Here is a 114,207-nt window from a genome sequence, read left to right on the forward strand (position 1 = left end):
TTTATGTACAACGATCTGTCTGTTTCTTAGCCGCGTTCGCGCGACCGCACTCAAGATAGGCGGCGGAAGTGAACGCAGGGGGAGTGCGAAGTGAACGTTGCGCGGTTCGATGGGCGCGTTTCGTCTCGCTCGGCTTCGCCGTGCTCGCTCAACGACCGGGGGAATGCCGTTCGTTGAGCGAAGACGACGAAGTCGCCTGAGACGAAACGTGGTGGGCCGGTGTGGGGGCGTTTCGTCTCGCTCGGCTTCGCCGTGCTCGCTCAACGACCGGGGGGCGACGACGGTTCGCTCAACGACCGGGGCGGTATGCCGTTCGTTGAGCGAAGACGACGAAGTCGCCTGAGACGAAACGTGGTGGGCCGGTGTGGGAGCGTTTCGTCTCGCTCGGCTTCGCCGTGCTCGCTCAACGACCGGGGCTGGCGTCAGGCGGAGAACGCGGGCACGGCCTCGATCAGCATCCGGGTGTAGTCCTCCTGCGGAGCCGTGAAGATCTGTGTCGCGTCACCGCACTCGACGAGCTTTCCGTTCTTGAGAACGGCGACGCGGTCGGCCGTCTCGGCGACGACTCCGAGGTCGTGCGTGATGAAGAGGTAGGTCAGCTCGCGCTCGCGCTGCAGCTCGTCGAGCAGGGCGAGGATCTGCGCCTGCACCGACACGTCGAGCGCCGAGACCGCCTCGTCGAGCACGAGGAACTCGGGATCGAGCGCGAGGGCGCGGGCGATCGCCACGCGCTGTCGCTGGCCGCCGGAGAGCTCGTCGGGGAAGCGGCCGAGCATCCCGTCGGGGAGAGCGACCTGCTCCGACAGCTCGAGAGCGCGCTTCGACCGTGACTGTCGATCGCCCTCGCCGAACGACAGCAGCGGCTCGGTGATGAGCTGCTCGATCGTCATGCGCGGGTTCAGCGAGTCGAACGGGCTCTGGTAGACCATCTGGAACCGCCGCCGCAGCTGACGCAGCTTCTCGCCCTTGAGGTGCGTGATGTCCTCGCCGGCGAAGGAGATCGATCCCGACGTCGGCTCCTCGAGGCGCAGCACGAGTCGCGCGAGCGTGCTCTTGCCCGATCCGGATTCGCCCACGACGGCGAGCGTCTCACCGCGGCGCACCTCGAGTGAGACGGCGTCGACGGCCGTGAGCGTGCGGCGGTCGCCTGCGCCCTTGGGCAGCGGGAAGATCTTGGTCAGCTCGGTCACCCGCACGATCGGCTCTCCGCCGAACTCGATGCGGGCCGTGGTCGATGCGGTCCGACGCTCGTGCGCGCTCAACCGGGGCGCTGCAGCGATGAGCTTGCGCGTGTACTCGTGCGTCGGAGCGTTCATCACCTGCTCTGCGGGCCCGGAGTCGACGATCTCGCCCTGCTTCATGACGATGACCCGGTCTGCCCGTTCGGCCGCCATCCCCAGATCGTGGGTGATGAGCAGGATCGCCGTTCCGAGTTCTCGCGTCAGGTTCGCGAGGTGGTCGAGGATCTGCTTCTGCACCGTCACATCGAGAGCGCTCGTGGGCTCATCGGCGATGATCAGGCTCGGCTGCGCGGCCAGTGCTCCCGCGATCAGCGCGCGCTGCTTCATGCCACCCGAGAACTGATGCGGGTACTGCTTCGCCCGCTCGGCCGGATACGTCAGGCCAGCCATCTCGAGCAGTTCGACCGCGCGATCGTGGGCGTCGTGCTTCGTCGCGAGTCCGTGTACGAGCAGTGGCTCCGCCACCTGCACGCCCACGCGCCGCACGGGATTGAGAGACAGCGCCGGATCCTGAGGCACCAACCCGATCAGGCGTCCGCGGATGCTGCGCCAGCGACGCTCGCTCAGCGGGATGAGGTCTTCGCCCTCGAACTCGATGCGCCCGCTCACCACTTCGGCGTTGGGAGCGAGAAGATTCATGATCGACTGCGCGACGGTGCTCTTGCCCGAGCCCGACTCGCCCACGATCGCGACCACCTCGCCGCGACCCACGCTCAGGTCGACGCCCCGCACCGCATCGACCTCTCGGTCGCCGATCCGGTAGGCGACGCGCAGGTCTTCGACACGCAGGATGTCGTCACGCGCGGCGGGTTGCCCGCTGGGCGTCGGGTTCACGGACTCGCCGAGTCGAGCGGACTCATCGGCGGTCGCGGCGACGTCGTTCGGCATGCGTCCTCCTCATCGAGCACGGGTCGTGCCATCAGCACTGATCATCTTCCGTTCACGCTAGGCGTGCGGATTCATCCTGATCAAGCCCTACATCGGCATTGGGCTATGCGCTCGCTGCATCGATCACGCGGAGTCATCCACCTCGTCGACCAGGCTCAGCAGTCGTTCGACGAGCGGATTGTGAGACTCCGCGTTCCACGCGATGTCGAGTTCGACGCTGTTCACCCGCGACGACGGATCGGTGTCGCTGATCGGCAGCAGCGTCACCGAGTCGGGGGAGATCCGCTCGGCCGACTCCGGCACCAGCGTGAACCCGATGCCGGCGCTCACCATCGCGAGCAGCGCGGGCACCTGCCCGGCGTACTGCACGATGTGCGGATGCACCCCGCTCGCCACGAACATCGACAGCAGCAGGTCGTGGAAGTACCGTGCGCCGCTCGGCGAGTACATGAGCAGCGACTCGTCTTTGAGGTCGATGAGCTTCAGCGGCTCGCCGCGCTGCGCGAGGGCCGAATCGCTCGGAAGCGCCACCGACAGGCGCTCGCGGTAGACCGCGCGACTGCTGATCTGCGGTCGGGCGAGCAGCGGCCGCATCAGGCCGATGTCGACCGTGCCCTTCTCGAGCTCCTCCACCTGGTCGAGGGAGACGAGCTCGCGCAACAGCAGCGTGACGCCGGGCAGTTCGGCTGACGCGCGGCGCAGCAGATCGGGCACGACCGCCTGGCCCGCCATCGCCGTGTACGCGATCGTGACGGTGCCGGCCGCGCCCTCGCCGACGGAGCGCACATCCGAGACGGCCTTCGCCGCGAGGTCGAGGAGGCGGCGCGCGTTGGGAAGCAGCGCGCGCCCGGCCTGGGTCAGCGCCACACGACGACTGGTGCGGTCGAACAGCCTGGTCGAGAGCTCGCGCTCGAGCTGCTGGATCTGACGACTGAGTGGCGGCTGGGTCATCTTCAGCCGTGTCGCTGCCGCCCCGAAGTGCAGTTCCTCGGCCACGGCGATGAAGCATTCGAGCTGTACCAGCGAGATCATCGATCCACTCCCGACATCAATCAGTGCGACTTTTGGTTTGTCTGCGCATCTGTCCCCACCATAGTGTCGGAGAAACTCGATGACGCGGAATCCGCTGATGCGGAGTCCCCGGAGTCTCACCAACGGAGGCGTGATGTCCGAAGAGCTCCTGCTGTCTGTCCCTGCTGCCACGCGGCTGGCCGAGAACGCGGTGCGGTCCGTCCGCATCACGCCCGTGGCCTTCCAGGACCCACCACTGCTCAACACCGTCGGCGTGCACGAGCCCCTGGCGCTGCGCGCCATCGTTCAGGTGACCACCGAGTCGGGGGTCGTCGGGCTCGGCGAGACCTATGGCGACAGTGCGCACCTGCAGCGGATGAAGGTCGCCGCCGACGCGGTGCTCGGATGCGACGTGTTCGCGACCAATGATCTGCGCGCGCGGGTCGAACGCAGTGTGGCCGGCGACGGCATCCGTGGTGGGCATGGCATGTCGGGCATGGTCACGGGCACCAGCACGGGCGACCGCGTGCTCTCGCCGTTCGATGTCGCCACCGTCGACATCCGCGGAAAGCTGCTCGGGGTGCCGGCGAGCGAGCTGCTGGGCGGGCGCGTGCGCGATGCCGTTCCGTTCAGCGGCTACCTCTTCTACAAGTGGGCGGGTCATCCGGGAGGGTCCGTCGACGAGTGGGGCGAAGCCCTCACGCCCGAGGGGATCGTCGCGCAGGCGCGGCGCATCGTCGACGCTTACGGCTTCACCGCGCTCAAGCTCAAGGCCGGGGTTTTCGCGCCCGACGACGAGATCGCGGCGATCCTAGCGCTGCGCGAGGAGTTTCCCGATCACCCGCTGCGCATCGATCCGAACGGCGCCTGGACCGTCGAGACCTCGCTGCGGGTCGCCGACGCGCTGAAAGACGTGCTCGAATACCTCGAAGACCCCACCCCGGGCCTTGCGGGCATGGCCGAGGTGCGCCGCCACACGGATCTGCCGCTCGCGACCAACATGTGCGTCGTGGCGTTCTCGCACATCCCCGAGGCGGTGCGCCTCGGCGCGATCGACATCGTGCTCTCCGACCACCACTTCTGGGGTGGCCTCGAGCGTTCGCGCCTGCTCGCCGGGTTCGCCGAGACTCTCGGGTGGGGGCTCTCGATGCACTCGAACTCGCACCTCGGCATCAGCCTCGCCGCGATGACCCACCTGGCCGCGGCCACTCCCGGCGTCGGATACGCATGCGACACGCACTGGCCCTGGAAGCGCGAGGACGAGGACGTCATCGCGCCGGGCGCACTGAGCTTCGTCGACGGGTCGCTGGCGGTGCCGACCGCACCGGGCCTCGGCGTCGACCTCGACCCCGAGGCGCTGGCGCGGCTGCATCGGCAGTACCTCGACGGCGGCATCCGCGAGCGCGACGACACCGGCTACATGCAGCGGGTCGACCCCGGATACGTGCTGGAAAGTCCCCGCTGGTGAGCGCGGCGAGCCGTCCGTTGCGCATCGCGGTCACCGACGCGATCATGTCGGCGTTCTCCGACGATCTGCGCCGCACCGAGCGGCCGCACGAGTGGGTGTTCGCCGATCCTGGTGTGCCCGGCTCCGCGCGCGCCGCGATCGACGGTGCCGACGTGGTGATCTGCTCGCGGCTCACGACCGACGACATAGCCGGCGCCGATCACGTGCGGCTCGTGCACGCGACGGGTGCCGGAGTCGACCGGATCGATGCCGAAGCCGTGCCCGATGGTGTGCCGCTGTGCAACACCGGTCATCACGGCCCCGCGATCGCCGAGCACGTGATCATGACGGCGCTCATGCTGCGCCGTCGAGCGCTCGAGGCCGACGCCGAGATGCGCCGGGGAGAGTGGCGCACGATCGCCACCGTGACGGGCTCTCCTCCGGCGGGCGTGCCGTACCACCGATCGCTCGCCGGCAGCACCCTGGGGCTCATCGGCTATGGCGAGATCGGCCGCTCCGTCGCCCACCTCGCGAAGGCTTTCGGGATGCGCGTGGTCGCCCTGAGGCGGCATCCGGACGCGGGCGGACCCGGCACCGAGCTGCTCGACCGCGTGTACGGCGAAGAGCAGCTGCATCCGCTGCTGCGCGAGAGCGATGTCGTCGTCGTCACCGCACCCCTCACCGAGAGCACGCGCGGGATGATCGATGCCGACGCGCTCGCGCAGCTGCACGCCGACGCGCTGATCGTCAACGTCGCCCGCGGCGCGCTCATCGACGAGGACGCCCTGTACGCAGCCCTCGCAGAGGGGCGCATCGGAGGGGCGGCGATCGACGTGTGGTGGGATGCGCCGCAGGGCGCCGAGGCGCCTCCTGTCGTGCAGATGTTCGCCGCGCTCGACCGGGTGGTGCTGACCCCGCACCACTCGGGTCACGCCGGCGAGGTCTTCACCGCGCGCGCCGCCGACATCGCCCGCAACATCGACCTGCTCGACGCCGGTCTTCCCCTCGAGCGTCAGGTGCGCTGAGCAGGAGGACCGAGGCTCGCTGAGCAGGAGGACCGACGGTCGCTGAGCAGGAGGACTGAGGCGCTGGGCGCCTCGGCATCCGGTCAGAACATCTCGACCAGGCGGGTGACGATCAGCGTCACGGCACCGAGAGCGGACGCCCCGAGGGCGATCGCGCGCGTGCGCCGCCGATTGAGGAACCTGTTCACGAACCGCGACAGCACCACGCCGCCCACAGCGAACGGCGCCATCCAGGCGGCGGTGGCGAGCGCATGCGCGGGGACCGCGCCCCACAGGAACAGGGCCACCAGCGACAGCGACGACCCGACGAGGAAGAACGCCGACATCGTGCCGCGCAGCCGCGGCCCCTCCGACCCCTGCCAGATGATCGCCATCGGCGTGCCGCCCACAGACGTCGTCGTTCCCATGAGGCCCGACAGCGCCCCGGCCACCGCCTGCGTCGTCCTGGTCACCCGCGGGTGCCAGCCGCGCAGCGACATGACGACCCCCAGCAGCACGACGCCGGCGACCGCCCACGACAGCGCGGTCGCCGACATGACGGCGACGAGCCCCGCTCCGACGACGGTTCCCGGCACGCGGCCTGCCAGCGCCCAGCCGGCGCCTCGCAGGTCGAGCGCTGCGCGATCCATCACCACCACGATCAGAGTCACGACCATCGCCAGCATGATCACGAGCACCGGCAGCAGGGTGGCGTCGATGAGGGCGATGAACGGGGCAGCCAGCATGCCCATGCCGAATCCGATCGAGCCCTGCATGCAGGCGGCGGCGAGGATCACCGCACCCAGCAGCGTGAACTCGAGGACCGTCACCAGGGGCTCAGCGGCGCGCGGCGATCGAGCCGATCACACGACGACGCTTCTTGCTCTGCAGGCGCCAGCGCTGGCCAGGGTCCGTCGCGAGACGCAGCCACGCGGCCAGCACGTTGGCGCAGACCGTGGTGATCACGATCGCAAGACCCGGGAGCACCGACTGCCACCACGCCTCGGCGAGGTACTGGCGCCCCTGCGAGACCATGAGGCCCCAGCTGACGTCGGGCGGCTGGATGCCGATGCCGAGGAAGCTCAGCGAGGACTCGGCCAGCATCACGTAGCAGAACTCGAGCGTGGCGAGCGTGACGAGAGTCGGCAGCACGTTAGGGACGATGTGACGGAAGACGATGGCGCGATTCGTGGCTCCGAAGTTCGTCGCGGCATCGACGAACATCCGGGAGCGCAGCTCGGCGGCATCCGCTCGCGCGGTGCGCAGGTAGAGAGGGATGCGTGTGATCGCGAGCACGAGCACGATGTTCGCCGCGCTCGGGTTGAAGACGTAGAGGATCACGACGGCGAGCAGCAGCGAGGGGAAGCTCATGATGACGTCGGCGATGCGCATCGACACCGACTCGCGCCATCCGCGGTGGAATCCGGCCCACATGCCCCAGATCGATCCGACGATCGCGGAGACGACCACGGCCGCGGCGGCGACACCCAGGGTCGTGCCTGCCGCGGTGATGATGCGGGCGAGCAGGCTGCGTCCCAGCGAGTCACTGCCGAGTGCGTACTCCCAGCCGAGCTGGAAGCTGAACGGCGGCATGTTGCGCGCCCCGAGATCCTGCCGCTGCGCGATCTCGCCGAACAGCGGGGGACCGACGATCGCGGTGAGCACGATGAACGCGAGGATGATGGCCGCGGATGCGGCGACCTTGTCCTTCCACAGCAGCTGCCAGAGGTTGGCGCGGCCGGACGACCGTGCTCCGCGCGCCTTCTGAGTGAGGACGGTGACTGTCGATGCGTTGTTGTCAGACATTCGTCAGCACCTCTGCCTTCGTGTCGGAGAGCGCCCCCGGGCCGCGACGACGGGCGCGAGAGCCGGCCGTCGGCCTGACTCGCGGGTCGAGGAGTGCATAACCGAGGTCGATGATGATGTTCAGGGCGAAGATCGCCAGGGCTGTGATCAGCACCGCGGCCTGCAGCACCGCGAAGTCGCGCTGCAGGATCGAGTCGATCATGAGCTTGCCGATGCCGGGCCAGCCGAAGATCGACTCGACGACCACGGCGCCGTTGATGAGGCCGACGGTCAGGTCGCCTGCCACGGTGAGGGCGGGGGCTGCGGCGTTGCGCAGCGCATGCTTCGAGACGATGTGCATCTGCCCTGCACCGCGGCTGCGGGCGACCTGGATGTAGGGCTGACCCAACACCGTCACCATCGACCCGCGCACGACCTGGGCGAGCACTCCGACCGGCCGCAGCATGAGCGTCGCGACCGGGAGGATCCAGACGAGCGCTCCGTCGGTGCCGGAGGTCGGCAGCCAGCCCAGCGTGATCGCGAAGATCCAGATGCCGAGGATGGCCACCCAGAAGTCGGGCACGCTCGCCGCCGTCATCGAGAAGAAGCTCACGATGCGGTCGGCGATGCCGTTCGGCTTCAGCGACGCCCAGCTGCCGAGCGCCACGGCGATGACGATCGCCAGGATCATCGTGACCGCGGCGAGCTGCAGGGTGGCGGGGAAGGCGCGCAGCGCCATCTCGGCCGCGGGTTCACCGGTGCGCAGCGACTGACCGAAGTCGAGCTGCAGGACTCCGAGGAAGTAATCGCCCATCTGCTTCCACAGCGGCTGGTCGAAGCCGTTGCGGGCCGCGAAGTCCTCGCGCATCTGATCGGTCGCGTTCAGCGGCAGATACAGCTGCGACGGATCGCCGGTGAGGCGGGCGAGCACGAAGACACCCAGGACGACTGCGATCAGCGGCAGCGCGCTCTGCAGGATTCGTTTTCTCAGGTAGGTCCACATGGTCGCCCGCCTCTCACTCTCACTCTCGCTCGCGGTCAGCCCGCGAGCGAGACCTCCTTGATGCGCAGCTCGTCGCCGGTCGACGAGTTGGGCTCGTAGGTCACCCGGTCGGCGAGACCGAGCATGACCGTCTGGTGCGCGATCGGGGCCAGGGCCACCACGTTCTCGCGCTCGTAGGCGAACACCTCTTCGTACGCGGCCTGGCGCTCGTCGCCGGTGAGGGTCCGCGCGGTGGTGATGAGCTCGTCCAGGGCCGGGTCGCCGAACTCGGCCTGTGCGCCGCCCGTGAGCATGTACTGCTCGACCGTGAACTGCGCGTCACCTGCCTGGTTGCCGTGCTGGATGAGCATCGAGATCGGACCCTCGTTCGTGACGAACGGACTCAGCTGGTACTGCAGGTGCTGAGTGGTGTCGACCATGCGCAGCTCGACGTTCAGCCCTGCGGCCGCCAGCTGCTCGCGCAGCACCTCGCCGAGTTCGCTGACCTTCGGGAACTGCGCGGTGCGCACCGGCATGAGGATCTTGGTGTCGACCGCGACGCCGTCGGCCGCAGCCTCCTCGACCAGGGCCTTCGCCTTCTCGGGGTCGTACTCCCACGGCTCGAGGTCGGCGTTGAATCCGACGATGCCCTCGGGGATCAGCTGCGCGGCCACCTTGTCGCCATCGGGGTAGAGCGACGAGACGATGCCCTCGCGATCGATGGCGTAGTTGATCGCCTGACGGATGCGGATGTCGTCGAGCGGAGCCGTCTCGCCCGAGAAGCGCAGGGCGATCGTCTCGTTGTTCGGGTAGCTCACGCCCAGGTCTCCGATGCCGTCCTCAGCACTGAGGCCGAGGGCGATGTCGGCTTCGCCGCTGGTGATCATCGCGGCACGGACGGTGCCCTCGGAGCGCCACTGGTACTCGACGTCGGCGAACTGCGGGGCGTCGCCCCAGTAGTCGTCGTTGCGCTCGAGCGTCAGCTTCGTGCCGGCCTGCCACTCGCCGATCGCGTAGGGACCGGTGCCGACCGGCTCGCGCACGAACTCGGTGTTCGAGGTCTCGGGCGAGACGATCTCGATGAACGACAGCTTCAGGGGGAGGATCGGGTCGGGGCTCGGGGTGGTGACCGTGAGCGTGGTGGCGTCGGTCGCCTCGACCTCGAGGTCGTCGTCGCCGAAGATGTAGCCCTCGACGTTGCAGCCGAGGTCGCCGTTCACGGCGCGATCGATGGAGTAGGCGGCTGCCTCGGCATCGAACGGCGTGCCGTCCTGGAAGGTGACGTCATCGCGGACGGTGAACGTCCACTCCGTGTCGCCGGTCTGCTCCCACTCGGTGGCCAGCAACGGTTCGAGCTCGCCCGTCGAGGGGTTGCGCTCGACCAGCGGCTCGGTGACCGTGCTGCGCACGACGACGCCGGTGGAGGTGAGGTTGGCGTCGCACGCCTCGAGCGTCGGGGGCTCCTGCGTGAGCACGACACGGAGGGTGTCGCCCGTGCCGCCCTCGCCGCCGCCTTCCGACTCCGAGTTGGCGACGGAGCACGAAGCCAGCAGTGCGATCGATGCGATTCCGGCAGTGACCGCGGCTGCCCGGGTGCCTCTGCGTCGGGGGGAAGAAAGCTTCATCGGGTTCCTCCAGGTAGGGGACGGCCGCGGCCCTCGTTGGCTGTCGGCCCGTTGTGAATGTCGCAGACCGCCTCCCGAGCGTCAACAGGTGCGAAGGCCGCACCGGCGGCCGGTGCCGAGGGCCGGTGCCGTGCGGCATCCGTCGGCCGAGTCGCGATCCGCGAGATTACGCCGGTCTCACCCCATAGATGCTTGCGGCGCATCAATCCATGCAACTTCGCTTATGGAACTGCATCGTTGGCCGGACGTAGTCTCGCGCCATGACCAACTCTCCCGAAACCTCCGCTCCGTTCGCTCCCGGCTCCGTCGCTCAGGCGGGGCCGCTGCTCGATTCTCTCGAGCGGACGCTGCAGGACGAGTACTCCGTGGTGCGCCTGCCCGACGACCTCGCAGCCCTCGACCCGACGGATGCCGCGAAGGTGCGCGCCGTCGTCACGAGCGGTCGCAACGGCGTTCCCTCCGAGCTGATGGCCGCCCTCCCGAACCTCGAGATCGTGACCAACTTCGGCGTCGGATACGACACGACGGATGTCGCCCAGGCGGTCGCCCGCGGCATCCGGGTGACCCACACGCCCGACGTGCTCACCGACTGCGTCGCCGACACGGCGCTCGGGCTCATGCTCGATGTCTTCCGCCGGTTCGGCGCCTCCGAGCGGTTCCTGCGCGACGGCGCGTGGGAGTCGGGAGGGTTTCCGCTCACGCGTCGTTTCTCGGGCAGCACGGTCGGCGTGCTCGGCCTCGGCCGCATCGGGCAGGCGATCGCCAGACGCGCCGCCGCCTTCGACACGACGATCCTGTACACGACCCGACGTCCTGTCGAGGGCGTGCCGTGGGAGCACGTGGCATCGGCCGTCGACCTCGCGCGCCGATCGGATGTGCTGGTCATCGCGGTTCCCGGTGGGGCGGCGACCGAGAACCTCGTGGATGCCGAGGTGATCGACGCGCTCGGCCGCGACGGCTTCCTGGTGAACATCGCACGCGGCTCGGTCGTCGATGAGGATGCACTGATCGCCGCTCTCGAGGACGGCCGGATCGCGGGAGCCGGCCTCGACGTGTTCGCGCACGAGCCGCACGTGCCCACGCGGCTCATCCGCGATGACGTCACACTGCTGCCCCACGTCGGCAGCGGCACGCACGAGACCAGGATCGACATGCGAGACCTCACACTCGCGAACCTGCGGGCCCACCTCGACGGTCGGCCGCTGCCGACACCGGTGCCGGAGATGTCGGCACTCTGATGCAGACGGCGCATTGATCCATCCACCATTTGGTTTGTAGGCGCATCGTTTCACGCATAGCGTGACGATTGTTCAGATCCGAGCCGGATACCGGCGCGACACCCCAGGAGTGCACCGTGGCACGATTCACGCCCACCGAGCTGGCCGACCACCTTCGCGAAGGTCTTCTCTCGTTCCCCGCGACGGCGTTCACGCCGGAGCTCGAATTCGACGAGAAGCGCTACCGCGAGCACGTGGAATGGCAGGCGAGCTTCGGGGTGGCCGGTCTCTTCGCCGCCGGGGGCACCGGCGAGGGCTTCAGCCTCGATGCGGCCGAGTCCGCAGCGGTCGTCCGTGCGGCCGTGCAGTCGTCGCGACCCGAGGTTCCGGTGCTCGCCTCGGCCGGCGGCTGGACCCGGCACGCGATCGCGAACGCCCGAGCGGCCGAGGATGCCGGCGCGGAGGGGATCCTCGTGCTGCCCCCCTACCTCACCGAGTGCGACCAGGCGGGTCTCGTCGAGCACGTCTCAGCGATCGCCGCGGCGACGAAGCTCGCGATCATCGTCTACAACCGCGGCAACGCCATCTACTCGGCCGAGACGATGGCGATCCTCGCCGAACGGCACGAGAACGTCGTGGGGTTCAAGGACGCCACGGGCGACATCGAGCATCTGGCGTCGGTCTACGTCCGCAACGGCGAACGCCTGTTCTACCTGGGTGGTCTACCCACCGCAGAGACCTACGCGCTGCCCCTGCTGCAGATGGGCATGAGCACGTACTCGTCGGCGATGTTCAACTTCGTCCCCGAGTTCGCGCTCGAGTTCTACCGCGATGTGCGCGCCCAGGACCGTGCCGCGGTGACCGAGAAGCTGGGGCGCTTCGTGCTGCCGTACATCGCGATCCGCAACCGCGGGAAGGGATTCGGCGTCTCGATCGTCAAGGCGGGTCTCCGTCTGACCGGACACGGCGTCGGTCCCGTCCGCCCGCCGCTGCACGACCTGTCGGCGCAGGACGACGCCGATCTGGCGCAGCTTCTCGAGCACGCCGGCCTGCTCGCCGCCGTTCCCGCCTGACCTCGCCGATCCTCTCGGCGCCACCGCCGTCGATTCAAGGAGTGTGACATGACCACCGCCATCCTCACCGGGCATTCGTCGATCGCGGGACGATCCGTGCCCGGCACCGGCACCGCGCTGTACGCCATCGCCCCGGCCACCGACGAGCAGCTCGAACCCCCCTACTCGCAGATCGACGTCGAGCAGCTCCGCGCGGCGACCGCCGCCGCGGCCGAGGCCTTCACGTCGTTCTCCCGACTCGCCCCCGAGGCTCACGCGGCGTTCCTCGAATCGATCGCCGACGAGATCGACGCGATCGGCGACACGCTGATCGAGCGGGCGATGCAGGAGACCGGGTTGCCGCAGGCGCGACTCCTCGGTGAGCGTGCTCGGACCACCGGGCAGCTGCGGCTGTTCGCCGACGTCGTGCGTGCCGGAGAGCACCGCGGCGTGCGGATCGACCCGGCGCAGCCGGACCGCACACCTCTTCCGCGCGTCGACATCCGCCAGCGCAAGATCGCGCTCGGGCCGGTGGCCGTGTTCGGGGCGTCGAACTTCCCGCTCGCGTTCTCGACTGCCGGGGGAGACACCGCATCCGCTTTGGCCGCCGGGTGCCCGGTCGTGTTCAAGGCGCACAGCTCGCATCCCGGCACGAGCGAGCTCGTCGCATCGGCGATCGCACGCGCCATCGACGCGCACGGACTGCACCCCGGAGTGTTCTCGCACATCTTCGGCCCCGGACGCAGCGTCGGCCAGGCGCTCGTCGCCGACCCCGACATCCACGCCGTCGGGTTCACCGGATCACGCGAGGGCGGTCTCGCGCTCGTACGCACGGCACAGGCGCGACCGGTGCCGATTCCCGTCTACGCCGAGATGAGCTCGGTCAACCCGGTGTTCATCCTGCCGGGGGCCCTGCACGGCGACGTCGAGGCGCTCGCCGCGGGGTACGTGCAGAGTGCGACGGGGTCGAGCGGGCAGCTGTGCACGCAGCCCGGTGTCGTCTTCGTCCCTCGCGGCGCCGAGGGCGAGGCGTTCCTGCGGGCCGTGTCGGAATCCCTGCGTGCGGCCACAGGGCAGACCATGCTCTCGCCGAGCATCGCGCACGCGTGGCGCGACGGTGTCGCGACCAGAGACGAGAACGCCGAGGTGCTCGCGCGGGGAACCGACGGCGAGGGGCCGCACGCTCCGGCGCCGGTGATCCACGCCGCCGAGCTCTCGTCGTTCGAAGAGAATCCCGTGCTGAACGAGGAGATCTTCGGGGCCGCGTCTCTGGTGGTGCGCTACGGCGACATCGCCGAGCTGGTGGAGGCCGCCTCACGGCTCGAGGGTCAGCTGACCGCCACGCTGCAGCTGAGCGCCGACGATCACGAACTCGCCGCCGCGCTCCTTCCGGTGCTCGAGCGCAAGGTCGGGCGCATCCTCGCGAACGGATGGCCCACCGGGGTCGAGGTCGGGCACGCGATGGTCCACGGCGGACCCTTCCCCGCCACGAGCGACTCGCGCACGACGAGCGTCGGAAGCCTCGCGATCGAGCGCTTCCTGCGCCCGGTGGCGTATCAGAACATCCCCGACGGGCTGCTGCCCGAGGTGCTGCGCGACGCCAACCCCTGGCACGTGTCGCGTCTCGTCGACGGGCGGCGCGAGGTGTCGGCATGACCCCCGTGCCCACGATCGAGAGGATCGAGGTCGTCCCGGTCGCCGGGCACGACTCGATGCTGCTGAACCTCTCGGGCGCGCACGGGCCGTTCTTCACACGCAACATCGTCATCGCGACGGACTCGGACGGACGGGAGGGGCTCGGCGAGGTCCCCGGCGGCGAGTCGATCCGCGGCACCATCGCCGAGGCCGCGGAGTTCCTCGCGGGCCAGCCGGTCGGCCGATACCGCTCGCTGCTGCGGGCGATCGCGACCCGCTTCGCCGACCGCGACGCGGGCGGTCGTGGGCTGCAGACGTTCGATCTGCGCACGACCGTGCACGCCGTCACCGGCATCGAGTCGGCGCTCCTCGATCTGCACGCCCAGCACCTCGGCGTGCCGGTCGCGGAGCTTCTCGGCGACGGCCAGCAGCGCGACAGTGTGCCGATGCTGGGGTATCTGTTCTTCATCGGCGATGCTGACCGCACCGACCTCCCCTATCTGCGCGAGAGCGGCGACGGGTGGGAGAGCGTGCGGCGCGAAGAGGCGATGTCAGCCGATGGCATCGTGCGCCTGGCCGAAGCCGCGCAGACGCGCTACGGGTTCTCGGACTTCAAGCTCAAAGGCGGCGTGCTCGACGGCGAGGTCGAGGCCGACGTCGTCACCGCGCTCGCTGAACGGTTTCCCGAAGCGCGCATCACGCTCGACCCGAACGGCGGGTGGCTGCTCGAGGACGCGGTGCGCATCGGCCGCCGCCTGGCCGATGTGCTCGCCTACGCCGAGGATCCGTGCGGCGCGGAAGGCCGATTCTCGGGTCGAGAGGTGATGGCGGAGTTCCGTCGCCGCACCGGCCTGCGAACAGCGACGAACATGATCGCGACGGACTGGCGAGAGATGGCGCACGCGATCCGCTCCGACGCCGTCGACATCCCGCTCGCGGATCCGCATTTCTGGACCATGGCCGGTTCGGTGCGGGTGGCGCAGCTGTGCCACGACTTCGACCTGACGTGGGGGTCGCACTCGAACAACCACTTCGACATCTCGCTGGCGATGTTCACACAGGTCGGCGCAGCGGCGCCAGGCGAGATCACCGCGCTCGACACGCATTGGATCTGGCAGGACGGCCAGCAACTGACGGTCGATGCGCCCGAGATCCGAGACGGGGCGGTGCGAGTGCCCGACCGCCCGGGGCTCGGCGTGACGATCGACCGCGCTCGGCTCGCCGAGGCGCATGAGCTGTATGTCGAACACGGGCTGGGAGCCAGGGACGACGCCACCGGCATGCAGTACCTCGTGCCCGGCTGGCAGTTCGACAGCAAGCGGCCCTCTCTGGTGCGCTGAACGGGCGCCTGTCGTTCGTCGAGCGAAGACGACGTAGTCGCCTGAGACGAAACGTGGTGATCCGACGGACCCGGTGAGGTGCGTTTCGTCTCGCGCGGCTCCGCCGTGCTCGCTGAACGACCGGGGATGCTCGGCGCGGGACTACTCGAACCCGCCGGTGAGCCTTCCCCGCATCCGCTGGCTGCTGTCGTTCATCCCGATGATCTCGACCGTCTTGCCGAGCGCGGTGTACTTCGTCTCGATCGCATCCAGAGCTGCGACCGTCGAGGCGTCCCAGATGTGCGATCCGGTGAGGTCGATGACGACGCGGTCGGGATCCTCCGGGTACGAGAACAGGGTCGTCAGGTCGTTGCTCGAGGCGAAGAACAGCTCGCCGGTCACCGTGTAGGTGACGGCGTCGCCGGCATCCGACAGGGTCCGGCTCACCGACACGAAATGCGCGACCCTCCGCACGAACAGCACCGACGCGACCAGCACTCCGCCGACGACGCCGACCGCGAGGTTGTGGGTGATGAGCACGAGCACGACGGTCGCCACCATCACGAACGTCTCGCTCTTCGGCATCCGCTTGAGGGTCGACGGCTTGACGCTGTGCCAGTCGAACGCTCCGATGGCGACCATGATCATCACGGCGACGAGGGCGGCCATGGGGATCGTGCTGACGAAGTCGCCGAAGACGACGACCAGCAGGAACAGGAAGATGCCGGCGCAGAACGTCGAGATGCGGGTGCGCGCGCCCGAGGCCTTGACGCCGATCATGGTCTGGCCGATGACGGCGCATCCGCCCATGCCTCCGAAGGTTCCGGAGAGGATGTTCGCCACGCCCTGAGCCCACGACTCCCGCGTCTTGTTCGAGTGGGTGTCGGTGATCTCGTCGACGAGCTTGGCGGTGAGCAGCGACTCCATGAGTCCGACCAGCGCCACCCCGAGCGCGAACGGCGCGATGATCGTGAACGTCTCCCACGTCATCGGCACGTTCGGGATGAACAGCTCGGGCAGGCTCTTGGGCAGCTCGCCCTGATCGCCGACCGTCGGCACCGTGATCGCGAACGCCATCACCACAGCGGTCACGATGATCACCGACACGAGCGGCGCCGGCACGATCGTGGTGATCTTCGGCATCACGATCATCACGACGATTCCCAGCGCGACCAGCGGGTAGACCAGCCACGGCGCATCGATCAGCTGCGGGAACTGCGAGCTGAACACGAAGATCGCCAGCGCGTTCACGAACCCGACCATGACGCTGCGGGGGATGAAGCGCATCAGTTTTGCGACACCCAGCACCCCGAGGATCACTTGGAAGATGCCGGCGAGGATCACCGTCGCGATGAAGTAGTCCATCCCGTACGTCGGCGCGACCGGGGCGATCACGAGCGCGACGGCTCCGGTCGCCGCGGTCACCATCGCCGGACGCCCACCGAGGAAGGCGATCGACACCGCCATGATGAACGACGAGAACAGTCCCACCTTCGGGTCGACGCCTGCGATCACCGAGAACGCGATCGCCTCGGGAATCAGCGCGAGACCCACGACCAGACCCGCGAGCACCTCGCGCGTCAGCATCCTCGGACTCTTCAGCGCTTCGAGAACCGTCGGGTTCGCCCGATAGCGGGCACGATCGTCGACCGCAGTTGCAGACATGGGGATGCTCCAGACAAGGTGCCCGGGGATGGGGCAGAACAGTTAAGGGTACGGCGGATGCGGGGGCCTGCCGTTCCCCGGGTCGTTGAGCGACGTCCCCGGTCGTTGAGTGACGTCCCCCGGTCGTTGAGCGAAGTCCCCGGTCGTTGAGCGAAGACGACGAAGTCGACTGAGACGAAACGCGGCGAGGGCCCGTCATCGAGCTGAGCGCCCCTGTCCGGTGTCGGCGGCCGCGGATAGAGTGCGGTCATGGAACCCGTGCCGACCGACTTCTGGGGCGTCGTCGTGCCCTCGTGGCTCGGCGCCGTGGCATCCATCGCGGCGTCGACCGTCGCTGTCATCGCATTCATCAACAGCCTGTCCGCGAAGGGCGGGGTGCGCGAGATCGGGGAGGCGCTCAACCGCGAGCCGACGGCACAGCCGGGTGGCCGCAGCCTCCGGGCGTCGTCGGTTGCCGAGCCGGAGCCGTGGATGTTCCGCAGCGATGGACGGGTCGGGAGCTTCCGCAACACGAGCGGGGAGGTTCTGACCGTGTCAGGCATCACGGCGACGGCCGGCATCGAGGCGACGTTGAGCGAGCAGCTTCCGCTCGCCGTGCCGCCGACAGCGTCGTTCGAGGTGCTTCTGGGTCGGACTCTGGGAGGTCCAGCGGTGCGCGGCGTCACGATCGAGTGGGTCCGCGAAGACGGTGGACTGGTCTCGCGCACGTACTACCTGTAACTCGGGACTGCGGCGTCGCAGCGTTCGGGGCGTCTCGTCTCGGGCGGCTTCGCCGGCCTTGCTCGACGACCGGGCGGAAGTCGAGCCGAATCAATAAGCACGTCTCGCAGCGCGATAGTTGATGATTTCTGCAACCCATACACGCGAAACGGTGTGCACATCGCTCTCAGATTTTGCGCGCACCCCGTCTCGGGCGGATACTCATCCCATCCGCGCCGCACGTCTCGGCCGGGAATCGACATGCCCAGAACCCCTGCTCTCGCCCCTGACACGACCATCGCCATCGTCGGCGCCGGCCGTCTCGGCGGCGTACTCGCACGGGCGTTGCGTGCGGCAGGCCTTGTCGTCCGGGGGCCACTGCGCCGGGAGGACTCGATGCCGGATGCCGACATCGCGCTGCTCTGCGTCCCGGACTCCGCCATCGCAGCGGTGGCCTTCGCCGCCCGCCCCCACGCGCGGCTGGTGGCGCACGTCTCCGGTGCGACGCCGCTCACCGACGTCGACTTCAGCCTCCACCCGCTCCAGACCTTCACCGGCAAGGAGACGAGCGAGGTCTTCCGCGGCATCGGCGTCGCCGTCGATGGGCGCACGCCCGAGGCGCTCGAGACGGCCGAGCAGCTCGCGCGGGCGCTCGGCGCGAACCCCTTCCACGTCGACGACGCACACCGTGGGGAGTATCACGCCGCCGCATCCTTCGCCTCGAACTTCGTGCTGACCGTGCTCGATGCCGCTGAACACCTCGCGAAGGATGCAGGCATCAACCGCGCCTACCTCGCACCACTCGTGCGACAGACGGTCGACAACTGGGCGGCGCGCGGCGCGGCATCCTCGCTCACGGGGCCGATCGCCCGCGGTGACGAGGCCACCGTGGCACGGCAGCGCGCGGCATCCGGCGACTACCGAGACCTCTTCGACGCACTCGCCACTGCGACCCGCGCGGTCGCCGGACGCGCGCCACATGCGACCGCCCACACGACCGCCGATCACGCGGCCACCCAACAGACCGCCGTCACCGAGGAGCCACAGGCATGAGAATCCTCCGCACGATCGCCGAGGTGCGAGCCGCGGTTCGCGACGCCAAGGCAGCGGGCCGGTCGGTCGGACTCGTGCCGACGATGGGCGCGTTCCACGAGGGGCACCTCTCGCTCATGCGGGCGGCGCGAACGGAGAACGACCTCGTCGTCGTCTCGCTGTTCGTCAATCCGACCCAGTTCGCCGCGAACGAAGACCTCAGCACCTACCCGCGCGACGAGGCCCGCGACGCCGCGCTCGCCGAGGCCGAAGGCGTCGACATCCTGTTCGCACCGGATCGGGCCGAGATCTACCCCGATGGGTTCGCCACGAACATCCACGTCGCGGTCATCACCGAGGTGCTCGACGGAGCGAGCCGCGGACCCCACCATTTCGACGGCGTCGCCACCGTCGTCACCAAGCTGTTCGGCATCGTCCAGCCCGATGTCGCCTATTTCGGTCAGAAGGATGCGCAGCAGGTGCTGGTCGTGCGCCGGGTCGTGCGCGACCTCGACCTCGACGTGCGCGTCGTGGCATGCCCGATCGTGCGCGAAGCAGACGGGCTCGCGATGAGCTCGCGCAACGTCTACCTCGACGCGGATGCTCGCGCACAGGCGACCGCGCTCAACCGCGCCCTCGACGCCGCCGACGCGGCGCACCGATCGGGGGAGCGCGACGGCGACAGCATCCTCTCCTCCGCCCACGCTGTGCTCTCGGCGGCCGGAATCGACGCCGAATACCTGGAACTCCGGGATGCCGAGACCCTGCGGCCGGTGGCGGTCGTCGACCGGGACGCGCTGCTGCTCGTCGCCGCGCGCGTCGGCGCTGCCCGGCTGATCGACAACCACCTGCTGACTCTCACCTCGACCAGCTCGACCACCTCGACCGCCTCGACCACCGAGACCAGCACGACCACCGACGGAAAGGGCGATGCCTGATGCGACGCACCATGCTGAAGTCGAAGATCCACCGCGCCACCGTCACGGGCAGTGACCTCCACTACGTCGGCTCGATCACCGTCGACCCCGACCTGCTCGAGGCCGCTGACATCCTGCCGCACGAGCAGGTGCACGTCGTCGACGTCGACAACGGCTCGCGCTTCGAGACGTACACGCTGGTCGGCGAACGTGGGTCCGGCGTCATCCAGGTCAACGGTGCCGCCGCCCGCCTCGTGCACACCGGCGACACGATCATCGTCATCTCCTATGCCGACTACTCGCCCGAAGACCTCGCCGACTACGAACCCGTCGTCGTGCACGTGGATCGGTCGAACGCCATCGTCCGCGTCGACGACGCCGTCGGTGAACTGGTGGCGACCCGATGAGCGCTCACGCCGCCCCGACCAAGCGCCTCACCCTGCGCGATCTCGACGTGAAGAAGCATGCCCGCGAACCCATCGTCATGGTCACCGCGTACGACTTTCCGAGCGCGCAGATCGTCGAGGATGCCGGTGTCGACATGGTGCTCGTCGGCGACTCGGCCGCGATGACGGTGCTCGGCTATGACAGCACGGTGCCCGTCACGACCGACGAGATGCTGATGCTCACGAAGGCGGTGCGGCGAGGGCTCACCACGCCGCTGCTGGTCGGCGACCTCCCCTTCGGGTCGTACGAGGCGTCGGACGAGATCGCCGTCGCGACCGCGCAGCGCTTCGTCAAAGAGGCGGGAGTCGACCTCGTCAAGATCGAACGCGGCGGTGCCACGGTCGATCGTGCCCGCGCGCTCGTGAATGCCGGAATCCCCGTCGTCGGGCACGTCGGACTGACGCCGCAGACCGCCACGTCGCTCGGCGGGTACCGCGCGCAGGGGCGCACTGCCGACGCCGCACTCACCGTGATCGACGATGCCCTCGCCCTGCAGGACGCCGGAGTCTCACTGATCGTCATCGAAGCGGTGCCGTCGGAGGTCACCGCGGCGCTCGCGCCCCTGTTGCGCATTCCGCTGATCGGCATCGGAGCCGGAACGGATGCCGACGGCCAGGTGCTCGTCTTCCACGACCTGCTGGGAATCTATGCCGGCGGGGTCGCCAAGTTCGTCAAGCGCTATGCCGATGTGCGGTCTGTGTCTGTGGCCGGAGTCGCGGCGTACGCGAGCGAGGTGCGCGAGGGCGTGTACCCGGGGCCCGAGCACGGATACGGGATGGCCGAGGGCGAGGCTGAACGGCTGCGGGAGTTGCTCGCGGGGCGGTAGGCATCCGGCATCCGATGCTGCGCGTGCGTCGCATCCGCGTCGCAGGCCTCCCGACCCTCACGCCTCCCAGCGCAGGATGTCGCCCGGCTGACACTCCAAGACCTCGCACAGAGCGTCGAGGGTCGAGAAGCGCACGGCCTTCGCGCGCCCGTTCTTGAGCACAGCGAGGTTCGTGGGGGTGATGCCGATGCGCTCGGCCAGCTCGCCGACACCCATCTTGCGCCGCGCCATCATCACGTCGATATCCACGATGACGGGCATCAGATCACCTCGTTGTCGAGCTCCGAGCGCAGCGACTGTGCTTCGGTGTCGCGCTCGATGGCCTGCCGCAGCAGCGCCTTCATGACGACGACCAGCAGGGCGATGCCGCCGAGCACGACGCCCGCGCCGCCGATGAGCGCCACGAGGCCCGGCGCGGCCGAGCCCGGTGCGAGTATCACCGCGAGGATCCAGGCGAGTGCCGCGGCCACGAGGATCGCTCCGATGATCACGTCGATGTAGCGGAACGACGAGGTCGAGAAGATCGATCCGCGGCGCACTTTCGTCAGCAGCATCCATACGCAGATGCCGAAGACCTGCAGGGTGCCGACGCCGAGAACCACGATCGACACGAGGGCGATCCGGCCCCACAGCTCTTCGGCCGCGAGGTCGATCCACAGCAGCGGCACGATGAGCGCCTGCACCGCCACGGATCCGATCAGCGCCACCACGATCACGACCTTCAACACGACGATCGTCGACTTTCCCATGCCTCCACCTTTCATCGAGCAACAACAGAAATCTATCGTTAATCGTTCGATAGGGGAAGTCGGCGGATGCGGGACGTGGCGCTTCGGGAGGAGATCTGCCCTTCGGGAGGAGGCATTCGCGCGAAGTCTCCTCCCGAGGCGCAGTTCTCCTCCCTACGAGGTGAGCACCTTGTGATGCGGGTCCTCTCGATGCGGGCTCCCGAAGAGGGCTGTGAGCCCCGCGGGGACGCGGCGCCTCGGGAGGAGATCCGCCCTTCGGGAGGAGGGATTCGCGCGAAGTCTCCTCCCCAGGAGCAGATCTCCTCCCTGGGGCAGGTCTCCTCCTGAGGCGCAGTTCTCCTCCCGAAGAGGTGAGCACTCTGTGATGCGGGTCCTCCGATGCGGGTCCTCTCGCTGCGCACCCCGATGCGGCCTCACGAAAAGTGAGGGCCTGCGCGCGCCAACCCCGCGCCCGCCTACTCCGCGCGGCGTACCCGCAGCACGAGAGCCACCACCGCGAGCACGATGACCACGACCCCGTATCCCACGCACACCGCGCCGAGCCCGAACACGCCGACCAGGGTTCCGGCGACGACGGCCGGCACGCCGAATGCGAGGTACGCGAGCAGGTAGATCACGGCGAAAGTGTCGGCGCGATCGGTGGCGGGGATGCGCGGTGCGAGTGAGGCGACGACTCCGGAGAACGCGGTGCCGAAGCCCATGCCGGTCACAGCCGTCGCGGCGAGGTAGAAGGGAAGCGACTCGACGCCGAGTGCGATGAGCGACAGCGCCGTGCCGGTCGCGAGAGCCGCGGTGCCGAAGATCACAGAGGTGCGCGGTCGGCGATTGCGGAACACGAATGCGGTGATCGCGCCGATGCCCGCCAGCATCGCGACGGCGAGACCCTGCCAGACATGCGCTTCGCCGCCGAGCTCGGTGCGCACGATGTTGGCGCCGAGCGAGAGGAAGAGCCCGCCCGTCGCCCACCCGGCGATGATCGCCGGTGCGCCCCGCCAGAAGTCCGAGCGGATGCCGGCGGGCACCGACAGCCGGAAACTCAGCGACCCCCACGCCCCAGGATGCAGCGGTGCAGTCTCGGGTGCGAGGAAGAACAGTGCGGCGAGCACGAGGTAGATGACGGTGAGCGGTGCGAAGACGTCGAGCAGCGGTTGGCCGGTCACATCGAGTGCGATGCCCGAGACGAGCGCGCCGAGCGCCAGGCCGATTCCGGGGCTGAGGGCGTTCCAGAGGGCGGCGACCCTCGAGCGTCCGCCGGGTGCGAGATCCAGGGCAGCGGCCGAGAGTGCTGCGATGAGCACACCGCTCGCGGCACCTTGCAGGATGCGCGCGAGCATCAGAGTCGCGACCGAGTCGGCGTGCCAGAAGAGCAGCATGCTGCCGGCGAGCAGCAGGAGCCCGCCGATCGCGACGGGACGGCGTCCGATGTGATCGGAGAGGGAGCCGGCCGAGAGCAGCGCGAGCAGCAGTGCGATTGCGTAGACGGCGAAGACCGCGCTGATGACGATCGCGTCGAATCCGATCTCGGCGGCGAGCACCGGATAGAACGGCGAGGGAGCGCTCGCGCCGGTCATCATCGCGATCTGCGTCACGATCGCCAGCGCGAATCCGAACGGCGGGCGGCGGATGGCGGATGCTGGCCCCGGGGTCGTGGTGATCGGTGCCGTGGTGGTCATGCGTGCTCCCGCGGGGTCGGTCTCGAGTCCTGAGTTCGAGAATCATCGAACTATCGGAGCGTACTCGCGTTCCACGGATTGTTCAACTATTCTCGAACCATGCCAGGCGAACTCCCGCACCCGGATCGCTCCGAGATCCAGCTCACCGACGTGCTCTTCGCGCTCAGTGACCCCGAGCGCCTGGCGATCGCGCGGCAGCTCGCCGACGGCCCGCTCGACATGGCCGCGTGCCACTCGACCGATCCGAACCTCCCCAAGTCGACCAAGTCGCACTTCATGAAGGTGCTGCGCGAGGCGGGCGTGATCCGCAATGAGGCCAACGGTCGGCGACGGCTGCTGACGCTGCGGCGCGACGATCTCGACGCGCTGTTCCCTGGGCTGCTCGAGTCCGTTCTCCGGGCCTGAACACCGGTCCGCGCGCGGGGAGCGAGCTCGCCGCTCGGGAGGAGATCTGCCCCTCGGGAGGAGAGATTCGCGCGAAGTCTCCTCCCCGCGGACAGATCTCCTCCCCAAGGTGTGCGAGCCCCAGGGTGTGCGAGCCCGAGGGTGTCTGCCCGAGTGTGCGAGCCCGAGTGTGCGAGACCGAGGGTGTGTGCCCGAGGGTGTGAGAGCCCGAGGGTGTGCGGGGCTGAGGGAGCGGCGAGCTCAGCGGAAGTACGACGCCCCGTTGAGGTCGAGCAGGGTGCCCGAAGCCCACACCGCCGAGGAAGACGTGAGGTAGGCGACCGCATCCGCCACCTCTTCGGGGGTGCCGACGCGACCGAACGGGCTCTGCCCGCGGATGCTGTCGCCCTGCTCGCTCTCGAGCTTCGCCGACTGTCGCTCGGTCGCCACCATGCCGGGAGCGACGGAGGTCACCGAGATGCCATGCGGGGCGAGAACGAGGGCCATCGACTGGCCGAACGCCTGCAGCCCCGCCTTCGTCGCGGCGTATGCGGGGTGGTCGGCCTCGCCGCGGAACGCTCCACGCGACCCGACGTTGACGATCGCCCCGCCGGATCCGCGCTCGATCATGTGCTGCGCGACGAGCATCGTCACGTTCGACGCCCCGAGCAGGTTGACCGACACCATCGCAGACCAGGCGGCCTGCCACTCGGCGTACGACGCCGAGTCGACGCGATGCGCGTTGGCAGCGCTCGGCGCGACCGCGGCGTTGTTCACGAGGATGTCGAGCGAACCCAGGGCGGCGACGGCCTCCTCGACCACGCGCTGCGCCTCGACCGGATCCCCGAGGTCGCCGCCGATGACCGCGTGCCCCGATCCCTCGAGCGATGCGAGGGTCTGCTGTGCGGCATCCCGATCGCGGCCGTAGTGAACGACGACACGGTCGCCTCGTCGAGCGAACGCCTGAGCGACCGCGCGACCGATGCCTCGCGAGCTGCCCGTGATCAGCGCATTCGCCATCTCAGGACGCGACCTGCGCGGGACCGATCGCGTGCACCGGCGGCTCGATCTCGGCCCAGACCGAATCGAGCGAGAGGTGCAGCACACCGGCGATCGCCGCGATGGTCGAGAAGGCGGGAGTCGCGACCCGACCCGACTCGATCTTGCGCAGAGTCTCGGGTGAGACACCCGCGTCGAGGGCGACGCTCAGCATCGACCGATCGCCGCGCGCTCGCCGCAGCAGGGCGCCGAGACGCTCTCCGCGTTCGACCTCGGCGGGAGTCAGCGGCATGCGAACCATCATGTGCCCATTCTAATACCGGGATAGTATTACCGGGATAGTTATTGGACTGACCACCATGCCGAATGCGGAGGCCACAATGATCGAGATCCTCAACGACGACCAGCTCGCCCGGGCGAGGGATGCCGGCGCGCTCGTCGGGGGCATCCTGCAGTCGCTGAAGCAGCGCACGACGGTCGGCGTGAACCTGCTCGATCTCGACCGCTGGACGAAGCAGATGATCGAGGATGCCGGCGCAGTGTCCTGCTACGTCGACTACGCCCCGTCGTTCGGCCGCGGGCCCTTCGGACATTACGTCTGCACCGCGGTGAACGACGCGGTGCTGCACGGGATGCCGCACGACTACGCGCTCGCGGACGGCGACCTGCTCACCCTCGATCTCGCGGTCACTCTGCACGGGATCTCGGCGGATGCCGCCATCAGCTTCGTGGTCGGCGACAGTGTCGGACCCTCCGACGATGCCGCATCCGCCGATCTGGCGATGATCGACGCGACCGAACGGGCGCTCGCCGCGGCCATCGCCGTCGCCCGCCCGGGCGCCCGCATCGGCGACCTCTCGCACGCGATCGGCACGGTGCTCAGCGATGCCGGCTACCCGATCAACCTCGAGTTCGGGGGCCATGGCATCGGCTCGACGATGCACCAGGACCCGCACGTCGCGAACGACGGGCGCCCCGGTCGTGGCTACACGCTGCGCCCTGGTCTGCTGCTCGCGCTCGAACCGTGGGTCATGGCCGACACCGACGTGCTGGTGACCGACGCCGACGGCTGGACCCTCCGCAGCGCCACCGGCTGCCGCACAGCCCACACCGAGCACACGATCGCGATCACCGAGACCGGAGCCGAGATCCTCACGCTCCCGCGCTGAGCGTCACTTCTTGCGCGACCCGCTCCGCACGCGGCGCACCGCACGGCCGGCCAGGTCCTTGAGTCGCCCACCGGGCCACTGCCGGCGCAGCTCGACAGAACCGCCGCGCCCGACGACCGGCGTGCACGTGCGACCCGCGAGCAGCGGCGAGTGCCCCGCGGCCGCGAGCGTCCCGGCATCCGCGGTGAGGGGCACGTCGAACGTCCACCCCGCCCGCCTGACCGTCACGAACAGCTTCGCGCCGCGTGACTCGTCGGCAGGCCCGAACACCTTCAGCGGATCGATCGCGACCGAGATCGCACCGAGGCTGCGCGGATGCACGGAGGCGATGCGACGCTCGACCCCTGCGGCCTTGTCGCGCAGCACCAGCTCGACCTGATCGTTCTGCAGCTCGCGCCCTGCTTCGAGCAGAGCGGTCGGCAGGCCGTCCATCGACACCGGCAACGAGGTCAGACGCCCCGTGCCGTGTTCGAACACGAGGGCTTCCTGTCCATCGCGGGTGACCGAGACGTCGAACGTCAGATACAGGCCGCCACCCCGCGACCACCGGGCCGACGTCACGACCGCGCGGCATTTCATCTCCATCTCGAACCGTGCGAAGCTCACCAGGTCGGCCCGCCGATCTGCGCGCAGCAGCCCTGCCCGGATGCGGTTCGGGAACGACAGGCCGCCGTCGACGCCCGGTCCGAATCGGCGCTTCGCGAGCGGCCCGACCACGTCGATCAGACGGTCGCGATACTCATCCGGGTAGCCGAGGAACTTCTTGCCGGTCAGCCGCTTCAGGATCTTTCCGCGGAACCAGTGACGCAGCAGCCTGTCGCGCAGTCGCCCGGGCTCGGTGTAGCGCTCGACCAGGTCGAGAACGGCCTCGAGATGAGGGAAGTACGTCTCCGGCTCGATGCGCGACGAGCTCGCGCTGCCCGCATGCTTGACCCACGCGTAGCAGGGCTGGCTCGCGAGGATCGAGATCGTCGACGCCTCGAAGTATGCCCGCATCACGAACAGGTGATCCTCGAGCCGCACCTTGCCGTCGGGGAAGCGGATGCGGTTCTCGCGCAGGAACGAGGTGCGGAACATCTTGTGCGGCGTCAGCATCTCGAGCAGCGGATCCTCGCCGAGGCGCGCCCGGGGCACGTCCTTCCGGAAGATCCGGCTCGGCAGCCGGCGGCCGATGCCGACCTCCTTGCCCACCACGACATCGGAGGAGTGCTGGTCGGCATAGTCGCAGAGGGCTTCGAGGGCGCCGTCATAGAGCCAGTCGTCCTGATCGACGAACTGGATGTACGTGCCGCGTGCATCGTCGATGCCGTGGTTGCGCGGGGTTCCCGGCCACCCCGAATGCGCAAGGTACGCCACGCGCACGTAGTCGCGATCGCGCGCGATCTCGACCAATCGCGCGGCCGTCTCCTCGCCCGAGCCGTCGTCGCACAGCAGCACCTCGAACCGGTCGTGATCGAGCGTCTGTCGGTCGAGGGAGTCGATGAGTTCGTCGAATGCCGCTCCCGGTCGGAACACAGGGACGACCACGCTCACCCGGATGGAAGTGGACGCAGGGGAAACGGCAGCAGAATTCGACATCGACATCAGTGAAACATCGTCGGCTGTGGAGCGCAGGGGGCTTGCTTTCAGGAGCCCGTGCGTGCAGTGCGCGTCAGCACCCCTGGGTGTGAGCTGCGCACATCCGCCGAACTTTCTCGGCGATGCCGGATTCCCACCCGGCACTCAGCCTTAACGATATATCGTTGACTATCGCTCACCATTTCCGGGAGGTCACCATGAACAACGCATTCCCCTCGAACCCGTTCGGCGGATCCGGCTTCGGCTCGGGCCCCGGCGGACCCGCATCCGCGATCTTCGATGCCATGGACCAGCTCCGCAAGACGTTCGAGCAGCGCCCCAGCGGCGGCTCGCGCATGGCGAAGGGAGACGTCCGCACCGCGGTGCTGTCGCTGCTCGCCGAGAAGCCGATGCACGGCTACCAGATCATCAACGAGATCGCCGATCGCAGCGGCGGTTCGTGGAAGCCCAGCGCAGGCTCGGTCTACCCCACGCTGCAGCTGCTCGCCGACGAGGGCCTCATCGAGGCCGATGAGCAGAACGGTCGCAAGACCTACTCGCTCACCGAGGCCGGCCGTGCCGTCGCCGCCGAGCACACCGAGACCCCTGCCCCGTGGGAGTCGCAGTCGAAGGGCGAGGGCTCGCACGACAACCGCCGCTACAGCGCACTGCCGAAGGCCGGTGTCGACCTCGCGGCCGCCGCCGCAGCCGTCGGTCGCAGCGGCAGCACCGAGCAGGTGCATCAGGCGGTCGAGATCCTCGATGAGGCCCGCCGTAGGCTGTACTCGATCCTCGCTCAGGACTGATCGCACACGACCCAGGGACGACACATGACGGATGCTGCGGCGCAGGGCGCCCATCGTGCCCGGTACCGCCGCATCCTGTCGTTCGCGGCGCGCGAGTTCATCAAGGTCTGGTGGTTCGAGCTCGTGCTGCCGCGCTTCGGCATGAGCTCGATCGCCGAGCGCACCCGCGCCCCGCGCATGCAGCGCTTCGCGAAGCGGTTCCACGTGCTCGCGGTCGAGCTCGGCGGACTCATGATCAAGGTCGGGCAGTTCATGTCGTCGCGCCTCGACGTGCTGCCCCCTGAGATCACGAAAGAGCTCGAGGGCCTGCAGGACGAGGTTCCGGCGGTGCCGTTCACCGGCATCCGCGCGGCCGCCGAGGCCGAACTCGGCATGCCGCTGGAGCAGGCGTATGCCTGGTTCGACGAGACACCGGTTGCTGCCGCATCCCTGGGACAGGCGCACCGAGCCCGCCTGTCGGCGCAGGATGCCGTCGACACCGGACTCGCGAACGTCGTGGTCAAGGTGCAGCGTCCGGGCATCGACGAGATCGTCGCGGTCGACCTCGCGGCGCTGCGCCGCGTCGCTCGCTGGGCGATGCGCGTCAGGCTCGTCAGCGACCGCGTCGACGCCCCCGGCCTCGTCGAGGAGTTCGCCCAGACCAGCCTCGAGGAGATCGACTACCTGCACGAGGCCGCGAGCGCCGAGCGGTTCCGGGAGAACTTCGCCGGGGATGCTCGCGTCGACGCCCCCGAGATCGTCTGGGAGCGGTCGACGCGCCGCGTGCTCACGCTGTCCGACGTCACGGCGATCAAGATCAACGACACCGATGCTCTGCGTGCGGCGGGCATCGATCCGTCGGAGGTCGCCGACGTGTTCGCGGAGGTCATGTTCGATCAGGTGTTCACGCACAGCTTCGTGCACGCCGACCCGCACCCCGGCAACATCTTCGTGACGCCGGAGCCGGCATCCGCCACCGGCAGGAACTTCCGCCTGACCTTCATCGATTTCGGCATGATGGCCGAGGTGCCGGACAACCTTCGCGACGGCCTGCGCACGCTGCTGATCGCGGTCGCCGGTCGCGACAGCCGCGGGCTCGTCACCGCGGCGCAGGAGATCGGCGTGCTGCTGCCGTCGGCCGACACCGCCGAGCTCGAACGGGCGCTCCGTGCGCTGTTCGCCCGCTTCGGCGGCATGGGCTTCGCCGAGTTGAGCAAGGTCGACCCCCGCGAGTTCACGGACTTCGCCGATGAGTTCGGCGACATGGTGCGCTCGCTGCCGTTGCAGCTGCCCGAGAACATGCTGCTGCTGATCCGCGCGGTGTCGCTGACCTCGGGCATGTGCTCGAGCCTCGATCCCTCGTTCAACGTGTGGGATGCCGCCGAGCCCTACGCCGCACGGCTGCTGCGCGACGAATCCGGCAACCTCATGCAGGACATGGCTCAGCAGGCCATGGAGACCGCCGCCGTCACATACCGCCTGCCCAAGCGCATCGACGCGATCATCACCCGCGTCGACGACGGCAACGTCACGTTCGACACCTCGGCCCTCGAACGCCGCCTCGACCGACTCGAAGGCATCGCGCGCCGCATCGGCTCGGGGGTGCTCTTCGCCGCGATGCTCGTCGGCGGCGCGCTGCTGGTGCCCTCGATCCCGCCGCTCGGCATCACGCTCATCTGCGTCTCGGCACTGCCCCTGCTGCACTCGGTCTTCGGCGGTCGCCGCCAGCCGCGCTGACGTCTGCTCGCGGCACCCGGCAATACCACCTCTCAATCGAGATGCGGCTGTTCGCGCGCGCCTCGTCCGCGTGAGGTTCGCCCGCACGCGCCGACCGAACCGTCACGTGTCATCCGTGAGAGTTCTGAGCACTCTCGGAGCAAAGAATCGTCGATCATAGGTGTCACCGGGTACTTGGCGGAGGATGCGCAGATCGACGAGTTGACCGACAAGCTTGTTCGCCCGCGTGTACGACAGGTTCAGATCTGACTCCACCTTTCGCACGGTGAAGGATGGATTGGCTACGGCAAGATCGACCAGCGCGTGGGCGGAGTCTGCTCGAAGGGTGGAGGCTCTCACGAGTTCTTTCAGTTCCGTCTGTACTGCCACTAGCGCGACCATTTGGCGACGGGTCTGATCCGCCGCGGCTTGCAGACCGCGTGCGAAAAAGCGTACGAAACTATCCCAGTCTCCGTCGGCGCTGACTCCGAAAAGCATGTCGTAGTAGTCCTGGCGGCGCGACTCAAACCAAGGTGACACCGTGAGCGTGGGTTCCTCGAGCACTCCACTGAGCTGGAGATGCAACACGATGAGGAACCGTCCCAGTCTGCCGTTGCCGTCGCGGAAGGGATGGAGAGTCTCGAACTGGTAGTGAGACATCGCAGCTGCAACGACTGGATCGATGTGACCGCCGTGAGGCCGCTGCATCCAATCGGCGAGATCGCGCAGGTTCGCCTCCAGCTGGAGGCCGGGGGGCGACGGGATGAATCGGGCCGCATGCGCGGGAAACCCGAGCACGTCGGCATCGGGACGTCTGCCGATAACGACCTGGTTGTCTCTTACCCGCCCCGATACGGCATGCAAGGGCGTGCCCCTCATCAGGACTCCCTGTAGCTCGCTGAGCAACGAAACGGAGATCGTCTGCCCTCGCGCGATCTTGTCGAACCCCAGGTTGGCCATTCGAACGTAGTTCAGGACCTCGACGAGTTCGGCGGTGGAGGCGTTGTTCTCGTCGGCTGTGAGAACGGCAGCCAGAGGAGCGTACGTCCCCTCGAGCGCGGAAGTGCTCTGTGCCTCTCTTCGCAACGTGGGCAGCCGGAGCAGCTGAGGGTTTGGTAGTTGCCGGGAGGTACTGTCGAGTGCGGCCAATGCCGCGCGGGCATCGGACACGGCCAAAAATGTTGCAGTGGTCAGATCGGGCATTTCGCTCGCGAGGGGCACCGGCACGAACGCTTTGTGGGCCCAGGGCCCGAGCTGGGGGTCGTGGCCGTCGATCGGCACGAGTGATCCCGTGGCTGAGTTTTGGAACATTCGAAGGTCCACAATGTAACTCTATGGCGTCATGAAGCACATTTGAAGTGCGGGAATGTTCCTTTCGTGTTAGCTAGGTCTGCTGTGATCGGAGCCTGTCCTCGGCACGGCATTCGATCCGGCCGCAGAATGCCGGCATGGGAGAATTGGTTCCCATGGACACTCCGGACGACACCCCCACCTCACGGACCGACGCTCCGAAGACCAACACCGCCGCAGTCCGACAGGCTGCGAAGGCCACGGAAGCCGCCCAGAAGATCGTCCGCGACATCGCGGCCGTGCCGCCGCGCGGCGTGCACCCCGCGCTCGTGCCAGGGGTCTCGGTCGAAGAGACCGGGCGCACCTATCGCACCGATCCGCTCGTCTTCGGCATCGCCGTCGCGCTGACAGTCGCCTTCATCGCATGGGGAGTCTTCGCGGGCGACAACCTCTCGGGCACGACGTCCACCGTGCTCGCATGGGTCGTCGAGTACTTCGGCTTCTTCTTCACGACGATCGCCACGGTCATCCTCGTCTTCATGCTGTTCATCGGCTTCAGCCGCTACGGACGCATCCCCCTCGGCCGTGACGACGAAGAGCCCGAGTTCTCGATGTTCTCGTGGATCTCGATGCTCTTCGCCGCCGGCATGGGCATCGGGCTCGTCTTCTGGGGCGCCGCCGAGCCGCTCACCTTCTTCGAGAACCCGCCGCCCGGCACCGTCGAGGCCGACACTCTCGAGGCCATGCACACCGCGCAGGCCCAGGTGCTCTACCACTGGGGTCCGCAGGCGTGGGCGTTCTACGCGCTCGTCGGTGGCGCGATCGCCTACGGCGCGTTCCGCCGCGGCCGCACCCCGTTGATCTCGTCGATCTTCGCCCCGCTGCTGGGTGAGGGCCGCACCACGGGCCCGCTCGGCCGCACGATCGACATCTTCTCGATCATCGTCACCCTGTTCGGCACCGCCGCATCACTCGGCCTCGGCGCACTGCAGATCGGCCACGGCGTCGAGATCGTGAGCGGCATCGGCGAGCTCGGCAACGGCGTGCTCATCGCCGCGATCGCCGTGCTCACGGCCTGCTTCATCGCATCTGCCGTATCGGGCGTATCGAAGGGCATCCGCGCGCTCTCCAACATCAACGCGGTCGTCGCGCTGCTGCTCGCCTTCTTCGTGTTCTTCGTCGGTCCGACGCTGCTCATCCTCAACGTCATCCCCTCCGTCGCCGTGCAGTTCCTCGGCGACCTGCCCGAGATGGTCGCCCGCTCGGCATCGCAGGGCGATGAGGCGCAGATGTTCCTGTCGAGCTGGACGATCTTCTACTGGGCGTGGTGGATCTCGTGGTCGCCGTTCGTCGGCATGTTCATCGCCAAGATCTCGCGCGGCCGCACGCTGCGCCAGTTCGTCTCGGTCGTCATCGTCGTGCCCGCCGTGATCTCGCTCGTGTGGTTCGCGATCTTCGGCACGACGGCGATCCAGCAGCAGATGAACGGCGCGAACCTCTCGGTCGATCCGCCGGAGGAAGTGCTCTTCGGCGTGCTCGAGAACCTGCCGTTCCCGCTGATCACCAGCATCGTCCTGATCCTGCTCATCTCGATCTTCTTCATCACCGGAGCCGATTCGGCCTCACTCGTGATGGGCACGCTCTCGCAGCAGGGCCGCCCCGAGCCGTCTCGCTGGGTCGCCGTGGTGTGGGGAGTCCTGGTCGGCGTGATCGCCGCGGTGCTGCTCGTCACCGGCGAAGAGGGCAGCGGTCTGAAATCGCTGCAGAACGTCACGATCATCGCCGCTCTGCCGTTCGCGGTGATCATGGCGTTCATGATGGTCGCGTTCATGAAGGACCTGCGGCGCGACCCGATGATCCTGCGCGAGCGCTATGCCCGCATGGCCGTGCGCCACAGCGTCATGGCCGGTCTCGAGGAGTACGGCGACGACTTCGCCCTCGTGCCGGTCGAGTACGACCACTCGGGAGACGACCTCGCCTGGATCGACGAGGCCGACGTCGACGACAGCCTGGCCGAGGTCTACGCGACGGCCACCGAGGCGATCGACATCATCCCCGCCGACGCCGCCAGCTCCACGGATGCGGGTGCGGATGCAGGTGCGGATGCAGGTGCGGATGCGGATGCGGGTGCAGGTGCGGACGCAGGATCGGACCCCTCCGGCCTCGCCGAGCGCCCTTCCTGACCTCACGCGTCGCGGCGCCGGTCCGTACGCGGTGCGGGGTCGAAAGTGCATCCGAATCAGCCGTTTCCGGTGCGAAATCGACCCCGCACGCGAGTCGCGATGCGACATCGACCCCGCGCGCGGGGTGTGCATGCGGGATGCGCACGCGAGTCGCGCAGGCGGACTCAGACCGCGGCCGTCTCCGACTCGGCAGCGGTCTCGCCCGGAGCGGTCTCGTCACCCGCGACGGTCTCGACCGGCACGGCCGCGGCGGCGGTGATCTTCGCCGCCATGCCCGCGAAGATGAAGCCGTGGAACGGCAGCACGCCGAGCCAGTACAGCCGACCAGCGAGCCCTCGGGGGAAGAACACGGCGCGCTGCTCGTAGCGCGACCCGTCGCCGTCGGGCAGCGCGCGCAGTTCGAGCCACGCATCGCCAGGAACCTTCATCTCGGCGCGCAGGCGCAGCAGTCCGCCGCTCGCGGGGGAAGAGTCGGTCTTGCGGCCGGGCTCTTCGACGGCCTCGACGCGCCAGAAGTCGATGGCGTCGCCGACGCGCGCCTCGGCCTTGCTGCGGCGTCCACGGCGAAGGCCCACGCCGCCGACGAGGCGGTCCATCCACCCGCGCACGGCCCACAGGAACTTCGACGAGTACCAGCCGTTCGAGCCGCCGATGCCGATGATCACGCGCCACAGGCCGTCGACCGGTGCCTCGGTGCGCAGCTTGCGCGTGTCGGTGAACACCGTGCGACCGGCCCAGTCGGGGTCGCTCGGCAGCGGATCGCTCGGGGCGCCCGAGACCTCGGCATCCTTCCAGCTCGTCTCGATGGTGTCTGCGGCGTCGCGACCCAGCGCGAGCGAGACCGCCGTGCGATACGGGGTCAGCCCGCCGTCCGGCTGCGGAATGAGGTCGTCGATCGCGTGGTCCTTCACGATGCACTCGTTCTGCAACGACGCGACGAGCGGTCGGGCGATCGACCGTGGAACCGGAGTCACGAGATTGACCCAGTGCGACGCGAGACCGGGGGTCAGCACCGGCAGTGCGGCGATCGCACGCTGACGGAGTCCGGCTTCGAGCGCGTATCCGTTCATCATCTGGCCGTATCGCAGCACGTCGGGTCCGCCGATGTCGACCGCGCGGTTCACGTCGTCGTCGACGCGGGCAGCGCCCAAGAGGTAGTGCAGCACGTCGCGCACGGCGATCGGCTGGATGCGGTTGCGCACCCACTTCGGCGCCGGCATGTAGGGCAGCACATCGGTGAGGTGGCGGATCATCTCGAACGATGCAGACCCCGAGCCGATCACGACGCCCGCCTGCAGCACGAGCGTGGGCACGCCCGACTCGAGGAAGATCTCGCCCACGCGCACGCGGGATCGCAGGTGCGGCGACAGCTTGGCATCCTCGGGGTGCAGCCCGCCGAGGTAGACGATCCGACGCACTCCGGCCTTGGCCGCGGCATCCGCCACCGTGGTGGCCGCTCGTTCGTCGCTCTCTTCGAACCCCTTGCCCGCGGTCATCGAGTGGATCAGGTAGTAGACCACGTCGACATCCTTCATGGCCTCGGCGACGGCTTCGGCGTCGTCGGCCGAGCCCTCGACGATCTCGCAGTCGGGACCCCAGGGGAAGGATGCCGCACGCGCGGCGTCACGGGCCAGTGCGCGCACCCGATATCCGGCGTTCAGCAGTCGCGGGGTCAGCCGCCCGCCGATGTATCCGGTGGCACCGAGCACCAGCGCGCGAGGTGCCGATCCGTCGTCGCGGGGGAGGGCGCGCAGGGCTTCTTCGTGCCCGGTGGGCTGCGTGAGCTCGGTCATGACTCGAGCGTAGGCGCGAATCCTGAAGTTTTCACTAGGCTGGCGACTCACTAGTTCATCTAGTAATCTTTTCACCGAGGAAGGGGAACCATGTCGACAGCAACGCAGTACCGCACACGCCGCGATCTCCGATCGCGCCGTCTCGTTCCGATCGACTCCGTCGACGTCGCTCCGCTCTCGGCCCGCGCGGCCGTCGGCCGTTCGACGGGGATCCGACGCGTCCCGGTGGCCCCTGCGCGACCGCCCCTCTGGAAATCTGCCGGAGTCGCCGGCCTCATCGCGGTGATCGCCGCGGCAACCCTGCCGCTGGCGGCCTCCGCGCTCGACATCCCCCTGTGAGACGACATCACAGCACCCCGACCGCAGACCACCGCTGGTACGAGAAAGGATCCCCCATGGGACTCGATGACAAGATCAAGAACACCGCGCAGGACCTCGCCGGCAAGGCGAAGGAAGCCGTAGGCAAGGTGACCGACAACGAGAAGCTCGAGGCGGAGGGCCGCGCCGACCAGGCGAAGGCCAACGTCAAGCAGGCTGGCGAGAACGTCAAGGACGCTTTCAGCAACTGACGACAGTGACACAGAGCGGGGAGGCGGCGTATGCCGCCTCCCCGCCTTGTGTGCGGCCTGTCGTACGACGCGGATGCCGCAAGAGAAGGAAGATGGCACGATGTCCGATCCCCTGAAGAGCACCCCCCTGAGCCTGTGGCAGCGACTGATCCGTCGCCTGCGGCCGGTGACGGACGAACCGCGACGACTCACCGTCGACGATGTGACCGTGGTCGACCGCCCGATGCTGCGCCGCGCCGTCGCCGGCACCGTGGTCGGCAACCTCATGGAGTGGTACGACATCGGCGTCTACGGCTATCTCGCCGTGATCATCGGACGCGCGTTCCTGCCGGATGCGTCCGCCGGAGCGCAGTCGCTGTTCTCACTCGGCGTGTTCGCCGTGACCTTCGTCGCCCGTCCGCTCGGCGGCGTCGTGCTCGGCCAGCTCGGTGATCGTCTCGGCCGCCAGCGAGTGCTGGCCTTCACGCTGATCATGATGGCGGCGGCGACGTTCCTCATCGGCGTGCTGCCCGACTTCTCGGTGATCGGCATCTGGGCACCGATCCTGCTCATCGTGCTCAAGCTCGCACAGGGCTTCTCGACCGGTGGAGAGTATGCCGGTGCCACGACGTTCATCACCGAGTACGCACCCGACAAGAGTCGCGGCTTCTATGCGTCGCTGCTCGATCTCGGGTCGTATATGGGCTTCGCGATCGGTGCCGCGTTCGTGTCGATCCTGCAGCTGACGCTCTCGGCGGAGACGATGCAGGGCTTCGCCTGGCGCATCCCGTTCCTCGTCGCGCTGCCGCTCGGACTCATCGCGATCTACTTCCGTCTCAAGATCGAGGACACCCCGGCGTTCCAGGAGGCGCAGGACGCGGCGAAGCGCGCGGCTGACGACGCTCAGGCCTCGCCGGATGCGCCGAAGGGCGTCATCGCGCTGATCCGCGCGTACTGGCGCGAGCTGCTCACGGCGTTCGTGCTCGTGGCCGCCGCCAACACCGTCGGGTACGCGCTCACCTCGTACATGCCGACCTACCTCACCGGCACTCTGGGCTACGACGAGGTGCACGGCACTCTGCTGACCCTGCCCGTGCTCGTGGCGATGGCGCTCTGCATCCCGCTCACCGGCAAGCTGTCCGACCGCATCGGGCGCAAGAGGGTGCTGTTCATCGGCTCGATCTCGGCGATCGTGCTCGCGGTGCCGTCGTTCCTGTTCATGATGCACGGCGAGATCTGGTCGACGCTGCTCGGGCTCGTGCTGCTGGCCTTCCCGGTGACGTTCTACGTGGCGAACCTCGCGTCGTCGCTGCCCGCGCTCTTCCCCACGTCGTCGCGCTACGGCGGCATGGGCATCTCGTACAACCTCGCCGTCGCGCTCTTCGCAGGCACCGCGCCCGTGGTGATGGAGGCGCTCGTGCAGCTCACCGGCTCGTCGCTGGCACCGGCCTTCTACGTGATCGGCACATCGGTCGCCGGCTTCATCGCCGTGATCGTGCTGAAGGAGTCGGCGCGCCGACCGCTGCCCGGCGCAATGCCGAGCGTGCAGACGATCGAGGAGGCCGTCGAGCTGGTCGAGACGCAGGAGGAGAATCCCGATCTCGATCTCGATGAGCTGTTCCCCGAGCGGGTGGCGGTCGCAGCGGATGCCGAGGCAGAGGCGGACGCTCAGGCGAAGGGCGACGTCGAGAGGGCCTGATCGGAGCGTCGGGTGGCCGGCCGATCGTCGGCCGGCTCTCGACGATCACTCGCCGGAGGACTCGGATTCCTCGTGCGAGCGGATGACCTCGCGCAGTTCCTGGTCGAGATCGGACGCCTCTTCGATCGCCGAGGTCATGCCGGCGAGGAACCGCGTGACCACGGCGCGCTCCTTGTCGCTCATCTCGTCGACCAGTGCCAGCATCCGCCTGTGCATCGCGCCGAGGGTTTCGCGAACCTCGTCGTCGCTGCTGACCGTCGGCACCACGATTCCGGCACGTCGATCGGTCGGGTGCGGCTCTCGCCTCGCGTGCCCGCCCTTCTCCAGGCGGTCGATGAGCGTCGTCGTCGATGCGGTGGAGATGTCGAGCATGCGGGCGATGTCGATGGCTCGCACGATGCGGCCGGCCCGCTGCTCGCGCAGCAGGAAACGCAGGGCGACGAGGTCGGTCTCGTTCATCTTCATCGAGATGCGTGTGCGTTCCCGCATCGCGGTCTCGGCCGCGCGGTAGCGACGCAGCAGGTTCAGGACGTCGACGGTGCTGGCGCTGTCGGCCTCGGGATACCAGTAGCCGGAACGGCTGAACTCCTCAGAGCGCTCCATCACGCCACCTCGCCATCATCGCTCAGGCTTTCTTCACTTCCACGGGGTTCCGCCTCGCGTGCGAGCATCTCGGCCGCGCCGGACTCGACCTCGGCGGGCACGATCCGGAGTATCCCGCCGGTGATCGCGTCGTGTTCGGCGGTGACGATCTGATCGATCCGCCACGCAGGCACGGAGGGAAAGTCCGCGCGCAGACGGTCGATCATGTCGGCGTACATGATGTACCCGGCATCCTCGAGTGCGAATCGCTCGACCATGAGGCCCCTTTCCCAGAATCCCATCATGTCACTTCATCAGAGTGGCTGGTCGCATTGGATTTCGCTAGGCAACCTGGTTACCTGTTTGTCGAGTACCATGGAAGGGTCAGGGGGTGACGCATGAGCAGCAGGACTGAGACGACGACGCGGGCGACCGAACTCGTCGCGCGTGTCGACGAACTTCGCAGGGCCGAGGCCCAGTTCGGGCGACGCCTTGCCGCCGTGCGCGCGCCGAACGACACCGACAGGGAGGCGATGAGGTACATCCTCGACGCCCCGGACGACGCCCCCGCCACGCCGGGCGGCCTCGCCGCTCACCTGAACGTCAGCACGGCGGCGATCACGAGCCTGCTGCGTCGACTTCAAGAGCGCGGTCAGATCGTCGTGGCGCCGCATCCTGCCGATGCCCGCTCCAAGGTGCTGCGCGCGTCGCTCCGCGATCTCAATGCGCAGGCCGATGAGCTGACGCAGCGCATCGAGTCGCTCGCCAGCGAGTTCACCCCGGAGCAGACCGATGCGATCACCCGGTTCCTGCGACGCCTGGCCGAGGAGATCGGCGACCTCCCCTAGGTCGGACTGTGATTTAGCTAGGTAACCTAGTAATCTATTTCTCAACGTAATGTTCGTCTGAGGGAGAGATCATGGGACGTCTGACGTACGGCAACACAGCAACGCCGATCGAGCTCGACGATCGGTTGATGACGCACCTGCGGCTCGTGATCGTGACGAAGCTGCGGCGAAACGAGTCCTTCCCGCTCACGCTCGCGATGGGCGACGGTGTCGCAGAGACGATCTGGGTGCACGCATCGATTCCGCTGCGCTTCTCGATGACGCAGGAGGCGGATGTCGATCGTTCGCTGGTGGTGGCGATGATGAACGCTGCGAACTCCGCGGGAGGCCTCGATCTGACCCGTGACGAGTTCGCCCGGGTGGTCGACGGCTCGCGCACCCTGCATGCGATGAGTGCGTGAACCATGTCCGCACGCATCAGGAACGCCGCCAAGGCTGTGACCAGCGCACGGGTGCGCTCGGCATCCCGGCCCCGAGGGCTGTGGGTGGAGGTCGACCCCGGCTTCCACGTCGGCAATGACCGACGTCAGTTCCTCGGTTCGATCACCGGGACGCCGCGCGAGGGCTTCCGCGCATTCGGGGCGCAGTCCGATTTCATCGGCCAGTTCGATCGCCTCGATGACGCGAAGGCCGCGATCGCCGCGGCGTCGGCGACCGCCGAGGGGTCTGCCCAGGTCGAACCGCTGCTGGGCTGATCTCAGGCAGGCGACGCCCGCGTCGCAAAGGGCGATTTTCGGCGACGAGCTGAGGCGTGTACCGTCGTTGCCATGACCTCGATCGAATCGATTCGACGCCCCGTCGCGGACCAGACGACCCGACGTGCGCGGATCGCCGTCTCGGCGCTGTTCCTCACGAACGGTGCGCTGTTCGCCAACATCCTGCCTCGCTACCCCGAGATCAAGGCCGCCCTCGACCTCGACAATGCCGGCTACGGACTCGCGATCGCCGCCTTCCCCGCCGGAGCCATCGCCGCCGGACTGTTCGCCGCCGTGCTGATCCGCCGCTTCGGTTCGGCGCGAATCGCGGTGATTGGCACGATCTGCACCGGCCTCGGGCTGCTCGCGGCAGCCTTCGCACCGTCCGGCATCCTGTTCGCCGTCGCCCTGCTGCTCGGCGGCGCGTTCGATGCGATCACCGACGTCGCGCAGAATGCGCACGGTCTGCGAGTGCAGCGGCGCTACGGCCGTTCGATCATCAACTCGTTCCACGCCATCTGGTCGATCGGCGCGGTGCTGGGTGGAGGCATGGCCGCGGCGGCGATCGCCCTGCAGCTGCCTCTCGGCGTGCACCTGGGCATCTCGACTGCGGTGTTCGCAGCCGTGGCCTTCACGGCACTCTGGTTCTGCCTCCCCGGCCGTGATGAAGAAGCGGATGCCGAGGCGACCGCTGAACCGGTCGAACTGCAGACCGCGGTGCGCCGCGGTGTGAGCCCGCGGACGGTGATGATCCTCATCGCGCTCACGCTCATCGCGATGGCCGGGGCGATCGCCGAGGACGCCGGCAACTCGTGGGCGACCCTGTACCTCAGCGACTCGCTCGGCGCCGCTGCCGCGGTCGCGCCCCTCGGGTTCATCGCTCTGGTGGGCGCGCAGTTCATCGGACGGATGCTGGGCGACGGAATGACCGACCGCTTCGGCCAGCGCGCCGTGGCCCGAGTCGGGGGCCTGATCGCCGCAGGGGGAATGGCCCTCGCGCTCATCTTCCCGAGCGTGCCCGGAACGATCGCCGGATTCGCCGCCGTCGGCTTCGGCATCGCGACGCTCATCCCCGCGGCCATGCATGCGGCCGATGAGCTGCCGGGTCTGCGCCCGGGGGCCGGTCTCACGATCGTGTCGTGGTTGCTGCGCATCGGTTTCCTGCTGTCGCCGCCGTTCGTCGGCTTCATCGCCGACACCGAGAGCCTGCGTGCGGGTTTGATCGTGGCGCCGGCCGCGGCGGTGGTCGCGGTGCTGCTTGCCGGAGTGCTCGAGAAGCGTCGTCCACGGGGGTAGTCGGCAGCGGCGGGCATGTCCAGACCCCTCCGCGCCCACCATGCCGCGGGTTTCGGCAGTATACGTATTCAATCCTCAAGAATTCCTGGAATATAGGCTTCCCTAAGTCCGTTGCATACGTATACCATCAGCGTCATGGGACATATCAAGCATCGGGCACTGCCGGTACTCGCCCTCGCAGCGGTGGGCATGATCGCCCTCTCCAGCTGCGGCGCCGGGACCCGCACCGACAACGCGAACTCGACAACGGTGTCGTGTGACTACACGGCTCCGGAGGGCAAGACCACGGTCAACGTCCTCGCCTACAACTCCTCGGCAATCGACCCGTTCACCGACACCATGGTGTCGAGCTGTTCGAACGACGACGTGACGCTGAAGCACGACCCGATCGACTTCGGCGGGCAGGTGACCAAGACCACGGCGACGCTCGCCGGCGACTCGGGCACCTACGACATCCTCGAAACCTACGGATTCGTTATCCCGGGCTTTGCCGAAGAGAAGAAGCTCGTTCCGCTGAACGACCTCTGGGACAAGTATGCCGACGACTACGGTCTGGGCGAGATCAGCGAGTCGATGGTGGAGGGCATGTCGTACGACGGCGACATCTACGCCATCCCGATGCAGGCGCAGATGTTCGTCATGGCATACCGCACGGATGTCTTCGACGACCTGGGGCTCGAGGTGCCGACCACCTTCGACGAGATGATCTCCGCCGCCGAGGCGATCCAGGCCGAGGGGCTCATGGACTACCCGATCGCGCTGCCGTGGCTCGCGACGAGCGACGTCTCCACCGGTTTCCAGGCCGCGATGAACTCGCTCGGCGCCGACTTCGTGAACGCCGACGGCGACGTGACGCTCGACGGCCCCGAGGCCAAGCAAGCCGTCGAGGCGATGCTCGCGCTCAAGCCGTACATGGATCCGCAGGTCACGACCTTCGACCAGCCCAAGGTGCAGCAGCAGATGTTCAACGGCACTGCGGCCATGTCGATCATGTTCTCGGGCCGGATGATCGACCTGACGCTGCCGGAGAACTCGAAGCTCTCCGACTCGTTCGGCTTCGCGGGGGCGCCCAAGCTCACGACTGACGCCGACTACTCCTACAACCGCCTGTCGATCGACGGATGGTCGATTCCGTTCAACACGAAGCTCGACCACGACATGCTCTTCCAGATGATGGCCTCGGCCGTCAGCGAAGACGCGTCGACGGCATCCGTTCCGGCGGCCTACCCGGCCCGCGAGGGGATGGTCACCGAAGAGAACTCGCCGTACGGCGCCGCCGCCAACGACTCGATCGCCTCGGCGATGCCGCCGATCGTGTCGCCGGTGCTGGCCGATCTGACCAACGAGATCCGCCCGATCCTCGTCGAGATCCTCAACGGCAACGTCTCCGTCGACGACGGGCTGGCGCAGATGCAGGCAACCGGCGAGTCCTTCGTCGGCTGATCCAGGACCGCCGGTCCGCGGCTGTGGCCTGAGCGCGAGTTCAGGCCACAGCTCGTCCAAGGGAGGACGCTTATGAAGACACGCGAGTTCTGGTTGCTCTTCGCACCGAGCCTGCTGGTGATGGGGGCGCTCCTCGTGCTCCCCCTGGTGCGCACGGTGCAGTGGAGCTTCGAGCAGGTCCGCTACGGCTCACCCGGATCGTTCGTCGGGCTCGACAACTTCGTCTACGCGCTGACTGATCCGCGCTTCCACCGGGCGGTCGCCTTCACCGTGATCGTCACGGTCATCACGACCGTGATCCTGCTCGTGTTCGGGTACATCATCGCGACAGGCGTCAACAGGATCACGACGTCCCGTCCGCTGGTACTCGGCATCCTGCTCGTCTCGTATGTGCTGCCCAACCTCGTGGGGGCTGTGGCGTTCTCGTGGCTGTTCGACGACAGCTTCGGCGGCGTCGTCAACCGGTTCATCGGGTTGATGGGCGGCACCCAGGTGCTCTGGTTCACCGACCAGGTTCCCAACGCGATCCTCGTGATCGCGAACACTGTCTGGTCGATGCTCCCGTTCGCGATGCTGATCATCCTGGCGGGGCTGCAGGGGGTGCCGAACGAACTGAAGGAAGCCGCGAAGATCGACGGAGCGAACGCCTTCCAGACCCACATCAGCGTGATCATCCCGACCATTCGCGGGGTGCTCGGGTTCGTGACGCTGATCACGATCATGGACGTCCTGAGGATGTTCGACAACCTGATCCCCCTGTCGCCGCAGGCGCAGTCGATCGGCAACGAGTCGATCATGCTCTACGTCTACTCGGTCGCCTTCGCCGACGGCGCACAGAACCTCGGCCTCGGCAGCGCGATCAACGTGCTCACCATCGTCCTCATCCTCATCATGCTGATCCCGTTCATCCGGGGCATCTTCAAGGAAGCGAAGGCAGAACGATGAGCCTCACGACCTCCGAGCTCTCCGACTCCGAGCTCTCCACCCGGGCGATCATCACCAGCGGCGCATCGAAGCGCAAGCGGCGCGGACCGAACCGCCCCCCGGTCATCACCGGACTGCTGCTCGGCATCCTCTGCATCGTGATGCTCAGCCCGTTCATCTGGATGGCGCTGTCGGTCACGAAGCCCACAGACGTCGCGTTCTCGAACCCGCCGGTGTTCTGGGACTACGAGCCCACGCTGCAGGCCTTCGTCAACCTGTGGGAGACGACCTACTTCGCGGACTACCTCGTCAACACCCTCGTGGTCGCCGTCGTCTCGACCGTGCTCGCGCTGGTCATCGGCATCCCCGCGGCGTACGCGCTCTCGAGGTTCCCGAGCTATGTTTCGGCGCTGCTGCTGGTGCTCGCCCTGATCTTCCGGGCGCTCCCGCGCTTCTCGGTCGTGCTGCCGATGTACGACATCAGCAGGGCGCTCGGCATCTACGACACGACGTTCGCGCTGGCGATCGCCCTCGTCGCGATCAACCAGCCGTTCACGATCTGGCTGCTGCGCAACTTCTTCGCCGAGATCCCCCGGGAGCTCGACGAGGCCGCCATGATCGACGGATGCACCAGGATCGGGATGCTGCGCCGGGTCATGATCCCGCTGATGGGCCCCGGCATCCTGACGGCCGGCATCTTCGTCTTCCTGTTCGCGTTCCAGGAGTACCTGACGGCTCTCGTGCTCACCGACACCTCGTCGAAGACCGTGCCGGTCTTCATCGCCACCCAGCTCGGGCAGACCCTGCCGATGCTGCAACAGGCGGGAGCCGCATCCATGCTGCTCACGATCCCGGTGTTCGTGATCGCGTTCATCGCGCAGAAGTACCTCGTCGCCGGCCTCAGCGACGGCGCTGTGAAGGGCTGACATGGCGGTCGCGGTGCCGCCGCTCGTGCTGCTGGCCGGCATGAACTGCACCGCCGATCTATGGGAGGACGGCGGTTTCGGAGGGGGAGCAGGTGGGGCGATCCGGCCGGTGCTGGATCGCCCCACCGTCGCGGAGCAGGTCGACGCGCTGCTCGACGAGCTGCCCGATTCGTTCATCGTGGTCGGGCACTCGCTCGGCGGCATCGTCGGCATGGCGCTCGCGCTCGCCGCCCCGACGCGTGTCGCGGGGCTCTGCCTCGTGTCGACCAACGCCAAGGCGCCGACCGATGCGCAGCGCTCCGGCTGGACGAGCTGGCTGGATGCTCTCGAAGGTGGTGCTGAGCCGCGAGCGCTGCAGGACAGCATCCTCCAGCCTCTGCTCGGAGAGGACGTCGTGCGAGATCGTCCCGACCTCGTGGAGCGCACGCTGCGCATGGGCGAGGAGACCGGGGCCGAGCGGCTGCGGGCTCAGCTGCGGATGCAGCTCACACGCACCGATCTGCTGTCGCGACTGGGCGGACTGACCATGCCGACGCTCGTCGTCTCAGGACTCGACGACGTCATCTGCCCGCCGCGTTTCCACACCGAGATCGTGTCGGCGATGCCGGACGCACGGCTCGTGTCTCTGGATGCCGGCCACCTGCTGCCGCTCGAGAGGCCGCGGGAATTCGGTGGACTCGTGGGGTCGTGGCGCTCGCACCTCCGCATCTGAGCCCGCAGACGCTCGGGCGCCGTCGCGCGGCGTCCTCTTGGGAGGAGGACTGCGCCCGGGGAGGAGAGAATCCGAGAGTCTCTCCTCCCGAAGCGCAGTTCTCCTCCCGAGGGGTGGGGATGAGGCCGCGGGCTCAGCGCTCGGGCGTCGCCAGTCCGCGCAGATGCGCCATGAGGGAGGAGGCGAGGTTGTAGACCACGAGGTCGGCGCCGTCGGTGAAGGCCGCGCTTGCCGCATCCCGCGTGCCGACGATGTCCATGCGCAGCGAACCGGCGCGTGCGAGGGCCGAGTGCACGGCGGCGATGGCCTGCGGCACGGGCTGATCATCCGGGCCGGAGCTGGCCGCGAGATCGGCCGGACCGACCATGATGCCGTCGAGGCGCGGCGCAGTGACGATCGCGTCGACGTTCGTGACGCCGCGGGGCGACTCGATCATGCCGAGCACCAGAGTGTTCTCGAGCCACCACTCGCGGTGGTCGGCGGGGTCGACGAGGCCGAAGCGCCCTGCCCGGCTGTACGTCGCGAAGCCGCGCGACCCGACCGGGGGGTACATCGCCGCGGCGACCAGCGCCTCGGCATCCGCTGTCGTGTCGAGGTGCGGAGCCAGGATGCCCTCGGCTCCCTGATCGAGCACCCGCAGGATCTGATTCCGATCGCCCTCGCCGACGCGCACGATGACCGGCACGTCGTGCACCTGCGCGAGCGCGATGTGCTGACGCAGCGCGACGAGGTCGGCCGGTCCGTGCTCGCAGTCGATCAGGACGAAGTCGAACTCGGCGACGGCGAGCATCTCGACGAGCTCTTCCGACGGCATCCGCAGCAGGGCGCCGATCAGCTTCTCGCCCGCCCGTGCCCTGGCGCGCAGCGACGGCATCAGGCCACCATCCCGGCCGAGAGGTCGATGTCGGCGCCGCACATGCCCGGCATCGCGAGCATCGCGATGACCGCCGCGCCGACCTCGTCTTCCGTCACCATGCGGCCGAGAGCCGCACGCGACACGAACGCCTGCTCGGCATCGTCGATGCTCGTGCCCGAGCGCTCGGCCTCGAGGCGGAAGTTGCGTTCCATCCGTGGGCCCTGCACCGGGCCGGGGGAGAGCGAGTTCACACGCACGCCGGCGGGGCCGACCTCGAACGCGAGCGTCGACGTGAGTCCGATCACGGCCATCTTCGAGGCGCAGTAGGGAGTGCGATGCGCGAGCGGACGCTTGCCGGAGACGGATGCCACGTTGATGACGTCGCCGTCGCCGCGCTCGACCATTCCGGGCAGCAGTGCCTTGCAGAGCAGGAAGGTGCCGCGCACGTTCACGGCGAACACCTCGTCCCAGTCGGCGACGTCGATGTCGGTGAGAGCCGCGACGGGGCCGGGGATGCCGGCGTTGTTCACCAGGATCGAGACATCGGTGCCGGCGAGCTGCTCGCGGAGCGCGTCGACGGATGCCGGGTCGGACACGTCGCACGATATCCCGCGCGCCCGTGACCCGAGGTCGGCCGCGACGCGGTCGAGCTTCGCGGCGTGGCGCCCGACCACCACGACGTGCGCACCGGCGGCGTGCAGCGACCGGGCGATGGCCGCCCCGAGTCCGCTGCCGCCGCCGGTGACCACTGCCGTGCGACCGGAGAGGTCGGTCATCGCGTCTCCGCGCCGACCGCGGCGTGGCTCTCTTCGATCCAGGCGAATTCCGTGCCGGCATGACGCCAGGCACGGGCGTCACCCGAGCGGGCGTGGCCCTCGAACAGCTCGACCCGGGCAGCGCGCCCGCAGACGGCGCCGAGCTCGGCCGACGACTCGGTGTTCTGCACCTCCTGGTACGTCACGGTGCGCAGATACTTGCCGACCCAGAGCCCGCCCGTGTACCGGGCAGCGCCGAGCGTCGGCAGCACGTGGTTGGTGCCGATCACCTTGTCGCCGTAGGAGACACACGTGTTCTCGCCGAGGAACAGCGCGCCGTAGTCGTGCATCTTCGTCAGAGCCTCGCGCGGGTTCTGGGTGAAGATCTGCACGTGCTCGAAGGCGAAGTCGTCGGCGATCCGATAGGCCTCGTCGAGGTCGTCGGCGACGATCACCTGACCCCAGTCGCGCCATGCCGGGCCCGCGTAGTCGCGCGTGGGCATGCCGGGAAGGATCTTCTCGATCCAGTCCATGACCTCTTCGGCCAGCGCCTGCGACGTCGTCACGAGCACGGCGGGCGAGTCGGGTCCGTGCTCCGCCTGAGAGAGCAGGTCGACCGCGGTGAAGAACGGGTCGGCGTGCTCGTCGGCGACGATGAGGATCTCGGTGGGGCCGGCGAACAGGTCGATGCCGACTTCACCGAACAGCTGCCGCTTGGCCTCGGCGACGTAGGCGTTGCCCGGCCCGGCGATCATGTTCACCGGCTCGATCGAGTCGGTGCCGACGGCCATCGCGGCGACGGCCTGGACTCCTCCGAGGATGTAGATCTCGTCGGCGCCGGCCATCTTCATCGCGGCCACGGTCGCAGCGGGGATCTCGCCGCGGATGGGCGGGGTGCACGCGACGACCCGAGGGACCCCCGCCACCTTGGCCGTGATGATCGTCATGTGCGCGGACGCCGTCAGCGGGTACTTGCCTCCGGGGATGTATGCCCCTGCGGCCTGCACGGGCACGTGCTTCTGGCCGAGGAACACCCCCGGAAGGGTCTCGACCTCGATGTCGACCAGTGAATCGCGCTGCGCCTGCGCGAAACGGCGCACCTGGCTCTGCACGAACTCGATGTCGGTGATCACCTGTGCATCGAGCGTGCCGATGATCTCCGTGATCTCCTCCTCGGAGAGTCGGTACGAGTCGCGACTCCAGTTGTCGAACTGCTCGGCATACCGACGCACGGCGACGTCGCCGTTCTCGCGGATGTCGCCGATGATTCCCCTCACCCGCTCGGCGACGTCCTGCTGAGCGGTGTCCGCGAACGTCTTCGTCGGCGCGGTCTTGAGATGCAGGGGCATGGCCCTTCCTTCCGTTGCATACGTATGTGCTGATTATGACCGCGTATGCATTCGGGCGTCAAGAGCAGTAGAATCCGTGAGATCGAGGGGGAGGCGCCAGATGGTCGTCACGAGTCGTGATGTGGCCCGCTTGGCGGGTGTCTCGCAGCCGACGGTGTCTCGGGCGCTGCGCGACGATGCGCGAGTGTCCGAGGCGACGAAGCTCAGGGTGCGCGAAGCGGCCCAGCTGCTGGGCTACGTGCCGAGCGAGGCGGGGCGTGCCCTGTCGTCGGGTCGAACCCGGCGCATCGGCCTGCTGCTGACCGATCTCGACAACCAGTTCTACTCGCACATCATCGCCCCGGTGCACCGGGAGCTCGAGACCCTCGGCTACCAGCTGATGCTGCACACCGAGTCGGCCGACAACGACACGATCGTCGAACGGCTGCTCGCCAACGGTCTCGACGGCGTGATCCTCGCGACCACCACGGTCGAGTCCGTCGCACCGTTGCGCCTGAAGGACCGCGGCCTGCCGTTCGTGTACTTCAATCGCACCGGCTCGTTCGTCGAGGCGGATGCCACCGTCGTCGATCCCGCGCCGGGCTATCGCGACGCTGTCCGGCGGGCGGTCGAACTCGGTCACACGCGCGTGGGAGCGGTGCTCGGACCGAGCAACACCAGCACGGCGCAGAGCCGGGAGGCGGCCTTGCGCGACGCCCTCGTCGCCGAGGGCGTGACGCTGCACGAGAGCGATGTGCGGCGGGTCCCGTACGGAGCGGCCGAGGGTGAGGCGGCGGCATCCGAGATCCTCGCCGGAGCGGACCGCCCGACCCTCCTGTTCTGCGGAAACGACGTGGTCGCGTACGGAGCGCTCAACGCCGCCCACCGCGCGGGTCTGCGCGTGCCCGAGGACCTCTCGGTCCTCGGCTTCGACGATCTCCCCGAGGCGGCCTGGCCCATCATCGACCTGGCCACGATCGGATACGACATCGCCGGCATGGCGCGCACCGCCGCAGACCTCATCGTGCGTCGCATCGAGGACCCGGACGCCGCACTCGAGAAGACGCGGTTCGAATCCGCTTTCGTGCCGCGGCGCACCCTCGCGGCCCCGCACGCCGGCTGACCCCGCCGCTCGGCGATGATCACCGTGTGCGCAGGATCATCTCTTGCGCTGGTTTGTGCATACGCATACACTGACAAAGACGAAGCCAGCGATCACCGATGAACCGCAGCTTCGCGTCTCGAAGGAGTGAAAAGCGTGTCTCTCGACCCGGTTGCTTATCTGCCGTACAAAGACCCCGACGACTTCATCCGTGAGGTCACCGATCTGATCTGGGTCGATCGGTCGATCAGCTTCATCCGCGAAAACTACGAGCCCGACTCGATCGTGCACGGCGCCTACGGCACCTCGACCACGCGGCAGGAGGTCATCGAGGGAACGCTCATGCGCATCTCGGCGACGCCCGATCGCACCGGCCAGGCGGAGGACGTGATCTGGGAGGCCCGTGGAGACGATGCGTTCCTCAGCTCGCACCTCGTGCTCTCCGGACATCTGCAGACGTCGTCGCACAGCCGCACGATCGCCAACTGCCTGTACCGCAAGGGGCGCATGGTCGAGGAGTGGGTGGTGCGGGACTCGCTCGCCGGTGCGCTCGAGAGCGGCCTCGACGTCGATGAGCTCGCCCGCGCCCAGGCCTTCCGCGGGTACACCGGATCGTGGACCGAGCCGGCCCCCGCCGATCCGATCGCGAAGGGCGACTCCGGTGCGCGCCCCGACGACTACCGCTCCGAGGTCGAGACTGTGATCGACATGATCCAGACGGTCTGGAACGACCGCGACCTGCAGAAGGTCGAGAAGTTCTTCCACCGCGACCTCGTGCTGCTCACGGTCGGCAACCGGGTCGTCATCCGTCCCGAGGGCTACCGTCGGGCGCTGCTGCGGTTCCTCGAGTCGTTCCCCGCGGGACAGTTCGAGATCCGCGACATCCAGACCAACTACGACGTGCGCTATGCGGGCCTGCGCGTCGCCGTCACCTGGAAGTTCGTGGGCGACTACAACGGCGTGCCGAACTACGGCAGCCTCACCGGCAAGCCGATCGACCTGATCGGCATCTCGCAGTTCACATTCCACCAGGGAGCCCTCGTCAAAGAGGTGCGCCTGTGGGACGACATCGCCCTGCGCGCCCAGATCGCGGGCGTTCGCGGCGACGAGCCTGCGGCCTTCAGCAACATCTACTGATCAGCGACTGATCGACAAGGAGAAGAAGAAATGAGCAACGCCATCGTCGACCAGGTCGACGTCATCGTCCCCGCGGACGAGATCGCACGCCGCACCATCCGTCGGTCCGACTGGGTGCCGTGCAACTCGGCGTTCATCGACTGCCGCACCCCGGGTTCCGACCGCAAGGAGAACTACTCGTTCATCGGCGCCGGTGTCTCGCAGAACGCGAGCCAGTACGTGAACCTCGAGGTGAACCACGGCTTCAACACCGGGGCCGCCGGTATGCCGAACGGCATCTCGAACAACCTGCACCTGCACTTCACCGCAGAGGTGTTCATCAATCTCGGCGGCGAGTTCCGACTCCGCTGGGGTGTCGACGGCAAGCAGGGCGAGTACATCAGCCACGACGGTGACATCGTCACGATCCCCACCTGGATCTTCCGCGGCTTCACGAACGAGGGGCCGGACGACGGCATCCTCTACACGGTGCTCGGCCGCGATGACAACGGCGGCATCATCTGGGGTCCGTCGGTGCTTCGCGAGGCGGAGTCGTATGGCCTGCACCTCACGGCCGACAACAAGCTCATCGACACGGTTGCGGGAGATGTGCTTCCCGACGACGTGCCCCTGATCACGCCGATGAAGCAGCACTACATCGACGAGCTCACGACCTACACGGTCGAGGACATGCGCTCGCGGGTCATCCAGCCGGGTGACCGCAAGTACTCGTCGGCGGCACTGCTCTGCGCAGCGGTCGACGGGGGCCACGTCGAGCTCGCCACCGCCATCGGCTACGGCATGAGCGAGAACCGTCGCCAGGTGCCGAACGTGACCGAGCCGCACTCGTTCAACCTCGCGTGGGTGCGTGCCGAGGCGGGCCAGGGCGTGCTTCGCCACCGCCATGACAAGACGCAGGCGCTGCTGTTCAAGACTGGCCGGTGGGAGGTCACCCTCAACGGTGACCCATCGACCGCGGTCACGCTGGGCGCGGGCGACACGTTCTCGGTGCCCGAGGGCAGCTGGCGCTCGTACGTCTGCGTCGAGGGCGATGAGACCGGAACCGGAACGGTGCTCGTGATCAACGGCGGCGACGACCGCGTCTACCTCGAGTGGGCTCCGGAGGTCGTCGAGGCGGCGGCCGCTGCCGACTGGACCATCGACCCCAACGGCTACCTGGCCCCTCTCGGAGTGATGGTCACCGCCACCGAGGATGACTGAGATCGCAGGGGCGCGAGGGGCTTCCGGCTCCTCGCGCTCCGGCGCCTCCTCCGCGGGTGTCGGAGCAGCGGATGCCGGTTCGCTGCGTGTCGCCGCGATCTCACCCGAGATCGTGATCGGCGATGTCGACGGCAACCTCGACCGCATCCGCTCGGCGATCGCCGCGGCCGCGCGCCGCGGCGCTCAGCTGATCGTGCTGCCGGAGCTGGCCACGAGCGGCTACGTGTTCGCCGATCGGGACGAGGCGCTCGGCGCCGCTCTGACCACCGGCGACCCGCGGTGGTCGTCGGTGCAGGAGGCGATCCCCGAGGGCGCCGTGATCGTGGTGGGGTATGCCGAGAGCGACGGCGATCGTCTGTTCAACACCGCCGCGGTCCTCACCCGCGATCTGCGCCTCGCCGACTACCGCAAGGCGCACCTCTGGGGCGCCGAGAAGCTGGTCTTCGACAGCGGATCAGAGGCGGGGCTCGTCGTCGATGCCCCGTTCGGCCGTCTCGGCGTGGCACTCTGCTACGACAACGAGTTCCCGGAGGTGCCCCGTCGGCTGGCACTGGCGGGCGCTGACGTGCTCGCACTTCCGGTCAACTGGCCGCTCGTTCCGCGCCCCACAGGTGAGCATGCTCCCGAGCTCATCCAGGCGATGGCATCGGCCAGGTCGTCGAGGCTGCCCGTCGTGATCGCCGATCGGTGGGGCTCCGAGCGCGGGGTCGACTGGACAGACGGCACGGCGATCATCGACGAGCAGGGGTGGATCGTCGCGTTCCGGGCCGTGATGGGGGCCACCGCGGTGCTGTCGCTCGACGCGGCGCGGGGCAAGGCGCTTCCGCCGCACAACGACCTGTTCGCCGACCGTCGCGCCGACCTGTACTGACGCGATCGGATGCCGGTTTGACCCATGCAGGGTTTGACCGTGCAGGGTTTGACCCGTGCCGGATGCAGGACCTGAGCGCGGATGCAGGGCGGGATCGTCGATCTGCTCCCGCATCCGTGCCTTCGTCCTGCAGACGGGTCGGAACCCGCCGTCATGCGAGAGCGGTGCGCCCCTGATGCTCCGGCAGTCGTTCGCGCAGCATCCGCTCTGCCAGCTCGGCCAGCTTCTGCGTCGCGGGCGACAGCAGCACGCCCTCGCGCTGCACGAGCGCGATCGTGTCGTGCATCGGCTCGGCGAACGGGAAGGTGCGGATGCCTGACGGAAACGCGTCGGACTCGGCGATCGAGCGCGACACGATCGTGTCGGCGGTGCCCGCCGCGACCAGGCTGAGCGCCGTCTCGACGTGCTCGACCTCGACCGCCGGCTCGATGGTGAGCCCCCGCAGCCGTGCGCGTTCGAGCAGCTGGCGCCGTGTGGGGTCGTCCCACCCGGCGAAGGCGTCGTAGAGCACGAGCTTGGCGTCGGCGACCTCGTCGATCGAGACGGCCGGGGCGTCGGGCTCGCGGGTGGCCGAGGCATAGAGCACCTCGTCGCGGAACAGCGGGCGCACCTCGAGGCCGTCCTCGTCGACCGGAAGAACCAGCAGGCCGGCTTCGAGCTCGCCGGCGGCGATCGAGCGGGCGACGTGCGCCGAGTTGATGCCGACGAGCCGCAGTCGCACGTTCGGATGCCGGTGATGGAAGGTCTCGGCCAGATCCGCGAGCGCGTAGTAGGCCGCGTTGCGCAGCACGCCGAACGTGCAGGTGCCGCGGTCCAGCGACGTGAGCGCCTGGATGGTGTCGATGCCGTTCTGCACCGCGCTCACGGCCTGCGCCGCGTGGGGGCGCAGCTCGAGCGCGGCGGCCGTCGGCACGAGGCGCCTGCTGCCGCGGGTGAAGAGGGTCACGCCGAGTTCGCGTTCGAGGCGCGCGACGAGCTCGGAGACGGAGGCCTGCGTCATGCCCAGAGTCCTGCCCGCCGCCGTGAACGAGCCGTCGTCGAGCGCCGCGAGGAAGGCCGTCAGCTGCGTGATGGTCATAGCCAATGGTAAACCCGATGGATTGCCACGGATCATCAGGCTTGTCTCGTGGATGCAGCGGATCTAGCCTTCCTGCATGCGTTACTCCTCAGCTGTCCTCGCCCGCTACGACGGCGACTTCCATCACCTCAAGACCCCGCTCATCGACGCACCCGCCGCGCAGCGCGATCCGGCCGTCATCGAGACCGTCACGAGCATGCTCGCCGACATCCGCGAGCGCGGTCTCGATGCCGTGCTCGATTACGCACGCACGCTCGACAACTACCAGGGTGCCGACATCGAGCTCACCGCCGAGCAGATCGCGAGCAGCGGAGACCGCCTCGACCCGGATCTGCGCGCGGCGATCGAACTGGGGGCCGAGCGCACGCAGGCGTTCGCCCGCGCCTCCCGCGAGCACCTGACCGACTTCGAGACCGAGTTCGTTCCCGGCATCGTGACCGGCGCCAAGTACATCCCCGTCTCGCGCGTCGGTGCGTACCTGCCGGCCGGTCGGTTCCCGCTCACGGCGAGCGCCTTCATGACCGTGGGCGTGGCGAAGGCGGCGGGTGTGCCGACCGTGATCGCCTGCACGCCTCCGCAGCCCGACGGCGGAGCGAACGACGCCGTCGTCTACGCCGCGCACCTCTCGAGGGTCGATCGCGTGTTCGTGATCGGCGGGGTGCAGGCGCTCGCGGCCATGGCCTACGGGCTGCTCGGCGATCTGCCCGTCGACATGCTCGTCGGCGCGGGCAACGCGTTCGTGGCCGAGGCCAAGCGTCAGCTCTTCGGCACGGTCGCGATCGACCTGCTCGCGGGTCCGAGCGAGGTCGCCGTGATCTCCGACGAGACCGCCGACCCCGTGCTCGTGGCCGCAGACCTGTTGGGGCAGGCGGAGCACGGGCCGAACTCGCCCGCGGCGCTCATCACGACATCCGAGGAGCACGGCCACGCTGTGATCGCGGAGATCGAACGGCAGCTCGAGACGCTGGCGACGGTCGACATCGCGGGTGCCGCCTGGCGCGACTACGGTGTCGTCACGGTCGCGAAGGACCGCGAGACCGCCGCGGCCCTCATGGATGACCTCGCCCCCGAGCACCTCGAGCTGCTCACGGACGACGACGACTGGTACCACGAGAATCTGCGCAACTACGGCTCGATCTTCATCGGGCCCTGGAGCACCGTGGCCTACTCGGACAAGGGCATGGCCGGCACCAACCACGTGCTTCCGACAGCCGGCGGGGCGAAGCACAGTGCGGGTCTCTCAGTGTCGCGCTTCCTGAAGCCGCTGACCTATCAGCGCATCAGCCGCGAGGCGACGCCCGAGCTCGCGAATGCCGTGCAGGTGATCTCCGACTCCGAGGGGATGGCCGCGCACAGCGCGACGGCCACGCTGCGGTTGGACCGTCTCGCCTGACGGGGCGTGCCGCGATCGTCCTGCATCAGGTCGCGACGGGTAGGTCGGGGCCGGATGCAGGACCGAGGCGCGGATGCAGGGTGGGATCGCCGATCTCTTCCTGCATCCGTGCTGTCGTCCTGCAGACGGGCGGGGGTGCCTGGGCTGCGGCGCCGGAGGTGGGGCCGGATGCCGGCGGATGTGCGACCTGACCGGTGTCGGATGCAGGACCGAGGCACGGATGCAGGATCATGCGGGTGGTTGAGTCCTGCATCCGTGCTGTTGCCCTGCAGACGGCCCGGAGGACGACCGAAACGGGGGCGACAAGGCGCCCGGACCTAACCTCAGAGGGCGGTGTAGCCGCCGTCGACGAGGTGGTAGCTGCCGGTGATGAAGCTGGCGGCGTCGCTGGCGAGGAAGGCGATGAGGTTCGCGACCTCGTCAGCCTGACCGAGACGGCCGATCGGGTGCTTGCTCACGAGGAAGTCCTTTGCAGCGGCATCCATGCTCGCGAGCAGCGGGGTGTCGATGAACCCGGGGCCGACCGAGTTCACGCGCACGCCCTGGGCCGAGTACTCGAGGGCGGCCGACTTGGTCATGCCGACGACCGCGTGCTTGGCGGCGACGTAGGCGGGCGAGTTCGCGAAGCCCACGCTGCCGAGGATCGAGGCGATGTTCACGACGGAGCCGCCGCCGTTCGCGAGGATCGAGGGGATCTGCGCCTTCATGTTGCGGAAGACGGCGTTGAGGTTGATCGAGATGACCTTGTCCCACGCGGCGTCGTCGTACTCGGCGGTGGGGGCGGATGCTCCGCCGATGCCCGCGTTGTTGACGCCGATGCGCAGCGGGGCGAGAGTGTTCGCGAGCTCGACCGAGCTGGCGATCCAGTCGGTGTCGGTCGCATCTCCGACCGATGCCTCGGCGGTGCCGCCGGCGGCGCGGATCTCTTCGACGACCGCGTTCGCGTGCTCCGCGTTCAGATCGTTGACGACCACGGCTGCGCCGTTCTGAGCGAGCAGGAGAGCGGTCGAGCGTCCGATTCCGCTGCCTGCTCCCGTCACGATCGCCGAGCGGTTCGAGACGTCGTACTGAGCCACGAGTGACTCCTCTTCCGGACGGTCGCGGTGCCGGGAGATCTTCTCGGACGGTCCGTCCTTCTCTCCAGCCTACGCCCGCAGAAGGGGGATGGATGCGCGTGAATGGATTTTTCCCGGTCAGCCCAGAGAGCGGATCGAGGCGCGCTCGACGACCGGCATCGGGATCAGCACCGCGTCGAGCGGGCGCTCGCCGAGCAGCATCTCGACCGCGGTGCGCCCCATCACGTCGTAGGGGAGTCGCGCGGTCGTGAGTCCCGGTCGCTGGAAGCCGGCGAGCTCCTCGTCGTCGAAGGAGGCGACGGAGATGTCGTCGGGCACTCGAAGCCCTCGCTCGGCGATCGCCTGATACGTGCCGAACGCCACTCCGTCGTTGCCGGCCAGGATCGCCGTGAGGTCGGGGTGCGCGTCGAGCATCTGCAGCGTGCGCGAGTATCCGATGTCGGGGTTCCACTCGGGGACGTCCATGATGAACGGATCGACGCCGGCCTCGGCGAAGGCGGCGCGGATGCCGTCGAATCTCGGGCCGATGGTCACCGAGTGCCGGGGAGACGACACCGCACGCGGGTTGTTGCCGATCACGCCGATCCGGCGGTGGCCGGCTTCCGTGAGCAGGCGCGCCATCGCATGGCCGGCGGTTCGCTCGTCGGGGAGCACGGAGGGGTGCCCCGTCGTCGACGTGCCGTTGACGATCACGACCGGCACGTCGGCGGGGGTCTCGGGCACCTCGATCATGCGGGCGCCGAGGAGCCCGATCAGGATGCCGTCGACCCGGCGGTCGATCATCGCCTGTATCTCGTCGGAGATGGTCGCGTCATCGCCCTCCGTCTCGGCGATCAGAACGGTGTGGCCGTGCTCCTTCGCCGCGGACAGCAGGCCGCGAATCATCTCGGAGGCATAGCGGGTCACGGTGATCTGATCCGAGATGAATCCCAGAGTCTTCGTCTTGCCGAGGCGCAGACTCTGGGCGGCGGGATTCGGCCGGTAGCCGAGTTCCTCCGCTGCTGCCCGCACCCGGCGTGCCGCGTCGGCCGAGAGACGTGAACCCGGTCGGTCGTTCAGGATCATGCTCACGGCGGTCTTGGACATGCCCGAGAGCGCGGCGACGTCGGCGAGCGTCGGCCTGCGATCGACGTTCTTCGGCACCGGGTTCCTCCTGTCGTGACATCTCCAGCTTAGGCAGTGCATGCGGCACCCCGGAACCACGCTGGTTGAATTGATTTAGCAAAATCGTTGCGGCCCCGGATCGACGATGCTAACCTCGGCGATGCTGAATCAATTTAGCTTCGTGGGCGGGACTCGATTCCCTCGCTCTGAAGTCATTCACTCAGGAGAGAACATCGTGGTTGATCTCACTCGTAGGGCTCTGCTCGGCGCGATCGGTCTGGGCATCGTGGGCACCGTCGTCTCGTGGCCGAGACTCACCGGAGCCGACATCCCCGGCCGCGGCACTGACACTCTGACCGTCGCCCTCTTCGGCACCGCGCAGGACGCCGTGGCGCGTCAGGCGCTGGTCGACGGCTTCCAGCGCAAGCACCCCGGCATCACCGTGCGCATCGTGGCCATTCAAGGACAGGACTGGAGCGAGTACTTCGCGAAGATCCTCACGATGATCGCCGCGGGCACGCCGCCCGACGTCGTCACGGTCGCGACCGAGGGGGCGCAGCTCTTCGCCTCGCGCCTCGCGCATCCTCTCGACGAGTATGTGCGCCGCGACGCGTCGGAGATGCAGGAGTACTTCGACGACGTGAACCCGACCCTCATCGAGGCGTTCATGTACCAGGGCAGCCTGTTCCAGATGCCCGACAACTTCAATGCGGCGAACGTCTTCTACAGCACGACGGCCATGGATCGCGCGGGGCTGGAACGCCCCGCCGACAACTGGACGCTGGAGGACTTCCTCGGCACCGCGCGTGCGATGAAGAAGAGCGCTTCGGGGCAGTTCCTGCCGTACTTCTGGAACAACCGGTTGTGGGGCGGTGTCGTCCCCTGGCTGTACGTCAACAACACCAGCTTCCTGCACGAGGAGAAGGCGAGCGGCGGCGACTGGCTGTGGGACCGCTTCTACCCCGGCCAGCCGGCCCGCAGCGGCGGCTACGTGTGGAAGCAGGCCGACGCGCTCAACGAGCACGCGATCGAGAGCTTCTCGGTGCTCGAGCGCATGGTCTCCGAGGGGCTCGCCGCGAACCCCGCACAGGGTGGCGGGAACGAGCTGGTCTCCCTGTTCTCCACCGGCTCGGTCGGGATGACCCCCGCGGGAGGCTTCTGGGTCAGCGGGCTCGAAGAGGCGGGCGTCGCGAACGACGCCTACGACGTGACCTACTTCCCGAGGATGGCGGGGCAACGGCACCAGTTCGGGGCGGGCGGCTACGCGATCATGGAGACCTCGCCCCGCAAGGACGAGGCATGGGAGTGGCTCAAGTACTGCGTCTCGGTCGAGGGCATGACGATCGCCCACCCGAAGCCCGACTCGTCACTCCCTCGTCGCTCCCTCAACGCCGAGCTCTATGGCGCGGGGGTGGGGCCTGCGCACTGGGAGGTCTTCTACGACACTCTCGACAAGTTCCCCGACACCGGTCCGATGCCGGCGCCTCCGCAGCAGGCCGCCGTCGAGTCCGCTCTGCTCAAGAACGTGGTGTCGACCATAACGAACGGCCCATCCGGCGTCCGCCGAGGGCTCGAGACCATGCAGCGAGATCTCGAGCTCGCGCTGGGGGGAAACTGATGTCCGAGAACACCACCCGCACTCTCACCGTGCCGCCGGGATCCCGGCGCGAGACCGGCACGGTCGCCCGCTCGGGACGATCGATCATCTGGGTCTTCCTGGCGCCCACCCTCATCGGGCTCGGGCTGTTCAACTTCGTCCCGATCATCGGATCGTTCGTCCTGGCCTTCTTCCGCTGGGACATCATCTCCGACCCGGTCTTCGTCGGGTTCGACAACTTCGTCGATCTGGCGGCCAACCCGACGGTGAGCGTGTCGTTCCTGAACACCATCGGCTTCGTCGTCGTCGCCGTCATCCTGCAGCTCGGGGTCGCACTGGTGCTCGCGGTGCTCGTCCAGTCGAAGATGCCGAACTGGCTGCGCACCTTCTTCCGGTCGGCGCTGTTCTTCCCGCTGATCCTATCGGCGGCCTCCGTCTCGCTGATCATGGCGTACCTGTTCAACCAGGAGTTCGGCCTGGTGAATCAGACGTTGAATCTGATCGGCATCGCGGATGTCGGGTGGTTGACGACCGGACTCGGCGCGAAGGTCGTGGTGCTCCTGGTCTACGTGTGGCAGAACTTCGGGTTCACGTTCCTGCTCTTCATCGGCGGGCTCGCCGCGATCCCGAGTGAGGTCTATGAGGCGTCCGCCCTCGACGGTGCGGCGGGATGGACCCAGTTCCGCATGATCACGCTGCCCCTGGTGAGCCCGACGCTGCTCGTGGCATCCGTCATGGCGATCATCAACGCCCTGCAGATCTTCGACCAGCCGTGGGTGCTGACCCGCGGTGGCCCCGGTGACGAGACCCGCACGGCCGTGATGGTGATCTACGAGTCCGCGTTCCGACAGCTCGATTTCGGTGGAGCGTCGGCCATCGGCATCGTGCTGACCCTTCTGATCATGCTCGTCACGGCCATGCAGTTCCGGCTGAGCCGCCGATTCGTCTTCTACGGGTGAGGCCCATCATGACAACGACAGTAGTTACGAAGCGCTCCTGGCTCTACACGCTCGGCACGGGCGGCAAGTTCGCCCTGCTCGGACTCGCGGCACTGCTGACCCTCGGGCCCGTCGTCTGGACCCTGATCACGGCGCTGTCGCCGACCGACAGCGTGACCCAAGAGGTCAACGTGGGTTTCGGAGCCTTCGCCGACGTCTTCACCAAGATCCCGATCTGGCTCTACGCGTGGAACAGCGCCCTGGTGGTGCTGCTGGTCGCCGCCGGCCAGATGCTCTCCGCCGCGATGGCCGGCTACGTCTTCGCGAAGTTCGAGTTCCGTCACAAGAAGCTGATGTTCGCGCTGATCCTCGCGACGATGATGGTTCCGCTGCAGGTGACGATCGTCCCCGTGTTCATGCTGGTGAGGGGCATGGGGCTCGCCGACACCCTCCTCGCTCTCATCGTGCCTGCGCTTCCCACCGCTTTCGGCACGTTCCTGATGCGGCAGTACTTCATGGGCATCCCGACCGAGCTGGGCGAGGCCGCCCAGCTCGACGGGGCCGGGCCCTGGCGCACGTTCTTCGGCGTCTACCTGCCGCTGGCCACCCCGGGGCTCGCGATCGTCGGCATCCTCGCCTTCAACTATCACTGGAACGAGTTCTTCCGACCTCTCATCATGACCATCAGCGATCAGAACTTCACGCTGCCACTCGGCCTGGTGACGCTGCAGGGCAACCTCGGCACCGGCAGCGTCTCGACGGTGCTCGCCGGTGTGATCCTCTCGATGATCCCCGCACTCCTGGTGTTCTTCTTCGGGCAGAAGCCTCTGCGCGAAGGACTCACGGCGGGCGTCGGCAAATGACGCACGCCCCCATCAAGTAGAAAGACGACGCCCCGGTGACCCCCACTGACCTTCCCCCGGTCCGCACCCTGAGCCCGCGACTGCACTTCGCTCCGCGCAACAACTGGATGAACGATCCGAACGGTCTCGTCTTCCACGACGGTCTGTACCACCTGTACTTCCAGTACAACCCGCAGGGCAGCGAGCACGCCCATCTCAGCTGGGGCCACGCGACGAGCACCGATCTCGCGCGATGGACCGAGCACGAGCCGGCGATCCTCTGGGACGACACGGAGCAGATCTACTCCGGCTCCGTCGTGGTCGATCACGGCAACACCTCAGGGTTCGGCACGGCCGAGAAGCCTCCGCTGGTGGCGCTCTACACGGCGGCCGCGGACGGGCACCAGGCGCAGGCTCTGGCGTACAGCACCGACGGCGGATACGTCTGGACGAAGTATCGCGGCAACCCGGTGCTCGACCGGGGCACGAGCGACTTCCGCGATCCGAAGGTGTTCCGCTACGACGACGGGGGCGACGGCTACTGGGTGATGGTCGCGGTCGAGGCAGAGGACCGCCAGGTGCTGTTCCACCGCTCCGACGACCTCAAGACGTGGACCTACCTGTCGTCCTACGGTCCGGCCGGCCCCGTCGGCGGGGTCTGGGAGTGCCCGGACATGTTCAGGCTGGCGATCGACGGCGATGAGGACGATGCGCGGTGGGTGCTGCTCATCAGCCTCAACCCGGGAGGCATCGCCGGCGGCTCGGGGACCCACTACGTCGTGGGCGAGTTCGACGGCACGACCTTCCGGCCGACTGCGCCCCTTCCGACTCCCGCGCCCGAACTCCTGGTCGACCGCGGCCAGTCGCGTGACGAGCTCGAGGCGTTCGGCTGGATCGACTTCGGCCCCGACTGCTACGCCGGCGTCACGTTCGACGGCCTCGCCGCGCACGAACGGACGCTGATCGCCTGGATGGACAACTGGCGGTACGCCGGCAGCATCCCGCACGATGAGTCCTCCGAGTACCGCAGCGCGATGACACTTCCCCGCAGGCTCTCGCTCACCCGCGACCGCAGCGGCGCGGTGCGTCTGCGGCAGGCGCCGGCGATCGAGGTCGGGGCCGACGAGATCACCGAGCTCGGCTCGCTGACGGGTCGTGTCGCTGTGGGCGCGGGGCCGGCGGGTGCGGGGTCGGCGGATGCTGCGCTCGCGGACGCGGTGCGGATCCGTGTCACGGCGACCTTCGGAGATGCCGACAGCGTCGAACTCCGCATCGGGGCCGGGGATGCCGGCGAGGTCGTCATCCGGCAGAGCCACGCGAGCGGGCGCATCGACGTCGTTCGCCCCGACGTGGTTCCGCCTGCGGGGGTGGGCGGGTCGATGTCGATGCCCGTCGCGCGTGCGGGTGATGTCGCCTGGGAGATCTGGATCGACGCGCTGAACGACCGGGTGGCATCGCTCGAGCTGTTCGCGGAGGACGGCGATCGGGTGCTCACCGCGTTGATCCCCGCCTCCTCTCATCGCACCTGTTCGCTGGCGGCCGTGGGGGGAGCGCTGCGCGAGGTGCGCGTCGCCGTCGCAGAGGAGGCGTGCTGAGGTAGCGGCACCGGCCTCGCGCGCGACAGCTGCGGTCGCGCGAAGTCATCGACCCATCGCGGAATACCCCGAGAGGGTATACGCTTGTTTTTAATACCCCCCAGGGGTACTAGAACGAGGGATGGAGACATGATGACGAAGAACGAGTTCCAGGTGACGGGCATGACCTGCGGGCACTGCGAGATGTCGGTGCGCGAAGAGGTCTCCGAGATCCCCGGCGTCGAAGACGTCCAGGTGAGCGCCCAGACCGGAAAGCTCGTCGTCACCGGCTCGACGTCGGTCGACGATGCGCAGGTCCTGGCCGCCGTCGCAGAGGCAGGCTATTCGGCGGTGCGGACGGCATGAACGCCGGCGCACGGCTCGGCCTGTTCGGGGCGGGCCTCGTGGTGGCGTTCGGCGCGGCCTTCGGGCTCGCCGGCGTCATCGTTCCCGCGAGCGCGGTCAGCGACTGGACGAAGGGGGCGGAAGTGGACGATCACAATGGTCACGCCGAGAGTGCTGTCGGCGCGGATGACGCGGCGAGTGCCGCTGCAGACGACCTGAAGGGCCTGTCGCTCGGTCTCGACGGATATGTGCTGTCGCCGATCGAGGCGCCGGCATCCCCGGGCGAACCCGGTGCACTGGCATTCCGGATCGAAGACGCCGCCGGCGTCCCCGTCACGGACTACGCGACGGCGCACGACAAGGATCTGCACCTGATCGTGGTGCGCTCAGACGGGAGTCGGTTCCGACACGTCCATCCGGTGCTCGACGAGGCCACGGGAACGTGGTCGCTTCCCTGGGAGTGGACAGATGCCGGAACCTACCGCGTCTTCGCGGACTTCACCCCGGCCCAGGCGGATGCTGCGTCGCTCACTCTCACGCGCACTGTCCAGGTGGCGGGTGAGTTCGCACCCGTCGCGCCGCAGCCGACCCGCGTCGCGGAGGTCGATGGCTTCACGGTCTCGCTCGACGGCGCCCTCGAAGCAGGAGTGGCGAGCGATCTCACTGTGACGGTCGCACAGGACGGTCGCCCGGTCACCGCCCTGGAGCCGTATCTCGGCGCGTTCGGCCACCTCGTGGCGCTGCGCGACGGCGACCTCGCGTACCTGCACGTGCACGCCGCGGGTGATGAGCCCGAAGCGGGCGAGACGTCGGGGCCCGAGATCGCGTTCGCCGCAGAGGCCCCGACCGCGGGGCGGTACCTGCTGTACCTGGACTTCCAGGTGGACGGCACGGTGCATACGGCCGAGTTCGTGCTCGATGCCGCTCAGGCGCAGGGCGTGACCGAAACCGAGGGCGATTCGCACGACGACGGGCACTGACCGTCAGCCGTCGCCCCTGCCGCAGCTGATCGCTGCGGCCCACAGATGGAAGCCAGAGAAGGAACGAACATGAGCACGTCAGCACCTGCGAACGCAGGGACCGGAGTCGAACTGGAGATAGGCGGCATGACCTGCGCCTCCTGCGCGATGCGGATCGAGAAGAAGCTGAACAAGCTCGATGGTGTCGTGGCGACCGTCAACTATGCGACCGAGAAGGCGAAGGTCACCGTGCCGGACGGGTATGATCCGGCGGCGCTGATCGCAGAAATCGAGAAGACGGGGTACTCGGCGTCGATCCCCGCACCGAAGGGCTCGAAGAACGATGCCGCCTCCGCCGGTGAGGGCACCGCAGACCCTGAGCTGCGGTCGCTGCGCAACCGCCTGATCGGTGCGATCGTGCTGACGGTGCCGGTGATCGCGATGGCCATGATCCCGGCGCTGCAGTTCACGTACTGGCAGTGGGCCTCGCTCGCACTCGCGGCCCCGGTGATCCTCTGGGCGGCGTGGCCGTTCCACCGGGCCGCATGGATGAACCTCAGGCACGGCACCGCGACGATGGACACGCTCATCTCCCTGGGCACATCGGCCGCATTCCTGTGGTCGCTCTACGCGCTGTTCTTCGGCACGGCCGGCACCCCCGGCATGACCCACCCGTTCGAGTTCGCACTGGCCCCCTCCGACGGGGCGGCGAACATCTACCTCGAGGTCGGTGCCGGGGTGACGATGTTCATCCTCGCCGGGCGCTACTTCGAGAAGCGGTCGAGGAAGCAGGCCGGCGCAGCCCTGCGCGCGCTGCTCGAGCTCGGCGCGAAGGACGTCGCGGTGCTGCGCGGTGGTGTGGAGACGAAGATCCCGGTCGAGGATCTGCAGGTGGGAGACCAGTTCGTCGTGCGGCCGGGAGAGAAGATCGCGACCGACGGTGTCGTGGTCTCGGGCACGTCTGCCGTCGATGCATCGATGCTCACGGGTGAAGCGATGCCGGTCGAGGTCGCAGAGGGCGACGTCGTCACCGGTGCCACGACCAACGTCGGCGGCCGGCTCGTGGTCCGCGCCACCCGGATCGGCTCCGACACGCAGCTGGCGCAGATGGCCCAGCTCGTCGAAGACGCTCAGACCGGGAAGGCGGAGGTCCAGCGTCTCGCCGACCGGATCTCAGGCGTCTTCGTGCCGATCGTGATCGTGATCGCCGTCGTCGCGCTGGGCGGCTGGCTCGGCGCGGGGTTCCCCGTGGCCGCGGCATTCACCGCGGCGGTGGCCGTGCTCGTGATCGCGTGCCCGTGCGCACTGGGCCTGGCGACACCCACCGCGCTGCTGGTCGGCACCGGGCGGGGTGCGCAGATGGGCGTGCTCATCAAGGGTCCGGAGGTGCTGGAGTCCACCCGCGCGGTCGACACCGTCGTGCTCGACAAGACGGGCACGGTCACCAACGGCAAGATGACGCTCGTCGACGTGGTCGTCGAGCCCGGCACCGAACGCGCGGAACTCCTGCGGCTGGCCGGCGCGCTGGAGGATGCCTCGGAGCACCCGATCGGCCAGGCGATCGCCAAGGGCGCGACGCAGGAGGTCGGAGCTCTGCCGACGCCCGAGGACTTCACGAACATCGAAGGGAAGGGAGTGCGGGGGATCGTCGACGGTCACGCTGTGCTCGTCGGCCGGGACTCGCTCCTCGCCGAGTGGTCGCAGACGCTGAGCCGCGAGCTGGCGTCGACGAAGGCCCGCGCCGAGAGCGAAGGCAAGACCGTCGTCGCGGTGGGCTGGGACGGGCAGGCGCGCGGCATCCTGGTCGTGGCCGACACGGTGAAGCCGAGCAGCGCCGAAGCGATCGCCCAGTTCACGGCGATCGGGCTGACCCCCATCCTCCTCACCGGCGACAACGACGCGGTCGCCAGGCGCATCGCGGCAGAGGTCGGGATCGACCAGGTCATCGCCGAAGTCCTGCCGAAGGACAAGGTCGACGTCGTCACGCGACTGCAGCGCGAGGGAAAGGTCGTCGCGATGATCGGTGACGGCGTCAACGACGCCCCCGCACTCGCGCAGGCCGACCTCGGCATCGCGATGGGCACCGGGGCGGACGTCGCGATCGAGGCATCCGACATCACCCTGGTGCGCGGAGACCTGCGCAGCGCGGTCGACGCGATCCGACTGTCGCGAAAGACCCTCGGAACCATCAAGACCAACCTGTTCTGGGCCTTCGCCTACAACGTCGCGGCCATCCCGGTCGCCGCGCTCGGAATGCTCAACCCCATGCTGGCCGGCGCAGCGATGGCACTGTCGAGCGTCTTCGTCGTCGGCAACAGCCTGCGCCTGCGGGGGTTCCGGAGTGTCATCCCGCGGTGACCCGGGCGATGTCGCGCACCCCGAAGAGAGACACTGAGAACCACACCCGACACGGGAGACAGCACTCATGATGAGCACGCACCACGCCGAGGGAAGCGCCGGCGACCAGCACGTCACTCACGATCACCACGCTCAGGACGCAGACGGAGGGCACGAGGGGCGCGGCGGGCACGAGGGGCACGGCGGGCACGAGGGCCACGGTGGTCACGCGGGGCATGGCGACCACGTCGGCCAGTTCCGGCGCCTGTTCTGGATCAACCTCGTCATCGCGGTGCCGGTGGTGGCGTTCTCGCCGATGTTCGCGATGATCTTCGGCTACGACGTCGCCGACGGGGCGCGGTTCGTCTCTCCCGTGCTCGGCACCGTCATGTACGTGTGGGGCGGATGGCCGTTCCTCTCGGGTGCGATCGGCGAACTCAGGGCGCGCACGCCGGGGATGATGCTGCTGATCGCCCTCGCGATCACCGTCGCGTTCTTCGCCTCGTGGGGCGCGACCCTCGGAATCCTCCACCACGAGCTCGAGTTCTGGTGGGAGCTCGCCCTCCTCATCGTCATCATGCTGCTCGGCCACTGGATCGAGATGAGATCCCTCGCGCAGACGACCTCTGCGCTCGACTCCCTCGCCGCGCTGCTGCCCGACGAGGCCGAACGGGTCGAGGGTGACGCGATCGTCATGGTCGCACCCGCCGATCTCGTCGTCGGCGATGTCGTCGTCGTGCGCCCCGGAGCGAGCGTTCCGGCCGACGGTCGTGTCATCGACGGGGCCGCCGCGATGGATGAGTCGATGGTCACGGGCGAGTCCCGCCCCGTCACTCGCACGAAGGGAGACACGGTGACCGCGGGCACTGTCGCGACCGACTCCGGCCTGCGGGTCGAGATCACCGCCACCGGCGACGACACCGCACTCGCCGGCATCCAGCGCCTGGTGGTCGACGCGCAGAACTCGTCGTCCCGGGCGCAGCGCCTCGCCGACCGCGCAGCCGCACTGCTCTTCTGGTTCGCCCTGGTCTCGGCGGCTCTCACCGCGCTGGTGTGGACTCTCGTCGGAGATCCGGATGCCGCCGTCGTGCGCAGCATCACCGTGCTCGTCATCGCCTGCCCGCATGCGCTCGGCCTCGCGATCCCGCTGGTCGTCTCGATCGCCACGGAGCGCGCTGCCCGGGGCGGTGTGCTCGTCAAGGACCGCCTGGCGCTCGAGAGCATGCGCACCGTCGACGCCGTGCTGTTCGACAAGACGGGCACGCTGACAAAGGGCGCACCGACCGTCACCGCCGTCGAATCGATCGGTGGCATCGACGCCGACCGCCTGCTCGCGCTCGCCGCATCCGCAGAGGCCGACAGCGAGCATCCGCTGGCTCGCGCCATCGTGCGCGCGGCCGAAGACAGAGGCCTGACCGTGTCGAAGGCCTCGGGCTTCTCGTCATCTCCTGCGGTGGGAGTGACCGCCACCGTCGATGACAGCGAGATCCGCGTGGGCGGGCCGAAGCTCCTCGACGAGGTCGGAGGCCGAGAGATCGCCGCCGCCGACGCATGGCGAGGCGAGGGTGCCATCATCCTGCACGTGATCGTCGACGGGCGGGTGGCCGGAGGAGTGAAGCTCGCCGACGAGGTGCGCCCGGAGTCTCGTGACGCTGTCGACGCCCTGCACCGCCTCGGTGTCGAAGTGGTCATGATCACCGGTGACGCCCAGGCCGTGGCCGAATCCGTGGCGACCGAGCTCGGCATCGACCGGGTGTTCGCCGGTGTGCGCCCCGAGGACAAGTCCGCGAAGGTCAAGGAGCTGCAGGCCGAGGGCAAGAAGGTCGCGATGGTCGGCGACGGCGTCAACGATGCCCCCGCTCTCGCTCAGGCCGACGTCGGCATCGCGATCGGTGCCGGCACCGACGTGGCCATCGCCTCGGCCGGCGTGATCCTCGCGAGCTCCGACCCCCGGTCGGTGGTCTCCGTGATCGAGCTCTCCCGTGCCGCCTACCGCAAGATGACGCAGAACCTCTGGTGGGCGGCCGGGTACAACCTGCTCTCGGTGCCGCTCGCCGCCGGCATCCTGGCGCCCGTCGGATTCGTCCTTCCCATGTCGGTCGGAGCCGTGCTGATGTCGCTGTCGACGATCGTCGTCGCTCTCAATGCGCAGCTGCTGCGTCGCATCGATCTTTCTCCCGAGGCGAGCGTCCGGGCCGTTCTGGGGCGGTGAGGAACTGATCGCAGAGATGTCGTGACATCTGTGCGGCAGCGCAGAGGTGGTGCGAGAATCGGATGCAATCCGAGATCGGTTCGGCGTCGAACAACTCTCGGACATCGAGCCCGTCGACGGTGCGGACGCTCGCCTGGTCGAGAGGAAGCCCATGAGACTCGCACAGACGCTCAAGCGGATCGAGCTCGAGACGCGCCCGATCCATCCCGAGACGCGCCGCGCTCTCGCCATCCGCTGGTCGGAGCTGCCCGAGCATGCGAAGACGCCGAACCAGCTCCTCGGACGCTGCGCCGTGGGATGCGAGGGAACGCACGGAGTCTTCCCCAAGTGCAACCTCACGTGTTCGCCCTGCTACCACTCGGCTGACGCCAACAAGGTGCGCATCGACGGCGACCACACGGTCGACAACGTCGCGCGACAGATGTCCTACCTGCGCCAGGTGCGGGGGCCGCGAGCTCACGCGCAGCTGATCGGTGGCGAAGTCAGCCTGCTGTCGGCCGAAGACCACGCCCAGGCGCTTCTCGCCATGCGAGCGGTCGGGCGCGAGCCGATGTCGATGACCCACGGTGACTTCGAATACGACTACCTCCTCGACGTGGTGCTCGACGAGGATCGCAAGCCGAGGTTCGACAAGGTGTCGTTCGCCGCCCACTTCGACTCGCTCATGCGGGGGCGCAAGGGTGCGGTGCGGCCGCACAGCGAGGCCGAGCTCAACCCGTTCCGCGAGAAGTTCGCGCAGATGTTCATCGATCTCAAGCGCGACCACGGCGTCGACAGCTACCTCGCGCACAACATGACCGTCACGCCGTCGAATGTCGACGAGGTCGAGCAGGTCACCCGCGACGTGCTCGAGATGCCGTTCGACATGATGTCCTTCCAGCCGGCCGCGTTCATCGGCGACGATCGGCGGTGGCGGGAGGACTTCGGCGAGGTCACGATCGACGCCGTGTGGGAGCGGATCGAGGCGGGTGCGGGGCACAAGCTGCCCTGGCAGGCGACGCAGTTCGGTGACCCGCGGTGCAACCGGTCGACGGTCGGCGTGCGTGTCGGCGGCGGTTTCGCGGCGCTGCTCGACCCCGACGACCCGAAGGACATCGCGGCGCGCGACCGATTCCTCGACCACTTCGGCGGCATGATCTTCGGCGGCATCCCGAAGCCGGTGCTCGTGGTGAAGGTCGTCCGTGCGATCGCCGGCCACCCGGGCGACATCCCTCCGCTCTTCGGTCTCGCCCGACGCGTGCTCCGCCGTGCCGGCGGACTGCGTCGCGTGCTGCGCGAGGCACGCCGAGGCAAGGTCTCGTTCAAGACCTTCGTGGTGCACAACTTCATGGATGCCGAGCAGGTCGATCCTGCGTGGAAGCTCATGGAACAGGGCATCGTCGCCGACGACCCGCTGCTCAAGGAGACGCAGGAGCGCCTCGGCTCGTGCATGTACGCGATGGCGCACCCGGAGGACGGGCGCCTGGTTCCGGCGTGCGTGCAGCACTCCGTTCTCGACCCGATCGAGAACATCGAACTGCGACGACTGCTGCCGATCCCCTCGGTCCGCGACGGCGCCGAACCGCAGGTGGTCTCTCGACCTTCGGGTCTCACGGGCGTGCGGGAGACGGGCGCGTCCCGAGCCACCACCCGCTGATCCGCGACGGCCGTCTGCGCCGAGGAGCCCGGCGTCGGTGGCGGGATCAGCCGGCGATCACGTGAACGGCCGTGGTCGGCAGCGCGAGCCGCACACGGTCGCCGAGCTGACACCGCTGCGTCGGTGGCGCCTCGGCATGCAGCGCGGCGTCGCCGCAGCGCACGACGATGTCGGACCGCGCACCGGTCACCCGGACCGACTCCACGACGCCCGAGATCGCGCCCGACGGGGCCGCCCGATCGCCGTCGTCTGCGAGCACGGCCACGTCCTCCTGACGGATCACGAGTGTTCCGGCACCTGCCGGCGTCTCAGGCGGCACCGGCACCGAGCCGAGCGCGCTGTGGTGACGCCCGTCGCGAACCTCGCCGGCGATCGCGTTCCGACCTCCCATGAGCTGCGCCGCTCGCAGATTCTGCGGCTGGCGGTACGCCTCGCGCACGGTGCCCTCGTGCAGCAGCACGCCGTGCTCGACCAGGGCGATGCGATCCGACGCCCGTGCCGCCTCGTCTCGATCGTGTGTGACCAGCACGATGGTGGGCGAGACCGCGCGGCGCACGGCCTCGAGAAGGTCGTGCATGTCGCTGCGCAGCGCGGGATCGAGAGCGCTGAACGGCTCATCGAGCAGCAGCACCGCCGGCTCCGCTGCGAGAGCCCGAGCGATCGCGACCCGCTGCTCCTGACCACCCGACAGCTCGCCGACCCGGCGCTCGCCGAACCCCTGCAGCTGCACCATCTCGAGGTAGTCGCCGGCGCGGGATCGCGCAGCCCTGCGGCTCATGCCCGACACGCGGTCGGAGAACGCGACGTTGTCGAGGATCGAGAGGTGCGGGAACAGCAGCGAGCGCTGGAAGACCATCCCGACTCCGCGACGCTCCGCCGCGACCCCGGCGACATCCGTGCCGCCGATGCGCACCGTTCCGGCATCCGGGTCTTCCAGTCCGGCGATGACCCGCAGCAGGGTGCTCTTGCCCGACCCGCTGGGGCCGAGCACGGCCGTGCAGGTGCCGGCGGCCACCGTGAGAGAGAAGGCCCGCAGTGCAGGCGTCGGCGAGCCGGGGAATCTCTTGTCGAGTCCGTCGAGGACGAGGTCGGCGCTCACGCGGAAGCTCCTGGGGTCGTGGGGTGGGAGGACGAGGCGGCGGAGGTGGTGTTCGGGGGAGCGGATGGCCTGCGGCGCCTTCCGCCAGCGGCTCGGCCGGATCCACGCAGGGTCAGGACGGCGACGAGGAGGAGCACCGGGGGGATGACCGCTCCGAGGGACATGACGGCGACGGCGACGTCGTTGCCGAGACCGGCGGCGGCTCCTGCCACGATCAGCGGAAGGGTGACGAGCTCGCCGCCGCCGACGATGACCGTCACGATGTAGTCGCTCCACGCGACGAGGAAGGCGAGGAACGCGGCCCGCGCGAGCGCGGGGGCGATCATCGGCAGGTGCACGCGGCGCAGCACTCGAGAGGGCGTGGCGCCGAGCAGTCGCGCCTCCTCTTCGTATGACAGGTCGTAGGCGCCGTACGCGGCGCGCATCACGAACGTCGTGTACGGCAGAGCGAGCACGACGAGCACCAGGACCACGCCGACGATCGGAGGCACATATGCGCGCAGCAGCAGCACATTGACGCCGAGGACCGCGGCGAACGGCGGCAGGGCGATGGGTGCGAGCAGCAGCGCCGAGACCGTGCGAGGGAAGGGTACGGTGCCGAAGGTCAGCGCCCGCGCGGCGAGGGCGCCGAGAGGTGTGGCAACCGCGGCGACGACCGATCCGAGCAGCACGGACCGGGCGAATCCCGGCACCAGGCCGAAGCCCAGAGCCTCCTCGAGGCCCTGCACTCCCCATGCCGTGGGCAGGGGAGACGGAAACGACCAGGCGTCGGCGGACGCCCAGAGCACGAGGGGGAGGAACGGCAGAGCGAACCAGGCCACCAGCAGCATCGTCAGCGCCACGCGGATGACACGGCCGGCGCCTCGTGGCGTGGTGAGGGTGCTCTGCATGGTTCGGTTGCGCTGCATGGTGGGGGTGCTCTGCATCGGCAGGGTCGGCGACGGCATCCGATCACCGCCAGACGGCCGTGCGCCGGAGCGCCGCGAAGGTGAGGGCCACGACGGCGAGCGAGATCGTGCAGGTCACGAGCGCGACGGCCGCTGCCTCGGGACGAGATGCCAGAGAGACGCCCTGGAACAGCCGCACGGCGAGCACGGGCAGTGGCTCGGGGTAGGTGCGACCGAGCAGCCACGCCACCTCGTAGGACCCGAGAGCGTAGACGAAGCTGATCGCGGCGCAGATGACGATCGTCGGCGCGGTCAGGGGCAGCAGCACATGACGGAAGCGCCGCCACCGGCCGGCGCCGAGCAGCGCGGCCGCCTCGTCGTAGGTGGCGATCCGGGTGGCGAGGGTGCCCGTGACGACGAGCGCGACGAAGGCGGACTCCTTCCAGGCGAACTCGGCGATCACGGCACCCCACAACGGACCCCCCACCCAGGGCGCCCACGACTCGGGCGGGATCCCGAGCAGTCGGGGCAGGACGCCAGCGTCGGAGAGCAGCAGCCCGATGGTGGCGGCGCCGATGAGGTGCGGCACGGTCACGGTCGTCGCGCCGAGGGCGGCGAGCAGGCGACTGCCCTCGCGACCGGACGCGATGACGACCGCAGCGCCCGTGCCGATGACGACGGCGATCACGGTCGACGCCGCGGCGACGGCGATCGACACCCCCGTCGCGGCGGCGAGGTCGCGCGGGTGCGCGAGGAAGGCGTCGATCCCGGGGGTCACGGGTCCCGCGATGGGCATGAGTCCGAGGGCCTGGAGCAGCGTGGCGCCGATGCCGCCGCCCACCACGAGCAGCGTCACGAGGGCGGCGGGGAGCACCAGCAGCGTGCCGCGGAGGAGCTGACGGGCGCTCCCACGACGGCGCGCCACCGGCGCGAAGCTCATCGGTCGAGCACGCCCGTCCGCCAGCCCTCATCGAGCGCGGGGACCCACTCGGCAGCGAGCTCACCGTGCGCGTTCTCGGAGAGCACCTCGTACCCTGGCACGACCGGCGACGTCGGGAGGGCGTCGAACAGGGCGCGGTCGTCGTCCGGCAGGCTCTCGATATCGAGCACCGTGAACTGGCCCCACACGTCGGGCTGGGCCTTCGCAGCCTGCTGCTCCGCCGAGAGTGCGACGTTCGCAACGACCATCGCCCCCGCGATCGAGTCGGAGTTGGCGGGCAGGCCGAGGAAGCTCGCGTTGCCCACGGTGCCGTCCTCGAGCGGCAGCACGGTGGTCTCCGGCGGGTACGTCCCGTCGGCGACGAGATCGGTGAGTGTCGCGGGCCCGTAGGTCATCGTCATGTCGATCTGACGGTCGGCGAAGAGCTGACCGAGCTCGGCTTCGTTCGCGGGATACGTGTCACCGCCGCGCCACAGGCTCGGGGCCAGTTCGCTCAGTCGGTCGTAGAGAGCAGGGCTCAGCTCGTCGAAGGCCTCGTCCGAGTACGCCGCGGGCACCTCGTCGGCGCCGCCCGAGACGCTCGCCAGCACCTCGCGAACGAACACCGAACCGGTGAAGTCCGGCGGGGCGGGGTAGGTGAAGCGTCCGGGGTGGGCTTCGGCCCAGTCGAGCACCCCGGCGAGGGTCGTCGGCGGGTCGGGGATCGCCTCGGCGTTGTAGGCGAGCGTGAACTGCGCCTTGTGCCACGGGGCTTCGCAGCCGTCGACGGGCGTGCCGAAGTCCGACTGCAGCAGCGGGTCGTCGGGATCGGTGGCAGCCATCGACGGCAGCAGGTCGGTCCAGTCGCACAGCCAGGCATCGGCCTCCTTGCCGGTGCGGAAGTTGTCGCCGTTGACCCAGATGAGGTCGACCGTGCCGTCGGAGCGGCCGGCCTGGATCTCGGTGAAGACGCGGTTCAGCGCATCTCCCGTATCGGTCACGGGCACGCGCTCGAGCGTCACTCCGTACTCCGCGACGGCCGGGGTGAGGATGTCGTCGACGTAGGCGTTGCCCTGGTCGTCGCCGCCGTACATCCACAGCTGCACGGTCTGACCCTCGGCATCCGCGAGCACGGCATCCCAGTCGTCGTATGCCGTCGACGCGCTGCTCTCGGGTGCCGCGCAGGCCGTGAGGGCGAGCAGCGGCACGGCGAGAGCGAGGGCTGCGGTTCTCCGAGGTCGTCGTGCGATGCTGCTCATCAGGGGTTCCTCGCTTCGGAATCGGTGTATCGGCATATCGCGCCGGGCTAGGGTATAGGAGTCGGGGAGGATGCTGTGGACGCTGGTGATTCGCGTGTCAGAGACGCCCCCTCGAAGCGGTCGGCGATCGTCCGCCTCGTGCTTCTCCTCCTGTTCGTCGCCCTCGTCGGAACGGTTGGGTATTTCCTCGCTCCGAGCGACATCGACGCGGTGCGTGACTGGGCGGCGAGCCTCGGACCGGGCGGCGCGCTGCTCTTCGTGGCGGGGTACGCCGCCCTCACGCTGACACCGGTGCCCAAGAATCTGCTCACGATCGCGGCGGGTCTCGTGTGGGGATTCTGGCTCGCCCTGGTGCTCGTCTACGTCGGTGCTCTGCTGGGCGCCGCCGCGTCGTTCGTGATCGGTCGAGCGCTCGGCAGAGAGGCGGTCGAGCGGCTCACCGGGGCTCGGGTCGCGCGCCTCGACGCCGCCCTCGCGCACCGCGGATTCCTCGCCGTCCTCGGCGCGCGGCTGGTGCCGATCATCCCGTTCACGCTCATCAACTACGGCGCCGGGCTGACGGCAGTGCGACGACGCGACTACGCTCTGGGCACGGCCATCGGCATCCTCCCCGGGTCCGCCGCCTATGTGGCGCTCGGCGCGTTCGGGCTCGAGCTCGGACCGCCCTTCTGGATCGCGGTGGCCGTGCTGGGCGTGCTCATCCTCGGCGGTGTCGTGACGGCGGCGATCCTGCGCCGCCGGAACGGCGACCGCTCGTCGGCGCAGAGGACAGCGAGTGGCCACGATGCTTGACCGTTCTCTGCGGGCCGTGCTCGCCCGACCACTCGAGGTGACGGCCGCCGCCCTCGACCGCCCGGGGATCACTCCCGACCGCCTGACGGTGCTCGGTCTCGCGCTCGGCGTCGCATCCGCTGTCACAGCCGGATTCCAGCTGTGGTGGGTCGCCCTCGTGCTCTGGCTCGTCTCGCGGATCGCGGACGGTCTCGACGGCACCCTCGCCCGACGCCGCCGACGGCTGGCCGAGTCGCAGGGGCGGGACTCCGCGCCCTCCCACGCGGGCGGATTCCTCGACATCACCGCCGACTTCGTCGTCTACGGTGCCACGGTCGTCGGGGTCGCCTTCGGTGCCACGGCGCAGTTCGGCGCTCCGTGGTGGCCGTTCCTGCTGGTGCTCCTCGTCTACTACGTGAACGGCACGGCCTTCCTCGCCTTCTCCTCGATCGCCGAGCGCACCGGGCGAACGATAGACGACGGGCGGTCGCTCTCCTTCCTCGGGCGGATAGCCGAGGGCACCGAGACCATCGCCGTGCATTCGCTGTGGCTCATCCTGCCGTTCTGGGCGTGGCAGATCGCGTTGGTGTGGGCGCTCTTCGTGGCCGTCAGCGCTGTGCAGCGCATCGTCGTCGGCTACCGCAGCCTGCGCTGAGTCGGGCCGGGCTCAGCCGCGGCGACGATGGATGCGGCCCAGGACGCGGATGCCGAATGCGACGGCCCCGCCGCGGAGGCCGCGCTGCGCCTCCTTCACGACGGCATTCCATCCGGCGTCGGAGTAGCTCGGGTAGGCGTGCATCGTCGTGGCCAGCGTGCGCACGTTCATGCCGGTCTTCACCGCCACGGTGTACTCCGCGAGCGACTCTCCGGCCCGCGGTCCGACGATGACGGCGCCGGTGACGCGGCCTCGCCGGTCGACGACGATGCTCGTGAAGCCGTCGGTGTGCCCGTCGGCGATCGCCCGATCGAGATGAGCGTGGGAATGCACGACCACTCGCATCCCGCGTCCAGGTGCATCGTCCGGCGTGATGCCGACGGCCGCGACCTCGGGCGAGGTGAACGTGATGCGTGGCACGACGTCGGCGTCGATCTTGCGAGAGAGCCCGAGCACGGCGTTCGTCGCGGCGACGCTGCCGTACATGCCGGCGGTGTGCGTGAACCGCGGCAGCGGGGTCACATCACCGGCGGCACGGATGCGCGGGTTCGACGTGCGCAGCGAGGCGTCGACGTCGACGGCTCCGCGGCGATCGAGGCGCACACCGGCTGCCGACAGTTCGAGGTCTCCGGCCTTGACGCGACGCCCCAGTGCCGCCAGCGCCCGATCGAAAGCGACCTGCGTGCCGTCGCTCAGCGTCGCGGTTCCTGACGGGGAGGGATCGTCGTCGGACCCGGCGGAATCGAAAGAGCGCACGGTCGTGCCGAGGCGCACGTCGACGTCGTCCGCCTGCAGCGCTGCGAGGACCACGGCGCTCGCCGCGGCATCCTCCTTCGGAAGCAGCCGATCACCGCGGTGCACCAGCGTGACCGCGCTGCCCAGACGCGCCATCGCCTGTGCGATCTCGCAGCCGATCGCGCCGCCGCCCTGCACCAGCAGCCGCGCGGGCAGTTCCTCCAGATCCCAGAACGTCTCGTTCGTCAGCACGTCGATCGACGCTTCGCCCTCGACGGACGTGCGCACCGGCGTGCTTCCCGCGGCGATCAGCGCGTCACGGAACGCGATGCGTTCACCGCCGACCACGACGGATCGAGGGCCGTCGAACCGCGCGCGTCCGACGAGCGTGTGGACGCCGTCTCGGTTGAGCGTCTCGGGGGAGTCGACGGGCTCGATGTCATGGATCGCGGAGTGCACGTGCTGCATGACGGCGGGGAAGTCGACCCGGATCTCGCCCGCGGTCACGCCCAGTCCTGCACTGCTGCGCGCGGCGTGCGCGACGGCGGCCGACGCGATGAGCGCCTTCGACGGCACGCAGCCGGTGTGCAGGCATTCGCCGCCGAACCGGTGCGCCTCGACCAGCAGCACGCGCGCGCCGAGCGCGGCCGCGGTGCGCGACCCGACGAGTCCGGCGCTGCCGGCTCCGATCACGACCAGGTCCCACATGCGTCCGCCTGCTTCACGTGCGGTCAGTGCGCGCGCCGGTCTGCGAGAAGGGGTGCTCATGCCTGAAGCCTAGAGTGGACCCGGAAGCGGGAGGGCGGATGGCGGCATTGATGCGGCGCTACGGCGTGGGTGCGCGGTGGTACGACGTGCTCTCCGGTGAGCGCCCGGTGTATCGGGCCGGACGCCTGGCGGGGATCTCTCTGCTCGACCTGAGCCCCGGCGACGCCGTCGTCGACCTCGGATGCGGCACCGGTCTGAACTTCGCGCTGCTGCTCGACGCGACGGGGCCGTCGGGGGTCGTGATCGGCATCGATCGCAGCGCCGAGATGCTGGCCGTGGCCCAGAGGCGGATCGACCGGGAGGGCTGGGGCGACAGGGTGCGCCTGATCCGTGCGGATGCGGCAGAGCTGAGCCCCGAAGAGGTGGTCCAGGCCGTGACCGAGCTGCGCGGCGGTGGCGACGGACGCGCGGATGCCCTGCTCGCGACCTACTCGCTCAGCGTGATCACCGAGCGAGAAGAGGCCTGGCGTCGAGCGCGGGCGTGCCTGCGCCCCGGCGCACGGGCGTGCATCGTCGACATGCAGCCGCCGCACGGGTTCTGGCGTGTGCTCTCACCGCTGGCGCGTCTGGCCTGCGCGACGGGCGGGGCAGACATCTCGGCACGGCCGTGGCGGATGCTCGAGCGCGATGCCGTCGACCCCGCGTCGGTGCGCCGGGTCGAGCGCAAGGGCGGGCACATCGTCGCGGTCGTTGCGACGGTCGACGGCGGTTCGCCGCTCTGACCTGACCGGGGGTGACCGGAGCGCCGTGCGGTCGGTGCTCGACCGCACGGCGCTCGTGCGTCACGGGACGATGACTGCGCGACCGCGGATGCTGTTCGCGGCGAGGTCCTCGTACGCCTTCGGGCCGTCGTCGAGGGAGTAGGTCTCGGTCTGGACGTGGATCTTGCCGGCGCGAGCGAGGTCGAGCACCTCGATCAGCTCGGAGCGTGAGCCCCAGTACGGGATGCGCACGGCGGCGTCGTAGGCGATCGCACCGAAACCGAGACTCATCGTCCCGCCGCCGATGCCGACGATCGTGACGTCCGAGTCGAGCGCCGCCACGCTCTGCGCGAGGGCCATGGTCGGGTTGGCTCCGACGAAGTCGAACACCGCGTTCGCGCCGAGGCCGCCGGTGATCTCACGGATCTTCTCGGCGGCGGACGCGTCGCTGATCAGCACGTGATCGGCACCCACCTCGGTGGCGAGGGCGAGCTTGGTGTCGTTCACGTCGAGCGCGATGACGGTGGCGCCCGAGATCGCCTTCAGGATCTGGATGCCGACGTGGCCGAGGCCGCCGGTGCCGATGACCACCGCGAAGGTGCCTGCACCGAGCTTCGGGAGTGAGCGCTTGATCGCGTGGTACGGGGTGAGGCCGGCATCCGTCAGCGAGACGTTCTGCACGGGGTCGAGGTCGCCGAGCGGCACGAGGTGGCGGGCGTCGTCGACGATCATGTACTCGGCCATCGAGCCCTGGCTGCCGAGACCGGGAGGGCGGATGCCCTCAGCGGCGGCGTTCGTGCAGTAGTTCTCCATGCCCTGCGAGCAGTTGTGGCAGCGACCGCAGCCCCACGGTCCGTAGACCGCGACGGCGTCTCCGACCTTCAGCGTCGAGTCGACGCCCTCACCGATCTCGTGCACGATGCCCGCGCCTTCATGACCGAGCGTCAGCGGCAGCGGGTAGCTCTGCTCGAGGTAGTCCTTCTCGGGGAGGCCCATGACGTAGTCGTCGGAGTGGCAGACGCCGCCAGCGGTGACCTTGAGCAGGACCTGACCCGGCCCCGGCTTCGGAATCGGGATGTCGACGACGACGGGCGGCTTGCCGATCTCGACGTAACGGAGAGCTTTCATTGTCTTCCTTCCAGCAGGTCGAGTGGTCTGCCGCGCGGTGCGGAAGGCGGGAGCGCTCGAACCTGCCACTTCAATTATCGAATGTCAGAATCGCGATGTAATCGGACTAAGTCCGATGTAAAGCGCAAGATCCACTCCGTCGCGATCCCGCACCCGCGACGGGTTGTTTCGATCATACGGATGGGGTCGGACAGTCCGCCTCCGAGACTTCTGCATCTCGATGGTGTGCATCTCCTCGACCCGTCGTTTCCCGATCCCCCGAAACGACAGCTCTAGCGTCGAAGTTCGTAGCCCTGCTCGTTGAGGAGTTTGATTGCGATCTCGAGCAGCGCCCCAATGAACTCGATGAGGTTTGCAATCAACTCCTCGTCTGGTTCGTATAGAGCCCCGCCCATCTGAGGTGTAGATGGGGGCGTCTCGATCGCGTGGCGCAGAGTGATGATGAACTGCCCGTGCGCGTGAGCCGAAGTAATTGCCCAATAGTTGAAGGTCTGCAGCGTGGGGCCTGGAACGCGACTCGCTATCTTCCTTGTGATCGAGGAGGGGTCGATCAATGGTGCGCTGAGAATGTCCTTGGGATCAGACCCGAGGTTGGTCGCCGTGGTCCTGAGAAAACGCCCGAGTGCTGCTATTCCCTGTTCCGTCTTGTCATCCGGCGTTCGCGCTTTGCGCAGAGCGTTCGTCAGCTTCAGCCCGTGCCTGTACTCGATACGAGCAATCTCGAGTGCCCTGCGGACTCTAGTAGAGGAATCGGTGCCGTCAAGAATCCAGATGACCTCCACGAGCCCCTCCAAGACCGGGCGGAACAACGTGTAGTCAGCCTGCATGTGGAGGAGCAACACGTCCTCGTCGGGGCTAGCGGCAAGCTCCGCCCAAGCGGATACATGGTCTGCAACGGTGAGGACGAGCCCGGAGACTATGGCGTGAGGGATGACGATGTTTCCTGCGAGGGCTTGATCTTCCTCTGCCATCGACCCCTGTCGAACCGTGGGCACTCCACTCTTGATCGCCGCCGCGAAATCCCGGAAGCCTTCGACGGCACCGCCGAGAGTCTGCAATGTCGAACGCTTTGTCATAACACTGAGCGTACGGGTGGATTGAACGCCGTCTGATACACCGAGAATCGCGGTCTCGCCTTTAGCGAATGACTCCTGCTCATCTAGGCGGTCCTACTTATTGACGCGGTAGCCGAGTCTCTTCACGGCTTTCGCGAGGTACACGTTCGCGCTGGATGAGTCCAGGCGGGTGTGCACCAACGGCAGCTGGGGGAACGAGTCCTCGGCGGGCGAGAACAGTGTCACCATCGGGCCGAAGTCGATCGATGACACATGGTAGAGCCCGTCGATGCTCGACCCAAGCTGGTCATGAATCGCATTCGCCCAGTTCCGGGTGTATCGCTTGGGCCCCATCTGAATCGAAGAGGTCGTGCCGTTGATCACAGGCCAGTTGCTGGTGAGGTCCAGCAACCGAAGCTCCCGCGTCGGTCGCCAAGCCGCGAGGGTACTTCCACGAGCGCGCCGGTTGATAATCCGCCCCTTCTGAAACACCTCGCCGAGAGCTGTTGTAGATCCAGCGGCTACGTACATCACGCCATAATCGGCATGATGCTGCTGCGGCTCGGGATGCGGGTCAAAGCGCATGGTTCTGACCGGCCCGAAGTGCCGCAGCTCGTCCCACGCCTGTGGATGAGCACCCCTTGTAGCGAAGACCCGCCAGAGGAGCCCATCGTATGTTCTCAGGTGCTCGCTGGCGTCGAGTGTGAGCGACGCCGGGGGCGTTGCGGGGACCTTCGCGCTCGACGGGCTCACCTGATGTCGGCGTCTTCGAGGATTCCCACTACGGGTGCGGGGTCCTTCGCGGCAGCCAGCCACTCGATCGGCGTCATCCACTCCTTGGGGTCGACCGAGTCCTCGGTCGACCGCAAGTCATCCTGAGGCGTTGTCATGAAGCCTTCGACGTCGGCTGGATCCCAGTCGGATGGGATTGCTCTAACGAGCAGGGGGAGATGGGGGATCGTGGAGACCTTCTCGCCTGGAATGAACTGCCATCGAGGGTAGAGACGGATCCTTCCGGCCCGGAAGCCGTACAAAGTGTTCTTGCTTTGTCGGTGACGCACACTGGAGGCATCGATCCCGAGCAGCGCTGCAACTTCGGACGCGGTGTACGTATTGGTGAGGGCGCGCACGTGAGTCTCGCGCTCGAGCTTGGCGAGCCCGCCGCTGGTGACGAATGCGGATGCCTCGGCGAACTCCTCCGGAGTGAAATCGCCGGATTCGATCAGGAAGTTGGCTTCCTGCTCTGTGAGGCCCAGTTCGGTCGATTGACGGTCGGTCATCGCATCGGCGAGCTCGTCGATGAGTGCGTTGAACACGGATACGTCGACGTTTGACGTCTTCGCCACCTGCGCAAGGCGCTCGACACCGGCTTGTACGTCGGTCTTTGCTGGGGCCTTGGTCGCCACGACGAGCTTTGGGTTCCCGTCGAGGGATCGACCTGTCACAGTGCCGCGGCCCACAGCGACCTCGCGACCGGCGACGCGAGCCGAGGCGGCACGGGTGCGACTTTTCTTCACGGCCATCTGGCCTCCTCGCGTCGTCATCTGGTTAGCGCGTACACGCATTATCTTACGCGCGCTTTTGCGTGTATGGATCCGAGGAAGGTGTCAAGGTGCGAGCGGTCAAGCGCTCCCCTGGCGTGGGAGCAGGGCGCTGAAGGAGGCATATCGTCCGCGCATTCAAGGCGGCACCCCATCCCCTGACCACCTTCCTCCCCGGCGGGCCACGTCTTCAACGCGCAGCAATCAGCGAGGGTGTCGTTGGCCTACGCTTGAATGCTTGCGTGGGGAAGAACAAAAAATCTCGTAGAAACAAGCGGCCTCGATCTCAACCGCGCGCGGTGAGCGCCGCGCAACGGGAGCCAGACGCACTCGAACAGGCTTTTTCAGCGTACGATCCGGACGAGCTCTGGACGTTGGTATTCGCCGCCGCCACGTCCCCGGGCAACAGGCATCGATCGGTGACATTGGGAAGCAGCTTCGCGGCCGCACTACGAGCCTCCGCCGCTCCGGCATCAGACGATTACCACCCGCTGCCGTCGATCCAAGCACTGTCCGATCTAGCGGCTACCACCTATGGGATCGGCCCGGCGCGTGAAGACTTCATCCCGACCGACCCGACCCGAACAGCCTTACTCACCGTCGGCTCGGAGTCGCTGCGTGCAGTGCCTGGCCTCACCGAACGGCCGGTCGCCGACCTCACGCGTTCGCTCCGAATGGCGGAAGCGGTAGACGGTCGGCTCCGCAGGCGATTTCGATTCGGTATTGCGAACGTGGTGAACGTGGCGATGAGGTACGGCGACTTCTGCGTCCGCCACCTTGCGGACGCGTGGGTGCCAGCCCCGGATCTCGAGCTCAACGATGAGGTTTCATTGCCGGACGTTGAGTTCGAAGCGACGCGGGCCTTCCTCAACCTGGGCCCTCTCGACCACATCGAACTCGGTGAGGCTGACAAGAGAGCGTTGGAATGGATGACGATCTCCGCAAGTGAGGCCGCATTCGATGCTGAGAGTCCGTCCAGTCCGTTCGGGAGGTTCCTTCGCTTTGCTGACTCAGCGGGCGGATTCCGATGGGTGCCGCCACTCTTCATCCCAGAGATCATGGCTCATGCCGTACAAGAACTGGTATCCGCGCTTGATCGAGACGGGCATGCGCGACGAGCCCTCAGGGTTTCTTGTCTGAACCAGATCCGCCGGGCCCTATGGCGCTTTTCCAACAGCTTGATCGAATCCCCTCCGAACAGCGAAAGTGTCGATTCCCCGCTTCGAGGGATCGACGTTCAGTGGCTGGTGCCGGTGAATCCATCCACATGCATAGCTGTCTCGGTCATCTATGTTCCCGACCTGGGGTCCACCCCACCGCCGCGCATCGGCTCAGTGGAGCTGGCTAAACAGATGAGGTCGCACGCCGGTCCACTGTCGGTGCGCATGGCGGGCGGACGACAAGGGACCATCAGGCCGGGCGCGGAGGTCATCCCGCTGACGGTTTTCGCCGCGGCCGGTCACATCGCTGTGCCGCAAGCTTTCGGCGAAGCAAACCTCGCGCTCGAAGACTTGACTTGGATCTCAGAGACGGCCACGTCCCGCGATGATCTCTACGCATTCGCGCGGGATCTGAGCGCTCCCGATTTCCCCGAGAGTTTCGGGTGGGAGGCGATCAACTACTGGGAGCCATGGAAGGCCAATGGCAAGTCGTTCTTCAAGGGTGGCATGGTACCCACCGCCATCTACTTTGAAGCCCACGCGGGCGAGGCCGAGTGGGATCGCGCGGTAGAGCTATCGGATCTCGAAGCGTCGCTCCTCAGAGTCGGGCTCCCTCCGCTTCGTGACCTGCGAGCAGCGGAGGTTGCTCCGGGGCCGGTCGCCAATGTCGCGGCGCTCGAAGGTGACGCCACCTACGACGTCGACCGCGGCGTCAATACCGCGCCGGATGTCGTCGGGTGGTCCCTCGCGCTTACCGAACCCCCCGTCGCTGTGGCACGGGCGAGCTCGGAGGACCTGTCCGCCGACTACCGACGGTTCGTCTTTGACTTGTGCGGCGGGCTGATCTACGGCTTTGCTGCGCTTGGTGATCGATGGCGTTCCGCGCACCAGGCGATCGATGTGCCCGGATACGTCCTCCATCTCCACACATCGGAAGCGGTCTCGGGTGAATCATCCGGCGTGGTCACGCCGTATCTCGACCCGCACGCGCGTGCCGTCGATGAACCAGTCAACTTTTTGTGGCGCATCGATGTCGAGGGATTCGCAGATTCGGCGAATGGAGATCCGTACGCGGCGAATCTCCTAACAGGGGACGCAGTGTTCGATCTGCTCCGCGCGGGAGGCGTGGATGTCGAAGCGGCGGCGGCGCTCCGCGACCAGTGGCGCACAGCGAAGCCCTTTCTCATCTTGGAGATGAAGCAGGCGCGGACCACTCTCAATCACCTGCCTGGTCCGTGGGGTCTACGACCCTCTGACGAGAGCCGCATGGTTGCGGCTTTGGGGCGACGACTCCACGGTGCCGGCGTCGAACCGGGAGAGTACCGAGCGGACGACGCGAATCGACTTACCCGCGAGCATCTTGCGCCGGTTGCTCTCGAAACTCTGCTGGAAGGAATCAAGAGACACGACGTGAGCGAGGTGGTGTTGACGGGGATGGAGCAGCTGGCGAGAGTGATGGACAGCGCTATTCATCAGCAAGACGATCTGTCCCGAGTCGCCGCGAACCTCTCTACCGAATGGGACCCGCTCACCCGCACCGCCGAGCTCTCGGCGGAGACACTTCAGCTTCGTCAATGTAACGAGATCGTGGTGGAAGCTGCCTTGCGCATCCTGGACAAGCCGACGGAAGCGAAGCCGATCACTCCTCAGGCGTGGAGCGGTCTTCTTGCCGCCGCAGACGCATACCTCACCGCGACCACACTGAGCGAGCGGATGTATCACCAAGTCGCGCCCGCAGTCATCAACCTCAGCCCAATGTACGAGCTCGCCGTCGACGATGATCCGCATCCCGACGCATCGGCGTGGGGCCTGCGAAACGACGAACTGAGCCGCGCGGCCGCGAGCGTTCGGCTGTATGGCGCTGAAGATGGCGATTCGCTTCTACAGACGAACGAAGGAGACGACCTTGAGGGCGCTTTCCAGCGTGCATGGGGGGCGACGTCGCAGGACATGCTCTCCACCCTCGCCGCACTCGCGAAATGGGAGACCTTTGAGCCAGGCAGGACGACCGCGCACGTCACAGTGGCCGAGGCAACAGCATGGGGCTGTGACGCGCTAGGCCCGGGCGCGGATGAGGCGAAGAGAACGCGTGTCGAAGCCGCTATCCGGATGCTCACCAGCACGGCCGTCCAGATACAAGCCGTCGAGTGGAAACCCTGGCAAACGCGCACGCGGCGTCACCGGCTCCTCGTGCAACCGCTGGTGCAAGACTCGGACGGACGGCTCATTGTCAGCCCGCAGTACTTGCTGACGTCCTTTCAGGTCTACTACCGCCACCTACTCCAAGGAGTTCTTCCCTGGGCGGGGGACGTTCCTCAGCCTGTCACCGACGCGCTTGCGGACCGCCGTGCGCGCCGCAACATTCGGTTCGAAAGGTTCCTCCAAGACCGGCTAGAGCAACTCGGATACACCACGGTCGCCCGCGTGAAACCCAACGACCACGCGCGACTCGGCGTGCCGACTCTCACTACCGAAGTTGACCTCGTGTGCGGACGCCCTGGAGACAGCACCCTGTGGCTGATTGAGGCCAAAGACCCCGCATCAGTTCACGGATTCGCCGAGACGGCACGCCAACTGCGCTCTTTCTTCCGGGACCAGCTAGGGACCCGCGCTACCAAGCCCTGCTACACCACGCAGCTGTCCCGAAAGGAGAGCGAACTGGCGCCCCACGTTGCGAGCATTGCGGCGCGTCTGGGACTCGGCGACCCCCCGCAGGGAGAGCAGTTCCACCTGAGCACCCTCTTCGTAACCCGTAATCTCACTCCGGCAAGCTACGTCGACGAGCGGTATCGGGTTGAGACGGCGACGGAGTTTCTCGCAGCTCGAGGCCAAACGCCGTAGGCGACATGCGAGAGCGGCGGCGCGCACGAGTTCGCGTCCCCAGCAGGAGCTCTATCGCCACTTCTGAGCCTCGATGATCCGAGCCAGGGTTTCCACGTCGCCGCCGCGCCTGAACCATTCCACAGGGCTCTGCTGCCCGTCGGTGACCATGACCGGCTGGGGCGTCGCCATGAGAGCCGATACCGACACCCATCCTTTGTCTTTCACAATGTCAATGATCTCGGTCAGGTGCGGCAGGATTTTTCCTGGCGACGAGAGACTGAACTGCCACGACGGAAACCGTCTGGAGTGGGCAACATCGACGGCGTACAACTCGCCACGATCGGCGGCGGCGAAGAGCGAGTCCTCGTCCATACTCAAGAAGGCAGCGGCTGCGGACGCGGACATGGTTTGAAGCACGCCCGTCAGAAGGGTGCTCGCTACACTCGCCAGAACACCGCCGCGAGCAACCCGAGTCGATGTCTTCTCGAACGACTCGGGCGTGAAGGCCTTGGACCGGGTGAGATAGCTGATCTCCTGCGGCGTCAGCTCTTCCTGATCCGCGATCGGTCGCTCTGCGAGCAGCTGGTCAGTCAGCGCTCGAACGATGAAGTCCCCGTCGGCGTTCAACCGAGCGACGGCGTCAGTGAACGCCGCGATCACATCGGTGGATGGCTGTGCATGCCAAGGGCGGGTCCGTGGCTGGCCATCGGTTTCATCCATGTGCGACAGCGTAGATGAGCCTTCGCCGGAAGGGGAGGCCTCCCTGGGCATCGACGTCGCGCACGCCACAGAGTCGATGTCAGGCGACTAGATGTAGTTCCTCGGGACGTTGTGATCACGTGAGTTAGCGAAGACCTCCGGGCAGGATGTGGGTTACCACACTCACATTCCACACACGGAGGTCTTCGTGACTCACGCTAACGCACCCCTGACGCCCGTTGGTCGGGCTCGGCTGGCCGACCTGATCAACACTCAAGGCTGGTCGGTGCGGCGAGCGGCCGAGCGGTTCCAGGTGTCGCCGGCAACAGCATCGAAGTAGGCCCGGCGAGCTCGCACGGGCGCCTCTGAGGCGGATCGCTCTTCGCGGCCTCGTCGCAGTCCTGCGCGCACCGCGCGGCGCCTCGAGCGGCGGATCATCGCACTGCGGTTCACGAGACGATGGGGTCCGCACCGGATCGGATATCACCTCCGCATGCCCCGCTCCACCGTCGAGCGGGTTCTGCACCGATACCGGATGCCGATCCTGACGCACGTCGATCAGGCCACCGGCCTCCCTGTCCGGCGACCGAAACCCGTTCGCTACGAACGAGGACAGCCGGGCGACCTCATCCACGTCGACATCAAAAAGCAAGGCCGCATCCCTGACGGCGGCGGGCATCGCATGCTGGGCCGCACCATCGGGAACCGGAACAACAAGAAGAAGGGCCGCGGTTACGCGTTCCTCCATCACGCCGTCGATGACCACTCCCGGCTCGCCTACTCAGAGATCCTCGACGACGAACGCAAAGAGACCGCATCAGCGTTCTGGGCCAGAGCCGAGGCCTTCTTCACACGCGCGGGCATCACCGTCCGAGAGGTCCTCACCGACAACGGTTCTTGCTACCGCTCACACGCGTTCGCGACCGCTCTCGGCCCCGACATCAAACACCGATTCACGAAGCCCTACCGCCCGCAGACGAACGGGAAGGTCGAACGCTTCAACCGCACCCTCGCCCACGAATGGGCCTACGCCGAGACCTACGCCAGCGACGAAGCCCGAGCAGCCACCTACGACGCCTGGCTCCATCACTACAATCACCACAGACCCCACACCGGCATCGGCGGCCACACACCCTCAGACCGCGTTCACAACCTCACGGGGAAGAACAGCTAGCGCTGGGGGCGAGGAGGACTCAGCGCCACAGGTCAAAAAGCCCAGACGAGGTTCGCATCGGGTCCTGTTACTACTTGCGACATTCGGGGCAGTGGGCGTGGGGTCTGCGGGTTCTGGTCTGAATCTTGGACGGCCACGAATATCCGCAAGCGCAGATCCACATGACTTTTCGACCAGACCCGACGGTGACCTCGGTAGGAGAGAGGGCGTTCGCTGGATCCCATTGCTTGGCGAGATCGGGGCGCAGCGTCGCAAGGTCGTTCTCGCCAGGGATGGGCAGCTTTCCTGCGCAGTAGGGGCAGCCGCAGCCGGAAGTGCGGTTCTTGACGGTCGCCGGCCACGAGTGGTTGCGATGGCAGATCCATGACACCTTCACGTGGGATGAGACTGTGACCTGGTTCGGTGAGCAGTCGTTGCTGGGATCCCATTGTGCGGCGATATCCGGTCGGCGTGTCGCGAGGTCAGTGGCTCCCGGGATGGCGACCCGTCCGGAGCACGAGGGGCAACCGGAACCAGCATGTCGATTGGCGACTGTCGCTGGCCAGGTGTGGTTCTTCGCGCAGCGCCACAGGGCTTCATAGGAGCTACTAACGGTCACTTCGGACGGTGTCCGGTCGTTCGCCCCTGCTTCGTGGTCCCACTCCGAAGCCAGATGAGGGTCGAGAGTTCCCAAGTCGTTGAATCCTGCGAGGACGACCCGATTCGCGCATACGGGGCATCCCGTCTTGTCCGTCGTGCGACCCCAGACGGGAAGCTCCCACGTGTGACTCAGGCCGCAACGCCATACCGCGGGGTAATCCGAGCCCGCGGTGACCTCGCTCGGAGTCTTGGAGTTCGCGGGGTCCCACTGTTCGGCGAGTTGAGGGTGGGTGGTGGCGAGGTCGTTGAAACCGGCGAGGGTGCGTTGGTTGGAGCAGTACGGGCACCCGTATCCTGAGCAACGGCCGCCGACAGCCGCGTCCCAGCTATGGTCGCAGGGGCCTCGCCACCAGACGACACGATCTGATCCGGGGGTGACTGTCTCCGGAGTGATGGAGCTGTCGTTGCGTTCGTAATCCCACTCTGCTGCGAGGCCTGGGTGAAGAGTGGCTAAGTCTGTTTCACCTGGTATCGCCCGGCTACCGCTGCAGTAGGGGCAGCTGCTTTCTTGCGTGGTGCGGGAGCGCACCTGGGCGGGCCAGGTGTGCTCTTGAGCAGTACACAGCCAGTTGATTTTCCGTGCGGAGGTGACGCTGACGTGATGAGGGTCCCCGCGGTTGGCTCCTGGGGTGGTGTCCCATTCCGCGGCGATGTCCGGCCGCAGGGTGCCGAGGTCGGTATGTCCAGGCCAGAAGTCCATGCCGATGCAGTATGAGCAGTTCGTCTCGGCAAAGCCTCGCACGTGGGGGCTTGCTTCCCAGGAGTGCCCCTCTTCGCACAACCACCAGGCTTTGTGGGAGACATCTACTCCCGACCAGGGGTCTCGGGTGGGCGGGTTGCGATCCCAGTCCCATTCGGAGATGGCTTGCGGGTGTCGGAGGATCCATAGCGGGTAGTTGGCGGTGGCGTCGAGGATGCGGGGGACGTCGACGGTGTCGAGGGCGGCTTCCAAGGGGCGGAACTTCGTGGGGATGGTGTGGCGGCGGAGGGGTCGGAGCCAGAGAATCACCCGTTCGACGAGGACGTCGCTGTTGGCGAAGCCCAACGTTGCGTTGATGTCGAGTCGTAGATCTGCCGCCGACTGAGTGCGCCATCGTGCGCAGTGCGAACGATTGGACAAGATCTGCAGAACGCGCACCGTCGCGCGGTACAGATGTGCGCGGCGATCGATCTCGCGTGCCGCGCTCATCAAGGACTGATTCTGCCCGGTCTCTCCGTCCTGGGCGGAGAGGGTGTCGTTGTCGCGCACCATGGCCCACACTTGACTGTGCAGCTGCGTGGTGACCCGACCAGTAGCGACGAGTCGACGGAAGGAGAGTTCCGCGTTCCGAAGCGTGGGATCGAAGGGAACGATAACCTGGGTATCGAGTTCGGTTCCGGGACCGACCCACACCATCTGCCCCGGGTGTCGGAGACAGAAGTTTTCCCGATCATGGGAAATTTGCTCGATCGTCTCCCCGGCACTGCATAGGCGGCACAGGAAGCGCTGCGGGTAGGCCCGTGTGGAGTCCGGTTGCGCTAGACGTTTCATGCGGAGGTAGTGACCGGCCGGGCGCCCTGCCGTCGCCTCGACCGCCCGAGCGGCCGCTTCATCGTCGATCCAGACGCGGTGGATGTTCGGTTGCGCTCGGCTGGTCAGTGCCCTCTCGGCGAAATCGAACGGCACTCCTGCGGCGCGGCATTGCCGCTGCGCGTAGGAGCGTGGCGTCTCAAGATGATGCCACTTGGGTCGTTTCGCCCACGCCTGCGTGCTGGTCATGCGGCGTCCACCAAGTCGTCCAGGGTGACGTTGTGTGTGTTGAGCGTGGTGCGCCGGAGAGTATCGAGAACCCCGAAGAGTCCCTCGCGGGTTACGGTCTCCGAGGTGCGCGATTCGTCGCGCAAGATGGACGCGACTAGGCGGTCCACGATCATCGCGAGAACGGCGAGTTTCCCGTCGGCGGCGTGGACTAGCGTGCCGGCGTTGCGGGTGAGAAGGCCGTGGACGTGCCCACATAGTGGTAGGAAGCTGTCGAAGGTGGCGACCCATTTGATCCATTGTTCGAAGTCCTCTTGGACGGCGGGGTCGATCTTGTCGAGTGTGACGAAGTCGCAGCGTGCGCTGACTTGCAGCCCGTCGCCCGTCTTGAATGCTTGGTCGAGATTGATTCCAACCAGGACGACGGTCGCACAGGACTCATTCTGGAGAGCCTTGATGACACTGGAGGGTTCAGTCCCGCCAAGCTTGTGCGCTTCGTCGATCACCAGCAGCTTCGTGCCATGTCGATGGAGGGCTTCGACGGCAAGCTTCCGCAGCCGGTCGGTGGCAATCTGTTTGGGGAGAACGATGGTGGGGGCGAGAAACTCCACGATCTGGGCAAGGAGAGCTTTCCCGGTCGAGTGTTCGGTCATCTCCACCCAGACGACCGGTGCGTCTCCGTCTCTGAGGTAGTCGGGGTGTTGGGCTGCGTGTCTGCGTTCTACGGATCGAGCCAACAGGAGAGCGAGTTCTGTCTTGCCGGAGAACATCGGCGCGGATACCATCAGCCCGCGCCGCGAGTTCTTCAGCCGAGGGTTGATTCGGATGAGGTCCTCCAGAATGCGAGCGCAGACTGCTTGCTCGCGCGTCTTCACCCTCAACGTCAGCCGGAGAAAGTCTTCGCGAGCTTGGTCGTATAGCTCTCGGGCTTCACTATCCAGATCTGTGTACTGCCGGAAGGTGATCTTCGGCGGCGATGCGGGCTCGGCGTCGAATGCTTCTCGAAGCCCTGCAAGGCTGGTCTTGCGGTCATGGTGGAGGACGAGTGGGGTGATCTTCATGGATCAAGCTCCTCTGCTTGAGCGAGATGTATGTCGGGGGACGTCCAATCGATGGTGCTGATGTCGACGGGTTTGGCCCATTGCCGTAATGGGATCGGTGTCGTTGTCGAGGGGCCTGACTCGCGTTGAGCTTCGACCTTGAGGCGCTGTTGCTCTCGCTTGTGTTGGGTGCGCTTGCGCTTGTCTCCTCGCTCGCGGCTTTCGACATGATCGATCCACTCCCGGCGGCGATCGGGATCGTCGATAGCGGCGTCGGGGTATCGGGTAAGGAGTTTCATGTCGATCTCGGCGACCATCGGTGCCGTCTTCTCTCGCAGAGCGACGTCCCAACACTCGATCCACAAGCCGGTTTCCGGGTGACGTACCCAGACGGCATTCGCGTTGTAGGGGTCGAAGCTCACCGGGAACTTCCTCGCTCTCGCGGATCCCGGTTCAGCGCCCGTGAGGGAGCGACTGCGGAGGTCCTCCAGGTCGGGCGAGTCGTAGCGGCGATTGTGGAGATCGATCCCTGCACGACCGATCATGCGACGTTCGGTCGGCAACAGGGCGAGGTACTCCTCGACTCCGAAAGGCACTGGGACGCCAGGCCCGACGCTGAAGAGTTCGGTGTACATCTGATTCGGGGTGAAGATCCGTCCGGGGGAGCTCGTCGACTTCAGGCCCTGGTGCGGTTTGTTCAGGTAGATGTTGGATATCCAACTGTCCAGGATGAGCCGGAGCGAGTCCAAGGTGAGCGTGGGGTTGTCGCGGGCGCCTCGATGCGCCACGGAGTTCCCCACGAAACCGGCCAACCATGCGGCGAAATCTGATGAGAGGGTGCCGAAGTTGCGTTCAACATGTGGCTTCACCGTCGGCGTTCCGGAGGGCGCGAGCTCCCTGTGGATTCCGTACGCACGGCAGGCATCTCTGAACGTGCGGGACCGAAAATCAGCTCCGCCGTCGATGGTGATTGATCGCGGAAAGATCCATGGGAGAGCCAGAGACTCGTCGCTGAGGTAGGGGTTCACCTGCTTCATCAGCGCGGAAGGCAAGGCGGCTGACCCCGAGAGAGTGGCAGCGCCCGAACCAGGCACGGCTTTGCGCCCGATGATGGCTCGGGCGAGCAGGAGCGCATGATCGAATCCGCCAGGGCTATCCGCGTGGATCGCCCAAGCGAGCGGCACTCGGCTGGCGACGTCGAGAAGCACGGTGAGTTTCGGACGGAACTCACTGGTCTCATCCCAAACGAGAACGTCGAGGTCCGTTGAATCGATCTCGCATCGCTCTCCAAGTTGATAGGCAGCTCCGGAGTGGTACTGACGCTTTGGGCTGTTGTCGGTGTTTCTCCGGGTGGTCGCTTTGTCGAAGCTGTAACGGCCTGCAGCCCGCTCGTTGATGTAGCCCTGGAGGGTGCGAGCCTTGATCTCACAAATGGGGTCGCCCGGGTAGGTTGTCTCGAGCGCTCGCCTCACCAAGACAGCGCAACGCTTTTTGCTACTCGTGGCCTTGTCCGTCTGGCGATCGAGGAATCGATCGATGATCGTCACCAGCCGCGGATCTGCCCGGCTGATGGCGAGTCGCTGCTCGCCCTTCCGGTGCATGCGGGCATTCAGCCCCGCTGCACCGTCTTGCTGGTAGGTCTTCCATAGGAGGTGAAAGGTACTGCGCGCTCGCCCCAGTGACGTGCCTTTCAACTCCAGCAGCTTCGCGTCAACGCGTGCGTTCTGAGTCGTCAGCGCAGGGTCATACTGCGCCCGAGGAGTGGAAGCCAACGGATCCATTGGTCTCCCGGTGAACGCCTCAAGGAGATGGGCCTCCATATCGCACACGTTGGTCGGCCACGCGTCCCCGTCCGGACGAAGCGATACCGCGCGCTCGCGTTGAGCCGTGCCGGCATGGCGCAGGAACTCGTCTACGGACATGATGAGGTGTCGATCGGGTGCGTTCTCGGACCGGAGCTTCACCTCTAGGCCGGGGATGATGTGGGCCCAGACCCAGATCTCGCCGTCAATGTCGAAAGAGTCCCCGAGTTTCAGCTTGCTCTCGTCAGACACTGATCGCATCCGTTCTCTCCCGACGTGCGGTAGTCAGTAGCGCGTTGCTATTGAAGACCGCAGACAGATCGAGCGCGAGAAGTCTGCGCCAGGCGAGGTTGTCAACCCATGCGCAGGCAAGAGGTGGGCAATCTGGTGATGCCAGCTCGCACAACTCCCGGCGAGTCTTGCTGTCAGTTGCCGCGTCGAGGATCCTGTCCTCGACGTCAGCAGGCGGCCTGCAACGGTCATGACGCGACGCCGACAACCATTCGACCACGCGGGTCGCATGGATGCTGTGGCCGGAAAGTACCTGATAGTGCCAGCCGAGCGTTGCCGACACAACCGCGGTTTCATCGAACTGCAGTTGCGCAGACTTGTCGATGCGTTCCTTTGGCCTCACGTCTCGAACGGCGTAGGAGTCGTCCGACATCTGCAATAGGAAATCCGGCACGTGCCAGTGACCCGCCATCGGCGAGCGAACGCCGAACACCACGCCAAATGGCTGCGACCACACCTTTGCTACTTGCCCGCCGAAATCGAGCCACATCAACTCGTCGCGCTCGAACTGAGACTCACACCATACGTGGCTACGGGTGCGACTCCAGAAGTACTCAGACCCCGTGAAAAAGTGGCTTGCGCCCTTCGATACTCGAACCTTCATCGGGTCGATGACCGACCAATCCAAACGGCCGAGACTTCGGTTGACCGGTGCGAACGAGACGCTATCCGCGTAGCCGGATGCGGAACGATGATCGCGCGGCACCCAGTGCAGCTCCGAGCCCTTCGAGAATCGTCGCCGTGCGATCAACCGTGCAATCTCAGCTGGCTTCATCACCACTCCAAGGAAGGCGGAGTACCTGAGTAGGCACATCGTTGTCGCCTGCGCCCAGGATCCGCCGGGTCGGCTTTGCCTGGCTCCCGACACACCGGTATGGCTCGGATTAGAGTTCGATCTGATGTCCGGCAACGACCGAACGAGAACACTGATGCCACCGCCGAGCAATCTGCAACGCTGAGACGGTGTGCAGGCGGTCGTCGTCGGAATTGCGTTGGAATGACGCAGTTGGCCTTCAGCTGACACGTCATCCTCCCGGAGGTGCTCTGTGTGTCAGCAGACCGAAGTTGCCGACGCGGCGACTTGCCCTGGCGGACGTCGGAAGCGGTAAGAGGCCCGCAGGACGGTGGCCCGGTTCGGCGGACGCATAGGGGATCTGCGTAGAGTGCGAGATGTGCCTCGAAATCCTCGCTTTCGCACCATTCGTGGTGCGATCGGAGCCATGCTCGCCGCGGTGTTCGCCATCGGTCTGAGCGGGTGTGCGCCGGATCCGGTCAGCGATTCCTTCCTCAAGGGTGAGAACACCGGGTATGTGGCCGCTGGCGGCGCGATCGTCGAGATCCCGATCGACGAGCGGAGCGAACCGGTCGACTTCAGCGGCATCACTGAAACTGGTGATGATTTCGACAGCGCAGACAACGCCGGCAAGGTCACGGTGGTGAACTTCTGGTACGCCGGGTGCGCGCCGTGCCGCATCGAGGCGAAGGATCTCGAAAGCGTCTGGCAAGAATACGGCGGCGAGGATGTAGCTTTCATCGGCATCAATACCCGCGACCAGGCCGACACTGCCCAGGCTTTCTCTCACGAGTTCGGCATCACCTACCCGAGCCTGATCGACGTGAACACGGCCGAGGCGAAACTCGCTTTCTCCGAGGTCGTGCCGATCCAGGCGACACCGACGACTCTCGTGCTCGACAGGCAGGGCCGTGTCGCCGCCCGCATCATCGGACCCATCGACGGCACCTCGATCCTCTCGACGCTCGTCAAGGACGCTCTGGCGGAGACACCGTGAACGCCGACACCATCATCGGGTCCGGTGCGCTCTGGCTCGCAGTCCCCGTCGCGATGCTCGCTGGCCTCGTGTCGTTCTTGTCGCCCTGCGTGCTCCCGCTGGTCCCCGGCTACCTCGGCTTCCTTGGCGGGGTGGTCGCGCCGGACTCGAAGGGTCGCGCGACGAACGCAGTCGCGCCCCAGCGCCGTCAGCTCGTAGTCGGCGTACTGCTGTTCATCCTCGGCTTCAGCGTCGTCTTCGTTCTCATCACCGCGCTGGGCGGCACGGCCGGCGTGTTCTTCCTACGCTGGGGCGACCTGGTCACACGCATCCTCGGAGTCGTCATCATCCTGATGGGGCTCGTCTTTCTCGGGTTGTTCAATTTCGCCCAGCGGGAGGTCCGCTTCCACGTCGGCTCCCGGGCCGGAATCGCAGGGGCGCCGCTACTTGGAGTGGCACTTGGTATCGGCTGGGCACCGTGCATGGGTCCGACGCTTGCCGCGATCATCGCGCTTTCGTTCAATGCTGGCGACCCTGTCCGTGCCGGCTTCCTCGGCCTCGCGTATTCGCTCGGCCTCGGCATCCCGTTCCTGTTGGTCGCATTCGGGTTCGGTTGGGCGGCGAAGACGGTCGAGTTCCTCCGTCGTCACATCCGGGTGGTGAACGTATGCGGAGGCATACTGCTGATCGTCCTCGGAATCCTGATGGTGACAGGGCTGTGGACCGACATCATGTCGCGGCTGACGGCGGTGATGGGTAGCGTCATTCTCCCTCTCTGAGATCCCTAGCAAGGATGTCGCGAGTGACGACTGGAGCAGCCCTCTCTACCCAACTGGTCATTGTGGGTGGCGCCACTTCGTGCTCCCATGTCGGAGCCTTAGATATAGACGCCGCGGTCTTCCATGAATCGGACGGGGTTGGTGTAACCACCATTGATGTAGACCTCGAAATGCAGATGGCAACCGAAGGAGCGTCCAGTGTCACCCGCGTAAGCGATGACCTGGCCCGAATTGACCCATTGCCCCCTGCCAACGAGGATGCCACTGGGTTTGATGTGCGCGTACCCGGTGCTGACGCCCCCGCCGTGTTGGATGCGGACGTAATTGCCGTAGTTGCCGTTCGCGCCGGCGTAGTCCACTGTTCCGGAGTTGGCGGCGTAGATCGCCGCTCCGCAGCCATTGGCCATGTCCGCGCCGTAGTGGTAGCTCGAGGAGCAGCCCTGCGAACCGCAGATCGGGGTCCGCGGGCCGTAGCTTGAACTTCGGCCGCCCCCGTGGGGCCGGACCCAACCGCCGCTACCGGCAGAGCCTCCGCCGCCGCCGTTGCCGCCACCGTTGGCTGCCGCTTCCGCGGCTTCGCGTTCGCGACGGGCGCGCTCTTCGGCCTCGCGCGCGGCCACACCCGACTGGTAACCAGCGACAGTCTGCGTGGTGGTGTCTTTCAGCGCGGCGAGCTGCGCCTGCATCGTCTCGAGGTTCGCGGCTTGCTCGTCGAGCGCGGCCTGTGCGGCGTCGGCCGCTTCTTGTGCCGCAATCATCTTCTGCTCTGCGACCTGCTGCAGGCGGTCTCGTTCGTCGCGGGCAACCTTCGCCTGATCGGTCAGCGATTGGGCGGTGTTGCGCGCCGAGATTGCGCCATCGTAGACCGACCGGTTGTACTCGAGAAGCTTGTCCATGGTGCCCAGGCGTGACAGGAGCTCATCGGCGTTGGCCGCGGAACCGGAGAAGAACAGTTGCAGTGCTGAATCATCTCCACCGTTGCGATACAGCTGTGCCGCAACTTGACCGGCCCTGCGCGCAGAGGTTTCGGCAATCGCTGATTGTTCGTCCGCCTGCGCCTGCAGGCTCTGAGCTTCCGTGATCGCAGCGAAGTACTCCTGCTGCGCTGCATAGAACTCGTCGGAGGCTGTATCGGCAGCAACCTGAGTCTCAGCGACCTTCCGCGTCAAGGACTGGATCAGCCCTTCGATTCGGGTGATCTCGGCAGCCTTGGCAGCTTCGTTGTTCTTGGCGCGTTGCACATCGTCCCAACTCGGGTACGACGCAGCGTACGCCGCTGAGTCGCCGGAGCCGATGCCGAGTGCAGCGAATGCAGCGACACCGAGCGCGCCGAGCCCGAAAGCGCCACGTCGAGTAACACTCAGCTTCCAGAACGAGTCGCGTTCGGCGGGCGTGGGTGCACAACCGCATTCTTCAGCCGCCTCCGTAGCCGCAGAGACGAGTCGTCCGTTCACTGTGCCCTCTCCTCGAGCTCGGCTTCGTGGATTCTGCTGCCATGGGCGCGCAGATTGGCCACGCTTGCATTGCCCGCCGTCTGGTCCATCGGCCGTACGTGGCCGCCGAAGTCGCGCCGACTCGCTCGTGATCTCTGATCAGTGGCCCATATCTGTCGCATCGAATTCGAGTTCGACTGTCCTGACACGAAGTTCACGCTTTCGGGTCCGTGTGGATGTCGGGGCTCACCTTGTTGTGTTTGTTCTTTTTCACTTGCCGTACGACAACGGTGGTGGCGATCACCGCGGCACCTATGACAGCCACGGCGATGATGAGCGGGATCGCGATCGAAGCCACCTCGTTCTCGCCTGCGGATGCCGCCGGGGCAGGGGTGTCCGCTGCGGGAGGTTCGGTAGTTGGCACAGCAGAGGGCGACGCCTTTGCCGGTTGCATCCGTGATTGTTCGTTCCCGCATGCTGGTTGGTCCCATCCCAGCCCTGGCTCGATGCCGGTGGGAGCGTACGTGAACGTGAAGCTCTCGGATATGGGGTGACCGTCGCTGGAGACGGCGTTCCAAAGCACGGTGTAGACGCCGGGTTCTCCGAGTGCGACCGGGGTGGTGAGGATGTTGCGGTCGATGGTGGAGCAGCTGGATTCGTAGAAGAGGCCGTCGGGTCCTTGCACTTGGGCGAAGCTTGCCTGGCTGAAGTCAATGAGTTCCCCGCTGAACGTGAGAGCGACGTCGTCGAGTTGGGTGACGGTTTCGTCTGCCCCGGGCACGGTGTCCAGGAGGTTGTCGTGCGCGAGAGCTGCGGGGGCCGGTGCGGCCACGATTCCCAGTGCGATGAGGGCAAGAAGTGTGCTGGCGAGCCAGCGGGTGCGGTGGGTGGAGGTCACGGGCGTGGGTCCTTTCGTCCGGCGGGCACGGGGGTGCTGTCGGTAGGTCTGTTGTTGCGTTTCGTGTGGAGGACGGAGAAGCCGGTGAGGATTGCGAGCATTCCCGCGATCATCAAGGTGGCGGCTCCGGCGAGGGCCTGGTCCTGCAGGGGGGTGGGTCCCCACGTCCGCCCCATGGCGCCAAACCACTCCGCGACGATGAGGTCGGAGCGAGCGATAGTGGCGATGCCGAAGAAAGTGGCCACGCCTGTGAGCGCAGTGAGTGAGGCCACACGCCACCGCCCCTCGGGAGTCGTGGACGCGTTCGGGGAAAGCGATCGTACGAAGAGGCACCCGGTGACGAGGAGCTGGCTGATCATCCATTCCGCTCCGAGCTGGTCGTAGAGCGACCATCGGAACAGGTCGGAGTAGTGGAACAACCACAGCGACGTGGCGAACAGGGACGCGGCGACGACGGGGCGACGAGTAAACCGGGCCAGGGGGCTGTGGGCGGCCCAGAGAAGCCATTCGCGCGGTCCTCGGCTTCCATCGTCCCGTGGGTGGATGACCAAGGTTGCGAGGGTGATCGGCGCCGCGAAGACAAGGAGCAAGGGGATCGCGAGACTGAGGAGAGCGAAGGCGAGGAATCGCATACTGATGAGCGAATCGTCATAGGCTGCGATCGGCCCACTGGTCGTCCACAGAAGCGCCCCCATCCCCGCAATCCAGCTGATCGTGCGCCTGGCTGGCCACGGATACCCGCGGCGCCGTGCGCGTCGGACGCCGACGAGGTAGAAGACGATTCCGAAACCCGCGACGAGCACCCAAAGGAGGTCGGGACTCCACGCCGTGAACCATCTCTGCAGGGTGAGTGCGACCGGGACGGGTGCGTCGGTGAGGATCTCCGCGGCGGTGGTCTGCGGCAGGGTGATCGCATCGGCGGGGGCGGCGGTGCGGGCGAGGGCGGCGGCGACCCCGCTCGCGACACCCATGAAACCGAGTTCGACGCACACGATCATCCAGAAGGCGCCACGGCCCTCGCTGGTCTTTGCGATGAGTCGGCGGCGGTAGGCGGCACCCAGGACGCCCATGACCAAAAGCGCGCCGATCTTTGTGAGAAGGAGGATGCCGTACGGTGAGGCCAAATCCTCCCACCGGCCGAGGGCTGTGAGCGTCCGCGCGTATCCCGAGACGGCGACGCCGATGAACGCGATGAGCGCCACCGTCGAGTACCGGCGGAGCAGGTTCTCGAGTTCGCGCGGCGAGCTGATCGGTCGCGCGACGACGAGCAGGATGAGCCCCCCGAGCCATACTGCTGCTGAAATGACATGCAGGACGAGGGACATGACAGCGGGATCGTGATTGGCGAGCTCACCCGAATGACCTTGGGTGGCCATGGGAATCAGACTGATGATCGCAAGCACGGTTGTGATCATGACCGCACCATAGCTGCGAACAGCGAATGCGAGGACTGTCACGACCGAAGCGAGGATCGCGGTGATGAGCCATGATCGTCCCAGCTCCGTGTCGAGGAGGAAGCGACCGAGCTGCGTGCCGAACTCGGCACTCAGGTTAACTTGCGGATTGAATGAGGACAGGAAGGTGAGGTAAGCCACCACCCCGCTTGTGAGGGTGAGGGTCGCGGCGCCGGCGGAGGCAATATCGAGCGCGACGGTGAAGGGCTTCCCTGCCGAGGGGAGAGCGAACACCGCCAGCACCAGGGGCCCGAGCATCGCCGCACCGGACAGATTGACGAACAGTTTCGCGGCCGGGAGTCCCCATCGCACGAGCGCTCCAGGGTCACTCGCGAGTCTTGGTGCAGCTCCTCCACCAATCACGAGCCCGATGACCACAGCGATGAGTGCGGCGGCAACGAGAATCGTCGGTCCAACGATCCGGAGAACAACGGGATTCATGGAGTGGTATCCCCTGTCTGAGCGCCAGCAGCGTCCGGGTCTTCCGTCACAGGTGCCGTGCATTCACCGGTCTTGGGGAGCTGCTGGATCGCCCCGGCAAGAGATTCGAGAACCGCGTCCGCCGACAGGGTGGTCGTGTCCACGTACACCTGGGCAGCTGGATCTCGGCCGTAGGTTGTGAGCCGCAGATTCGGGGTCTCCTCCTCGTCGACGATCCAATCGACGCCCCCCAAGCTGACACATTGCAGCGTGGTGGGGGCCGGGGGCTCCAACCCGCAGGTGAGGAGCACGCTACTGGGGGTGCCCCATCCTGCGGTGGCCTGAGCGTCCGTCCAGACGCGAGCCTGGTCGCCAATCGAGTCCGGTAATCGTACGGTGACCTCTGCGCACAGCGGGTCATTCGCGTTCGCTGCGGGCTCGAGGTGGACGGTGGGTGCGCAGCTGGTGAGCACAAGCAGTGCGCACAGCGCCGCGCCAGAGGTCAGAATCTTGAGCTTCACAACGTCATCCATCCGTCTTCCTGGGAGTCAGCATGCGTCCGTCGCTGTCGGATCGACATGACGAGCAGCGCTAGTACCGTTCCGATACTGAGCATCCAGCCGAGCCACGGCATCAGCACGACAGCGAGAGTCGTGCCGGCGCGGAGGGGGACCTCGGTGATCTTCGCCGCGGTCGTGTCCACCGCAACCTGAGCCAACACTTTTCCATCGCGGCCGATGACTTGACTGGTCCCGGTGGTGGAGACGTTCACCGCAGTTCTCCCTGTTTCGAGCGCGCGTATGCGGGCGATGGTCAGCTGTTGGAGGTTCTCGTCCGTGCCTCTGAAATCCGCATTGTTGGTTTGAAACACGAACATCTGCGCGCCAGAGGACGCGCTCTGGTGGATGACGTCGTCGTAGATGACGTCGAAACAGATCGCCAGACCGATGGGCACATCGCCAACGTTCATGAGGGGCGTGTTGGAGCCGGGCGTGTACTCGCGTTGTATCAACCCGATGAGATCGGGGGCGATGGCTTCGTAGAACCAACGGTCCGGCACGTATTCGCCGAAAGGGACGGGGTTGGCCTTGTCGTGGAGCTGCTGCGGCCCGGCGCTGGTCCACAGCATCGAGGTGTTGAACGTGTCAGCTCCGCGGGTGGTTGCCGCATTCACCAGTGCCGGAGCGCCAGCACCCTGCACGAGTCGATCAAGGCGGCCTGCGACGGCGGCATCGCGCAGGGGATCGGCGTCGACGGCCCCTTCTGGCCAGACGAGAAGGTCCATTTCACGCCCCAGGAGCGGAGCGGTCGCTTCTTCCTGTGCGCGCAGGATGTCACCTGTTGTCCTGGTGTCGAAGTAGCCGCTGGGACCGTTGCCCTGCACCCATCCGACGCGCATCATTCCCGCTTGCTCAGTCGGGAACAGAGGGACGGCCATCGCGGCAACGACGATGACCGCCGCTGCTGCTCCCGGCTCCCACCGGCGGAGGGTGAGGGCTTCCACGACGCTTGCGCAGACGAGGATTGTCAGGAAGGTCAGCCCGGTTGTCCCCACCCAGGAAGCGGCTTCCGCGAGCGGGCTCTCGGCAAGAGTGAAGCCGATTCGCGCCCACGGGAACCCGGTGTACGGCGCATTCCCCATCAGCGTTTCCCGCAGCACCCACACCCCGGCGACGAGCACAGGAGTGATCGCGTGATACCCGAATCCCGCCCGCGTGGTGGCGACACGATAGGCGAGTGCGATCAGCGCACCGCCGGCACCGAACAGCAGGGATTCCAAGCCAGCCAGCGCGACCCATGGGATGGGCCCCAGAAACCGGGTCACCCATACCAAGTGAGTGAAGTAGAAGGCCGTCCCGTAGACGAGGGAGATCAGGAACGCCCCGGGAACAGAGCGTCCGCGAAGCGTCCACAGCCCGATGGTTGCGCTCACGAACGTCGCGGGCCACCACCCGGACGCGGGGTAGGCGAGATCCAGCATGCCTCCTGCGATGGCGGACGCGACGATCGCTACGGGAAATGGCACCGCAGCTGCCAGGAGCGCATCGTGCGCACTGGCGTTGCCGCGCCGTGGTCGAACGGAGAGGGCGTGTCCCACCAACGGGTCAGCGGTCACGGTCATGAGTGCCCAGGTTTTTCAGGTAAGCGTTGTACGAGTCGAGGTCGGCGTTCCCGTGCACGTCGGCATACCGATCCGCCGCGGCAGCACGAGCGGTGTCGCTTCGGAACCAACGATGCATCACGTAGATCAACATCAGTACGGTCGGGGCTTCACCGTAGGACCATGCCAGAGCGCCGGCTAGCTGCTGATCGGCGAGGGGATCGATGCCCAGTGCTTCGGTGGGCGCGACGAACGAGCCGACCAGGATCGTACTGGCCATCATGAGAAACACCCCGAAGAATGCGTGGAGCGCGGCTTCGGCAAAGACGTCCAGTGCACGGGCACCATGACCCAACCTGACCGGCAGCGGATCGGAGGACAGGATGGGGATGGTGAAGAGCACGCCGGCGAGGAGGAATCCGACCTCGAGTGCGACGTGACCCCCGGGGAGAGCGAGGATGGCATCGGCAGCACCCGCAAGGTAGATGCCGTAGAACGCGAACAGGTAGAGCGGGACAGTGGCCCACGGACTGAGTATCCATTTCGCGGCCGGGCTTCGAAGAGCACCGTGGGCCGCTGTGAGGACTAACCGTCCCGCTCCATGATGCGGTGTCGCTCGCAGAAGAAGGGTGCCGGGAGAGCCCAGGACGAGGAGCGGCGGCACCATCATCATCAGAGTGAGCTGCTGGAACATGAAAACGGACACCAGCGCCTGGCCGTAGGTTTCAACGCCTAGACCAGTGACCGCCGCGAGGAGAACACACCCGAGAAGGAAGCTGACCGTTCGCCACACGGGCCACCGACGCCCGCGCGTCCACAACCGGATCGCTCCGACCAGATACAGCACAGCGAGGATCCCCGCGACTATCGGTAACACCGGAAGCGGGATGTCCGCCGGTGCGAGGAACGCCTGCAAAGACGGGGGACTTTCGAGGATCTGGCCGCTCACACGCATGGTCGTGACAAGAAGATCGCGCTGTTCACTTCCGGATCACCTTGATCGTCGCCCCCGCTGCCAGGAACGCCACGGCCGCGATGGGCTGTGCTGTGGTCCACACGACACCGGAGAAGGGGAAGGGCATTACCGGGTTCCAGAGCACGGCGATCGCGAGGAAGACCGGGATCCACCACCAGTGGCGTGCCTGCAGCGCAAACCACGCGACGATCAGCCCGAAAATTGAGGCGATGAAGAGGACGAGGGGCGCCCAATTCGCCTGGAAGAGCGCCGGGGCGAGGAACAGGATCGCGGCGGCGACGAGGCTGGGGGCCAGGGCGTTCCGCTGGTAAGTGGAGGGGACACGTTCTTTGGGACTCATGGGTGAACCGTTTCTTCGGCGGGTACAGGGTCGACGGGATCGGGGCGGGACGAGGGGTCTGGCCGGCGACGGCTTATGCGCAGACCCGCGACGATGAGGAACACGGCACCGATGCCGAGAGCGACATCGGCGAGGTTGCCGATGAACAGGTTCCCGTAGGCAAGGAAATCGGTGACGTGCCCGATCCCGAACGCGGGCGGCGAGAATAAGCGATCGATGAGGTTCCCGATCGCACCGCCCACGATGAAACCGAAACCAACCGCCGACCACACGTTGCGGGCTCGGGTAGCGGCACCGATGAGGGCCGCGGTGACAGCGAGCCCGACGACGGTGATGACCCATGTGGAGCCTTCCCCGAGCGAGAAGATCGCCCCGGGGTTGAAGGCCAGTTGAAGACCGAGCCAGTCACCGATCAGCGGTATACGCGCATCCTGTCGCAACGTGTTCAGAGCAAGAGTCTTGGTGCCTTGATCGATCAGGATAACGATGGCGGCGACGATGAGCACCACGGCCGACCGGCGGACTCGATCACGCATCGGCGTCTTCCCCCGCGGCCGCGGCATCCTCAGCAACTTCGGCGCGATCCCGCTGGTGACGGCGGCGCCCGGCCATCATCACGCCCACAACCCCGACCCCCAGGATGATAGCCAAACCGGAGAGGAAGAATAGGGGCAGCATTTCGAAGGCACCGCCTCCGGATGGTGTGCCGCCGTACGTTTGTGCCGGCGATGCGGTTTCCGTTTCTTCGCTGCTCTGTGGTGAGGCTTCAGGGGTGGGGCTTGCGGTGGTTGTGCCGGATCCCGTGTCCGTCGCGGGTCTGACGGTGTACACGTACTCTCCGCTGATCGGATGCCCATCGGCGGAGACGGTCTTCCATCGGACAGTGAAGACACCGGTCGCGGCGTCCGGGGAGAGGTGCTGCGTGATAACGTCATCGGTCGCCTGGGGGGCGTCGACTGCGACGTTTGCTCCGGTTTCATCGACCACGTCGATGACTGTTGCGCCGTCACCATCCGGAAGCAGCCCGGTGAACATCAGAGAGATCTCGTCGGGAGAGCCGTCGACGGCCGAGTCGGCGTCGGGGTACGCCGAGACGAACTCGTCGTGAGCGGCGGCCGGGGCTGTGGTCCCCAGCACGACGGATGCCGACACCATCAGGGCGGCGGCGGCGAGGGCTGTGATACGTGCCGAGAGGCGTTTATGCATGGGTGTCGTGCTCTCCGGGGTGGGATTCGGGTTCGATCTGGAAGGTGGAGTGTTCGATGCTCACGGCGAAGTGCTCGTTGACGCATTGCTGAAGTGATGTCAGCAATGCGGCGGAAGCTTCCATCGTGACGGTGTCATCGACCACGACATGGGCGGTGAGCGTGGGGAGGTCGGTCGAGACTTGGGTCGCGTGAAGGTCGTGCACCGCGACCACGTGCGGAAGGGCAAGGATGTGGCGGCGGACATCCTCGAGGTCGAGGCCGGCGGGTGTGGACTCCAACAGCACCCGACCGGATGCTCGCAACAGGATAAGAGTGCGGGGAATGATGAGCAGCGCGATCAAGACGCCCGCGACGGCGTCCGCCTGATACCAACCGAAAACGGCGATGAGGATGGCGCTGGCGATGACGCCGACGGAACCGAGGGCATCGTTGACGACCTCGAGGAACGCGGCGCGCATGTTGAGATTGCGTCCGCGGCCGCTGAACAATACGAGCATGGAGGCGATGTTGGCGACGAGACCGACGATGCCGAAGAACAGCAGACTCCCCGATGCGATCTCAGGGGGCTCGAACAGCCGCCGTACGCCTTCCACGAGCGCGAAGATGCCCACCCCGAGCAGCAAAGTTGCTTGAGCGAGCGCACCGAGAACCTCCGTGCGTCGAAGACCGAAGGTGTACTTGGGAGTCGGGGGACGATTCATCAGATGCGCAGCGGTGACGGCCATCGCCAACCCGACGACATCGGTGAGCATGTGCGCCGCATCAACAAGCAGTGCGAGGCTGCCTGTGATGATTGCGCCGATCACTTCGACGATGAAGACCGAAGAGGTGATCGCGAACGCGATGACCAGGCGATTGCGGGGAGTGGCGTCACCGATACCGTGACTGTGCCCTGTGTCTGTCATGGTGCTCCTTTACGGCCGTCCAACGATGTGCCGGGCGACGATCGCCGCATCACGACCCGCCCCAGCGAGGGTGCCCGCATCTGCCCGGGAGTAACGCGGCATGCCAACAGTGAACAGTCCCGGGATGCGTGCATTGACGTGCAAAGGCTGCCCGGGCGGCTCCGAATCGGGCAGCCATGCGTCCGCCGGCCTGTACCCGGTCGCAAGGATCACGGAATGCGGCTTCACGGACGCCCCATCGGCGAACATCACGGTGTCTCCGTGTACCTCCGTCACGGCGGCGGCATGAGTGACGTCTGTCGAAGCTACGCGGGGGCGTGACTCAGACATCGGACCCCGACGTCGCAGCCTCGACCAGATGGGCCGCTCCGACACCTCTGAGGATTCCGCTCGAGTGGAGAGGGTGACGTCGTGGGAGGAAGCGAGCTCTTCTGCAATCTCCACTCCGCTGAATCCACCGCCAACGATCAACACGCGGCCGGGAGGTATCTGGGCGGGATAGAGGTACTGGCTGGAATGCAGCACAACACCGGGTACTGCCAGTTCCAGGCGCCAGCCCGGCACGCGCGGCACCGCGGCAGCTCCCGTTGCACAGACCACATTTCGGGTTTGCACTTCCCCGGCGGAGGTCGACAGATGCAGTGTGGATCCGTCGCCCAACCGGGTGATTCCAAGAGCACGAGTGCCCCACACGGTCTTCACACCGAGGGCGTTCTCCACCGAAGACAGGTAATCGGACATCTCATCCTTACTCGGATAACGGTCTCCATCGCCCGGGAAAGGAAACCCGCGGACGACACTGTGGCGGGCCGCGCTGCGTAGCTTCATCGACTGCCACCGTGTGGCCCAGCTTCGTCGACCGGGAGGTGCAGAATCGATGATCACGAAGTCCTTCTGCGGCTCAAGCCCGGAGGACCTGAGTGCGGCGGCTGTCGCCAACCCGGAGTGCCCGGCGCCGACGATGATGACGCGACGGTGCGATAGCGAACGCGCCATCATTCAGCACCGTTCACCGCGGCTTCAATGGTGTCCTCCAGGTCATTCCACGTCTCCAGCACGACAGGCTCCCCATCGATGAAGAACGAGGGGGTACTGCTGACACCGAGCTGCTCACCCTCGTCTAGATCGAACTGGACCCGTTCTGCAGTCGCCGGATCAGCGACCGCATCATCGAACGCGGCCATATCCAATCCGAGTTCCTCCGCAAATCCCCGGAACAGGTCCGCACGAGACTCTTGAGCCTCACCCCATTGAGACTGCGTCTCGAACAGGCGGTGATACATCTCTTCCAGCCGTCCCTGCTGCGCTGCGGCTTCGGCAGCGATCGCGGCATTCTTCGAGTTGAGATGACCCGGCAACGGGAAGTAGCGGATCACGTACGTGATCTCGCCATCGAACTTGCCACGGAGATCCTCGACGAGGGGATAAAAAGCACCGCAGGCCTCGCACTCGAAATCGAGGAACTCGACCACCGTCACCGCCCCATCTCCTCCGTCATCGAGGACATGCGAGTTCTCACGGACGACCTGTGGACCATCAGCGGCCCCCGTCTCGGGTGCGGCAGCTCGACTCTGATTGACAAGGACGAACACCAGCGCAACGATCAGCAACACCACGGCGAGAGCCACGGTGACAAGTACCGCTTTCATAGAAGATTTCATAGACACTCCAGACACACACAACGAACGAGGACGACCAGGGGAGCGCCATCGAAGAGATGGCGCCGCCAGATCAGGTTCGCGACAGAGAAAGCTGTGTGAGAGAAGGAGGCAATACGAACAGGCGCCCCGTCATGGCCGCCAGTGATGGTGCGCGCGGCAAACGTTCACGAACGCGAGAAGAGGGGACGTGACGGCGGAAGATCCGCGTGACGATGAGCACCAAGAAGCAGCAGAGGATACCCAAGAGGCACCCGGCGACGCCGATCATGATGTCGTTCGCAGTATCCCCAGCCACGACATGTTCCGCAGTTGCGCCGACACCGCTTTCACCCGAACCCGCCGCGACAGGGCCAGCAGAAGACGTACCTAGTGACGACGAGGATGTCGTGCTCAGATACGCAGTCGCATCCGTCGCGTCACGATGGCCGCCCGGCCACGCTCCGACGATGAGAAGAAGTGCCAATCCGAGGGCCGTAATGATCTTCGTTATCATGAACTCGTCGGCGCGGCTGTCGCTATTGCGAATGCGACCTTGGACGACCATGACCTCAGGATGGTACCAGCCCCACCAATCAAGATCTGTTGCGAACCCGAGAGCCACGCGCCCGAAGGTCAAACTGAAGTTACTGTCAGCGTCCGCGTCCCACAACCGAGCAACCCAGTTGATTTCGGGGCCTTCGAAAGTGGCTCCGTGGGAGCGGGGTAGTGCCGTCGAAGCGGGATGGTTCAGACCTGGGCGGGTACGGAGGTTGCGGCAGGTGACCGCAGGGCAGCAGGGCGCCGCGCCGCGCGCACCCCGTTGAGGATGACGAACACTTCCGCGATCTCGTGCACGAGAACTACACCGGCAAGCCCGAGCACGCCGAAGAGGGCGAGCGGGAACAACACGAGGATGATCGCCAAGGCGAGCACGATGTTGGCGGTCATGATCCGGCGACCGCGACGAGCGTGCGCGAGCGCGCCGGGGATCAATCGGAGATCGTTCCCGGTAAAGGCGACGTCGGCAGACTCGATGGCAGCAGCCGAGCCCTTCAGCCCCATGGCGATACCGACGGTGGCGGTCGCGAGGGCGGGGGCGTCGTTGATGCCGTCACCGACCATGGCTGTCGGGCGCGCGGCGGCGAGTTGTTCGATGACCGTGGCCTTGTCCGCAGGGAGCTGCTCTGCGCGGACGTCGGTGATGCCCGCCTGTGCCGCAATCGCGCGGGCGGTGCGTTCGTTGTCCCCGGTGAGCATCGTGATCCCGATACCGGCATCCTGCAGCAGTCGCACGGTTGCGGCGGATTCAGGGCGCAGCTCGTCGCGGATGCCGATGAGCCCGGCAATCTCGCCCTCGGCTTCAACGACGACCACGGTCATGCCGTCTTCGGCCATCTCATCAGCGGCCGAGTGGAGGACTCCGGGGGCGAGCCACCGGACGTTGCCGACGCGGACCAGGGTGCCGTTGACGCGGCCGGTGATGCCGTGGCCGGCGTCTTCGACGACGTCCACGGCTCCAGCTGCGCCGGGGGCGGCCGTGGTGATCGCGGCGGCGAGCGGGTGGCTGCTTGTCTCTTCGACTGCTCCCGCCCAGGTCAACAGCTCGTCCCGTGAGATGCCGGCTGCGGGGCGCACGTCGACGACGGCCGGCTCGTTGCGGGTGAGGGTACCGGTCTTGTCCAGCGCCACCGCCTGGATGGTGCCGAGCTGCTCGAACGCTTCCCCGGACTTGATCACGACGCCGAACTTCGACGCGGACCCGATGGCGCTGATCACCGTGACCGGCACCGCGATCGCAAGAGCACAAGGAGACGCGGCGACGAGGACGACGAGTGCACGCTCGATCCAGGTCGACGGATCTCCGACGATGAATCCGAACACGGCGACAAGGGCCGCGGCGATCAGCACCACGGGGACGAGGGGGCGGGCGATCCGGTCAGCAAGCCGCGCGCGGTCGCCCTTGCGGGCGTGGGCCTGCTCCACGAGGGACACGATCTGGGTGAGCGAGTTGTCGCGCCCGTCCGCGGTCGCCTCGATCCGCAGCGTCGATGCACCGTTCACCGAGCCCGCCGCGACCGCAGTGCCGGGATGCACGTCGACCGGGATGGACTCACCGGTGATCGCGGATGTGTCCAGGCTCGAACGCCCTTCGACAACAACACCATCGGTGGCAACACGCTCGCCTGCTCCAACGATGAGGATATCGAGCTCACGGACATCCGCGGCCGGGATCGTCGTGTCGCCGGCGAGACGAGAGACACGCACGGTCTCCGGGATCAGGGACAGCAGGGCACGCAGACCCTCTTTCGCCCGATCCATCGCACGGTCCTCGAGAGCCTCCGCCAGCGAAAACAGGAACGCCAAGGTCGCAGCCTCACCGACATGGCCGAGCAGAACCGCACCGATCGCGGCAATCGTCATCAGCAGCCCGACGCCAAGTCGACCCCGGATCAACCGGCGGATCGCACCAGGAACGAAGGTGTAGGCGCCGGTCAGCAGAGCAGCCCATTGCAGCACAAGCGCGGGGATTTCGATACCCGCCCACTCGAACGCGTACCCGGCGACCAGGAAAAGGCCCGACAGCGCGGACGGCAGTAGCGCGATGTCGCGCCACCACGGCGGACGCACCTCGATCTCATCGTCATCCACGCCTGCCTTGGACGGCAGCGCCGGTCCGCAGCAAGCATCGCCTTCCTCATGGGCCTCGGAGGACGTGGCATTTCGCACCGGGTCGGGCTCGCAACATGCGTCTCCCGTCCTGTGGGAACGCGTCAACTCAACGCGCTGAATCGTGCGAGCCTTCCGGGGCTCGTCTGGGCCGCAGCACTCTTCACTCATGCGCAGCACTCACACTTCTCGTCCGTGCACGGAAAACCCTCGTCAACGGCGACGACCGCTTCCAGCATGTGTCGTAGGCCCACTGCGAGATGCGGGTCCGCGATCTCGTAACGCGTGCGCCGGCCTTCCGGGGTCGCAACAACCAGACCGCACCCGCGCAGGCACGTCAGATGATTGGAGACATTCGTACGTGTGAGATCCAGTTCGCGAGCGAGCTCAGCTGGATAGCCAGGCACATTCAAGAGCGCAAGAAGGATCCGCGAGCGCGACGGGTCTGCCATCGCGCGACCGAGACGGTTCATCACATCAAGACGAGAAGCAATAGTCAGCACACGATGACTATACAGGCCAAGCTGACCAATCATGCGGCCTGGGCTGACCGTCGGGGAACCGCCTCTGCTTCGCGTCTGTGAACTTTCTAGCGCTTGCCGGTCGAGAATAGACTCACCCATAGTGCGGTTGATACCCCCCCCGGGAGTGCCGTGAAAGCTCCGATGAGGTGGAAGCTCGATATGGCGAGGACCGTGGCGCAGGCGATGAAGACCGGCATGCGTCCGGAGAGGTTGCAGCGCTGATCATGGCGACCGTTCTGGTGTGAGCCACCTACCGGACGGGGGCGAGGACGGTCGTGTCATCGGGTGCGATCTGGACGATGCCGCGGTCATCGACCACAACGAAGCTGTCGTCACCGATCGCGGTGAAGGCCTGGGCGGCCCCTTGGAGGGGGTCGAGGCGCTGCCATGTTCCTTCGGTGTTCTGAGACCAGAGGGCGCCGTCCGTTCCGACTCCTGCGAGCGTGCCGTCGGGTCGGACGTCGAGGGCGTAGAGCAGTGGGGCGTCCGCGACGGGGGCGAAGCTGGCGCCGTTATCGGTGCTGAGAAGTAGTCCTTCTTCTGCCGCCGCGTAGAGACCGTCGTTGGTGGCTGCGAGGTCTGCCGCGGCAAGTGTGGCGCCGCGGTTCCATTCGCGACCGTTGTCAGTGCTGATGAGCAGGTCGACCCCGTCAGAAGCGATCCCGTAGAGAGTGCCGTCCGGTCCAGCGGTGAGGGTATGGAAGTCCGTAGTGCCGGTGAGAGCGATCGGTGACCAGGTTTCGCCGAAGTCGTCACTGCGAATGACGCCCAGGTTTGGGGAGCCGAGCTCTGCGGGTGTCTGCGTGCCCGGGTGTCCGGATGCTAAGAGGGCATCGTCGAGGACGGTGAATCCCATCGCATCGAAGTCGTAGCCTCCGATGGGACCGGCGAGCGCACCTTCGGGTGTGAGGGTGAAGATTCCCCCGTGGGTGGCTACGAAGAGGTTCTCACTGTTTGGGTCAGCGGCGACACCGTGAATGTGTTCGATGACGGGGGGAACCGCATCGGTGCCGGAGGTTTGTGGTGCGGCGCATCCGGTGGCGGTGACGGCTATAAGAGCGATCGCAAAAGCGGGTAGGGGTGAGTAGCGGTTCATATGGCTCCGACTTGAAGAAGTGCGTGCGGGTACGCACCCGGGGTGCGCGAATGAGACACGCAGCGTGGCGTCACCGGTGTGATGGCGAGAGCTGCGGGGAAGAGCCAGCCGAGGGGTGCGGGAGGAATCCCGCACCCCAGGCGTGAATCAGAGCGTGGCGAGGAGGTCTTCCATCGTGGCGATCTCCGTGGTCTGCGCCTCGATGATCGTTTCGGCCAGAGCGACCGCGTCGCTGTTCTGACCGTTGTCGACCTCTTCCTGGGCCATCTCGACGGCACCCTCGTGGTGCTGGATCATCTGCTCGAGGAACAGGCGGCTGGCGTCCGCACCGGTGGCATCTTCGAGAGCCTGCATGTCCTCGTCGGACATCATGCCGCCGCTGTGATCCATGCCCTCCATGTCGGCGGTGTCAGCGCCCCACTCTTCGAGCCACTGATCCATCTTCTGGATCTCGGGTTCCTGCGCGGCCTTGATCTCTTCAGCGAGAGCGACGACACGTGCGTCGACGCCGTTCTTGCTGAGGAGCATGTCAGACATGTCGATGGCCTGAGCGTGGTGTTCTTTCATCATGCTGGCGAACATGATGTCGGCATCGTTGGCGTCCGCGGATGCCGGGGCGGAGCTGCTGCTCTCGTGGTCCATGCCGGGCATATCGCCGCCGCCGGACGTGGTTCCGGCGCAGCCGGCGAGTCCAAGCAACGCAACGAGGGTGAGCGCGGCAGTCGCCGCAAAACGGGTCTTCATGATGAGTTCTCTCCAAGAGTCGATGATGGCACCCAGCGAGACAGGCTGGGCGAAGGGCGTTACCCGCAGAATGCGGGTAGCGCGTCCATCACGTGCGACTGATGCAGAGAACGGTGAGGGATGGGGGCCGCAGTGGATGCAACGAATCTCGGAGGCTCAGGAGCGATACGGGCGCTCCCGGGGAGCGTCCAAGGGCTCGCGACCAGGCGGACGGTCGCGCAAGCAGCACGACGGCGATGAGGAGCGCGAGTACGCAGGCCATCCACGCCATACCTGGATCGTCAGAACACGTGGCACATCCCGCCCCGTCGATCGCTGCGTCTTCCCCAGGCATGGGTGCAGGGTGAACGTCGGCAGAAGCGGGCGTGACGGTGATGGTCTCACTGTGCCCGGAGGGCATCGAGTGCGTGTTCATCGAATGCATCGCTAAGAGTCCGAAGATGACGGAGAGAGCGACGGCGACGACGGTGAGGAGAGTGCGGGTGAGCGTGCGCTGGTCATGCACGCGCCGTGCAATCGTGATCAACACCGTCCCACCTCTCTTTCCTCCAGGGTACGTCGCCGCCGCCCATGCGCCTACTCGTTGACGACGGCGTCCGGGCTCAGGTTCAGCCGGCGCAGCAGCTGCGCGTTCAAAGCGACAACGATCGTGGACAGCGACATCAACACCGCCCCCACGGACATCGGAAGCACAAACCCGATGGGTGCGAGCACGCCAGCCGCGAGCGGGACGGAGAGGAGGTTGTACCCGGCGGCCCACCAGAGGTTCTGCTTCATCTTCTGGTAGCTGGCCCGCGACAGCTCGATTACGGAGATCACGGACCGGGGGTCGTCGCTGGCGAGGATCACGCCCGCCGAAGCGATCGCGACGTCCGTACCCGCACCGATCGCAATCCCGACATCCGCCTGCGCGAGCGCAGGGGCGTCGTTCACGCCGTCACCGACCATTGCGACCTTGCGGCCTTCGCTCTGCAGCTCTTTCACCTTCGAGGCCTTGTCCTCCGGCCGCACTCCCGCGAAGTACCGGTCGATACCCAGATCGCCCGCCACCGATGCGGCGACCGCGTCAGCGTCACCGGTGATCATGACCACCTGCACACCACGCTCATGGAGAGCATCGACCGCGTGACGCGACTCCGACCGGATCTCATCCGCGAGGCGCAGTGCGCCCGCGACCTGCCCGTCGACGAGCACGTGGAGGATGATCGCACCCTCGTGACGCCACTCGTCGGCAACAGGCAGCTCATGGGCGTTCTCCTGCTCGAGCATATACGGGCCACCGACCTGCACGACGTGTCCATCGACACGCGCACGCACCCCGACCGCCGGGGACGACTCGAAGTCCGACGAGGACGGGACACGGAGAGTCTTGTCCTTCGCCGCGTTTACGATCGCGCGAGCGAGGGGGTGCTCGGAATCCGCCTCTGCCGCGGCGGCCCATGCCAGCAGCTGGTCAGGGTCAGTCTCCAGGACAGGATCGATTGCAGTAACGGCGGGGGTGCCCTTGGTGAGGGTGCCGGTCTTGTCGAACAGGACGGTGTCGACCGTGCGCATGCTCTCCAGCGCGAGACGATCCTTGATCAGGACGCCACCGCGAGCGGCCCGCTCGGTTGCGATCGACACGACGAGTGGGATCGCCAGGCCCAGAGCATGCGGGCAGGCGATCACCAGCACGGTGATCGTGCGGATGACGGCCGCGTCAGGCTGACCGACGATCGTCCAGACAACGGCGGTGATCGCGGCAGCGCCCAGTGCGAACCAGAACAACCACCCCGCAGCCTTATCCGCGAGCCGCTGCGCGCGCGACGACGAACTCTGCGCTTCGGTGACGAGTTTCTGGATTCCCGCGAGAGCAGTGTCCTCACCGATCGCGGTGATCTCCACCCGCACACCAGAATCGGTCGCGACCGTGCCGGCGATGACCTGGTCGCCGTCGCTGCGGCGCACGGGCCGGGACTCTCCGGTGATCATCGACTCGTCCATGCTGGCCGAGCCCTGCACGATCCGCCCGTCCGCGGGGACCCGGCCGCCGGGGCGAACCACCACAACATCCCCCACCAACAGGTCGGCCGGGGCGACCGTGACCGTCGTGTCGCCTTCCACCTTCTCCGCCTCGTCGGGGAGCAGCGCGGCCAAAGAATCCAACGCTGACGTCGTCTGGGCGAGGGAGCGCATCTCGATCCAGTGACCGAGCAGCATGATCACGATGAGCAGCGCGAGTTCCCACCAGAAGTCGAGCTCGTGATGCAGCACACCCAGGCTCGCACCCCACGACGCCAAGAATGCCACCGTGATCGCGAGCGCGATCAGCAGCATCATCCCGGGCTTACGCGCACGGAGTTCACTCACCGCGCCGGTGAGGAACGGCGCCCCACCCCACACATACATGACCGTTCCGAGAACCGGAGACACCCACCCGACCCACGGGGCGTCTGGCAGCGGGTATCCGAGCAGCATCGAGAACATCATCGAGAACCCGACAACCGGGACCGCGAGGACCAGCATGATCCAGAACAACCGCCGGAACTGGCCCACATGATCGGCATGGCCAGCGTGCCCACCGTGGCCCTCCTGACCGGCGTGCTCTTGAGAAGCACCGTGCTCGTGGCTCATCGCCGCGTGGTCGTGCTCCGTGGTAGGGAACCCGCCGTGATTGGGGTGCGCGGCCTGATTGGTGTGCTCGTCGTGCTGGCTCATCGGAACTCCTTGCTCGGATGCGCCCGGGTCAAGCCGGGCGCAGACAGATAGCCGCTCAGGCCTGGCCGGTCGCGAGCGTGTAGCCGGCCTCTTCGACCGCAGCCTTCACGGCGGCGTGATCGACGGGTGCGGCACTGTGGATGGTCACCCGGGAGGTGGCGCCAGCGTTCAGGTCGATGGTGACGGATTCGACACCGTCGACAGTGCTCAGCTCGTCGCTGACGCTGGATACGCAATGCGAGCACGTCATCCCGGCAACCAGAATCTCCTCCGACACCAGAGACACACCCGAAACGGATACCTCGGTGGTCGATGGGACAGCGCAGCAGGCGCAACCGTCGGCGGATGCGTCCTTGAGTCCGAGTTCGATGCGATCAGTCATGGTGCGCTCCTTCAATTCAGCAGACGTGGTGGTCATGAACGGACAAGACGGGCGATTGCTTCGTTGGCCTCGCGGACCTTCTCTGCCGCAACCTCGCCGCCCTCGGTACTCGCCTGGGCGACGCAATGACTGAGATGGTCCCCCAAGAGCGACAATGCGACCGTTTCGAGAGCCTTCGTCGCCGCAG

105 protein-coding genes and 1 pseudogene (1 of these 106 running past the window's edge) are annotated in these 114,207 nt (G+C 67.1%); 48 read left to right on the plus strand and 58 right to left on the minus strand.

Annotated features, from left to right (window positions below; translation table 11 throughout):
* Positions 1–422: 422 nt before the first annotated feature.
* On the minus strand, positions 423–2,129 hold the full coding sequence (locus AC04ME_RS02280) for a dipeptide ABC transporter ATP-binding protein (RefSeq protein ID WP_475433399.1): 1,707 nt from the start codon (positions 2,127–2,129) through the stop codon (positions 423–425).
* A gap of 123 nt (positions 2,130–2,252) precedes the next feature.
* Positions 2,253–3,161, minus strand: a complete 909-nt coding sequence (locus AC04ME_RS02285) for a LysR family transcriptional regulator (RefSeq protein ID WP_475433401.1) — start codon at positions 3,159–3,161, stop codon at positions 2,253–2,255.
* Positions 3,162–3,294: 133 nt separating this feature from the next.
* On the opposite strand from AC04ME_RS02285, the gene AC04ME_RS02290 reads away from it, so the two are divergent.
* Positions 3,295–4,608, plus strand: a complete 1,314-nt coding sequence (locus tag AC04ME_RS02290) for a glucarate dehydratase family protein (RefSeq protein ID WP_475433403.1) — start codon at positions 3,295–3,297, stop codon at positions 4,606–4,608.
* Positions 4,605–5,612, plus strand: a complete 1,008-nt coding sequence (locus AC04ME_RS02295; protein ID WP_475433405.1) for a 2-hydroxyacid dehydrogenase — start codon at positions 4,605–4,607, stop codon at positions 5,610–5,612. Before AC04ME_RS02290 ends, AC04ME_RS02295 begins: the two co-directional genes overlap by 4 nt.
* 83 nt (positions 5,613–5,695) lie before the next feature.
* Here the strand turns inward: AC04ME_RS02295 and AC04ME_RS02300 are convergent, their stop codons facing one another.
* Genes AC04ME_RS02300 through AC04ME_RS02315 form a run of 4 tightly spaced genes read right to left on the minus strand, consistent with a single transcriptional unit; the run spans position 5,696 to position 9,983 of the window.
* A complete protein-coding gene (locus AC04ME_RS02300; protein WP_079112021.1) occupies positions 5,696–6,421 on the minus strand; it encodes a sulfite exporter TauE/SafE family protein in 726 nt (241 codons plus the stop codon).
* A 7-nt stretch (positions 6,422–6,428) separates the two neighbouring features.
* Positions 6,429–7,397 (minus strand): ABC transporter permease, encoded by a 969-nt coding sequence (locus AC04ME_RS02305; protein ID WP_042540704.1) that lies wholly within the window; start codon positions 7,395–7,397, stop codon positions 6,429–6,431.
* Positions 7,390–8,379 (minus strand): ABC transporter permease, encoded by a 990-nt coding sequence (locus tag AC04ME_RS02310; RefSeq protein WP_475433407.1) that lies wholly within the window; start codon positions 8,377–8,379, stop codon positions 7,390–7,392. Before AC04ME_RS02310 ends, AC04ME_RS02305 begins: the two co-directional genes overlap by 8 nt.
* A gap of 35 nt (positions 8,380–8,414) precedes the next feature.
* Positions 8,415–9,983 (minus strand): ABC transporter substrate-binding protein, encoded by a 1,569-nt coding sequence (locus AC04ME_RS02315; protein ID WP_367822086.1) that lies wholly within the window; start codon positions 9,981–9,983, stop codon positions 8,415–8,417.
* Positions 9,984–10,243: 260 nt separating this feature from the next.
* Between AC04ME_RS02315 and AC04ME_RS02320 the strand changes: the two genes are divergently transcribed.
* The 4 genes from AC04ME_RS02320 to AC04ME_RS02335 all read left to right on the plus strand — a co-directional run bounded on the left by AC04ME_RS02320 (position 10,244) and on the right by AC04ME_RS02335 (position 15,227).
* The gene (locus tag AC04ME_RS02320; protein ID WP_475433409.1) at positions 10,244–11,221 is read left to right on the plus strand and encodes a 2-hydroxyacid dehydrogenase; all 978 of its coding nucleotides are present in this window, start codon (positions 10,244–10,246) and stop codon (positions 11,219–11,221) included.
* 116 nt (positions 11,222–11,337) lie between these two features.
* Positions 11,338–12,273: a 5-dehydro-4-deoxyglucarate dehydratase gene (locus AC04ME_RS02325; protein ID WP_079112026.1), complete on the plus strand. Its 936-nt coding sequence runs from the start codon at positions 11,338–11,340 to the stop codon at positions 12,271–12,273.
* A 48-nt stretch (positions 12,274–12,321) separates the two neighbouring features.
* Positions 12,322–13,908 carry an aldehyde dehydrogenase (NADP(+)) gene (locus AC04ME_RS02330; RefSeq protein WP_475433411.1) on the plus strand — a complete coding sequence of 529 codons (1,587 nt, stop codon included), beginning with the start codon at positions 12,322–12,324 and terminating at the stop codon, positions 13,906–13,908.
* Entirely contained in the window at positions 13,905–15,227 is a 1,323-nt protein-coding gene (locus AC04ME_RS02335; RefSeq protein ID WP_475433413.1) for an enolase C-terminal domain-like protein, read from the plus strand. The genes AC04ME_RS02330 and AC04ME_RS02335 overlap by 4 nt, the downstream gene beginning before the upstream one ends.
* A gap of 141 nt (positions 15,228–15,368) precedes the next feature.
* Here AC04ME_RS02335 and AC04ME_RS02340 read toward each other — a convergent pair whose 3' ends face one another.
* A complete protein-coding gene (locus AC04ME_RS02340) occupies positions 15,369–16,871 on the minus strand; it encodes a SulP family inorganic anion transporter (RefSeq protein ID WP_475433415.1) in 1,503 nt (500 codons plus the stop codon).
* A gap of 249 nt (positions 16,872–17,120) precedes the next feature.
* Here AC04ME_RS02340 and AC04ME_RS02345 point away from each other — a divergent pair, with 249 nt between their 5' ends.
* The 5 genes from AC04ME_RS02345 (at position 17,121) to panB (ending at position 20,792) form a co-directional block, all read left to right on the plus strand.
* The gene (locus AC04ME_RS02345) at positions 17,121–17,591 is read left to right on the plus strand and encodes a hypothetical protein (protein ID WP_475433417.1); all 471 of its coding nucleotides are present in this window, start codon (positions 17,121–17,123) and stop codon (positions 17,589–17,591) included.
* 240 nt (positions 17,592–17,831) lie between these two features.
* On the plus strand, positions 17,832–18,623 hold the full coding sequence (locus AC04ME_RS02350; RefSeq protein WP_475433419.1) for a DUF2520 domain-containing protein: 792 nt from the start codon (positions 17,832–17,834) through the stop codon (positions 18,621–18,623).
* Entirely contained in the window at positions 18,620–19,540 is a 921-nt protein-coding gene (panC, locus tag AC04ME_RS02355; protein ID WP_475433421.1) for a pantoate--beta-alanine ligase, read from the plus strand. Before AC04ME_RS02350 ends, panC begins: the two co-directional genes overlap by 4 nt.
* The gene (gene panD, locus AC04ME_RS02360; RefSeq protein WP_309693025.1) at positions 19,540–19,926 is read left to right on the plus strand and encodes an aspartate 1-decarboxylase; all 387 of its coding nucleotides are present in this window, start codon (positions 19,540–19,542) and stop codon (positions 19,924–19,926) included. Before panC ends, panD begins: the two co-directional genes overlap by 1 nt.
* Positions 19,923–20,792: a 3-methyl-2-oxobutanoate hydroxymethyltransferase gene (gene panB, locus AC04ME_RS02365; protein ID WP_455904064.1), complete on the plus strand. Its 870-nt coding sequence runs from the start codon at positions 19,923–19,925 to the stop codon at positions 20,790–20,792. Before panD ends, panB begins: the two co-directional genes overlap by 4 nt.
* A gap of 57 nt (positions 20,793–20,849) precedes the next feature.
* Here the strand turns inward: panB and AC04ME_RS02370 are convergent, their stop codons facing one another.
* The 3 genes from AC04ME_RS02370 to AC04ME_RS02380 all read right to left on the minus strand — a co-directional run bounded on the left by AC04ME_RS02370 (position 20,850) and on the right by AC04ME_RS02380 (position 23,214).
* A complete protein-coding gene (locus AC04ME_RS02370; protein ID WP_475433423.1) occupies positions 20,850–21,053 on the minus strand; it encodes a helix-turn-helix domain-containing protein in 204 nt (67 codons plus the stop codon).
* Positions 21,053–21,541, minus strand: a complete 489-nt coding sequence (locus AC04ME_RS02375; RefSeq protein ID WP_475433425.1) for a DUF2975 domain-containing protein — start codon at positions 21,539–21,541, stop codon at positions 21,053–21,055. Before AC04ME_RS02375 ends, AC04ME_RS02370 begins: the two co-directional genes overlap by 1 nt.
* A gap of 455 nt (positions 21,542–21,996) precedes the next feature.
* Positions 21,997–23,214 carry an MFS transporter gene (locus AC04ME_RS02380; RefSeq protein ID WP_475433427.1) on the minus strand — a complete coding sequence of 406 codons (1,218 nt, stop codon included), beginning with the start codon at positions 23,212–23,214 and terminating at the stop codon, positions 21,997–21,999.
* Between the two features lie 99 nt (positions 23,215–23,313).
* Here AC04ME_RS02380 and AC04ME_RS02385 point away from each other — a divergent pair, with 99 nt between their 5' ends.
* A complete protein-coding gene (locus AC04ME_RS02385) occupies positions 23,314–23,619 on the plus strand; it encodes an ArsR/SmtB family transcription factor (RefSeq protein ID WP_042540718.1) in 306 nt (101 codons plus the stop codon).
* A gap of 240 nt (positions 23,620–23,859) precedes the next feature.
* Here the strand turns inward: AC04ME_RS02385 and AC04ME_RS02390 are convergent, their stop codons facing one another.
* Both AC04ME_RS02390 and AC04ME_RS02395 read right to left on the minus strand, forming a co-directional pair.
* Positions 23,860–24,618, minus strand: a complete 759-nt coding sequence (locus AC04ME_RS02390) for an SDR family NAD(P)-dependent oxidoreductase (RefSeq protein WP_475433429.1) — start codon at positions 24,616–24,618, stop codon at positions 23,860–23,862.
* 1 nt (position 24,619) lies between these two features.
* Positions 24,620–24,898 carry a helix-turn-helix domain-containing protein gene (locus AC04ME_RS02395; protein WP_455905603.1) on the minus strand — a complete coding sequence of 93 codons (279 nt, stop codon included), beginning with the start codon at positions 24,896–24,898 and terminating at the stop codon, positions 24,620–24,622.
* Between the two features lie 79 nt (positions 24,899–24,977).
* Here AC04ME_RS02395 and map point away from each other — a divergent pair, with 79 nt between their 5' ends.
* Positions 24,978–25,766 carry a type I methionyl aminopeptidase gene (gene map / locus AC04ME_RS02400; RefSeq protein ID WP_475433431.1) on the plus strand — a complete coding sequence of 263 codons (789 nt, stop codon included), beginning with the start codon at positions 24,978–24,980 and terminating at the stop codon, positions 25,764–25,766.
* Between the two features lie 3 nt (positions 25,767–25,769).
* On the opposite strand, the gene AC04ME_RS02405 is transcribed toward map, so the two are convergent.
* Positions 25,770–27,299 carry a glycosyltransferase family 2 protein gene (locus AC04ME_RS02405; RefSeq protein WP_475433433.1) on the minus strand — a complete coding sequence of 510 codons (1,530 nt, stop codon included), beginning with the start codon at positions 27,297–27,299 and terminating at the stop codon, positions 25,770–25,772.
* Positions 27,300–27,541: 242 nt separating this feature from the next.
* Here AC04ME_RS02405 and AC04ME_RS02410 point away from each other — a divergent pair, with 242 nt between their 5' ends.
* Positions 27,542–28,129, plus strand: coding sequence for a PadR family transcriptional regulator (locus AC04ME_RS02410; protein WP_475433434.1), 588 nt, complete (start codon positions 27,542–27,544; stop codon positions 28,127–28,129).
* A gap of 24 nt (positions 28,130–28,153) precedes the next feature.
* Positions 28,154–29,845, plus strand: a complete 1,692-nt coding sequence (locus tag AC04ME_RS02415) for an ABC1 kinase family protein (protein ID WP_079112039.1) — start codon at positions 28,154–28,156, stop codon at positions 29,843–29,845.
* Between the two features lie 102 nt (positions 29,846–29,947).
* On the opposite strand, the gene AC04ME_RS02420 is transcribed toward AC04ME_RS02415, so the two are convergent.
* Entirely contained in the window at positions 29,948–31,105 is a 1,158-nt protein-coding gene (locus AC04ME_RS02420; RefSeq protein ID WP_475433436.1) for a Fic family protein, read from the minus strand.
* A gap of 167 nt (positions 31,106–31,272) precedes the next feature.
* Between AC04ME_RS02420 and AC04ME_RS02425 the strand changes: the two genes are divergently transcribed.
* The gene (locus AC04ME_RS02425; protein WP_475433438.1) at positions 31,273–33,297 is read left to right on the plus strand and encodes a BCCT family transporter; all 2,025 of its coding nucleotides are present in this window, start codon (positions 31,273–31,275) and stop codon (positions 33,295–33,297) included.
* 164 nt (positions 33,298–33,461) lie between these two features.
* Here AC04ME_RS02425 and AC04ME_RS02430 read toward each other — a convergent pair whose 3' ends face one another.
* A complete protein-coding gene (locus AC04ME_RS02430) occupies positions 33,462–35,090 on the minus strand; it encodes an SDR family oxidoreductase (RefSeq protein WP_475433440.1) in 1,629 nt (542 codons plus the stop codon).
* Positions 35,091–35,180: 90 nt separating this feature from the next.
* Here AC04ME_RS02430 and AC04ME_RS02435 point away from each other — a divergent pair, with 90 nt between their 5' ends.
* From AC04ME_RS02435 to AC04ME_RS02445, 3 genes are all read left to right on the plus strand, one after another.
* Positions 35,181–35,429 (plus strand): hypothetical protein, encoded by a 249-nt coding sequence (locus AC04ME_RS02435; protein WP_042540724.1) that lies wholly within the window; start codon positions 35,181–35,183, stop codon positions 35,427–35,429.
* A 56-nt stretch (positions 35,430–35,485) separates the two neighbouring features.
* Positions 35,486–35,659 (plus strand): CsbD family protein, encoded by a 174-nt coding sequence (locus tag AC04ME_RS02440; RefSeq protein WP_475433441.1) that lies wholly within the window; start codon positions 35,486–35,488, stop codon positions 35,657–35,659.
* A gap of 100 nt (positions 35,660–35,759) precedes the next feature.
* Complete coding sequence (locus tag AC04ME_RS02445; RefSeq protein WP_475433442.1) at positions 35,760–37,337, plus strand: MFS transporter; 1,578 nt, start codon at positions 35,760–35,762, stop codon at positions 37,335–37,337.
* 45 nt (positions 37,338–37,382) lie between these two features.
* Here the strand turns inward: AC04ME_RS02445 and AC04ME_RS02450 are convergent, their stop codons facing one another.
* Both AC04ME_RS02450 and AC04ME_RS02455 read right to left on the minus strand, forming a co-directional pair.
* Positions 37,383–37,940, minus strand: a complete 558-nt coding sequence (locus tag AC04ME_RS02450) for a MarR family winged helix-turn-helix transcriptional regulator (protein ID WP_056375338.1) — start codon at positions 37,938–37,940, stop codon at positions 37,383–37,385.
* The gene (locus AC04ME_RS02455) at positions 37,940–38,197 is read right to left on the minus strand and encodes a hypothetical protein (RefSeq protein ID WP_042537280.1); all 258 of its coding nucleotides are present in this window, start codon (positions 38,195–38,197) and stop codon (positions 37,940–37,942) included. The genes AC04ME_RS02450 and AC04ME_RS02455 overlap by 1 nt, the downstream gene beginning before the upstream one ends.
* Positions 38,198–38,317: 120 nt before the next feature.
* Between AC04ME_RS02455 and AC04ME_RS02460 the strand changes: the two genes are divergently transcribed.
* From AC04ME_RS02460 to AC04ME_RS02495, 8 genes are all read left to right on the plus strand, one after another.
* A complete protein-coding gene (locus tag AC04ME_RS02460) occupies positions 38,318–38,767 on the plus strand; it encodes a MarR family winged helix-turn-helix transcriptional regulator (RefSeq protein ID WP_475433444.1) in 450 nt (149 codons plus the stop codon).
* 71 nt (positions 38,768–38,838) lie between these two features.
* Positions 38,839–39,168, plus strand: a complete 330-nt coding sequence (locus tag AC04ME_RS02465; RefSeq protein WP_475433446.1) for a DUF7882 family protein — start codon at positions 38,839–38,841, stop codon at positions 39,166–39,168.
* 3 nt (positions 39,169–39,171) lie between these two features.
* Positions 39,172–39,462: a hypothetical protein gene (locus AC04ME_RS02470; RefSeq protein ID WP_079112045.1), complete on the plus strand. Its 291-nt coding sequence runs from the start codon at positions 39,172–39,174 to the stop codon at positions 39,460–39,462.
* Between the two features lie 72 nt (positions 39,463–39,534).
* A complete protein-coding gene (locus tag AC04ME_RS02475) occupies positions 39,535–40,758 on the plus strand; it encodes an MFS transporter (protein WP_475433448.1) in 1,224 nt (407 codons plus the stop codon).
* A gap of 135 nt (positions 40,759–40,893) precedes the next feature.
* Positions 40,894–42,201 carry an ABC transporter substrate-binding protein gene (locus AC04ME_RS02480; protein WP_042537269.1) on the plus strand — a complete coding sequence of 436 codons (1,308 nt, stop codon included), beginning with the start codon at positions 40,894–40,896 and terminating at the stop codon, positions 42,199–42,201.
* A gap of 72 nt (positions 42,202–42,273) precedes the next feature.
* Complete coding sequence (locus AC04ME_RS02485) at positions 42,274–43,146, plus strand: carbohydrate ABC transporter permease (RefSeq protein ID WP_042537267.1); 873 nt, start codon at positions 42,274–42,276, stop codon at positions 43,144–43,146.
* Positions 43,143–44,051, plus strand: coding sequence for a carbohydrate ABC transporter permease (locus tag AC04ME_RS02490; protein WP_079112047.1), 909 nt, complete (start codon positions 43,143–43,145; stop codon positions 44,049–44,051). The genes AC04ME_RS02485 and AC04ME_RS02490 overlap by 4 nt, the downstream gene beginning before the upstream one ends.
* 1 nt (position 44,052) lies before the next feature.
* Positions 44,053–44,763, plus strand: coding sequence for an alpha/beta fold hydrolase (locus AC04ME_RS02495; protein ID WP_079112048.1), 711 nt, complete (start codon positions 44,053–44,055; stop codon positions 44,761–44,763).
* Between the two features lie 133 nt (positions 44,764–44,896).
* On the opposite strand, the gene AC04ME_RS02500 is transcribed toward AC04ME_RS02495, so the two are convergent.
* From AC04ME_RS02500 to hisD (AC04ME_RS02510), 3 genes are read right to left on the minus strand one after another with little or no spacing between them, the layout of a single operon-like run.
* Complete coding sequence (locus tag AC04ME_RS02500; protein WP_475433451.1) at positions 44,897–45,637, minus strand: HpcH/HpaI aldolase family protein; 741 nt, start codon at positions 45,635–45,637, stop codon at positions 44,897–44,899.
* Complete coding sequence (locus tag AC04ME_RS02505) at positions 45,637–46,395, minus strand: SDR family NAD(P)-dependent oxidoreductase (protein ID WP_475433453.1); 759 nt, start codon at positions 46,393–46,395, stop codon at positions 45,637–45,639. Before AC04ME_RS02505 ends, AC04ME_RS02500 begins: the two co-directional genes overlap by 1 nt.
* Positions 46,392–47,723, minus strand: coding sequence for a histidinol dehydrogenase (hisD, locus tag AC04ME_RS02510; RefSeq protein WP_475433455.1), 1,332 nt, complete (start codon positions 47,721–47,723; stop codon positions 46,392–46,394). The genes AC04ME_RS02505 and hisD (AC04ME_RS02510) overlap by 4 nt, the downstream gene beginning before the upstream one ends.
* A gap of 100 nt (positions 47,724–47,823) precedes the next feature.
* Here hisD (AC04ME_RS02510) and AC04ME_RS02515 point away from each other — a divergent pair, with 100 nt between their 5' ends.
* The 4 genes from AC04ME_RS02515 to AC04ME_RS02530 all read left to right on the plus strand — a co-directional run bounded on the left by AC04ME_RS02515 (position 47,824) and on the right by AC04ME_RS02530 (position 52,012).
* Positions 47,824–48,825: a LacI family DNA-binding transcriptional regulator gene (locus AC04ME_RS02515; RefSeq protein WP_056375350.1), complete on the plus strand. Its 1,002-nt coding sequence runs from the start codon at positions 47,824–47,826 to the stop codon at positions 48,823–48,825.
* A gap of 135 nt (positions 48,826–48,960) precedes the next feature.
* Positions 48,961–49,941 (plus strand): nuclear transport factor 2 family protein, encoded by a 981-nt coding sequence (locus tag AC04ME_RS02520; protein WP_056375351.1) that lies wholly within the window; start codon positions 48,961–48,963, stop codon positions 49,939–49,941.
* Between the two features lie 30 nt (positions 49,942–49,971).
* Entirely contained in the window at positions 49,972–51,141 is a 1,170-nt protein-coding gene (locus AC04ME_RS02525; RefSeq protein ID WP_042537252.1) for a cupin domain-containing protein, read from the plus strand.
* Positions 51,134–52,012, plus strand: coding sequence for a nitrilase-related carbon-nitrogen hydrolase (locus tag AC04ME_RS02530; protein WP_082041018.1), 879 nt, complete (start codon positions 51,134–51,136; stop codon positions 52,010–52,012). Before AC04ME_RS02525 ends, AC04ME_RS02530 begins: the two co-directional genes overlap by 8 nt.
* 151 nt (positions 52,013–52,163) lie before the next feature.
* Here the strand turns inward: AC04ME_RS02530 and AC04ME_RS02535 are convergent, their stop codons facing one another.
* Entirely contained in the window at positions 52,164–53,090 is a 927-nt protein-coding gene (locus AC04ME_RS02535) for a LysR family transcriptional regulator (protein WP_042537250.1), read from the minus strand.
* Between the two features lie 76 nt (positions 53,091–53,166).
* Between AC04ME_RS02535 and hisD (AC04ME_RS02540) the strand changes: the two genes are divergently transcribed.
* On the plus strand, positions 53,167–54,483 hold the full coding sequence (gene hisD / locus AC04ME_RS02540) for a histidinol dehydrogenase (protein ID WP_042537247.1): 1,317 nt from the start codon (positions 53,167–53,169) through the stop codon (positions 54,481–54,483).
* Positions 54,484–54,508: 25 nt separating this feature from the next.
* On the opposite strand, the gene AC04ME_RS02545 is transcribed toward hisD (AC04ME_RS02540), so the two are convergent.
* The 3 genes from AC04ME_RS02545 to AC04ME_RS02555 form a co-directional block, all read right to left on the minus strand.
* Entirely contained in the window at positions 54,509–54,736 is a 228-nt protein-coding gene (locus AC04ME_RS02545; protein WP_475433458.1) for a hypothetical protein, read from the minus strand.
* Between the two features lie 70 nt (positions 54,737–54,806).
* Entirely contained in the window at positions 54,807–55,559 is a 753-nt protein-coding gene (locus AC04ME_RS02550; RefSeq protein WP_475433460.1) for an SDR family NAD(P)-dependent oxidoreductase, read from the minus strand.
* Between the two features lie 117 nt (positions 55,560–55,676).
* Entirely contained in the window at positions 55,677–56,702 is a 1,026-nt protein-coding gene (locus AC04ME_RS02555; protein WP_475433462.1) for a LacI family DNA-binding transcriptional regulator, read from the minus strand.
* Between the two features lie 196 nt (positions 56,703–56,898).
* Here AC04ME_RS02555 and AC04ME_RS02560 point away from each other — a divergent pair, with 196 nt between their 5' ends.
* The 9 genes from AC04ME_RS02560 to AC04ME_RS02600 all read left to right on the plus strand — a co-directional run bounded on the left by AC04ME_RS02560 (position 56,899) and on the right by AC04ME_RS02600 (position 69,103).
* Positions 56,899–58,281, plus strand: a complete 1,383-nt coding sequence (locus AC04ME_RS02560; RefSeq protein WP_052492837.1) for an extracellular solute-binding protein — start codon at positions 56,899–56,901, stop codon at positions 58,279–58,281.
* Positions 58,281–59,219, plus strand: a complete 939-nt coding sequence (locus AC04ME_RS02565) for a carbohydrate ABC transporter permease (protein ID WP_475433464.1) — start codon at positions 58,281–58,283, stop codon at positions 59,217–59,219. The genes AC04ME_RS02560 and AC04ME_RS02565 overlap by 1 nt, the downstream gene beginning before the upstream one ends.
* A gap of 8 nt (positions 59,220–59,227) precedes the next feature.
* Positions 59,228–60,061, plus strand: coding sequence for a carbohydrate ABC transporter permease (locus AC04ME_RS02570; RefSeq protein WP_079112054.1), 834 nt, complete (start codon positions 59,228–59,230; stop codon positions 60,059–60,061).
* A 35-nt stretch (positions 60,062–60,096) separates the two neighbouring features.
* Positions 60,097–61,635, plus strand: a complete 1,539-nt coding sequence (locus tag AC04ME_RS02575; RefSeq protein WP_475433466.1) for a glycoside hydrolase family 32 protein — start codon at positions 60,097–60,099, stop codon at positions 61,633–61,635.
* A gap of 132 nt (positions 61,636–61,767) precedes the next feature.
* Positions 61,768–61,980 carry a heavy-metal-associated domain-containing protein gene (locus AC04ME_RS02580; RefSeq protein WP_079113876.1) on the plus strand — a complete coding sequence of 71 codons (213 nt, stop codon included), beginning with the start codon at positions 61,768–61,770 and terminating at the stop codon, positions 61,978–61,980.
* Complete coding sequence (locus tag AC04ME_RS02585; RefSeq protein WP_079112056.1) at positions 61,977–62,939, plus strand: Ig-like domain-containing protein; 963 nt, start codon at positions 61,977–61,979, stop codon at positions 62,937–62,939. Before AC04ME_RS02580 ends, AC04ME_RS02585 begins: the two co-directional genes overlap by 4 nt.
* A 69-nt stretch (positions 62,940–63,008) precedes the next feature.
* Positions 63,009–65,276 (plus strand): heavy metal translocating P-type ATPase, encoded by a 2,268-nt coding sequence (locus tag AC04ME_RS02590; protein ID WP_475433468.1) that lies wholly within the window; start codon positions 63,009–63,011, stop codon positions 65,274–65,276.
* A gap of 70 nt (positions 65,277–65,346) precedes the next feature.
* A complete protein-coding gene (locus AC04ME_RS02595) occupies positions 65,347–67,467 on the plus strand; it encodes a heavy metal translocating P-type ATPase (protein WP_475433987.1) in 2,121 nt (706 codons plus the stop codon).
* A gap of 151 nt (positions 67,468–67,618) precedes the next feature.
* Positions 67,619–69,103, plus strand: coding sequence for a hypothetical protein (locus tag AC04ME_RS02600; RefSeq protein ID WP_200933712.1), 1,485 nt, complete (start codon positions 67,619–67,621; stop codon positions 69,101–69,103).
* Positions 69,104–69,149: 46 nt separating this feature from the next.
* Here AC04ME_RS02600 and AC04ME_RS02605 read toward each other — a convergent pair whose 3' ends face one another.
* From AC04ME_RS02605 to AC04ME_RS02620, 4 genes are read right to left on the minus strand one after another with little or no spacing between them, the layout of a single operon-like run.
* Positions 69,150–70,202 carry an ABC transporter ATP-binding protein gene (locus AC04ME_RS02605; RefSeq protein ID WP_475433470.1) on the minus strand — a complete coding sequence of 351 codons (1,053 nt, stop codon included), beginning with the start codon at positions 70,200–70,202 and terminating at the stop codon, positions 69,150–69,152.
* Positions 70,199–71,128, minus strand: coding sequence for an ABC transporter permease (locus tag AC04ME_RS02610; RefSeq protein WP_475433472.1), 930 nt, complete (start codon positions 71,126–71,128; stop codon positions 70,199–70,201). The genes AC04ME_RS02605 and AC04ME_RS02610 overlap by 4 nt, the downstream gene beginning before the upstream one ends.
* Positions 71,129–71,153: 25 nt before the next feature.
* Complete coding sequence (locus AC04ME_RS02615) at positions 71,154–72,029, minus strand: ABC transporter permease (protein ID WP_475433473.1); 876 nt, start codon at positions 72,027–72,029, stop codon at positions 71,154–71,156.
* The gene (locus AC04ME_RS02620) at positions 72,026–73,267 is read right to left on the minus strand and encodes an ABC transporter substrate-binding protein (RefSeq protein WP_157550025.1); all 1,242 of its coding nucleotides are present in this window, start codon (positions 73,265–73,267) and stop codon (positions 72,026–72,028) included. Before AC04ME_RS02620 ends, AC04ME_RS02615 begins: the two co-directional genes overlap by 4 nt.
* A gap of 75 nt (positions 73,268–73,342) precedes the next feature.
* Between AC04ME_RS02620 and AC04ME_RS02625 the strand changes: the two genes are divergently transcribed.
* Both AC04ME_RS02625 and AC04ME_RS02630 read left to right on the plus strand, forming a co-directional pair.
* Positions 73,343–74,059 carry a TVP38/TMEM64 family protein gene (locus tag AC04ME_RS02625; RefSeq protein ID WP_475433474.1) on the plus strand — a complete coding sequence of 239 codons (717 nt, stop codon included), beginning with the start codon at positions 73,343–73,345 and terminating at the stop codon, positions 74,057–74,059.
* Entirely contained in the window at positions 74,052–74,693 is a 642-nt protein-coding gene (locus AC04ME_RS02630; RefSeq protein WP_475433475.1) for a CDP-alcohol phosphatidyltransferase family protein, read from the plus strand. The genes AC04ME_RS02625 and AC04ME_RS02630 overlap by 8 nt, the downstream gene beginning before the upstream one ends.
* Before the next feature lie 12 nt (positions 74,694–74,705).
* Here AC04ME_RS02630 and AC04ME_RS02635 read toward each other — a convergent pair whose 3' ends face one another.
* A complete protein-coding gene (locus tag AC04ME_RS02635) occupies positions 74,706–76,196 on the minus strand; it encodes a dihydrolipoyl dehydrogenase family protein (protein ID WP_475433476.1) in 1,491 nt (496 codons plus the stop codon).
* A gap of 38 nt (positions 76,197–76,234) precedes the next feature.
* On the opposite strand from AC04ME_RS02635, the gene AC04ME_RS02640 reads away from it, so the two are divergent.
* Positions 76,235–76,918 (plus strand): class I SAM-dependent methyltransferase, encoded by a 684-nt coding sequence (locus tag AC04ME_RS02640; RefSeq protein ID WP_475433478.1) that lies wholly within the window; start codon positions 76,235–76,237, stop codon positions 76,916–76,918.
* A 60-nt stretch (positions 76,919–76,978) separates the two neighbouring features.
* Here AC04ME_RS02640 and AC04ME_RS02645 read toward each other — a convergent pair whose 3' ends face one another.
* The 4 genes from AC04ME_RS02645 to AC04ME_RS02660 form a co-directional block, all read right to left on the minus strand.
* A complete protein-coding gene (locus tag AC04ME_RS02645) occupies positions 76,979–78,025 on the minus strand; it encodes an NAD(P)-dependent alcohol dehydrogenase (protein WP_341956204.1) in 1,047 nt (348 codons plus the stop codon).
* 272 nt (positions 78,026–78,297) lie between these two features.
* A complete protein-coding gene (locus tag AC04ME_RS02650; protein ID WP_475433481.1) occupies positions 78,298–79,101 on the minus strand; it encodes a hypothetical protein in 804 nt (267 codons plus the stop codon).
* A gap of 93 nt (positions 79,102–79,194) precedes the next feature.
* Positions 79,195–79,914 carry an RES domain-containing protein gene (locus AC04ME_RS02655; RefSeq protein WP_082297958.1) on the minus strand — a complete coding sequence of 240 codons (720 nt, stop codon included), beginning with the start codon at positions 79,912–79,914 and terminating at the stop codon, positions 79,195–79,197.
* The gene (locus AC04ME_RS02660) at positions 79,830–80,486 is read right to left on the minus strand and encodes a hypothetical protein (RefSeq protein WP_139305204.1); all 657 of its coding nucleotides are present in this window, start codon (positions 80,484–80,486) and stop codon (positions 79,830–79,832) included. The genes AC04ME_RS02655 and AC04ME_RS02660 overlap by 85 nt, the downstream gene beginning before the upstream one ends.
* Before the next feature lie 377 nt (positions 80,487–80,863).
* Here AC04ME_RS02660 and AC04ME_RS02665 point away from each other — a divergent pair, with 377 nt between their 5' ends.
* Positions 80,864–84,622 (plus strand): hypothetical protein, encoded by a 3,759-nt coding sequence (locus AC04ME_RS02665; protein WP_139305203.1) that lies wholly within the window; start codon positions 80,864–80,866, stop codon positions 84,620–84,622.
* Between the two features lie 51 nt (positions 84,623–84,673).
* On the opposite strand, the gene AC04ME_RS02670 is transcribed toward AC04ME_RS02665, so the two are convergent.
* Entirely contained in the window at positions 84,674–85,324 is a 651-nt protein-coding gene (locus tag AC04ME_RS02670; protein WP_139305202.1) for a hypothetical protein, read from the minus strand.
* Between the two features lie 187 nt (positions 85,325–85,511).
* Here AC04ME_RS02670 and AC04ME_RS02675 point away from each other — a divergent pair.
* Positions 85,512–86,477: pseudogene (locus AC04ME_RS02675) on the plus strand (IS481 family transposase).
* Between the two features lie 70 nt (positions 86,478–86,547).
* On the opposite strand, the gene AC04ME_RS02680 reads toward AC04ME_RS02675, so the two are convergent.
* Genes AC04ME_RS02680 through AC04ME_RS02695 form a run of 4 tightly spaced genes read right to left on the minus strand, consistent with a single transcriptional unit; the run spans position 86,548 to position 92,762 of the window.
* Positions 86,548–88,875: a zinc-ribbon domain-containing protein gene (locus tag AC04ME_RS02680; RefSeq protein ID WP_150115143.1), complete on the minus strand. Its 2,328-nt coding sequence runs from the start codon at positions 88,873–88,875 to the stop codon at positions 86,548–86,550.
* A complete protein-coding gene (locus AC04ME_RS02685; RefSeq protein ID WP_053098494.1) occupies positions 88,872–89,915 on the minus strand; it encodes a TniB family NTP-binding protein in 1,044 nt (347 codons plus the stop codon). Before AC04ME_RS02685 ends, AC04ME_RS02680 begins: the two co-directional genes overlap by 4 nt.
* The gene (locus tag AC04ME_RS02690; RefSeq protein ID WP_053098495.1) at positions 89,912–91,948 is read right to left on the minus strand and encodes a Mu transposase C-terminal domain-containing protein; all 2,037 of its coding nucleotides are present in this window, start codon (positions 91,946–91,948) and stop codon (positions 89,912–89,914) included. The genes AC04ME_RS02685 and AC04ME_RS02690 overlap by 4 nt, the downstream gene beginning before the upstream one ends.
* A complete protein-coding gene (locus AC04ME_RS02695; RefSeq protein WP_167347459.1) occupies positions 91,941–92,762 on the minus strand; it encodes a TnsA-like heteromeric transposase endonuclease subunit in 822 nt (273 codons plus the stop codon). Before AC04ME_RS02695 ends, AC04ME_RS02690 begins: the two co-directional genes overlap by 8 nt.
* A 445-nt stretch (positions 92,763–93,207) precedes the next feature.
* Here AC04ME_RS02695 and AC04ME_RS02700 point away from each other — a divergent pair, with 445 nt between their 5' ends.
* Together AC04ME_RS02700 and AC04ME_RS02705 are read left to right on the plus strand one after the other, a co-directional pair.
* Positions 93,208–93,777 carry a TlpA family protein disulfide reductase gene (locus AC04ME_RS02700; protein ID WP_053098497.1) on the plus strand — a complete coding sequence of 190 codons (570 nt, stop codon included), beginning with the start codon at positions 93,208–93,210 and terminating at the stop codon, positions 93,775–93,777.
* Positions 93,774–94,535 (plus strand): cytochrome c biogenesis CcdA family protein, encoded by a 762-nt coding sequence (locus AC04ME_RS02705; RefSeq protein ID WP_017201929.1) that lies wholly within the window; start codon positions 93,774–93,776, stop codon positions 94,533–94,535. Before AC04ME_RS02700 ends, AC04ME_RS02705 begins: the two co-directional genes overlap by 4 nt.
* A 98-nt stretch (positions 94,536–94,633) precedes the next feature.
* Here AC04ME_RS02705 and AC04ME_RS02710 read toward each other — a convergent pair whose 3' ends face one another.
* The 20 genes from AC04ME_RS02710 to AC04ME_RS02805 all read right to left on the minus strand — a co-directional run.
* Positions 94,634–95,989 (minus strand): M23 family metallopeptidase, encoded by a 1,356-nt coding sequence (locus AC04ME_RS02710; RefSeq protein WP_026049678.1) that lies wholly within the window; start codon positions 95,987–95,989, stop codon positions 94,634–94,636.
* Positions 95,990–96,182: 193 nt separating this feature from the next.
* On the minus strand, positions 96,183–96,866 hold the full coding sequence (locus tag AC04ME_RS02715; protein ID WP_026049677.1) for a copper resistance CopC family protein: 684 nt from the start codon (positions 96,864–96,866) through the stop codon (positions 96,183–96,185).
* Positions 96,863–98,632, minus strand: coding sequence for a bifunctional copper resistance protein CopD/cytochrome c oxidase assembly protein (locus AC04ME_RS02720; RefSeq protein WP_052492866.1), 1,770 nt, complete (start codon positions 98,630–98,632; stop codon positions 96,863–96,865). Before AC04ME_RS02720 ends, AC04ME_RS02715 begins: the two co-directional genes overlap by 4 nt.
* Positions 98,633–98,757: 125 nt before the next feature.
* Entirely contained in the window at positions 98,758–99,273 is a 516-nt protein-coding gene (locus tag AC04ME_RS02725) for a DUF3515 family protein (protein ID WP_042538292.1), read from the minus strand.
* On the minus strand, positions 99,258–100,862 hold the full coding sequence (lnt, locus tag AC04ME_RS02730; RefSeq protein WP_079112071.1) for an apolipoprotein N-acyltransferase: 1,605 nt from the start codon (positions 100,860–100,862) through the stop codon (positions 99,258–99,260). The genes AC04ME_RS02725 and lnt overlap by 16 nt, the downstream gene beginning before the upstream one ends.
* Positions 100,846–101,796, minus strand: coding sequence for a cytochrome c oxidase assembly protein (locus tag AC04ME_RS02735; RefSeq protein WP_042538291.1), 951 nt, complete (start codon positions 101,794–101,796; stop codon positions 100,846–100,848). Before AC04ME_RS02735 ends, lnt begins: the two co-directional genes overlap by 17 nt.
* A 25-nt stretch (positions 101,797–101,821) precedes the next feature.
* A complete protein-coding gene (locus tag AC04ME_RS02740) occupies positions 101,822–102,157 on the minus strand; it encodes a DUF6804 family protein (RefSeq protein WP_042538290.1) in 336 nt (111 codons plus the stop codon).
* Positions 102,154–102,666: a signal peptidase II gene (gene lspA, locus AC04ME_RS02745; protein WP_230100799.1), complete on the minus strand. Its 513-nt coding sequence runs from the start codon at positions 102,664–102,666 to the stop codon at positions 102,154–102,156. Before lspA ends, AC04ME_RS02740 begins: the two co-directional genes overlap by 4 nt.
* Before the next feature lie 19 nt (positions 102,667–102,685).
* Positions 102,686–103,363 (minus strand): copper resistance CopC family protein, encoded by a 678-nt coding sequence (locus AC04ME_RS02750; RefSeq protein WP_052492864.1) that lies wholly within the window; start codon positions 103,361–103,363, stop codon positions 102,686–102,688.
* The gene (locus AC04ME_RS02755) at positions 103,356–104,270 is read right to left on the minus strand and encodes a cation diffusion facilitator family transporter (protein ID WP_042538288.1); all 915 of its coding nucleotides are present in this window, start codon (positions 104,268–104,270) and stop codon (positions 103,356–103,358) included. The genes AC04ME_RS02750 and AC04ME_RS02755 overlap by 8 nt, the downstream gene beginning before the upstream one ends.
* 9 nt (positions 104,271–104,279) lie before the next feature.
* Complete coding sequence (locus AC04ME_RS02760; RefSeq protein ID WP_308418032.1) at positions 104,280–105,269, minus strand: flavin-containing monooxygenase; 990 nt, start codon at positions 105,267–105,269, stop codon at positions 104,280–104,282.
* On the minus strand, positions 105,266–105,931 hold the full coding sequence (locus AC04ME_RS02765; RefSeq protein WP_136041016.1) for a DsbA family protein: 666 nt from the start codon (positions 105,929–105,931) through the stop codon (positions 105,266–105,268). Before AC04ME_RS02765 ends, AC04ME_RS02760 begins: the two co-directional genes overlap by 4 nt.
* Positions 105,932–106,001: 70 nt before the next feature.
* On the minus strand, positions 106,002–106,532 hold the full coding sequence (locus AC04ME_RS02770; RefSeq protein ID WP_136041015.1) for a hypothetical protein: 531 nt from the start codon (positions 106,530–106,532) through the stop codon (positions 106,002–106,004).
* Between the two features lie 125 nt (positions 106,533–106,657).
* Positions 106,658–108,538, minus strand: a complete 1,881-nt coding sequence (locus tag AC04ME_RS02775) for a heavy metal translocating P-type ATPase (protein ID WP_052492874.1) — start codon at positions 108,536–108,538, stop codon at positions 106,658–106,660.
* Positions 108,539–108,744: 206 nt separating this feature from the next.
* Positions 108,745–109,080, minus strand: coding sequence for a Cd(II)/Pb(II)-sensing metalloregulatory transcriptional regulator CmtR (gene cmtR / locus AC04ME_RS02780; RefSeq protein WP_074731945.1), 336 nt, complete (start codon positions 109,078–109,080; stop codon positions 108,745–108,747).
* A 271-nt stretch (positions 109,081–109,351) separates the two neighbouring features.
* Positions 109,352–110,197 carry a F510_1955 family glycosylhydrolase gene (locus AC04ME_RS02785; protein ID WP_042538283.1) on the minus strand — a complete coding sequence of 282 codons (846 nt, stop codon included), beginning with the start codon at positions 110,195–110,197 and terminating at the stop codon, positions 109,352–109,354.
* A 147-nt stretch (positions 110,198–110,344) separates the two neighbouring features.
* Entirely contained in the window at positions 110,345–110,941 is a 597-nt protein-coding gene (locus AC04ME_RS02790) for a DUF305 domain-containing protein (protein WP_042538281.1), read from the minus strand.
* Between the two features lie 576 nt (positions 110,942–111,517).
* Entirely contained in the window at positions 111,518–113,638 is a 2,121-nt protein-coding gene (locus AC04ME_RS02795) for a heavy metal translocating P-type ATPase (RefSeq protein WP_396653629.1), read from the minus strand.
* A gap of 55 nt (positions 113,639–113,693) precedes the next feature.
* Complete coding sequence (locus tag AC04ME_RS02800) at positions 113,694–114,020, minus strand: heavy-metal-associated domain-containing protein (RefSeq protein ID WP_042538275.1); 327 nt, start codon at positions 114,018–114,020, stop codon at positions 113,694–113,696.
* 32 nt (positions 114,021–114,052) lie between these two features.
* Positions 114,053–114,207: the 3' portion of a metal-sensitive transcriptional regulator gene (locus tag AC04ME_RS02805; RefSeq protein WP_042538273.1), read on the minus strand. It continues 127 nt past the right edge of the window; only the last 155 of its 282 coding nucleotides appear in the window; its start codon lies beyond the right edge, outside the window; it ends in the stop codon at positions 114,053–114,055.

The sequence above is a fragment of the Microbacterium sp. LjRoot205 genome, from assembly GCF_056175745.1.

Bases quoted from the DNA above. Each gene is read 5' to 3' on its own strand.
- AC04ME_RS02695 (WP_167347459.1), bottom strand. From the start codon at position 92,762: ATGAAGCCAGCTGAGATTGCACGGTTGATCGCACGGCGACGATTCTCG.
- AC04ME_RS02385 (WP_042540718.1), top strand. From the start codon at position 23,314: ATGCCAGGCGAACTCCCGCACCCGGATCGCTCCGAGATCCAGCTCACC.
- AC04ME_RS02475 (WP_475433448.1), top strand. From the start codon at position 39,535: ATGACCTCGATCGAATCGATTCGACGCCCCGTCGCGGACCAGACGACC.
- AC04ME_RS02585 (WP_079112056.1), top strand. From the start codon at position 61,977: ATGAACGCCGGCGCACGGCTCGGCCTGTTCGGGGCGGGCCTCGTGGTG.
- AC04ME_RS02465 (WP_475433446.1), top strand. From the start codon at position 38,839: ATGGGACGTCTGACGTACGGCAACACAGCAACGCCGATCGAGCTCGAC.
- AC04ME_RS02350 (WP_475433419.1), top strand. From the start codon at position 17,832: ATGCCCAGAACCCCTGCTCTCGCCCCTGACACGACCATCGCCATCGTC.
- AC04ME_RS02685 (WP_053098494.1), bottom strand. From the start codon at position 89,915: ATGAAGATCACCCCACTCGTCCTCCACCATGACCGCAAGACCAGCCTT.
- AC04ME_RS02310 (WP_475433407.1), bottom strand. From the start codon at position 8,379: ATGTGGACCTACCTGAGAAAACGAATCCTGCAGAGCGCGCTGCCGCTG.
- AC04ME_RS02525 (WP_042537252.1), top strand. From the start codon at position 49,972: ATGAGCAACGCCATCGTCGACCAGGTCGACGTCATCGTCCCCGCGGAC.
- AC04ME_RS02545 (WP_475433458.1), bottom strand. From the start codon at position 54,736: ATGCAGGACTCAACCACCCGCATGATCCTGCATCCGTGCCTCGGTCCT.
- AC04ME_RS02305 (WP_042540704.1), bottom strand. From the start codon at position 7,397: ATGTCTGACAACAACGCATCGACAGTCACCGTCCTCACTCAGAAGGCG.
- AC04ME_RS02495 (WP_079112048.1), top strand. From the start codon at position 44,053: ATGGCGGTCGCGGTGCCGCCGCTCGTGCTGCTGGCCGGCATGAACTGC.
- AC04ME_RS02455 (WP_042537280.1), bottom strand. From the start codon at position 38,197: ATGGTCGAGCGATTCGCACTCGAGGATGCCGGGTACATCATGTACGCC.
- AC04ME_RS02590 (WP_475433468.1), top strand. From the start codon at position 63,009: ATGAGCACGTCAGCACCTGCGAACGCAGGGACCGGAGTCGAACTGGAG.
- AC04ME_RS02320 (WP_475433409.1), top strand. From the start codon at position 10,244: ATGACCAACTCTCCCGAAACCTCCGCTCCGTTCGCTCCCGGCTCCGTC.
- AC04ME_RS02390 (WP_475433429.1), bottom strand. From the start codon at position 24,618: ATGGCGAATGCGCTGATCACGGGCAGCTCGCGAGGCATCGGTCGCGCG.
- panB (WP_455904064.1), top strand. From the start codon at position 19,923: ATGAGCGCTCACGCCGCCCCGACCAAGCGCCTCACCCTGCGCGATCTC.
- AC04ME_RS02380 (WP_475433427.1), bottom strand. From the start codon at position 23,214: ATGACCACCACGGCACCGATCACCACGACCCCGGGGCCAGCATCCGCC.
- AC04ME_RS02500 (WP_475433451.1), bottom strand. From the start codon at position 45,637: ATGCCGTCGCTGCGCGCCAGGGCACGGGCGGGCGAGAAGCTGATCGGC.
- AC04ME_RS02505 (WP_475433453.1), bottom strand. From the start codon at position 46,395: ATGACCGACCTCTCCGGTCGCACGGCAGTGGTCACCGGCGGCGGCAGC.
- AC04ME_RS02580 (WP_079113876.1), top strand. From the start codon at position 61,768: ATGACGAAGAACGAGTTCCAGGTGACGGGCATGACCTGCGGGCACTGC.
- AC04ME_RS02410 (WP_475433434.1), top strand. From the start codon at position 27,542: ATGAACAACGCATTCCCCTCGAACCCGTTCGGCGGATCCGGCTTCGGC.
- AC04ME_RS02650 (WP_475433481.1), bottom strand. From the start codon at position 79,101: ATGACAAAGCGTTCGACATTGCAGACTCTCGGCGGTGCCGTCGAAGGC.
- AC04ME_RS02480 (WP_042537269.1), top strand. From the start codon at position 40,894: ATGGGACATATCAAGCATCGGGCACTGCCGGTACTCGCCCTCGCAGCG.
- AC04ME_RS02670 (WP_139305202.1), bottom strand. From the start codon at position 85,324: ATGGATGAAACCGATGGCCAGCCACGGACCCGCCCTTGGCATGCACAG.
- AC04ME_RS02785 (WP_042538283.1), bottom strand. From the start codon at position 110,197: ATGAACCGCTACTCACCCCTACCCGCTTTTGCGATCGCTCTTATAGCC.
- AC04ME_RS02630 (WP_475433475.1), top strand. From the start codon at position 74,052: ATGCTTGACCGTTCTCTGCGGGCCGTGCTCGCCCGACCACTCGAGGTG.
- AC04ME_RS02760 (WP_308418032.1), bottom strand. From the start codon at position 105,269: ATGATGGCGCGTTCGCTATCGCACCGTCGCGTCATCATCGTCGGCGCC.
- AC04ME_RS02440 (WP_475433441.1), top strand. From the start codon at position 35,486: ATGGGACTCGATGACAAGATCAAGAACACCGCGCAGGACCTCGCCGGC.
- AC04ME_RS02315 (WP_367822086.1), bottom strand. From the start codon at position 9,983: ATGAAGCTTTCTTCCCCCCGACGCAGAGGCACCCGGGCAGCCGCGGTC.
- AC04ME_RS02640 (WP_475433478.1), top strand. From the start codon at position 76,235: ATGGCGGCATTGATGCGGCGCTACGGCGTGGGTGCGCGGTGGTACGAC.
- AC04ME_RS02755 (WP_042538288.1), bottom strand. From the start codon at position 104,270: ATGACAGACACAGGGCACAGTCACGGTATCGGTGACGCCACTCCCCGC.
- AC04ME_RS02595 (WP_475433987.1), top strand. From the start codon at position 65,347: ATGAGCACGCACCACGCCGAGGGAAGCGCCGGCGACCAGCACGTCACT.
- AC04ME_RS02615 (WP_475433473.1), bottom strand. From the start codon at position 72,029: ATGAGCTTCGCGCCGGTGGCGCGCCGTCGTGGGAGCGCCCGTCAGCTC.
- AC04ME_RS02765 (WP_136041016.1), bottom strand. From the start codon at position 105,931: ATGAAATCTTCTATGAAAGCGGTACTTGTCACCGTGGCTCTCGCCGTG.
- AC04ME_RS02330 (WP_475433411.1), top strand. From the start codon at position 12,322: ATGACCACCGCCATCCTCACCGGGCATTCGTCGATCGCGGGACGATCC.
- AC04ME_RS02395 (WP_455905603.1), bottom strand. From the start codon at position 24,898: ATGGTTCGCATGCCGCTGACTCCCGCCGAGGTCGAACGCGGAGAGCGT.
- AC04ME_RS02460 (WP_475433444.1), top strand. From the start codon at position 38,318: ATGAGCAGCAGGACTGAGACGACGACGCGGGCGACCGAACTCGTCGCG.
- AC04ME_RS02335 (WP_475433413.1), top strand. From the start codon at position 13,905: ATGACCCCCGTGCCCACGATCGAGAGGATCGAGGTCGTCCCGGTCGCC.
- AC04ME_RS02635 (WP_475433476.1), bottom strand. From the start codon at position 76,196: ATGAGCACCCCTTCTCGCAGACCGGCGCGCGCACTGACCGCACGTGAA.
- AC04ME_RS02530 (WP_082041018.1), top strand. From the start codon at position 51,134: ATGACTGAGATCGCAGGGGCGCGAGGGGCTTCCGGCTCCTCGCGCTCC.
- AC04ME_RS02290 (WP_475433403.1), top strand. From the start codon at position 3,295: ATGTCCGAAGAGCTCCTGCTGTCTGTCCCTGCTGCCACGCGGCTGGCC.
- AC04ME_RS02570 (WP_079112054.1), top strand. From the start codon at position 59,228: ATGACAACGACAGTAGTTACGAAGCGCTCCTGGCTCTACACGCTCGGC.
- AC04ME_RS02285 (WP_475433401.1), bottom strand. From the start codon at position 3,161: ATGATCTCGCTGGTACAGCTCGAATGCTTCATCGCCGTGGCCGAGGAA.
- AC04ME_RS02345 (WP_475433417.1), top strand. From the start codon at position 17,121: ATGGAACCCGTGCCGACCGACTTCTGGGGCGTCGTCGTGCCCTCGTGG.
- panC (WP_475433421.1), top strand. From the start codon at position 18,620: ATGAGAATCCTCCGCACGATCGCCGAGGTGCGAGCCGCGGTTCGCGAC.
- AC04ME_RS02725 (WP_042538292.1), bottom strand. From the start codon at position 99,273: ATGGATGACGTTGTGAAGCTCAAGATTCTGACCTCTGGCGCGGCGCTG.
- AC04ME_RS02535 (WP_042537250.1), bottom strand. From the start codon at position 53,090: ATGACCATCACGCAGCTGACGGCCTTCCTCGCGGCGCTCGACGACGGC.
- AC04ME_RS02485 (WP_042537267.1), top strand. From the start codon at position 42,274: ATGAAGACACGCGAGTTCTGGTTGCTCTTCGCACCGAGCCTGCTGGTG.
- AC04ME_RS02280 (WP_475433399.1), bottom strand. From the start codon at position 2,129: ATGCCGAACGACGTCGCCGCGACCGCCGATGAGTCCGCTCGACTCGGC.
- AC04ME_RS02800 (WP_042538275.1), bottom strand. From the start codon at position 114,020: ATGACTGATCGCATCGAACTCGGACTCAAGGACGCATCCGCCGACGGT.
- AC04ME_RS02340 (WP_475433415.1), bottom strand. From the start codon at position 16,871: ATGTCTGCAACTGCGGTCGACGATCGTGCCCGCTATCGGGCGAACCCG.
- AC04ME_RS02735 (WP_042538291.1), bottom strand. From the start codon at position 101,796: ATGCGTGTGAGCGGCCAGATCCTCGAAAGTCCCCCGTCTTTGCAGGCG.
- AC04ME_RS02700 (WP_053098497.1), top strand. From the start codon at position 93,208: ATGCTCGCCGCGGTGTTCGCCATCGGTCTGAGCGGGTGTGCGCCGGAT.
- AC04ME_RS02795 (WP_396653629.1), bottom strand. From the start codon at position 113,638: ATGAGCCAGCACGACGAGCACACCAATCAGGCCGCGCACCCCAATCAC.
- AC04ME_RS02445 (WP_475433442.1), top strand. From the start codon at position 35,760: ATGTCCGATCCCCTGAAGAGCACCCCCCTGAGCCTGTGGCAGCGACTG.
- AC04ME_RS02740 (WP_042538290.1), bottom strand. From the start codon at position 102,157: ATGAGTCCCAAAGAACGTGTCCCCTCCACTTACCAGCGGAACGCCCTG.
- AC04ME_RS02435 (WP_042540724.1), top strand. From the start codon at position 35,181: ATGTCGACAGCAACGCAGTACCGCACACGCCGCGATCTCCGATCGCGC.
- lnt (WP_079112071.1), bottom strand. From the start codon at position 100,862: ATGACCGTGACCGCTGACCCGTTGGTGGGACACGCCCTCTCCGTTCGA.
- AC04ME_RS02680 (WP_150115143.1), bottom strand. From the start codon at position 88,875: ATGACCAGCACGCAGGCGTGGGCGAAACGACCCAAGTGGCATCATCTT.
- map (WP_475433431.1), top strand. From the start codon at position 24,978: ATGATCGAGATCCTCAACGACGACCAGCTCGCCCGGGCGAGGGATGCC.
- AC04ME_RS02750 (WP_052492864.1), bottom strand. From the start codon at position 103,363: ATGCATAAACGCCTCTCGGCACGTATCACAGCCCTCGCCGCCGCCGCC.
- AC04ME_RS02600 (WP_200933712.1), top strand. From the start codon at position 67,619: ATGAGACTCGCACAGACGCTCAAGCGGATCGAGCTCGAGACGCGCCCG.
- hisD (WP_042537247.1), top strand. From the start codon at position 53,167: ATGCGTTACTCCTCAGCTGTCCTCGCCCGCTACGACGGCGACTTCCAT.
- AC04ME_RS02490 (WP_079112047.1), top strand. From the start codon at position 43,143: ATGAGCCTCACGACCTCCGAGCTCTCCGACTCCGAGCTCTCCACCCGG.
- AC04ME_RS02430 (WP_475433440.1), bottom strand. From the start codon at position 35,090: ATGACCGAGCTCACGCAGCCCACCGGGCACGAAGAAGCCCTGCGCGCC.
- AC04ME_RS02515 (WP_056375350.1), top strand. From the start codon at position 47,824: ATGGTCGTCACGAGTCGTGATGTGGCCCGCTTGGCGGGTGTCTCGCAG.
- AC04ME_RS02415 (WP_079112039.1), top strand. From the start codon at position 28,154: ATGACGGATGCTGCGGCGCAGGGCGCCCATCGTGCCCGGTACCGCCGC.
- AC04ME_RS02450 (WP_056375338.1), bottom strand. From the start codon at position 37,940: ATGGAGCGCTCTGAGGAGTTCAGCCGTTCCGGCTACTGGTATCCCGAG.
- AC04ME_RS02610 (WP_475433472.1), bottom strand. From the start codon at position 71,128: ATGCAGAGCACCCCCACCATGCAGCGCAACCGAACCATGCAGAGCACC.
- AC04ME_RS02375 (WP_475433425.1), bottom strand. From the start codon at position 21,541: ATGGGAAAGTCGACGATCGTCGTGTTGAAGGTCGTGATCGTGGTGGCG.
- AC04ME_RS02425 (WP_475433438.1), top strand. From the start codon at position 31,273: ATGGGAGAATTGGTTCCCATGGACACTCCGGACGACACCCCCACCTCA.
- AC04ME_RS02645 (WP_341956204.1), bottom strand. From the start codon at position 78,025: ATGAAAGCTCTCCGTTACGTCGAGATCGGCAAGCCGCCCGTCGTCGTC.
- panD (WP_309693025.1), top strand. From the start codon at position 19,540: ATGCGACGCACCATGCTGAAGTCGAAGATCCACCGCGCCACCGTCACG.
- hisD (WP_475433455.1), bottom strand. From the start codon at position 47,723: ATGCCCCTGCATCTCAAGACCGCGCCGACGAAGACGTTCGCGGACACC.
- AC04ME_RS02370 (WP_475433423.1), bottom strand. From the start codon at position 21,053: ATGCCCGTCATCGTGGATATCGACGTGATGATGGCGCGGCGCAAGATG.
- AC04ME_RS02620 (WP_157550025.1), bottom strand. From the start codon at position 73,267: ATGAGCAGCATCGCACGACGACCTCGGAGAACCGCAGCCCTCGCTCTC.
- AC04ME_RS02790 (WP_042538281.1), bottom strand. From the start codon at position 110,941: ATGAAGACCCGTTTTGCGGCGACTGCCGCGCTCACCCTCGTTGCGTTG.
- AC04ME_RS02470 (WP_079112045.1), top strand. From the start codon at position 39,172: ATGTCCGCACGCATCAGGAACGCCGCCAAGGCTGTGACCAGCGCACGG.
- AC04ME_RS02565 (WP_475433464.1), top strand. From the start codon at position 58,281: ATGTCCGAGAACACCACCCGCACTCTCACCGTGCCGCCGGGATCCCGG.